Below are 115,343 nucleotides of genomic sequence, written 5' to 3' on the forward strand. Positions count from 1 at the left end.
CTCTCCAACAAAAATGCAGAAACAAACGTTTCAACACAAAGCCAGAAAAAGAACCTGACCAATCCAAAAAACTGACATGGTAAAAATCATCCAAAAACACTCACCAACCACCACACGGCAGCCGGCAAGCACAATCTGTCCAAAATCCCCACGCCACAAAACAAAAATGTGGCACAAGAAATCCAAAACACACTATCGAGTTCTCAAAAAACACACACCCACCAGCACCAACCCCCACAACAGGAGCCAACCACCAGCAAGCACCACCCCGTCCCCGAGGCGACCTTCCCAGCCTAACACCACAAACTCACACCCAGCAAATTGCGCTCTCCGTGAAGAGAGTCACTCTCTGCGGTCGTGATTCCGCTGAATGCAGACCCAGCAGAACACGTCACGATTTCTCGTGATTGTTCTCTGCAGGGGGATGTCTTCGCGGCCGTGCCGCTCTGACTCGCAATAAGTTACGCACACCCGACGCGGAGGTCAAATCGGCTGGTCAGGGTCCCGACACTCGCTCGATCGTTCCCCCGAGAGCCGTCAGGTGCTCCTCGAAGTGCGGGTATCCGCGGTCGATGTGCTCCACATCGTGCACCTCGGTCATACCGTCCGCGACCAGTCCCGCCAACACCAGGCCGACCCCGGCGCGGATGTCCGACGACCAGACCGGAGCACTGGACAGGCGCTGCACCCCGCGGATCACGGCGTGGTGGCCGTCGGTACGTGCATCGGCGCCGAGCCGGACGAGCTCTTCGACGAAGCGAAACCGCGCCTCGAAGACGTTCTCGGTGATCATCGACATCCCCTCCGAGACGGTCGCCAAACCGATGGCCATCGGCTGCAGGTCGGTCGGATACCCGGGATACGGAAGGGTCGCCGTGTTCACCGCGACCGGTCGGTCGTCCTGGACCACCCGGAAGCCGTCGTCGAGACGAGACACCTGTGCACCCGCATCCTCCAGTTTCTTGAGGACCAGACGGAGATGATCGGGGTCCACGCCCCGCACGCGGATGTCGCCGCGGGTCATGGCGGCGGCCACGCCCCACGTGCCGGCGACGATGCGGTCCCCGACCACGTGGTGCGTCGTCGGCTCCAATTCGGCCACGCCGGTGACCGTCAGTGTCGGAGATCCCACCCCGTCGATCCGAGCGCCCATCTCGATGAGCATGCGGCACAGGTCGACGATCTCCGGTTCGCGGGCCACATTGTCGATCGTCGTGACGCCGTCGGCGAGGACGGCCGCCATCAGGATGTTCTCGGTGGCTCCCACCGACGGGAACTCGAGCGCCACCGCGGCACCGGTGAGCGCGTCCGCCTCGGCGACCACGCAGCCGTGCTCGATGGTGCTGCGCGCACCCAGCGCCCGCAGCCCCGCCTGGTGCATGTCGAGCGGGCGCGAGCCGATCGCATCTCCACCGGGAAGCGCCACCACCGCCCGGTGCCGACGGGCCATCAGCGGCCCCAACACGCACACCGACGCCCGGAACTGCTTCACCGCGTCGAAATCGGCGTGGTACTCCGGTTCGGCCGGGACGTCGATGGTCACGACGTCGCCGTCGATGTCGACCCGGGCGCCCAGCCCCCGCAGGACGTCGGCCATGAGGGGGACGTCCGCGATCTCCGGTGCGTTCGTCAGCACGGTCCGCCCCTCGGCCAGCAGCGCCGCCGCCATGAGCTTCAAAACGCTGTTCTTGGCTCCTCCGACGGTCACCTCTCCCGACAGTCGGGCCCCACCGGTCACCACGTAGCGATCACTCACGCACCCACTGTAACGGGGGCGAGTAGATTAGTCGGATATGGCAGTCCATCTCACACGCATCTACACCCGGACGGGTGACGACGGCACCACCGGGCTCTCGGACTTCTCCCGAGTGCCCAAGACCGACGCCCGCGTTCGCGCCTACGCCGACTGCGAGGAGGCGAACGCGGCGATCGGCGTCGCCCTGACTCTCGGCGGCGAGATCCCCGACGACATCGTCGCGGTGTTGACGACCGTCCAGAACGATCTGTTCGACGCGGGCGCCGACCTGTCGACGCCCGTCGTCGAGGATCCCGAGTATCCGCCGCTGCGCGTCCTCCCGGCGTATGTCGACGCGCTGGAGCAGTGGTGCGATGCGTTCGTCGAGGAGGTCGAACCGCTGAACTCCTTCATCCTCCCCGGCGGCACCCCGTTCGCCGCGCTGCTGCACCAGGCGCGCACGACGGTGCGCCGGGCGGAACGCTCCGCGTGGGCGGCCGTCGACGCCAATCCCGACGACACCGAGGTCCTCCCGGCGAAGTATCTGAATCGGCTCTCGGACCTGCTGTTCATCCTCGGTCGGGTCGCGAACGTGCGGGCCGGCCAGGACGACGTCAAGTGGGTGCCGGGCGGCGACCGAAAACGGTGACCCCGTGTCGCCGCCCCGGCGGCGGACCTCAGGCCGCCGGGCGTCGACGCACGCGCCGCAGCGAGCGGGCCTCGATCCACGACAGGAATGCCGTCGACACTTCGGGGCTCATCCCGAGTTCGTAGTGCGCCGACCGCTCCGATCGGCCGACCGCCACCTCGATCACGGTGAAGTCGCCGTCCATGATCTCCAGTTCGGTGTCGACCGGTGTCCGACGTCCGACGATCTCGATGCGCCGCCGCGACAGGGTCACCGACGGTCCCGGACGCAGCGACCGCAGTCGGTAGTAGTTGAGGGCGTCGTCGCCGTAGTGCACCGAACCGTGCCGCCACCCCTCGTCGGTGTCTGCGGGCACGGCCCGAAGCAGCATCGGCGTCCCGGCCCGGCGGATCTCCGAGAGTCGATAGACGACGCCCGCCGTGATGACGAGTGCCGCGACGACGATCGCGACGATGAATACGGCCCACATCGGCACTTTCCGCTACCTCCTCATGTGCAGGTATACCACTGTGCGACGGCCGCGTGCGGAGGGCACCGCCACCGAGCGGGGACAGACCGACGAAAAACCGACAGCCGCCCTGCATCGGCAGGGCGGCTGTCGGTTCGTCATGACGATCGCAGCGCGGTCTCAGCTCACCGCTTCGACGGCGCGCACGCGAGATTTCGCACGAAGGTACTCGTCGCTGCCTTCGGCTGCCGACGAGAGCACCTCTCGTTCGGCGGCGACGTCGATGTCCGAGACGAACTGAGCGTGCTCGGCGAGAACTGTGATCGACTCTGCGCTCACGGACAGGAAACCGCCCTGAACCGCGAACGCCGTTCGATCACCGCCGGCCTCGGTCAGCACGACGCACCCGCCGGGGGCGAGCTCGGCGAGCATCGGCGCGTGATTCGCGAGGATGCCCAGCTCCCCCACCGTCGTCTGCGCGACGAGGAACGACGCGTCACCGGTGTACAGCTCCGTGTCGGGTGAGACGACCTGGAGTCGGAAAGTCTTGTCAGCCATGGCGGGCGACTACTTTCCGGCGATCTTCTTGGCGGCCGCCTCGACATCGTCGAGTCCACCGCAGCTGTTGAACGCCTGCTCCGGCAGGTGGTCGAACTCGCCCTTGCAGACGCGGTCGAACGCCTCGATGGTGTCGGCGAGGGGCACGACGGAACCCTTCTGGCCGGTGAACTTCTCGGCGACGATGAAGTTCTGACCGAGGAACTTCTGCAGGCGACGGGCACGGGCGACCGTGACCTTGTCCTCCTCCGAGAGCTCGTCCATACCGAGGATGGCGATGATGTCCTGCAGCTCCTTGTACTTCTGCAGGATGCGCTTGACCTCGTTGGCGACGCGGAAGTGCTCGTCGCCGACGATCGAGGCCTCGAGGATTCGCGACGTGGAGGTCAGCGGATCCACGGCCGGGTAGATGCCCAGCTGCGAGATCGGCCGCGAGAGCTCGGTCGTCGCGTCGAGGTGCGCGAAGGTCGTCGCGGGAGCCGGGTCGGTGTAGTCGTCGGCGGGGACGTAGATCGCCTGCAGCGAGGTGATCGAGCGACCCTTGGTCGACGTGATCCGCTCCTGCAGCTCACCCATCTCGTCGGCCAGCGTCGGCTGGTAACCGACGGCCGACGGCATACGACCCAGCAGGGTCGAGACCTCGGAGCCGGCCTGGGTGAACCGGAAGATGTTGTCGATGAACAGCAGCACGTCCTGGTGCTGGACGTCGCGGAAGTACTCGGCCATCGTCAGGGCCGACAGGGCGACGCGCATACGAGTGCCCGGCGGCTCGTCCATCTGACCGAACACCAGGGCGGTGTCCTGAAGAACGCCCATCTCCTCCATCTCGAGGTGGAGGTCCGTGCCCTCACGGGTGCGCTCGCCGACGCCGGCGAACACCGAGGTACCGGAGAACTCGCGGGCGATACGGGTGATCATCTCCTGGATCAGGACGGTCTTGCCGACACCGGCACCACCGAACAGACCGATCTTGCCGCCCTTGACGTACGGGGTCAGCAGGTCGATGACCTTGATGCCGGTCTCGAGGATCTCGGTCTTGCCCTCGAGCTGGTCGAAGGCCGGCGGCTTGCGGTGGATGCCCCACTGCTCGCCGTCACGGCCGGTGCCCGGAGCGTCCAGGCAGTCGCCGAGAGCATTGAACACGTGGCCCTTGACGACGTCGCCGACCGGCACCGAGATCGGCTTGCCGGTGTCGACGACGTCCGCGCCGCGGACCAGGCCGTCGGTCGGCTGCATCGACACGGTGCGCACGACGTTGTCACCGAGGTGCTGAGCGACCTCGAGGGTGAGCGTCTTGGCGACCGCCGGCAGGGTGATCTCGGCGTGCAGTGCATTGAACAGGGCGGGGACGGCGCCGCGCGGGAACTCGACGTCGACGACGGGGCCGATCACCCGGGCGACGCGACCGGCGGTCGCCGAGGAGGCACCCGCCGTCGTGTCGGTGACTGCTGCAGTCATGATTACTTCACTTTCCTTACAGGTGTTGTCGTGTCGCGATCAGTTCGCCAGCGCCTCGACGCCGCCGACGATCTCGCTGATTTCCTGGGTGATCTGCGCCTGACGGGCCGCGTTGGCCTGACGGGACAGGGTCCGTTCGAGCTCGGTCGCGTTGTCGGTGGCCGCCTTCATGGCGGTCCGCCGCGCCGCGTTCTCCGATGCGGCCGCCTCGAGAAGCGCCGCGAAGATGCGTGATGCCACGTACTTCGGCAGCAGCGAGTCGAGCAGTTCCTTCGCCTCGGGTTCGAACTCGACCTCCGCGGAGACCTCGACGTGCTCGGCGTCCTGGAGGATGTCCTCCCCCATCTCCAGCTGCTCGACCTCGAACTCGACGTCGATCGGCGCCATGCGGCGCACGACCGGCTTCTGCGTCAGCATCGACACGAACCGCGTGTAGACGATGTGCAGTTCGTCGACGCCCTCGACCTCGCCGTGGTGCGGCGCCGGCAGCGGCACCGTCTCGCCCGACCCGGCCAGGAAGGAGTCCACGAGGTGGTGGACCGCGGCCGAGCTGTCGGCGAAGACGGGCTGCTGGGAGAAGCCCGACCAGCTGGCGGCGATCGGCCGATCGCGGAAGGTGTAGTACCCGATGCCCTTGCGGCCCATGACGTACACCACGGGGTCCTTACCCTCGCTGCGGAGCAGCGACAGCAGTTCCTCGGTCTCCTTGAGCACGTTCGAGTTGTAGCCGCCGCACTGGCCGCTGTCACTGGTCACGACCAGCACCGCGGCGCGGCGCGGGCTCTCGCGTTCAGTGAGCAGTGGACTGTCCAGCGACGTCGACGCGTTCGCGAGCGTCGTGACGACCCGCGTGATCTCCTGGGCGTAGGGGCGAGCGGCAGCCACTCGCGCCTGCGCCTTGGTGATCCGCGATGTCGCGATCAGCTCCTGCGCCTTCGTGATCTTCTTGGTCGATTGAATCGACCTGATCCGTCCGCGCAGCTCCCGGATGGTTGCCATGCTACTTCTGCTTCTTCGTCACTCGGATCGTCTCGGGCTCGACGTCCTCAGCCGACATCGGGTCGGCCTCGACCTCGACGACACGGCTGCCGTCGGCGGCGATGAAACCGGCCTTGAAGTTGTCGGTGGCCGTGCCCAGAGCGGACTTGTCTTCGTCGGTGAGCTTCTTGCCGCCGGCGATGTTGCCGTACACGCCGGAGGCGGTGTGCCGCAGGTCGCCGATCAGCTCGGCCTCGAAGCGCCGGATGTCGGCGACCGGGACCGAGTCGAAGTATCCCGCACCGCACAGGTAGAGCGAGACGATCTGGTCCTCGACGGCCACCGGGCTGTACTGGTCCTGCTTGAGCAGCTCCACCCAGCGGGCACCGCGCTCGAGCTGAGCCTTCGACGCGGCGTCCAGGTCGGAGGCGAAGGCCGAGAAGGCCTCGAGCTCGCGGAACTGCGCCAGCTCCAGGCGCAGCGATCCGGACACGTCCTTGAGGCCCTTGGTCTGAGCGGCGCCACCGACGCGCGAGACCGAGATGCCGACGTTGATGGCGGGGCGGACACCCTTGTTGAAGAGGTCCGACTCGAGGAACACCTGACCGTCGGTGATCGAGATGACGTTGGTCGGAATGAACGCCGAGACGTCGTTGGCCTTGGTCTCGATGATCGGCAGACCCGTCATCGAACCGCCGCCGAGCTCGTCGGACAGCTTCGCGCAACGCTCCAGCAGACGCGAGTGCAGGTAGAACACGTCGCCGGGGTAGGCCTCGCGGCCCGGCGGGCGGCGCAGCAGCAGGGAGATGGCGCGGTACGCCTCGGCCTGCTTGGACAGGTCGTCGAACACGATCAGGACGTGCTTGCCCTGGTACATCCAGTGCTGGCCGAGAGCCGAGCCGGTGTAGGGGGCGAGCCACTTGAAGCCGGCCGAGTCGGAGGCGGGGGCCGCGACGATGGTGGTGTACTCCATCGCGCCGGCCTCCTCGAGCGCGCTCTTGACGCCGGCGATGGTCGAGCCCTTCTGGCCGACGGCGACGTAGATGCAGCGGACCTGCTGCTCCGGGTCTCCGGTCTCCCAGTTGGCCTTCTGGTTGAGGATCGCGTCGATGCAGAGGGCCGTCTTGCCGGTCTTGCGGTCGCCGATCACCAGCTGGCGCTGGCCGCGGCCGATCGCGGTCATCGCGTCGACGGCCTTGATGCCGGTCGCGAGGGACTCCTCGACGGGCTGACGCTCGAGCACCGAGGCCGCCTGCAGTTCGAGGACACGATCGGCGTCCGCCTCGATGGCGCCGAGGCCGTCGATCGGAGAGCCCAGCGGGTCGATGACGCGGCCGAGGAACTTGTCGCCGACCGGCACCGACAGCACGTTGCCGGTGCGCTTGACCTCCTGGCCCTCCTCGATGTTCTCCGAGTCGCCGAGGATGACGGCGCCGACCTCGTCGAGGTCGAGGTTGAGTGCGACGCCGCGGATGCCGCCGGGGAATTCCAGCAGCTCGTTGGCCATCGCGCCGGGGAGGCCCGACACGTGGGCGATGCCGTCACCCGTGTCGGAGACGGTGCCGACCTCTTCACGAGAGGCCTGGCTGCCCACGTCTTCGGTGTAACTTGCGATCGCGCTCCGAATTTCATCGGAGGAGATGGTCAACTCCGCCATGTTCCTGCTCTTCCTGGCTTTCTGTTCTTGGTCTGGGAATCGTGTGTTGTCGGGTGTCGGCTACCGCAGGCCGCGACGCAGTGTCGCGATCTTGCCGGCGATGCTGCCGTCGATGCGCTCGTCGCCGACGCGAACGACCACACCGCCGAGAAGCGTGGGGTCGATCTCGACGTGCAGTGTGACGGGCGACGAGTAGATCTCGGTCAGCTTCGCGACCAGATCGGTGCGCTGTGCACTGGACAGCTCACCGGCGCTGGTCACGTATGCGACCTTGCGACCGTTGGTCGCGGCGGCCAGCTGGGAGAGCGCGTCGATGGCGTCACCCGGCAGTTCGTCGCTTCCGGCGATCGCATCGGATGCGAGCCGTTCCGTGGTCTTCTCCACCTTGCCGTCGATCAGCGTGCGCAGGAGGGCGGTCCGGTCCGCGGCGCTGCGGCTGCGATCGGACAGCGCCTGCTCGAGGGCGTTGTCGCCCTTGATCACGCGCGACAGGCGGAAGAGTTCATCCTCCACCGTGTCGGCCGTGCCGGCGTCCTTCGCTGCGAGCAGGAGTGCCTCCTGCCCGAGCTGGCGCAGACCTGCGGCGAGGTCGGCATCGGACGACCAGGTCCGTGCCACCGTGGACGCGACGAGCGCGCGGGTGGCGTCGGAGACCTTGCCGGACAGAACCTTCTCGGCGACCGCAGCACGATCGTCGGGGGCGGCCGCAGAGTCGGCCAACGCGATGCGCAGCGAGCGGTTGTCGCTCACCGTGTCGGCCACGGCCAGGAGTTCCTCGCCCACGCCCACCGCGTCGGTGCCCGATGCGGCCCCGCGAAGGGTGGTTTCCAGCTCGACGCGGGCCCCGTCGAGGGCTTCACGGCTTGACGCTGCGTACATCTAACCTAATTTCCTGTCTCGAGGAGCACGGCGCTCCTGTGCGGTTGCCCCGTTATCGACTGTTCTGCCTCGGATGCGGCGGAGCGAGGGACGGGATGCGTTCCCGTCCGCTCGCCGACCCGCTTCACCCGAACCTTACTTGGCTGACTGCTCGGCGCCGTCGAGCTCGGTCAGGAACCGGTCGATGGTTCCCGCCTGCTTGACGTCGTCCGAGAGCGACGCCCCGACCAGCTTCTCGGCCAGGTCGACCGAGATCTTGCCGAGATCACCGCGCAGCTCGGAGACGACCTGCTGACGCTGCGCGTCGAGCTGGGAGTTTCCGTTGGCGATGATCCGATCGCTTTCCGCAGTGGCCTGGGCCTTCATGTCGGTGACGATCTGTGCGCCCTGCGACCGTGCCTCGTCGCGGATCGCGGCGGCCTCTTCGCGGGCCCCCGCGAGCTGCTCGCGGTAACTCGCCAGCGCTGCGGCGGCCTCGGCCTGCGCGGCCTCGGCCCGCTCGATGCCGCCTTCGATCGTGTCGCGACGCTCCGCGAGCACCTGCTGGTACTTGGGAATCACGAACTTCCAGAAGACGATCAGGACGACGGCGAACGCGACCAGCGACCAGGTGATGTCGAACCACATCGGGAGCAGCGGATTAGGCGCCTCACTGCTTTCCTCTGCGAGGAGAATGGTGTCGTTGATCATGTGTCAGCCCGAATCAGAGGATGAAGCCGGCGACGATGCCGATCAGCGCCAGGGCCTCGGAGAGTGCGATACCGAGGAACATGGTGGTGCGGATCTGGCCGGCCAGCTCGGGCTGACGGGCGATGCCCTCGATGGCCTTGCCGGCGACGATGCCGACGCCGATGCCGGGGCCGATGGCTGCGAGGCCGTAACCGATGGCACCGAAGCCGGAGCCGTCGATGGTGTTATCGGCAGCGAGGGTCTGGGCGATGAAGCTCATCTTGCGATTCCCTTTCTTGGTGGCTCCCCACCCGGTCGAGTGAGCGAGTCAGTGTGTGCGAGTTCCGGCGGTCTGCACCGGCGCTCGGGACGGTCGGTCGGGTCAGTGCGAGTCCGCGTGGATCGACTGATCGATGTACACGGCGGTCAGCAGGGCGAAGATGTACGCCTGCAGACCGATCACCAGCAGCTCGAAGAACGTGAAGCCGACGGCAGCGAGGATGCCGCCGATGCCGGCGAAGGTCCACAGGCCGCTCTGGTCGATGATGAAGTACTGGGTGGCTGCGAAGAACAGCGCGAGCATGATGTGGCCCGACAGCATGTTGGCCATGAGTCGGACGGTCAGCGTGAACGGCCGAAGGATGAAGGTCGAGACGAACTCGATCGGCACCAGCAGGAAGTGGATCGGCAGCGGGACGCCCGGCAGGACGATCGACGACTTGATGAAACCGAAGAACCCGTACTTCGCGATGCCGACCCAGCAGTAGGTCACGTACGCCACACCCGCCATGACCATCGGCATGCCGATGCGGGCGTTCGAGGAGATGTTGAGGAACGGGATGATCGAGGTGAGGTTCAGGAAGATCGTCACGAAGAAGATCGTCGCGATGATCGTGAGGAACTTGCGGCCGTTCTCCTTGCCGAGGATCTCTTCGGCGATGTTGATCCGCACCCAGTCGAGGGCGTTCTCGGCGACGTTCTGCGCACCGCCCGGCACGATCTTCGGACGGCGCATCGCGAAGTAGAACGCCGCGGCGACGAGCACCGCGACCACCACGCGGATCAGCATGAGCCGGTCCATCGCCCACCAGGCGGGGTCGTCGGTGGTCCCACCGAAGAGCAACTCCGGGAAGAAGTCCTTCAACGTCGGCGTGTGGAACTCGGCGGCGATCAGGGTGGCGCTCAGCGGTCTCTCCCGTTCTCGGGCCCGTATGTCCGTGACGTACGGGGTCCATCGGTCAGTGTGCGAGGTGTCCGGCACGTCGCAGCGGCGCGTGCCAGTCAATCAACCCGCGTGCAGCAGACTAGCAAGTGTGCAGGCCGACCACCGAATCCGGGGGCGTTTCGGACGGTTCGGACGGCCGCCCCGGAGACCTACTATTCCGTGTAGTAGCAGGTCACGGCTCGATATGTGACGATCATCACTTCGGTGATGTCTCGGTGACGTCCGGATCCACGTAGAGGGTCCGCGTGCTCAACACGCCCCAGATCTCGCTGCCGAGGACCGCGACGATCGTGCCCACCAGCATGCTGACCAACGCACCCTTGTCGTAGAAGTCCATGTCGCGGATCACGGCGACCACGGCGAGGACGATCACCACCTTGACCACGTACGACCCCATCAACGCGCCCATGACGACGCTCGGCGACGCCTTGGACGTGGCCAGGATCGTCGCCACCGTGATGAGGATGAAGCCGCCCCCGATGCCCGCACCCACCAGGACTCCCCAGAGCCCCGGCGTCCCCTTGTACGGCCACCACACGAGGAGTCCGAGGACCAACAGAGCGCCCAATCCGATGAGCCCGTAGCGGAGGCCGGTCCGCAGCGGGGCCGTCGATGTCGGAGCCAGCGGAGCGCCCTCCCCTCCGGCCGCAGACTCTGGACTCGGGGTCGAGGTGTCTGCCTCGGGGTCGTCGGGGCGCTGGTTCTCGTCATTGGTCGACACGGATCATCAGGCTACAGGCCCGAGCCGCGGCTGCCGATCCGTGCCCGGCGGGGAGCGGCACGCGAGATCAGAGTGCGCGGCGGCGGAGCATCCGCCCCACCCGGGGTGCGAATGTCGCGAACAGCGCCACGAGCAGTCCCGCCACGAAGATCGGGAGGACGACCTCCCAACTGAACAGGGTGCCCGCCGCGACCGAGAACGCCAACACCCCCACCCACAGGTAGATGAGCAGGGCCACTCGGCGCTGAGTGTGGCCGAGCTGCAGCAGCCGGTGATGCAGATGCATCTTGTCGGGTGTGTAGAAGCCGACGCCCGCGCGCGTCCGCCGGATCACCGCCATCACCATGTCGAGCATCGGGATGAACATGATCGCCGCCACCAGGATCAACGGCGAGAGCAGCGTGAACATGTCGGCGGGACCGTACGCGCTCCGCGCCACACGACCCGACGCGCTCGTGGCCGCCGCGGCCAGCATGAGCCCGATCAGCATGGCGCCGGAGTCGCCCATGAAGATCCGCGCCGGCGAGAAGTTGTGCGGCAGGAAGCCCAGGCACGCGCCGGCGAGCGCCGTGGTGATGAGCGCCGGCGGGTAGTAGCTGACGTCGCCGCCCTGATCGTGCAGCAGCCCCAGCGAGAACAGACAGATCGCGACCGCGGCGATCAGCCCGAGGCCGGCCGCCAGACCGTCGAGTCCGTCGACGAAGTTGATCGCGTTGATCGTCGTGACGGTGATCGCGACCGTCAGCAGTCCGGCCTGCAGCGGGTCGAGGACCACGGTCCCGATGTCCGCGAACGGCACGTAGAGCAGATACCAGCTGACGCCCATGATCACCAGGACGCCCGCAGCCGTGAGCTGTCCGACGAACTTCGTCAACGCGTCCAGACCCCAGCGGTCGTCGACGATGCCGACGAGCACGATCACCCCGCCGGCGGTCACCACGGCCAACGTGTCGTTGGTGTACGAGAACCCGCGGTTGAGCGCCGGGAGCTGCGCGGCCAGACCGATTGCGCACAGCACGCCGAAGTACATTCCGACGCCGCCCAACCGCGGTGTCGGAATGACGTGCACGTCACGCTGACGCGGAACCGCGACCGCGCCGACCCGGACCGCGAGAATCCGGACGAGCGAGGTCAGGAAGTACGTGACGGCGGCCGCGGCCAGGCCGACGATCGCCAGCTCACGCAGTGGGACGCCCGCACCGCTGGACGACTCCAGCGCGTAGGTCGACACCGGGGTCGAGGCGGACGCCAGGACGAGGACGGGACCGGTCACGGTGAACAGGTTACTTCGCTCCCGTCTCGTCGAGTCCCACCACGGAGCCGTGCAGCTCGGCGACGGCCGCCGAGATCCGCGACCGCGCGGCGTCGTCGGCCGGGTCGGTCCGCATCGCCTCGAGCATGAGGTCGGCGATGTCGGGTGCGTGATCGGCGGTGATGCCGTCGGCCGCGAGGACCGCGCTGCCGAAGCGGATCGCCGACCCGTCGTGCACCGGCGCGCCGTCGTACGGTGTCACCGCCTTGTCGACGACCAGCCCGCACGCCGCGAGCCTGCGCGCCGCCTCGCGCCCGGTGATTCCCAGGTCCGCGACCTCCGCGACCGCCAGATGCGTGTCGGTGCCGCCGGACACGATCCGCAGACCGCGCTCGGCGAGCCCGTCGGCGATCCCCGCCGCGACGTCCGCGACCCGGCGAGCGTAGGCCGGGTACGCCGGCGACCCGCACTCGGCGAACGCCACGGCCTTCGCCGCGATCGCGTGCATCGCCGGCGCGCCCTGAATGAACGGGTACACCGCCCGGGACAGCACGTCCGCGTGCCGCGCTCGAGCCAGGAGCAGTCCGCCCCGAGGTCCGCGCATCACCTTGTTGGTCGCAACGGTCACGACGTCCGCGTAGGGCACCGGCGATTCGAGCACTCCCCCGACGGCGAGACCGGCGAGGTGCGCCGCGTCGACCCACAGAACGCATCCGGCCTCGTCGGCGATGGTCCGCATCGCCGCATAATCCCAGCCCCGCGAATACGAGGTGCCGCCGGCGATCAGGATCCGCGGCCGGTGCAGCAGGGCCAGCTCGCGCACCTGGTCGTAGTCGACCCGCTCATCGGTGCGCCGGACACCGTAGTTCACCACCGAGAACCAGCGTCCCGACAGGTTGGCCCGCGACCCGTGCGATTGGTGTCCGCCGTGCTTGAGACTCAGGGACAGCACCTGATCGCCCGGCTGGGCGAAGGCCGCGTACACCGCGAAGTTCGCCAGCGCCCACGACAGGGGCTGCACATTGACGTACTCCGCGCCGAACAGCGCGTGGGCCCGGCTGATCGCGAGCTCCTCCACCTCGTCGACCACCTCGGCCCCGCCGTGGTACCGGTGGCCCGGGTATCCCTCCGCGTACTTGTCGGCCAGGATCGACCCCATCGCATCGCGGACCGCCGGGCTGGCGATCGACTCGGCCGCCACCATCTGCAGCCCGGAGCGGCGGCGGGCCGCCTCCCGCTCGATGAGCCCCGAGACCTCGGTGTCGGGCGCCGACGGCCACCCGCTCACACGGCACCCCGCAGCTCGTCCGCCTCGATGTCGAGGACCTCGGCGAGATCGTCGGCCGAGATGGCGCCCTCCCGCAGGATCCGCGGGGTCGCCCCGGTCAGGTCGACGATCGTCGAGGCCACCGCGTGGTCGGCCGGCCCGCCGTCCAGGTACACCGAGACCGCGTCGCCCAGCTGGTCGAGCGCGGCCTGCGCCGTCGCCGCCGGCGGGTGACCCGATCTGTTCGCACTTGACACCGCCATCGGGCCGACCTCGCGCAGGAGCTCGATCGCCACCGGGTGCAGCGGCATGCGGATCATGACGCTGCCGGACGTGTCGCCGAGATCCCACGCGAGCGACGGGGCCTGCTCGACCACGAGACTCAGACCGCCGGGCCAGAAGGCCTGGACGAGCTCCCTGGCCTCCGGGGAGACCGACCGCACGAGCCCGTCGACCGTGTGCCACGAACCGACGAGGACGGGCACCGGCATGTCCCGGCCGCGTCCCTTCGCCGCCAGCAGCGAGGCGACCGCCTCGCTGTCGAACGCATCGCACCCGATCCCGTACAGGGTGTCGGTCGGCATCACGACCAGCCGTCCGGCGCGCGCCGCGCCGACGGCGGCATCGATGCCCGCCGTTCGTTCGTCGGGATCACTGCACTCGAACACCGCACTCACGGCTCCATCCTTCCACGCCGGGTGGCGGTCACATATCGCGGACGCCCCGCGAGGTCCTCGTGTCCGGTGACGTCGCTGAACGCACCCGTCGCCGCGAACGCCTCGCGCACGGCCGGCCCGGTCGTGTCGTCGTGTTCGATCGCGACGAGGGCGCCGTCGTCCAGCGCTGCGGCCAGGGTCGGCACCAACGCCGCGATCAGTGTCATTCCGTCCGATCCGGAGAAGACCGCCTCGGCCGGGTCGTGAGCGACCTCCGGGGAGATGTGCGAGGCGGTCGGCACGTACGGCGGGTTGCAGACGACCACCGATCGTCCCCGCAGGTGCGGCAGTACCGCGTCGACGTCGGTGACGTCGGCGTCGACGACCTCCACGCGATTGTCGACTCCGGTGGTCGCGACGTTGTCGAGCAGATAGCCTCGGGCCGCTGCGGACTTCTCGACGGCGGTCACCGTCGCGCGGCTCACCCGAGTCGCGATGGCGATCGCCAGGGCTCCGCTGCCCGAACACAGGTCCGTGACCCGCACCGGATCGGCGTCGTTTCCGGTCGCGCCGAGCCGATCGACGGCCCATTGCGCGAGGAGTTCGGTCTCGGGGCGCGGCACGAAGACCCCGGGCCCCACCGCGAGGTCGAGGCCGGCGAAGTGTGCCCGCCCCGTCAGATGCTGCAGCGGAATCCGGTCGGCGCGGCGACCGACCATCGTCTCGACCTGCTCCCGATCGGCCGACGACACCTCGTCGATCAGGATGAGGCGTCCCGGATCGGTCCCCAGGACGAAGGCGACGAGTTCGGCGGCGTCGACGGCCGCCGACTCCACCCCCGCCGCGGCGAGACGCGCTGAGGCCCGACGACGCAGGGCGTCGGCCGTCGACGGCTCCGTCCGGTTCACCGCGTCACGCTCACTGCTGGAGCCGCGCCTGCTTGTCGGCCTCCACGAGCGCGTCGAGCAGTGCGTCCATGTCTCCGGACAGCACGGTGTCGAGGTTGTTGGCCTTGTAACCGATCCGGTGGTCGGTGATCCGGTTCTCGGGGAAGTTGTAGGTGCGGATGCGCTCCGAACGGTCGACCGTGCGGATCTGCGCGTGCCGTCCGGCCGCTGCCTGCGCCTCCGCCTCCTCGTCGGCGGCGGCCTTGAGCCGTGCCGCGAGGACCTGCATGGCGCGCGCCTTGTTCTGCAACTGGGACCGCTCGTTCTGGCACGTCACGACGACACCCGTGGGCAGATGCGTGATCCGGACCGCCGAATCGGTGGTGTTGACGCCCTGACCGCCCTTGCCGGAGCTGCGGAACACGTCGACGCGCAGGTCGGACTCGTCGATGTGGATCTCCTCCACCTCGTCGGGTTCGGGATAGATCAGCACGCCCGCGGCCGATGTGTGAATGCGTCCCTGCGATTCGGTGACCGGCACCCGCTGGACGCGATGCACGCCGCCCTCGAACTTCAACCGCGACCACACGCCGTCACGCACCGACTCGCGCGCCTTGATCGACAGGGTCGCCTCCTTGTACCCGCCGAGGTCCGAATCGGTGACGCCGAGCACCGTGGCCTTCCAGCCGTGGCGTTCGCAGTATTTGAGGTACATGCGCACCAGGTCGGCGGCGAACAGCGCCGACTCCTCACCACCGGCCCCCGACTTCACCTCGAGCACCACGTCGTCGCCGTCGTTCGGGTCGCGCGGCGCCAGCAGGTCGGTGAGCGTCGCATCGAGGTCGGCGACGGACGCCTCCAGCGTCGCGATCTCATCGGCGAACTCCGGATCGGCCTCGGCCAGTTCACGGGCCGCCTCCAGATCGTCCCGCGCGGCCGTGAGCCTGGTGTACGTGGTCATGATCGGCGCCAGCTCGGCGAACCGCTTCCCGACTCGACGCGCATTCGCCGGATCGTCGTGCAGCGCGGGATCGGACAGCTGCTGCTGCAGGCCCGCGTGCTCGGCGAGGATGTCGTCGATGGCGGACGGTTCGGGCGTAGTCACCTTGGGGTGCCTCTCTGGTAACGGGCTGCTCGGCTGCTCTCGGGGCGCGATCGATCGGGCGGTGCAACGACAGACGCCCGACTCGAGATCGTCGGGCGATCTCCAGCCGGGCGTCGTCTGCGAGCTACTTGACGCGCTTGCCGTAACGCTTCTCGAAGCGTGCCACGCGGCCGCCGGTGTCGAGGATCTTCTGCTTGCCGGTGTAGAACGGGTGGCACTGCGAGCAGACTTCCACGGTGATGTGGCCGCCCTTGGCGGTGCTGCGGGTGGTGAACTCGTTGCCGCAACCGCAGTTGACGGTGGTCACCTCGTAATCGGGATGGATTCCCTGCTTCATTTCTGTCCCTTCTCGTTGGTCGCCGGGTCACCGCCGAGAACTCTGACTCGGGGTGTGAACCGGAACCGGACTGACCGGCCGATTATTCCACAGTTTCGGGTCCTGTGCCCAATCGCCCCCACGCCTCCGGAGCGATCCTCGCGGTGCGGCACCGGCCGGTGAAGTGAAGTGAGTCTCGATCGATGTTAGGCATGCCTGCATTCGGCGTGGTCGGGCTTATCCTCGATGGCACAGTCACCGCATCGAGATCACAGGAATCGACACCCGGGAGCAGCAGACGATCATGACCGCAGCGAATCCGACCCGTGAACGCACCACCGCCCGTGCTGCGAAACGGCCTCGCTGGTCACGTCGGAACCCCTTCCCCGCCACCGTCCTGGAGAACACGCTGCTCACCGCCCCCGACAGCGAGCGCGAGGTCCGGCACCTGGTGCTCGACATCGACGGCTCGGGTCTGGAGTACGAGCCGGGCGACGCGGTCAACGTCACCCCGGCCAACGAGCCGGCGCTCGTCGCGGCCATCGTCGACCGGCTCGGCGTTCCGGGCGACACCGTCATCGCCGACCGCAAGGGCGAACGGACGCTCACCAACGCCCTCATCCACGGTTTCGAGATCACGTCGGTCTCGCCGTACCTTCTCGACCATCTGGCGACGGCGCGCGGCGTCCGGGAGGTCGCCGAGCTGCTGGCCGGCGACAAGGCGGATCTCGAGCAGTGGTCGCGCGGACGCGATGTCCTCGACCTGCTGAACCTCGACGCGACCTGGCATCCGACGCCCGAGGCGTTCCTCTCCGAGCTCCGGCCGCTCACCGCGCGGACGTATTCGATCTCGTCGTCTCCGAGTGTCCACCGCGGCACACTGCACCTCACGCCGGCCACCGTGCGGCATCGTGCGCGGGACGACTGGGGCGACGGCCGCGACCGCGGCGGCGCCGCATCGACGTATCTGGCCGACCGGGTGGAGGCCGGTGACACCGTCGGCATCTATCTGACGCCCAACAAGTCGTTCCACCTCCCCGAACCCGACACCGACATCATCATGGTGGGTCCCGGAACGGGGATCGCGCCGTTCCGCGCGTTCGTTCACGAACGCGCTCAGGACGACGGCAACGGCCGGAACTGGCTCTTCCACGGCGCCCGGCGCCGCGATCTGGACTTCCTCTACAGCGATGAGATGACGGTTCTGCACGCCGACGGCGCGATCGATCGACTCGATGTCGCGTTCTCCCGCGAGCAGGAGGAGAAGGTGTACGTCTCGGACCTGTTGGGATCGCACGCCGAGGAGATCTACAGCTGGCTCCGCGACGGTGCCGTCCTGTACGTCTGCGGCAACGCCGATCGGATGGCCCGCGACGTCGACGAGGCGTTGACCACCATCATCAAGGACCAGGCCGGACTCGACGACGAGTCGGCGCGTGCCGAGATGGAGCGGCTGCGCGCCGCCGGACAGTACCGTCGCGACGTCTACTGACGCCGCGACGGCACAGCTCGGACCGTCAGCCCTCGTCGAGACCGCCGGGTGCCGACTTGGAGACCTGCATCAGGAACTCGACGTTGTTGCGTGTCTTCTTGAGCTGAGTGATGAGGAGATCGATCGCCTGCTGGGAGTCGAGACCGGACATCAGTCGACGCAGCTTGTGGACGATCGCGAACTCCTCCGGGGCCAGTAGCAGCTCGTCCTTGCGCGTGCTCGACGGATTCACGTCGACGGCCGGGAACACCCGACGCTCCGCGATCTTCCGGTCGAGCTTCAGCTCGGCGTTGCCGGTGCCCTTGAACTCCTCGAAGATCACGGTGTCGCCGGTCGACCCGGTCTCGACCATGGCCGTCGCGATGATCGTCAGCGAACCGCCGTCCTCGATGTTGCGCGCCGCGCCGAGGAACCGCTTGGGCGGGTACAGCGCGGTGGAGTCCACACCACCGGACAGGATCCGGCCCGAGGCGGGCGACGAGTTGTTGTAGGCGCGACCGAGGCGGGTGATCGAGTCGAGCAGGACCACGACGTCCTTGCCGTTCTCCACGAGCCGCTTGGCGCGTTCGATCCCCAATTCCGCGACCGCCGTGTGATCCGACGGCGGACGGTCGAAGGTCGAGGCGATGACCTCGCCCTTCACGGACCGCTGCATGTCCGTGACCTCTTCGGGGCGTTCGTCGACCAGCACCACCATGAGATGGCACTCGGGGTTGTTGGTCGTGATCGCGTTCGCGATGTGCTGCATGATGGTCGTCTTACCGGCCTTCGGCGGCGAGACGATCAGTGCGCGCTGCCCCTTGCCGATCGGCATGATCAGGTCGATCACGCGGGTCGACAGCCGTTCGGGCGTCGTCTCCAGGCGGAGACGCTCGTTCGGGTACAGCGGGGTCAGCTTGTTGAACTCGGGCCGCTTGCGCGCGGACTCCACGTCCCCGCCGTTGACGGTGTCCAGACGCACCAGCGGATTGAACTTCTGCCGCTGCTGCTGATTGTTGTTGTTCTCGGCCTCGCGCGGCACCTTCACCGCGCCGGTGATCGCGTCGCCGCGACGCAGTCCGTTGCGCCGGACCATGTTCATCGAGACGTAGACGTCGTTGGGTCCGGCGAGGTATCCCGAAGTCCGGACGAATGCGTAGTTGTCGAGGACGTCAAGGATCCCCGCCACCGGTGCGACGACGTCGCCCTCGTTGACCTGCGGCTCGCCGCCGCCCCCGTCACGGTCGCGGCCGCGGCGGCGCTCGCGGAACCGCCGTCCGCGCCGACGACCACCGCCCTCGCCGTCATCGTCCCGGTTCTGATTGTCCCGGTTCTGGCCGCCCTGATTCTGGCCGCCCTGGCCGCCACCCTGCTTCTGGCCGCCCTGGTTCTGGCCGCCCTGTTTGTGGTCGCCCTGCTTCTGGCCGCCCTGCTTCTGGTCACTCGCGTCACCGTCACCGGCATTGTCGCCGCGGTTCCGATTGCGGTTCCGGTTGCGGTTCCGCCCCGACCCGTCGCCATCGGACTGGCCCTGATCGTTCTTCTGACCCTGGTCGATCTTCGGACCCTGATCGTTCTTCGGACCCTGGTCGTTCTTCTGACCCTGGTCGTTCTTCGGGGCCTGGTCGTTCTGCTGGACCCGACCGTCTCCCGTGGGGCCCTGACCGGCGGTGCGCCCCTGGTCGGCCGTCTGGACAGCGTCGTTCTTCGGGCCGCCGTCGTTCTTCGGGCCGCCGTCGTTCTTCGACACAGTCGGCTGCTTGTGCGCCTCCCCCTGCTCCTTGGCGCCGCCGCCCTGCTCCTTGGCGCCGCCGCCCTGCTGCTTGGCGCCGCCCTGCTGTTTGGCGCCGCCGCCCTGCTGGTGGGACCTGATGACGTCGATCAGATCGCCCTTGCGCATCCCCGACGTGCCCTTGATGCCCAGCTCGCCGGCGAGGGCGCGGAGTTCTGGCAGCAGCATGGCGGAGAGACCCGTGCGGGCCCGCTTAGGTGCCTGTACATCCGTTTCGGTCACGGAATTCCTTTCATTCCCGGCGTCAGATGCCGGGGGCTCCGCTCGATGACGAGCGAAGGAACAAAAATTTATAGTTCATGCCGAGGTCCGGGTGGAGAATTCGTTCCGGGTGGAGAATTCGCAACACACCCTGTGTGAATACCGGCGGAACACGATCATGGTACCACCGGCACGAACAGGGATCAGACTGGGACGCCCACTCAGACGAGGACTTCCACGCCGTCGGCCACGGCGACGGGAATCATCTCGAAACCCAACCCCGAGGCCAATGCGGCATCGTCGCTTCCGAGCGGCTGAGTCCCGAGAACCAACGCCGACGGCCCGGCACCCGACACGCTAGCGGCATGCCCCCGCTCACGCAACGCCGACACCAACCGCGTCGTGTCCGCGAGAGCGTCCGCGCGGTACGGCTGGTGCAGCCGGTCGTCGCTCGCATCCATCAGGCAGTCCGGGTCGGTGGTCAGGGCCACCACCCCCAACGCCGCCCTGCTGACGTTGAAGACCGCGTCGGCGTGCGGCACCGCGTCGGGCAGCAGACCGCGCGTGGCCTCGGTGGACGACTCCACCTGGGGTACGAACACCGTCACCACGATCGACGAGTGCAGGTCGAGCCGGCGAGCGAAGAACTCGCCGCGGCCGCGTGACCATGTCACCACGGCCGACCCCAGCACCGAGGCCGCGGCATTGTCCGGGTGTCCTTCGAATTCACTTGAGAGCTGCACCAATTCAGCGTCCGTCAGGCCGGGTCGGCCGTCGGCGACGAGCAGGGCCGATGCCGCGGCCAGCCCGCCGACGACGGCGGCCGCCGAGGAGCCGAGACCCCGCGAATGCGGGATCACGTTGCGGCAGTCGAGGTGCAGACCGGCCGCCGACGCTCCCGCGAACTCCAGTCCGCGCGCCACCGCGCGCGCCACGAGATGCCTCCCGTCGCGCGGAACCTGGTCGGCAGCCTGTCCGGACACGTCCACGGAGACCCCCGCGTCGGCGACCGTCACCGCGACCTCGTCGTAGAGGGCCAGGGCCAGACCGAGGCAGTCGAACCCCGGGCCCAGGTTGGCGCTCGATGCGGGCACCCGGACGCGCGCCGACAGTCCCGCGGGCAGGACACCGGTCGCCGTACTTCTCGTCATCGCCGCTTCCACAGTCGTCAGCCGACGCCCAGTGCCGTCGCCACCGCGACCGGATCCACACCGATCGCGTCGACCTCCGGCATGCCGAGCAGCGCCGTGTCCGGATCCTTGAGACCGTTGCCGGTCACGGTGCAGACGACCGTCTCACCAGCCTGGACCCAACCCTCCTCGCGGGCTGCGAGCAGTCCCGCCACGCTGGCCGCCGATGCCGGTTCCACGAAGACGCCCTCGCGTCCGGCGACGAGCTTGTAGGCCTCGAGGATCTTCTCGTCGGTGGCCGCACGGAACATGCCGTTCGAGTCGTCCTTGGCCGCGACCGCCTGGTTCCAGCTGGCCGGCGAGCCGATCCGGATCGCCGTCGCAACCGTCTCGGGTTCCTTGACCGGGGCGCCGTTCACCAACGGTGCCGCGCCGGCGGCCTGAACGCCGAGCATCCGCGGCAGCGAGTCGATCACGCCGTCGGCGTGGTATTCGCGATACCCCTTCCAGTAGGCCGTGATGTTGCCCGCGTTGCCGACGGGCAGCGCGTGCACGTCCGGAGCACGCCCGAGGACGTCGACGATCTCGAACGAGGCCGTCTTCTGTCCTTCGATGCGCGCCGGGTTCACCGAGTTGACCAGCTCGATCTCCGGGTAGTCCGCGGTCACCTTGCGCGCCAGTTCGAGGCAGTCGTCGAAGTTCCCCCGGACCTGGATCACCGTGGCGCCGTGCATCACGGCCTGCGCCAGCTTGCCCATCGCGATCTTGCCTTCGGGGATCAGCACCGCACAGGTGATGCCGGCCCGGGTCGCGTAGGCGGCCGCCGAAGCCGACGTGTTGCCCGTCGACGCGCACAGGACGGCCTTCTTGCCGTGGTTGACGGCCGTGGTGACGGCCATCGTCATACCGCGATCCTTGAACGAGCCCGTCGGGTTGAGGCCCTCGACCTTGAGGTACACCTCGCAGCCGGTGAGCTCCGAGAGGACCGGGGCCGCGACGAGCGGCGTCCCGCCCTCGAGCAGCGTGACGACCTTCCAGTCGTCCTCGACCGGCATGCGGTCGCGGTAGGCCTCGATGAGTCCCGGCCACGCACGGTGGACGGGGCGGTAGCCGGTGTCAGTCATCAGTTCCCTCCAGACGGAGCACGCTGGACACCTTGATCACGGAGTCCATTTCTTCCAGTGCGGCAACGGTTTCCGACTGTGCGCGGTCGGAGGCGCGATGGGTGACGACGATCAGTCGGGCGCCCGCGCCCGCACCCTCCTGCCGGACCGCGGCGATGCTCACGTTCCGCTTGGAGAACTCACCGGCGACCTGCTGCAGCACACCGGCGCGATCGGCGACCTTCATCGACACGTAGTAGCGGGTCGGGACGTCGTCGATGGGCGCCACGGGAAGTGACGCATAGGTCGACTCGAGCGGTCCGCGACCGTGGAAGACACGGTTGCGGGCGGCCATCACCAGATCGCCGAGCACCGCCGACGCGGTCGGCGCACCACCGGCGCCCTGCCCGTAGAACATCAGCCGGCCGGCGTTCTCCGCCTCGACGACCACGGCGTTGAAGGCGCCGTTCACGGTCGCGAGCGGGTGCTCGAGCGGGATCAGCGCCGGGTACACCCGCGCCGAGATCCGCTCCCCGTCGTCGGTGCGGATGCGTTCGCAGATCGACAGGAGCTTGACGGTGCAGTCGAACTTCTTGGCGTCCTCGAGATCGTCGGAGGTGATCCGGCTGATGCCCTCGCGGTACACGTCCGACGCGGTGACGCGCGAATGGAATGCGATGGACGCCAGGATCGCCGCCTTCGACGCCGCATCGTATCCCTCGACGTCGGCGGTCGGGTCGGCCTCGGCGTATCCGAGTCGCCCGGCTTCGGCCAGCACGTCGTCGTAGTCGGCGCCGGTCTCGTCCATGGCCGACAGGATGTAGTTCGTGGTGCCGTTGACGATGCCCGCGACGCGCTGCACCGTGTCGCCGGCGAGCGACTGCGTGAGCGGTCGCACCACCGGGATCGCACCGGCGACCGCGGCCTCGTAGTACAGGTCGACGCCGTTCTCGGCCGCGGCCGTCGACAGTTCACCGGTGTAGACGGCGATCAGCGCCTTGTTGGCGGTCACGACCGACTTCCCGGACTTCAACGCCGTTCCGATGAGATCACGGGCCGGATAGATGCCGCCCATCAACTCGACGACGAGGTCGACGTCGTCGCGGGCGACGAGCTCCGCGGCGTCCTCGGTCAACAGGCCGGGATCGATCGGCCGCGGTCTGCTCGCATCGCGGACGGCCACGCCGCGCAGTTCCAGGGGCGCACCGACCCGCGACTGCAGGTCGGCGGAGTTCTCGAGGAGAATGCGGACGACCTCGGTGCCGACATTCCCCATCCCCAACACGGCGACGCCGATCGGACGGGATCGCATCATTCCGAGTCCACCTCCAAGCTCAAGAAGTCCTCGACCGTCTCCCGCCTCACCATGAGCCGGGACCGGCCGCCATTCACCGTCACCACCGCTGGTCGCGGCACCATGTTGTAGCGGCTCGACATCGAGTAGCAGTACGCACCCGTCGCGCCGACCACCAACAGATCACCCGGCGCCAGATCCTGCGGCAACCAGCAGTCGCGGATAACGATATCGCCGCTCTCGCAGTGCTTGCCCACCACCCGGCACACCACCGCCTGGGCGCTCGACGTGCCCGACGCGACGCGGACGTCGTATTCGGCGTCGTAGAGCACCGTGCGGATGTTGTCGCTCATGCCTCCGTCGACCGAGACGTACCGGCGAACCGTGTTCCCGTCGAGCGCCACGTCCTTGACGGTGCCCACACGGTACAGGGTCACACCCGCGGGACCGGCGATGGCGCGACCGGGTTCGACGGCGATCGCCGGCATCGGCAGGTCGAGGGCCTCGCACTCCCGTCGGACGATCGCGACCAGCGCCTCGGCCAGCACCTTCACCGGCGGCGGGTCGTCGCTCTCCAGGTACGAGATCCCGAGGCCGCCGCCGAGGTCGAGCACCTCGATCTGGCGGGTCTTGGCGACCCCGAACTCGTCGACGATGGCGGCGAGCAGACCGAGCACGCGGCGCGCGGCCAACTCGAAACCGTCGATCTCGAAGATCTGCGAGCCGATGTGGCTGTGCAGGCCGACCAGCCGCAGGTTGTCGCTGGCGAAGACCTCGCGGACCGCGGCCATCGCGACGCTGTCACGGTACGCGCCGGACGGTGATCCGAGGGCGAAGCCGAACTTCTGGTCCTCGTGCGCCGTCGAGATGAACTCGTGCGTGTGTGCCTCCACGCCGGGGGTGACGCGCACCAGGACGTCGGCGACGACGCCGTGTTCTCCCGCGATCCGGTTGAGGCGCTCGATCTCGATCATCGAGTCGAGGATCACGTGCCCGACGCCGGCGGTGACCGCGGCGGCGAGTTCCGCCTCGGACTTGTTGTTGCCGTGCAGGGCGATCCGCTCGGCGGGGAACCCGGCGTGCATGGCGACCGCGAGTTCTCCGCCCGAGCAGACGTCGAGGGAGAGCCCCTCGGACTGCACCCACTTCGCGACCTGCGTCGTCAGGAACGCCTTGGACGCGTAGTGGACCCGACCGTGCGGGCCGAACGCCGACTGCATGTCGGCGCACCGCGACCGGAAATCGGCCTCGTCGTACACGAACAGCGGGGAGCCGTACTCCTCGACGAGCGCGTCGACCCGGACACCGCCGACGGTCATGACCCCGTCCGCGTCGCGCCCAGTACCGCGCGGGTACACGTTCTCGGGCAGCCGAGACAGTTCGTCGGGACCGTTGGGCCGCTCGGCCAGATGCGGGGCGGCCAGGATCTCCGCGTGCCGCGGTCCTGCGGGGTGTGCCATCACATACGCTCCTGCATCACATCCGGGTCGGCGCCGAGACGCCGACCAGTTCCAGACCGTTGGCCAGCACCTGACGGGTCGCGTCGCACAGGGCCAACCGTGCACGGTGCACGTCGCCGGGCTCCTCGTCGCCCTGCGGCAGCACCCGGCACCGCGCGTAGAAGCGGTGGTAGGCGCCGGCGAGCGACTCCAGGTAGCGGCTCACCCGATGCGGCTCGCGCAGCTCGGCCGCCGTCGAGACGACCTCGCCGAAGTCGCCGATCGTACGGATCAGATCGCCTTCGGACTCATCGTCGAGCAGGTCGAGATGGTCGGTGCTCGCCGACAGTCCGAGGTCGGCGGCCGAACGCGCCAGTGCCGACAGCCGGGCGTGCGCGTACTGGACGTAGTACACGGGGTTGTCGGACGACTGCTTCCGCAGCAGGTCGAGGTCGATGTCGATGTTGACGTCGATCGACGAGCGGATGAGCGCGTAGCGTGCGGCGTCCACGCCGACCGCCTCCACCAGATCGTCGAGGGTGATCACGGTGCCGGCGCGCTTCGACATCCGGACGGGGCTGCCGTCCTTCACCAGATTGACCATCTGACCGATGAGGACCTCCACCGCGTCGGCGTCGTACCCCAGTGCGGCGGCGGCCGCCTTGAGCCGCACCACGTACCCGTGGTGGTCGGCGCCGAGCATGTAGATGAGGTGGTTCGCACCGCGCTGATGCTTGTCCCGGAGATAGGCGATGTCACCGGCGATGTAGGCGTGGTTCCCGTCGCTCTTGATCACCACGCGATCCTTGTCGTCGCCGTAGGCCGTCGAGCGCAGCCACCATGCGCCGTCGGCCTCGTACAGGTTGCCGGACTCGGTGAGTTCGGCGATCACCTCGTCGACGAGACCGCGGTCGAACATCGAGTTCTCGTGGGTGTAGACGTCGAAGTCGGTGCCGAACTCGTGCAACGTCTGTTTGATGTGGGCGAACATCAACTCCACGCCCTCGGCCCGGAACACCTCGCGGGCCTCCTCGCCGGGGAGGTCGAGGACGCCCGGCGCCGCGGCGACGACGTTCGCGGCGATCTCGTCGATGTACGCGCCCGCGTACCCGTTGTCGGGTGTCGGGTCGCCGGTCGCCGCCGCGATCAACGAGTCGGCGAACCGGTTGATCTGCTCACCGTGGTCGTTGAAGTAATACTCCCTGGTCACCGTGGCGCCGCGCGCCGACAGCACGCGGCCGAGAGCGTCGCCGACAGCGGCCCAGCGGGTTCCGCCCAGATGAATCGGTCCGGTGGGGTTCGCCGAGACGAACTCCAGGTTCACGTGCATCGCCGACAGTTCGTCGCCGGTCCCGTACGTCTCACGCTGATCGAGGACGGTCGCGACGGTCTGATTCTGGGCCGCAGCCGCCAGCCGCAGATTCACGAACCCCGGCCCCGCGACCTCCGCGGAGTCGATTCCCGCGTCGGCCGCGAACTCCCGGGCCAGCCACGTCGCCAGCTCACGCGGATTGACTCCCGCCCGTTTGCCGAGCTGGAGAGCGACGTTGGTCGCATAGTCGCCGTGCTCGGGGCTGCGCGGACGCTCCACGACGATGCTCTCGGGAATCACGGAGGCGTCCAGGTCGTGGGCCGCGAAGACCTTCTGCGTCGCAGCGCGGAGCAGGGCAGCGAGTTCGGTGGGAGTCACGGGTCCCCATCCTATTGGCCCGCCCGCCGATCGCGACAATCGGATCTGCGTGCCGGGCGGCGTCGGTCGGTCAGCAGTCGAGCAGCGTCGCCAACTCGTCGATGCCGCGAACGAAGAAGGCGTCGTCGGGGTCGGGTTCCTCCACCTTCGGTTCCGGGCCCCACTCGCGCGGCCGGGCGACATACGCGGTCTTCAGCCCGTGACTGCGTGCCGCCGCGAGATCGGCGGCATGCGTGGCGACCATCATCACCTCGTGCGGAGCGACGCCCGTGAGCCGGGCGATCCCGAGATAGACCTCCGCGGAAGGCTTGTAGTGCCCCCACAGGTCGGCGCCGCCGATGACGTCCCACGGGAGGTCGGCGGACTCGGCCATCGCCGTGAGGAGCGAGACGTGCCCGTTGCTCAGGGCTGCGATGGTGTACTTCGATTTGAGTCGATGAAGTCCCGCCGACGAGTCCGGCCACCCGGGAAGCACGTGCCAGGCGCGGACCGCCTCGTCGAGCTGGTTCGCGGTCGCCACGACCCCGTACTCCGAACGCAGGAGCCCATCGAGCGTGATGCGGTGGAGATCGTCGAGCACGGTGAACGGTCGCTCCCCCGACTCCACCTCGGCCAACGCCGGCCCGTAACACCGTCGCCAGTCTCGGGCGAGCCGCGACGCGTCCAGCGCCGGAAACACCTGCGCCAGCGTCGAGCTCACACCGGTATGCCAGTCGGCGACCGTGCCGAACGTGTCGAAGGCGAGCACCTTCACATCCGCGACCCCGATCTCCGCATTTCCGGCCGCCGTCACGATCGGGCCGCCGTATCGCTCGACCGCGAGTACTCCGATGCCGCTCGAATCTGCTCCGGCGTCGGAGTCACCCCCGTGTACAGGGCGAACTGCGCGGCCGCCTGACCCGCGATCACGGCGTCGCCGCTGATCACCTCGCACCCTCGCGCACGCAGTACCCGCACCATCGGAGTGTCCGGCGGCATCGCGACCACGTCGAGACAACCCGAGGCCGCGGCGACGACCTCGGGAGCGAACGGCATCTCGCTCTCGTCCTCGCCGCCGGTCATGCCGACGGGTGTCGCATTGAGCAGGGTGACCGGGCGCGCGTCGCCGAGGTCGGCGAGATGCCGGAATCCGTACCGCTCGGCCAACGCCGACCCCGTCTCACCGTTGCGGGCGACGATCGTCACGTCCGTGAAGCCGGTGTCGCGCAGCGCTGCCACGACTGCTTTGGCCATGCCGCCGCTGCCCGCGATCGCGGCCGGTGCGGCCCGGTCGAACGACGACGCCGCGAGCAGGTCGGCCACCGCCTGATAGTCGGTGTTGTAGGCGTGCAGCACCCCCTGGTCGTTGACGACGGTGTTCACCGAGTCGATCGCCGACGCCGACGGCTCCATGACGTCGACCAGGTCGATCACCGCCTCCTTGTACGGCATCGACACCGCGGCCCCGCGGATCGGGAGTCCCCGGATCCCCGCGACCGCATCGGCGAGATCGGTGGGCGCGAACGCCTTGTAGACGTAGTTCAGGCCGAGCTGGTTGTACAGGTGATTGTGGAAGCGCGTGCCGATGTTCGACGGCCGTGCGGCCAGCGAGACGCACAGCACGGTGTCTCGATCGATCGTGCGTGAATGCGGCGCGGAGACGGGCTCGGAAGTCATGCAGCCAAGGGTAGTCGGCCGCCCGCGCCCGCGCGGTTCTCGACGCCGACCGGCCGGAACAGGTCAGTATACACCGGTGAAATATCGACCATTCCGGCATTTGACACTCGCGCGGAGATACTCGATCGTTGGTGCGGATCAGCGGCACGCACGGGCTCGACTCGCAGCGTCACGCCGACCGAAATCCACACTGATTTCACCGCGACATCCCGCAGAGAGATCCGTGGGTTGGAAAGGTAGAAGATGTCGAACAAACTGAATAAGAGGGTCGCGATCATCGGCGCCGGGCCGAGCGGAATGGCCGCCTTGCGCGCATTCACGTCGGCCCAGCGCACAGGGACGGACATTCCCGAGATCGTCTGCTACGAGAAGCAGGACGATTGGGGTGGCCAGTGGAACTTCACCTGGCGCACCGGCACCGATCATTACGGTGAGCCCGTCCATTCGAGCATGTATCGAAATCTCTGGTCGAACGGCCCGAAGGAAGCTCTCGAATTCGCCGAGTACACATTCGATGAGCATTTCGGCCGGCCGATCTCGTCGTATCCCCCGCGTGAAGTCCTGTGGGATTACATCGATGGTCGTGCCGCCGGATCGGGCGTGAAAGATCTGGTGCGTTTCGCCCACGTGGTCCGTTGGGTCGAGTACGACGAGAGCACCGAGTCGTTCACCCTGACCGTCGACGACGTCAAGAACAAGCTGACGTCCACCGAGGTCTTCGACCAGGTGATCGTGGCGACGGGGCACTTCTCGTTCCCGAATGTCCCCGATCTGCCCGGTATCGAGACCTTCCCCGGCGAGGTCATCCACGCGCACGAGTTCCGGGGCGCCGAGCGTTTCGCGGGCCAGCGGCTGCTGCTCATCGGCGGCTCGTACTCCGCCGAAGACATCGGCATCCAGTCGCACAAGATGGGCGCCCGTCAGGTGACGATGAGCTACCGCTCCGGCCCCCAGGGCTTCGGCTGGCCGAACGGGGTCGACGAGAAGCCTCAGGTCGACCACATCGACGGCGATGTCGCGACATTCGTCGATGGGACGTCTCGCGAGTTCGACGCCGTCATCTTGTGCACCGGCTACCTGCACCACTATCCGTTCCTCCCCCAGGAGATGCGGATCGTCTCACCGAACAACCTGTACCCGACGGGCCTGTACCGCGGTGTGACGTGGCAGGGCAATCCGCGCCTGCACTACCTGGGTGCCCAGGACCAGTGGTTCACGTTCAACATGTTCGACGCGCAGGCGTGGTTCGTCCGGGACGTGATCCTCGGTCGCGTGGATCTGCCGTCGGAAGCCGAGCGTGCGGCGAGCATCACCGAATGGCTCGACCGTTACAGCGCGGTCGAGGACGACGATGCCGCCGTCCGATTCCAGGCCGATTACATCCGCGATCTGATCGAGCAGACGGACTATCCGATGTTCGACCTCGACGAGGTGGTCGAGGTGTTCCTGGCGTGGAAGCGTGACAAGAAGGACGACATCCTCACGTACCGCGACAAGGCGTACCGCTCGGTGATGACCGGCACGGTCTCGACCGTGCATCACACGCCGTGGCTCGACGAGCTCGACGATTCGCGGGAACGGTATCTCGCGCCGCTGCCGGCGGCCTCGGGCGCCGCCCCGTCGACGCACGAGGGCCAGCCGGTCCGCTGACGCCGGACCTGCACCGCACGGGAGCTCATGGGGCGATAATCGCCCCATGAGCTCCCGTCCTTCTTCCGGCGTTCCCCGTCCCCCGGTCGTCGACGATCGTTTCGAGTTCTTCGACGACCGCACCAGACTCGACATGCCGACGATCATCGCGTTCCTGTCCGAGCACGCGTACTGGGGTCGGTGGCGCAGCGTCACCGACATCCGCGACGCGATCGCCGGCTCCTGGCGGGTCGTGGGGGCGGTCGACACCGCGACCGGCGAGTTCGTCGCCTTCGCCCGGGCGATCTCCGACGGCGTCACCGTCGCCTACCTGTCGGACGTCTTCGTGGTCCCTTCGGCACGCGGCCACGGCATCGGCAAGAGGCTGGTCGACGAGATGATCGAGCGTGGCCCGGGCGCCCACTTCCGCTGGCTGCTGCACACCGACGACGCCCACGGTCTGTATCGCCGCTTCGGCTTCACGACCCCCGACGAGACCGTTCTCGAACGCCGCCGGATCCGGCCGATCCCACCGCGACCCTGATGACGCAGGCGAACGTGACGGAGACGAACATGACGTAGGCGAACACAGAGAAACCCCCTGACCTGAGCTGAACGCTCGATCAGGGGGAATGCTGTGCCCCCCGCAGGATTCGAACCTGCGACCTTCTGCTCCGGAGGCAGACGCTCTATCCCCTGAGCTAGGGGGGCTCGTTGGGCGAGAGCAACATTAGCGCACACGCCCCCGCGCGCCCAACACCGGGGGTCACGGCGCCGTCACACGGCGATCAGTCTCGCGCCCTCGACATCCCGGTAGCGGTCGGGCGTGCACGTCAAGATGATGATCTGCGCCTGTGCCCCGGAATCTCCGAGCACACGCGCCATCGATGCGAGACGCTGCGGATCGGTGTACCCCAGCGCATCGTCGAGAATCACCGGAGCACCGTCCGCGGCGTCGACGAGGGTCGCGCAGGCCAGCCGGGCCAGCAGTCCCAGTTGCTCACGAGCACCACCCGACAGCGCCTCGACATCGACGGTGACGCCGTCGAGGGTCCGGGTCGCGATGGTGAAGTCATCGGCCACCCGAAACCGGACACCGGTGCCGAACACCGGTGCCGCCAGCTCTTCGAGACGCCGGGCGAACGGACCGACATGCTGCGCACGGCTCTCATTGCGCTTCCGCTGCAGCGTCTCGTGGAGCAGCCGCGCGCCGGCAGCCCGCTCCGAGACACGCCGCAGCTGAGCCTGGGCCGCGTCGTCGGCCGCGACGGCGTCCGAGAGCTCGTCGAGTCGGCCGTCGGTGCGGCAGATCTCCAACCGCGTCGCCAATTCAGTGCGCTCGGTCTTCGCTGCCGCCAACTGGTCGCGCACCCGCTGCTGCGCGGCCTCGCACTGATCCACATCGGCCCGGAGCCGAGCGGGATCGATCCCCTGCAGCCGCGCCCGCACAGTCGTCAACGTCTCCTGCGCGGCCGCCAGCGCCGCATCGCACCGATCGACCCGTGCCACCAATGCCTCGTCGGTCGTCACCGCCGTCTCCTCGACCAGATCGGCTTCGAGGTTCGCGGCCTCCTCGGCCGTCCGGTGTCCGGCCGCCTCCAGCGTGCCGGCCCGGGCCGTCTGCTCCCGTGCGGCAGCCAACTGCGCCTCCCGGTCGCGTTCGACACGCGTCACGGCGTCGGCCGCCTCCCGCTCCGCCGCCCGCATCGCAGCCAGGTCGACGGCCGGCGCCGCGGCTTGATCCTTCGCGGCACCGCCCTCGGGCAGTCGTGCCGCGATCTCGTCACGACGTGCCGCCACGTCCGCACGCGTGGCCCCGGCCAGCTCGCGAGCGATCGCCCGATCGAGATCCGCAGCCCGCGTCGCCGCCTCCGCGCGTCGTTGCGCCACCGCGGCGATCTCGTCGATGCTCTCGACCCCGCAGCGGTCCGCCAACGCCTCGGCCCGTCCGCGCAGTGCGGCGAGCCGGTCCGCCAGATCGGCGGAGTCACCGCCCGGTGCGACCTCGACCCGGACGGCGCCCGGCACCTCGACGACCGTCCGCTGCGACGCGGCCACCTCGGCCGAGTCGACGACCGATTCGCCGTCGACCACGACCTCGCCGTCACCGAGCCGCGTCACCGACACGATGGCGGCCGCCGCCTCCACTCGCGCGGACGCCGTGGTGATCGACTTGGACAGGTCGGCGGCCGCTCGAACGTCCTGATCGTCGACGCGACTCCGCTCGACGACCTCCCGCGCCGTCGCCCTCTCGGCACCGAGACGGTCGACCTCGGTGAGGACTCCCTCGAGGCGTGCGCACTGCTCGCGATCGGCGGCGACCGCCGCCTCGGCCTCGGCCGCCGCCACCTCCGCGCGCATCGCGTCCCACCGGGTCCGCGCCTCCGCGAGACGGGAGTCCAGTTCGGCGGCGGCTGCGGTCGCACGTTCGGCCGCGGACGTCGCCTCCCGGATCTGGTCGGCGTTCTCGGCGACCTCGGCGCGGAGCCGGTCCAGACGCTCACGGCGACGACCGCGCGCCGCGACGGCCTCCCGGGCCGCCGATGCGGCCAACTGTTTGGATTCCACGACGGCGGCCGCGGCGGTCGCCTGTTCGCCGATGCTCTCGGCCTCGGCGAGGGCCGCGCCGGCCGTGGCGAGCTCGACCTGCCCGGTGCGTTCGGTGTCGATGAGCTGCCGCACGGTCTCGACGACGCGGGGCAACCGGTCGGCGGCGTCGGCCACCGTGTCGAGGATCGCCTGCCGCTCGGCGACCGCCTCCCGCGTCTGGCGGGCGGCGGCGATGGCCTGTGCGAGTTCTCGAGCCGGCTTCCCGTGCGCCCGTGTGAAATACCTGTCGTACTCCGCGGCGACCGCCGCGACCAGATTCTGGGTCTCCGGGGTCTCCCCGCCGTCGGATTCGGTTTCGCCCGCCACCCGGTCGAGGGCACGCGAGAGTGCCGCACTGTCGGTCAGGTCTCCGAGCACGGGATCGCCGGACTGCAGCAGGCGCAGGGCGGTGAACAGCGTCCGGTCGAGCGACTGCGCCAGGATCGCCTCCACGCGCTCGTGCGCCGCGCGCCCGGTCAACTGCTCGGCGACCGGTTCGGTGATCGTGAGCGTGGTCTCCGGACTCCTGTTGAAGCATTTGCCGTATTCGAAACGCCAGGGACCGCAGGAGATCTCCGCCCACACCCGGGTCCCGACGTCGCGGCCCGCCGGCTGCACCGCGCGGACCTGCTTGGCCTTGCTGTCGGCCCGCACCGAGAGCAGCAGGTCGAAGGCCTCCACCATCGACGACTTACCCGCTTCGTTCTCTCCCTCGATGACCGTGACACCGCGGTCGGCGAACTCGACCTCGCGGTCGGTGATTCCGCGGAAGTCGCGGACCCCCAGTCGGTGCAGTCTCATCGGCCGGCCCCCGCCAGCCGGTGCAGCAGGGCCAGTGCCGACCGCGCCGCCGCCGCCTCCTCGGGATCGGCGGACGCGGCACGCTCGACGAGGTCGCCGGCGGTGTCGGCGGCATAGCCCTGCAGGTCCAAGACGTCGACGTCCGCAGGGTCGGCCACCACGGTCAGATCGTGGTGGCGTTCCCACACCGTGAGCGCGGCGAAGCGGTCGCCGAACTCGTCGATCACGTCACCGAGCGCCACGTGCTCGGCGACCGTCACGGTCCCCGTCAGGCCCAGCTGCACGACGGTGCGCGGCTTGTCGTCGATCCGCCCGAGCAGGGTCGCCAGGCGCTCGACGTCGGCGGCCGAGTCGACGTCCTCTCGGATCGTCCGGAACGCCCACTGCCCCACCCGGTGCCGGGTCACGTCGACGGAGGACTGCGCACCGCGGGTGAGCGTCACCTCCAGGACGTGTCCGGGATCGGTCTCGACGTGGTCGAACGCGGTGACCTCGGGGGCGCCGGAATACCAGACGCGGCCCGACCCGCCGACGGAGGTGACCGAGTGCCGATCGCCGAGGGCGACGTAGTCGACGAGTTGATCGGCGACCGCCGCGTCGATCGCGGCCGTCGACAGGATCGACGGGTCGTCGTCGGGCGTCAGCGAGTCCAGACCGCCGTGTCCGACGACGACGCGGATGTCGTCGCTCGGCGCCAACGCCCGGATCTGCTCGGTCACCAGATCGTGCAGGGGACGCTTGGTGGTCCACGGCGCCGCGATCAGCGTCACGCCGTCGCGGACCCGGACCGCACCCGCAGTGTCGAGGACCACCACATTGTCCGGGCAGGCGCGGGTGAACTCCGCGGAGGAGTACACGCTCGTCGCATCGAGCGGATCGTGGTTGCCGGGCAGCAGATACACGGGAACCGGATAGTCGCCGAGCGCGTCGAGCGTCCGGCGGATGGTCCGCGTCGACACCCGTGGATCGTCGAACACGTCACCGCACACGACGACGAACTCGGCGCCCGTCGACGCCGCGACCCGTCCGATGCGGGACACCGCGTCCTCGCGGGCGGCCGCGTAGGTGTGCTGAGCCTCGCCGCTCAGGAAGTGTCGCGTCATGCCGAGCTGCCAGTCGGCAGTGTGCAGGAAGGTGACCGTCCGGTCGGCGGCCGGGTCAGCGGGCGGTGTCGACTCGATCGGAAACAGCGACAAGGGCTCGGCGGCCGCGTCGTCGACGGCGACGTGGCCGACGTCGCCGACAGCGCCCTCGGTCTGCGCCTGCGCCTCGCCTGTCATCGGGACTCCTCGCCTCGACTCTCACTTCGTCGGCACCGTCCGCCGACTGTCGATCACGATCGTACGAGCCCCCTCCGACATCCCGGCGCAGGCGCCCGAACCGGTGGTTCGTCGGAGTCTGCGCCTACTGTGGACGCATCGCGTCGAGGTAGGAGGACACCAGATGAGTTCGCCGCACGAGTCGGACGTCGCACGCACCGGCGAGACCGCAGGCACATCGACCCCGGTCGTCCTCGGGGCACTGCTCGACCGCGCGCAGCGTCTGCAGCGCCCGGCCGTCGCCAGGTATATCGCCCGACTGCGCGCCAAGCATCCCGGCGAGGCCCCCGAACAGATCATCCGCAGGCTCGAACGCCAGTACCTGACGTCGGTGACCGCGTCGGGAGCCGCGGTGGGCGCCGCGGCCGCCGTCCCCGGCGTCGGCACGGTCACCGCCCTGGGCGCGTTGACCGCGGAGTCGGCGGTCTTCATCGAGGCGTCCGCGTTGCTCGCCCTCGCCGTCGCGGAGGTCCACGGCATCTCACCGCACGACACCGAACGACGGAAGGCCCTCGTCATGGCCGTCGCCCTCGGCGAGGAGGGCACCCTCATCATCGGCAAGGCCATCGGCTCGCGGTCCGGTGACGCGCTGGCGTCCCTCGGGGTGCCCGGACTCAACGTCGCCACGATCAACCGCACGCTCGGCAACCGGTTCGTGAAGAAGTTCGCACTCCGCAAGGCGCCGGTGGTGGCCGGCAAGTTGATTCCCGGCGGGATCGGCGCCGTCATCGGCGGCGGAGGCAACCGGGTGCTGGGCACGGCCGTCCTGCGGAACGCCCGGCGCGCGTTCGGTCCGCCGCCCCGTTTCTGGGACGTCGACGGCGAGGTGATCTCCGACGCCCGCGGCGTGACCGAATGAGCCGACCCGTCACCGACGGCTGGGTGCGGCGCCTGGTCGCCGAGTGTCTCCGACGACGACGCCTGGCGATCACGATGATCGTCGTCACGCTCGGAGCCGTGGCCGTCGACCTCGTCGCACCCCTGCTGACCAAGGCGGCCGTCGACACCGCGACCGGTCACGGAGTCGGGTGGCCCCTGGGCGCGGTGATCGCCGCCCTGCTGGTCGGCGCGGTGATCCGCTACGGGTGCCAATACGGAAGGCGGATGACGGCGGGCCGCATGTCGATCACGGTTCAGGACGGCCTGCGCAGGCAACTGCTCGACACCCTGCATCACGTCGACGGTCCCTCCCGCGACATCATCCGCACCGGGCAGGTCGTCTCGCGGTCGATCTCCGACCTCCAGGTGGTCCAGGGGCTGCTGGCCATGGCTCCGCTGTCGCTGGGCGGCGGCGTGCAGGTGGCGCTGTCACTGGTCCTCATGGCCTGGCTGTCGCCGATGCTGACGGTCGTCGCGATTCTGGTGGTCCCGGTGATCGTCGGCATCGTCTACCGGTCGCGCAGGCGGATGTTCGCAGCGACGTGGTCGGCTCAGCAGTCGGCGGCGGAGGTCGCCGGTCACGTCGAGGAGTCGGTCACCGGGGTCCGCGTGGTGAAGGGCTTCGGCCAGGAGCGCCGCGCCACCGATGAGCTCGTCGACCTGGGGGCCACCCTGTACCGTCACAAGCTGCGCGCAGCGCGGATCAACGCTCGGTTCATGCCGCTGATCTCGCAGGCGCCGCAGCTCGCGATGGTCGCCGTCATCGGCCTCGGCGGTTACCTGGTGTACCGCGGATCGATCACCCCGGGCACCTTCCTGGCCTTCTCGACCTACCTGGCGACGATGACGGGTCTGGCACGGATCCTCACGAACCTCATCGTGAACGCACAGCTCGCCGCGTCGGCGGTGACGCGCGTGTACGACGTCATCGATCACCCGCGCGATGCCGCCTTCGACGCCGTCGGCACGGTGCCGGACGGTCCGCTCGGACTCGCGTTCACGGGCGTCGGCGTCGCTCACGACGGTCGCGCCGTGCTCGACGGTCTCGATCTCAGCGTGGCCCCCGGGGAGTGCGTCGCCGTGGTGGGCGGCCCCGGATCGGGGAAGTCGACTCTCGCCGAACTCGTCGGCGGCGCCTATCGGCCCGACTCCGGAAGCGTCGCCCTCACCTCGGCCGATGGCGGCCGGACCGAGGTCACCGCCGTGCACCCGGACCGGCTGAGCGCCGCGGTGGCGATCGCCTTCGACGAACCCTTCCTCTACTCGGACACCATCGCGGCGAACATCGGCCTCGGTCCCCGACCGCCGTCGGGTGTGGTCGACGAGCACCTGCGCGACGCCGCCCGCGCCGCCGCCGCCGATTTCGCCGCCGATCTGCCCGACGGCTATCTCAGCGCGGTCGGCGAACGCGGGCTGACCCTGTCCGGCGGTCAGCGCCAGCGCGTCGCACTCGCCCGCGCGCTGCATCAGCGTCCCCGCGTCCTGGTCCTCGACGACGCCACCTCCGCGGTCGATGCGGCGACCGAACACCGCATCCTGGGCGGCCTGCGGTCGCTGGGGACCACCATGCTGGTGCTCGCGCACCGGAGTTCCACACTCGCCATCGCCGATCGCGTCGCGGTGCTCGACGGCGGACGCATCGTCGACGTCGGCACCGTCGACGAGCTGTCCGCCCGCAGTCCCCGTTTCCGGGAGCTGATGTCTCCCGCCGACACCGTCGAACAGCGGGATGCCGCCGCGGCCGGTGAACTCGCCCAGCAGGGCATCACCGTGGCCGCCCTGTGGCCGGGCGGCGTCGACGCCCCGGAGCCCCGGGCGCGGCGCACGACGAGCGCCCCGCCCCGTCCGGGACCGGGCGGGGGTCGGGCGGGCAGCGCGCTCGGCTCGATGCCCGCGACCGCCGAGATCCGGGCCGCGGTGGACGCGCTGCCGCCCGCCGACGAGGAGCCGCGCGTCGACGTCGCGGCCGCGCGCCGCGAGGAACGGGCGTTCAGCCTCGCCCGGACCCTCGCTCCGGTCCGCGGCCTGCTCGCCCTGGTGATCGCGACCATCGCCGTCGACACCCTGATCGGTCTCGCCTTCCCGACGCTGGCTCGGATGGTCCTCGACGCGGGGACGCGGCACGACCCCGGCGTGATCGGGACCGCGACGCTCACCGGCCTCGCCCTCGTGGTCCTGGCCGGTCTGGCCGGCGCACTCAACGTCGTCACCGCCGCGCGGGCGGGTGAACGGGTGCTGTACGCGTTGCGGATCCGCAGTTTCGCGCACCTGCAACGTCTCGGTCTCGACTATTACGAGCGCGAGTTGTCGGGCCGGATCATGACCCGCATGACCACGGACGTCGACGCCCTGTCCGGGTTCGTCCAGAACAGCCTCTCGGTGGCGGTCATCGCGGTGCTGACGCTCGGCGGGGTGTCGGTGGCCCTGCTGGTCACCGACTGGGAGCTCGGGCTGCTGATCGCCCCCGTCCTCCCGATCGTCGTCGCCGCGACCGTCGTGTTCCGCCGCATCAGTTCGCGCGCCTACACCCGCACGCGCGAACTCGTGTCGGCCGTCAACGCCGACTTTCAGGAGAACGTCACCGGCTTGGCGACCACCCGCGCCTACGGCCACATCGGGGTGGCCCGTGACGAATTCGGCGCCCGCAGCGACGCGTGGGTCTCCGCGCGAATGGACTCGCAGCGCGCGATCAGCGTGTACTTCCCGTTCATCACCTTCTGCTCGGAGGTCGCGACCGCGGTCGTCCTCGGCGTGGGCGCCGCCCGCGTCGCCGACGGCGCGCTCTCGCCGGGAACCCTGATCGCCTTCGTCCTCTACCTCGCCATGCTGTTCGGTCCGGTCCAGCAGTTGACGTCCGTCTTCGACGCCTACCAGCAGGCCGCCGTCGGCCTGCGGCGCATCCGCGATCTCCTCGCCACCCCGAGTTCTCTCGTCGAGAGCGCCTCGGGCGCGCTGCGGCCGACCGGATTCGACGGTCGGGTAACGCTCGACGGCGTCGACTTCCGCTATGCGGGCGCCGCGATCGACGCCCTCAGCGGCGTCGATCTCGAGATTCCGGCGGGCGGGTCGCTGGCCCTGGTCGGCACCACGGGCGCCGGGAAGTCGACGATCGTCAAGCTGCTGGCGCGCTTCTACGATCCGACGGCCGGAGCGGTCCGCATGGACGACACGGATCTGCGGGAGATCGATCTGCAGCATTACCGGCGGCGGCTCGGCGTGGTGCCGCAGGAGCCGCACCTGTTCGCCGGGACGGTCGCGTCGAACATCGCCTACGGGCGGCCGCGGGCCGGCCGCGACGAGATCGCCGCCGCGGCGCGACGGGTCGGCGCCGCCGGAGTCATCGCCGGGTTGCCCGGGGGGATGGAGTTCCCCGTCGCCGAACGCGGCCGCGGGCTGTCGTCCGGTCAACGCCAGCTCATCGCCCTCGCGCGCGCCGAACTCGTCGAACCGGACCTCATCCTTCTGGACGAGGCCACCGCGACCCTCGATCAAGCCACCGAGGCGCAGGTGCTGGCGGCCGGTGACGCGGTCGCGGTCCGCCGAACCAGCGTGATCGTCGCCCATCGACTCGCGACGGCCGCCCGCGCCGATGTGATCGCCGTCGTCGACGGCGGCCGGATCGTCGAGATCGGCACCCATGCGGAGCTTCTCGCCGCCGACGGCCACTACCGTCGCCTGTGGGACGCCGGGGTGTCGCCCGACGATCACGATCCCGCCGCCGCTGCGGCTCGCTGAAGCGGCGGCTCCGAGCCGGCCGTCCGCGTGATGTTGACCACTTATCCCGCCGCGTCAGGCGCCTTGTGTCGCGAATCGCACACAGCGTCGGCACGCCGCGTACCATCGACGGATGGCAGGTGGTCGGGTCCACAAGACCCCGGCCCGCCCGCCGACACGATCGAAGACAGACCTGGGTGAATTGAGGCGAGACAACGCTGTGAGCAGTTCGATTTCCGAATCCGATTTCGGACAGAACGAATGGCTGGTCGAGGAGATGTACCAGCGGTTCCAGACCAACCCCGAATCAGTCGATCCGAGCTGGCACGAGCTTCTCAAGAACTATCGCCCAGCCGACACCGGAGCCGCGGCGACGACCGGGACGCCGGGTGCCGGCGGCGGAGCGTCGAACGGGTCCGCGCCCACCGGAGCAACCCCGCCCGCAGCCACCCCGCCTGCAGCCACAGCTTCCGCGCCCGCCAAGCCCAAGCAGGCCGTCACCCTCGACACCGAGCCGACCCGCACGTCGACGGCGGCCACGCATCCGCCGGCGCCCGCACGCGAGGCCGCGGCGACCAAGGCGGCCTCCGGCACCAGCCTCACGGCGTCGACGGCGAAGTCCTCCGACACCCCGTCCGCCGATGAGAACACGGTGCTCCGCGGCGCGTCGGCGGCGATCGTCAAGAACATGGCCGCCTCCCTGGAGGTGCCGACCGCCACGAGCGTGCGCGCGATCCCGGCCAAGCTGATGATCGACAACCGCGTGGTCATCAACAATCACCTCGCCCGCACGCGCGGCGGCAAGGTGAGCTTCACCCACCTGCTCGGCTACGCCATCGTTCAGGCCGTCAAGGCGTTCCCGACCATGAACCGGCACTTCGCCGTCATCGACGGCAAGCCGAACGTCGTGACGCCCGCCCACACGAATCTCGGTCTCGCGATCGACCTGCAGGGCAAGAAGGGCGAGCGCACGCTCGTCGTCGCCGCCATCAAGGGCTGCGAGACGATGAACTTCGGCGAGTTCGTCGCCGCCTACGAGGACGTCGTCCGCCGCGCCCGGGACGGAAAGCTCGGCGCCGAGGACTTCTCGGGCGTCACCATCTCGCTGACCAACCCGGGAACCATCGGCACCGTGCACTCGGTGCCCCGCCTCATGAAGGGGCAGGGCGCGATCATCGGCGCCGGCGCGATGGAGTATCCGGCCGAGTTCCAGGGCGCCAGCGACGAGCAGATCGCCGAGATGGGCGTCGGCAAGCTGATGACGCTGACCTCCACCTACGATCACCGGATCATCCAGGGTGCCGAGTCGGGCGACTTCCTGCGCCGCATCCACAATCTGCTTCTCGAGGACGACTTCTGGGACGAGCTCTTCGTCTCGCTGCAGATCCCGTACGAGCCGGTCCGTTGGCGCCGTGACATCCCCGCCGGCGGCATCGACAAGACCACTCGCGTCCTGGAGCTGATCGCCGCGTACCGCAGCCGCGGCCACCTGATGGCCGACACCGATCCGCTGATGATGGACTCCGCGGCGCGTGTGGCCCACCCGGATCTCGACGTCCTCACCTACGGCCTGACGCTGTGGGATCTCGATCGGACGTTCAAGGTCGGCGGTTTCCACGGCAAGACCGAGATGAAGCTCCGCGACGTGCTCGCGGTGCTCCGCGACGCCTACTGCCGCCACGTCGGCGTGGAGTACACCCACATCCTCGATCCGGAACAGCAGCGTTGGCTCCAGGATCGCGTCGAGATCAAGCACGTCAAACCGTCGGTGGCCGAGCAGAAGTACATCCTGAGCAAGCTCAACGCCGCCGAGGCCTTCGAGACCTTCCTGGCGACCAAGTACGTCGGTCAGAAGCGTTTCTCCCTGGAGGGCGCCGAGGCCGTGATCCCGATGATGGACGCGGTCCTCGACCAGGGCGCCGAGCACGCCCTCGACGAGGTCGTCATCGGCATGCCGCACCGCGGCCGCCTCAACGTGCTGGCGAACATCGTCGGCAAGCCGTACTCGAAGATCTTCACCGAGTTCGAGGGCAACCTGGGCTCCGCGGAGTCGCACGGCTCCGGCGACGTCAAGTACCACCTCGGTGCCGAGGGCAAGTACTACCAGATGTTCGGCGACAACGAGATCACGGTCTCGCTGACCGCCAACCCGAGCCATCTCGAGGCCGTCGACCCCGTGCTCGAGGGCATCGTCCGCGCCAAGCAGGACAACTTCTCCGAGGACCAGCAGTTCGCCGTCCTCCCGCTCATGCTGCACGGCGACGCCGCGTTCGCCGGGCAGGGCGTGGTCGCCGAGACGCTCAACATGTCGATGCTGAACGGATACCGGACGGGCGGCACCGTGCACATCGTGGTGAACAACCAGGTCGGTTTCACCACGGCACCCGAGTACTCGCGCTCCACGCAGTACTGCACCGACATCGCCAAGATGATCGGCGCGCCGATCTTCCATGTGAACGGCGACGACCCCGAGGCGTGCGTCTGGGCCGCGAAGTTGGCCGTCGACTACCGCCAGGCGTTCAACCGCGACGTCGTCATCGACCTCGTCTGCTACCGGCGCCTGGGCCACAACGAGGGCGACGATCCGTCGATGACCCAACCGGCGATGTACGACGTCATCAACAACATCCGCAGCGTCCGCAAGAGCTACACCGAGGCCCTGATCGGGCGCGGCGACATCTCCACCAAGGAGGCCGAGGACGCGCTGCGCGACTACCAGGGCCAGCTGGAGCGGGTGTTCGTCGAGGTCAAGGAGCTCGACCGCTTCACGCCGGAGGCGTCGCCGTCGGTGGAGGGCGACCAGAAGCTCAAGACCAAGCTGGTCACCGCGGTGCCGCAGGAGAAGCTCATCGAGATCGGCGAGGCGTTCAACGCGCTCCCGGAGGGCTTCACCCCGCACCCGCGTGTGAAGCCGGTCCTCAAGCGTCGCCGCGAGATGCCGGTCGACGGCCATGTCGACTGGGCGTTCGCCGAGCTCATGGCGTTCGGCACGCTCGTGCAGGAGGGTCGCACGGTCCGGCTGTCGGGCCAGGACTCGCGTCGCGGCACGTTCACCCAGCGCCACTCGGTGCTCATCGACCGTGAGAACGGTTCGGAGTTCACCCCGCTGAATCACCTGCCGGACGCCACCGGCCGTTTCCTCGTCTACGACTCGCCGTTGAGCGAGTTCGGCGTCCTGGGCTTCGAGTACGGCTACGCCGTCGCGAATCCCGACGCGCTGGTGATGTGGGAGGCGCAGTTCGGCGACTTCGTCAACGGTGCGCAGTCGATCATCGACGAGTTCATCAGTTCCGGCGAGGCCAAGTGGGGGCAGCGGTCCGACGTCGTCCTGCTGCTGCCGCACGGCCACGAGGGTCAAGGCCCCGACCACACGTCGGGCCGCATCGAGCGTTTCCTCCAGCTGTGCGCGGAGGGTTCGATGACGGTGGCACTGCCGTCGACGCCCGCGAGCTACTTCCATCTGCTGCGTCGTCACGTCCACGACGGCATCAGCCGTCCGCTGGTCGTGTTCACACCCAAGTCGATGCTGCGCAACAAGGCCGCCGTCTCCCCGGTGGAGGAGTTCACCGACGGCAAGTTCCTGTCGGTGATCGACGATCCGTCGTTCACCCACGACAGCGGCGACCGCGGTGCGGTGAAGCGTGTGCTGCTCGTCAGCGGCAAGCTCTACTACGAGCTGGCGGCCCGCCGCGAGAAGGACGGGCGCGACGACATCGCCCTGGTCCGCGTGGAGCAGCTCTACCCGGTCCCCTACCGTCGGCTGGCCCGGACGCTCGAGCAGTACTCGAACGCCACCGACTTCGTGTGGGTCCAGGAGGAGCCGGCGAACCAGGGGCCGTGGCCGTTCCTCGGCCTGTGGCTGCCCGAGATGCTCCCCGATCTGCTCGGCGGGCTGCGGCGCATCTCGCGGCGCGCCATGTCGGCGCCGTCGTCGGGGTCGAGCAAGGTTCATGCCGTGGAGCAGGCCGAGATCATCGATCAGGCATTCGGCTGACGGCTGCGGCCCGACCGGCCGACCGCTATGCGTCGGCGTCGGGTCCCGTGATCGCATCTGCCATGCCGGCGAGGGCGGGAAGCGCCGTCACCAGCATCGACAAGAGTTCGTCGCGACTGATCACCGGCTCGTACAGCCAGCGGAGCATGGTCTCCTCCACGAACGCGATCCACCCCGCGACGGCCACCTCCACCGCGGGCGAGGCGGTGAGCCCCAGATCGGGGCCGTAGGCCATGATCCGGTCGATGAGGACCGCGCGGGTGCCGTCCGCCACTTCGCGGATCTCCGGGTCGTTGCTGCGCGAGCCGCGGAGCAGTCCGAGGTATCCGTCACGGTTGCCGGACACGTAGTCGATGTACGCGGCCATCGATTCGGTGAGCACGGCGATCGGGTCGTCGAGGTCCTCGCGGGGCGCGGTGCGTTCCACGAGGCGATCGGCGAGTTTCCGCACCACCGCGAGGTGGAAGTCCCCCTTGGACTCGAAGTAGTGGAAGATCAGACCGCGAGAGACGCCGGCGGCGTCGGCGACGGCCTCCATCGTGATCGTCTCCAGCGCCTGGCCTTGCGCCATCTGGAATCCCAGTTCGAGCAGCTGTTCTCGACGCGCCTCGCGACTCATCCTGATCCGCGGCGTCGGACGGGCGTTGACGGTGGACATGACCACACGCTAGCACTATTGAATCGGGCTCAATTGCCTATTGACTCAGGTTCAGTAACCGCACTACGGTGTCACTATGACAACGCACGATGTAGAGATCGCGATCATCGGAGCCGGGTTCTCCGGCCTCGGCGCAGCCATCAAGCTGATCCAGGAGGGTGTCGACGATTTCGTGGTCCTCGACCGCGGCCGGGACTTCGGCGGCACGTGGCGCGACAACGTGTACCCCGGCGCCGCATGCGACGTGCCCTCGCACCTGTACTCGTACTCGTTCGCGCTGAATCCGCAGTGGTCTCGCTCGTACTCGCACCAGCCCGAGATCCATCGCTACATCAACGCCGTGGCCGACGAGCACGGCGTCGCCGGCCACACCCTGTTCGGCACCGAGGTGACCCACGCGGAGTGGGACGAGGACACCCACCGGTGGAACCTGCGGTACACCCGCGACGGCGAGCAGCACACGATGACGGCCCGCAACCTCGTCGGCGCGGTCGGCCCCCTGTGCGAGCCGAACCTGCCCGACATCGACGGGATCGACGAGTTCGGCGGCACCATCGTCCACTCCGCCCGCTGGGACACCGACTACGACTTCGCCGGCAAACGGGTCGCCGTCATCGGCACGGGAGCCTCCGCCATCCAGATCGTCCCCCAACTCGGCCGGGTCGTCGGGCACATGGACGTCTACCAGCGCACCGCACCGTGGATCATTCCCCGCAACGAGCGCCCCTATCTCGGCGTCGAGAACTGGGCGTTCAAGCACGTCCCCGGACTCCAGGCTGCCATCCGCGGCGGCATCTACACCTTCAACGAGGCCGTCGCCGCGGGCATGACCTACGCACCGAAGGCCCTCAAACCCGTCGAGGCCCTGTGCCGCGCCAACATCTTCCGCGGGATCCGCGACCCCGAACTCCGGAAGGCCGTGACCCCCGCCTTCGCGGTCGGCTGCAAGCGCATCCTCAAGTCGAACGACTGGTACCCGACCCTCGACCGGGACAACGTCGACCTGGTGACGAGCGGTATCGATCGCATCACCCCGACCGGCATCGTCACGGCCGACGGCACCGTCCGCGACGTCGACGTGATCGTCGTCGCGACGGGTTTCCACGTCACCGACTCCCCCGTCTTCGACACCATCGTCGGCGCCGCGGGCGAGAGCCTGGCCCAGGTGTGGGACCGCGAGGGCATGGCGGCCTACAAGGGGGCGTTCGTGCACGGATTCCCCAACATGATGCTGCTCATCGGCCCGTCGACGGGCCTCGGCCACACCTCGATGGTCTACATGATCGAATCGCAGCTCAACTACCTCGTCGACTACATCCGGACCGTCCGCGATCGCGGGCTCGCGCGGGTCGACGTCTCGAAGTCGGCGCAGGACGCCTTCAACACCGACGTTCAGCACTCCCTGCGCCGTAGCGTGTGGGTGACCGGCGGCTGCGCCTCGTGGTACCAGGATCACAACGGGAACATCACCGTCCTGTGGCCCGGATTCACGTTCGTGTTCCGAAACCAGACCCGTCGTTTCGACATCGCCGCCTACGACGTCGCCGTCGCCGACGAGAGCGACACCACCGAATCCGTCACCGGGAAGCCGGTCGGCATCGACGCCTGAGGTTCAGGCAGACCAGGAGATACACATGAAGGACTTCAAGAACAAGGTCGTCGTCATCACCGGCGCCGGCTCCGGCATGGGCCGGGATCTCGCGGTGAAGCTCGGCCGTCGCGGCGCCAAGATCGCCGTCTCCGATGTCAACCCCGACGGCCTCGCCGAGACCGAGCGGCTGGTCGCCGCCACGGGCGCGCAGGTGCACGCGCAACTGCTCAACGTCGCCGAGCGCGAGGCCGTCCTCGCCTACGCAGACACCGTCGCCGCACATTTCGGCACCGTGAACGTCGTCTTCAACAACGCGGGCATCGCCCACCACGGCGAGGTCGAGACGATGGAGTTCAAGGACATCGAGCGCGTGATGGACATCGACTACTGGGGCGTCGTCAACGGCACCAAGGCGTTCCTGCCCTACATCATCGCGTCCGGTGACGGCCACATCGTGAACACGTCCTCACTGTTCGGCCTCCTGTCCGAGCCCGGCCAGGCCGCCTACAACTCGGCGAAGTTCGCGGTCCGCGGCTTCACCGAAGCCCTCAACCAGGAGATGATCATCGCCAAGCACCCGGTGAAGGTGACCTGTGTGCACCCCGGCGGCATCAAGACCGCCATCGCGCGCAACTCCACCACCTCCGGCGAGCACGATCAGAAGAAGACCGCCGAGTTCTTCGACAAGTACCTCGCGCGCACCAGCTCCGAGAAGGCCGCGGACATCATCATCAAGGCCGTGGAACGTGAACGCGCCCGCGTCCTGGTCGGCGCCGACGCCAAGATCCTCGACCTCGGGGTCCGCCTCGTCGCCTCGGGATACCAGGGCATCAGCGCCCGGGTGACCAAGTGGGGACTCTCCCGGGTCTGACCCGCCACCGAACGCGGAGTCCTCGACCCGCGGCGTCGACCCCGGTCAGACGCCGCGGGTCGATCTCCATTCGTCGGCGACCGCCCGCGGGTCGGCGCCGCGGTCGACCCGCGCGACGAGTTCCATGAGGTCGGCCGTGGTCAGCTCCCCGGCGACCCTGCTGAGCGCCTTGGTCTGCGACTTCCCGATGCGGGCCGACCGATACACCGGAACCAGGTCCTGGGCGATCGGTCCGTCGCCGTCCGCCCGCAGCACGACGACGTCGCTCCGTTCGGAGACATCGGCCGCCGCCTCGAAACCGGTGAGGACGCCGAGCGCCTCCCCGGTGGCCGCACGTCGTACGACCTCGGCGGCGGCGACGCGCTCGACGACGGCTCCGAATCGGCATCCGCCGAATGCGTGCCGCAGTTCGGGCGTCAGCACGCCGGTCGTCACCACGGGCAACCCGGCGGGCAATGACCCGCAATCGGCGAGCGCCGAGACGTCGTGGGCCTCGAGCAGCGACTGGGCCGCGATCATCCGCGGTCGATCGCTGACCGCGGCGGGATCACCGATCGTCACGTCCTGCGGGAGAGCGCGATTGACCGCGACCTCGACGTCGGCGGACGCCGTCTCGGTCGGTCGTGGGACCAGGGTGGAGAGCAGGGTGCCCGACAGCGCGGGGAACAGATCGACCTCACCGCGGGCCGTCGCATCGACCAGCTCTCGCATTCTCGCCGGATCGCCCCCCGGACGATCACCGCCTGCCGGGTCGTCGACGTCGACCGGCACGCCCGTGCGGGCCAGTGCCCCGGCGTACACGGCGGCGGCCACGCGCATCGGCGTACTCCCGTCGCTGCGGATCCGCAGCGGTTCCGCATCATCGGATCCGCACCCCGTCAGGGCGATGAGCGCGACCACCAGAGCCGCCATCAGTGCTGCCGCGCGGGTGGGCACCGGTCGGGGTCGGGTCGCGGGCGCCTGCGTCGACGCGGACCTCGGCATCGACTCAGGCGTCGACTCAGGCATCGGGTTCGGCTCAGTCATCGATGTCGACTGTAGTCGGGCATCGCGGCTGCGCATCAGGCCGTCGCCGCGAAACCGATCACCGACGTGGCGATCAGCTGGACGGCGATGGCCGCCAGCAGCAGACCCGCGATCTTGGCGAGCAGCGTGATCCCACCGACCTTGAGCACCCGGATCAGGGTCGTCGAATAGTAGAGGGCGACGGCGACCACGATGTGCGCGGTGAGGATCGCCGCGGCGATCGCCAGGTAGGCGCCGACGTCGCCGTGGCCCTCGCTGACGGCCACGATGACCGCCGCGATGGCGCCCGGGCCGGCGAGCAGCGGTGTTCCCAACGGGACGAGGGCCACGTTCACGTCGTCGGAGGCGTGGTCGACGGGACTGTCCCCCATTCCCGTCAAGAGTTGCAGGGCCACCAGGAGCAGCAGCAGACCGCCCGCACCCTGCAGGGCCGGGATCCCGATGTGCAGATATCCCAGAATCGCCCGACCGCCGACCGCGAAGATGCTGATGACCAGCAGGGAAACGAGCGGCGCCTGCCAGGCGGCCTTCGTGCGGTACTCCGGGGACCGACGGCCGACGAGCGACAGGAACACCGGAACCTGGCCGGGCGGATCCATGATGACGATCAACGTGATCGCCGTCGCCGTATACACCGAGAGGTCGAATGCCACCGGACGAGTGTATGCGACACATTAGAGTCGGGGCGTGCCGTCAATTCCGAGAAGGCCGTCAGGACCCCGCCCGGATCGACGCGGGACCTCCGACCGGCCCGCCGCCGCACCGCAGCCCGTCGACCACGCCGTCATCGACTACGCGATCTACGTGGACGGCCGCCGGGAGCCGGCGCCGCCCGACTTCCACGACGCCCTCGCCCGTGTCCGCACGACCGGCGAGGGCTTCGTCTGGCTCGGCCTGCATGAACCCGACGAACGGCAGATGAACGAGGTCGCCGCCGCGTTCGACCTGCATCCGCTGATGGTCGAGGACGCCGTCCACGCCCATCAGCGTCCCAAGTTGGAGCTCTACGACGACACCGTCTTCCTCGTGTTGCGGACCGTGAAGTATCTCGCCCACGAGTCGTTCGACCGCGCCAACGACATCGTCGAGACCGGCGAGATCATGGTGATCGCCGGGCGGGACTTCGTGCTCACCGTGCGGCACGGGGAGCACACGCACCTCGCGGGAGTCCGATCCCGCCTGGAGCGGTCCCCCGAGCATCTGGCGCTCGGACCGGCGACGGTGGTGCACGCCGTCGCCGACCGGGTGGTCGACTCGTACGTCGACGTGGTCAACGAGATGGAGGACGACGTCGACGAACTCGAGGAGCGGACCTTCGCCGCATCGTCGCGTGACATCGACATCGACGTGGTCTACCTGTTCAAACGCGAGGTGCTGCAGTTGCGTCGCGCCGTCGCGCCCCTGGCGTCCCCGCTGTCGCTGCTGGCCGGGAACAAGACGGCGCCGGTGGCCCGTGCGATGACTCCGAACGGCAAGGAGATCCGCAAGCACTTCCGCGACGTCGCCGACCATCTGACCGCGGTCGACGACATGGTCGCCGAGTACGACGATCGCCTCACCACACTCCTGAACGCGGCGGCGACCAAGGTCAACATCCAGATGAACAACGACATGCGGAAGATCTCGGCGTGGGCCGCGATCGCCGCCATTCCGACCGCGGTCGCGGGCATCTACGGCATGAACTTCGACGTCATGCCCGAGTTGCACCTGGAGTACTCGTACCCGATCCTGCTGGTCGTCCTGCTGGCGGCGTGCTTCACCCTGTGGCGGGTCTTCCACCGGTACCACTGGCTGTGAGGCCGGTCAGAGACTCACGGGCCCTCAGAGACTCACGGGGCCCTCAGAGACTCACGGGGGCCCGCAGCGGATCGGTGACATCGGTACCGGCCTCGGCCCACGCCTCGCGGAGGGCCTCGGCGCCCTTCAGACGCACCCAGGCGGCCTCGTTCGCGGTGATCGGCAGTGCGCGCAGGAAGGTCACCGGATCGGCGGGCGCGTCGAGCGGCAACGGCTCGACATCGGTGTCGGGTTCCAGCAGGAACGCCGAACAGGTCGCACCCGCCCACAGGGGTTCCTGCAGGTCGACCAGCGAATCGGGGCCGAGCACCAGCCCCTCCACCGCGGGAGCCGCCGCGAGCATCGCCAGTGACCGGTGCAGTCCCTGCAGCGGCACCGAGGCGCGCAGACGCATCGTCACCTCGGCGCGCGGTCCCCGCACCGGATCGGGCGCGAGGTCGGACGGGTCGTGCATCGGATGCCGTGCGCAGCCGACCGACGCGAACACCGCATCGTCACCGTCGACGAATCGCAGGACGTCGAGCGCCTGCACCCCGACGAAGGTCACCGATGCCCGTTGCGGGTCGGAGCCGATCGTCGCGGACACGTGCGCGACCACCCGGTCGGAGACCGAACTCGTAGACGAACTCACCCCTCCAGTTAAACACCGTCGCCGACGGTCACCGCAATGCGGCGCCCGACGCGGTGTCGAAGACGTGGAGGTTCGCCGGATCCAGGCCGAGCCGAACCTGTCCGCCGCGCGCCGCGTTCGACGCCGGGGACAGTCGGGCGACCTTCTGGCCGCCCTGGGTGGTGGAACCGAGGTCTTCGGCGAGTTCATCGAGGACGCCCGCCGCCCGGTCGGGGGCCTCGAGCCGGAAGTACACGTACTTGTCCGATCCCATCGACTCGACGACGTCGACCGAGACGTCGAACACCGTGGACGCCGACGGATGTCCCGCGGGCAGGAGTGCGACGTCCTCCAGGTGTTCCGGCCGGATGCCGAGCAGCACCTCACCGGTCCCGCCGGCCTGCCGCGACCGGGCGAGCACTCGGTCGTGATCGGGCAGCGAGATCGGCCCCACCACGGAGTCGACGCCGCGGTCGGTGAGGGTGCCGGGGATGAAATTCATCGACGGCGACCCGATGAATCCGGCGACGAAGAGGTTCGCCGGGCGGTCGTAGAGCTCCTGCGGCGCGCCCACCTGCTGGACGTGGCCCGACCGCATCACGACGACTCGGTCGCCGAGCGTCATCGCCTCGGTCTGGTCGTGCGTCACGTACACCGTCGTCGTCCCGAGCCGCTGCTGCAGTGACGCGATCTCGGTGCGCATCTGCACGCGCAGCTTGGCGTCGAGGTTCGACAGCGGCTCGTCCATGAGGAATGCGTTCGGGGTGCGGACGATCGCCCGGCCCATCGCCACACGTTGACGCTGACCGCCGGACAGATTGGCGGGCTTCCGGTCGAGGAAGTCGGTGAGGTCGAGCATCTCGGCGGCCGCCGTCACCCGGTCGGCGATCTCCGCCTTGCCCATCTTGGCCAGGCTGAGCGGGAACGCGATGTTCTCGCGGACCGTCATGTGCGGGTAGAGCGCGTAGCTCTGGAAGACCATCGCGATGTCGCGGCTCTTCGGCGCGACCTCGTTCATCCGCTGCCCGCCGACGCGCAGCTCGCCCTCGGTGATGTCTTCCAGACCCGCGATCATGTTGAGGGTCGTCGACTTCCCACACCCGGACGGACCGACGAGGATGACGAACTCACCGTCGGCGATCTCGAGGTTCACCCCGTGCACGGCCACCGAGCCGTCGGGGTACTGCTTGGAGACGTTCTCCAGAACGATGTCGGCCATGGGTTATCCCTTCACCGCGCCGGAGGTCAGTCCGGACACGATACGACGTTGGAAGACGATGACGAAGATGATGATCGGGATCGTGATGACCACCGCTGCGGCAGCGATCGGCCCCGTGGGTTCCTCGAACTGACTGCTACCGGTGAACTGGGAGATCGCCACCGGGGCGGTGATCGCGTTCTCCGTCGAAGTGAGCGACAGTGCGAGCAGCAGATCGTTCCAGGCGAAGATGAACACGAGGATCGACGCGGTCACCACGCCGGGCGCGGCCAACGGCACGATCACCCTGCGGAACGCCTGACTGGGCGTCGCTCCGTCCATCATCGCGGCCTTCTCCAGCTCCCACGGGATCTCCCGGAAGAACGCCGACAGCGTGTAGATCGCCAGCGGCAGCGCGAACGCGATGTAGGGCAGGATCAGGCCCAGCCACGTGTCGAACAGACCGATGTTCCGCTCGATGTTGAACAGCGGCGTCACGAGCGAGATCTGCGGGAACATCGCGATGAGCAGGGCGGCCCCGATCAACAGCTTCTTCCCCCGGAACTCCAGGCGCGCGATGGCGTACGCGGCCATGGTGCCCAGGATCACCGCGATCACGGTGGTGAGCAGGCCGATGCCGATGGAGTTGATCAACGCCGAGGTGAACTCGCCGGTGGAGAAGATGCCGCGGTAGTTCTCCAGCGTCCATTCGCGGGGGATGAAGTTGCCGTCGAGCACGCTGCCGGTCGGTTTGAACGACAGGCTGATGATCCACCAGAGCGGCACGACGGCGTACAGGATCACGAGCACGTTCGCGACCGTCCAACCGACCCTCTTACGGGTGTTCGTCGACACGGCGGCCTACCTTCCCTCGTCGTCGGAGCCCGGGGCGGCGGTCCCGAATCCCTTGATGAACACGAAGGCGATGAGTGCGACCGCCAGGAAGATCAGGATGCTGATCGCCGACCCCACACCCAGGTTGAACGCCTTGAACAGGTTGTCGTAGCCCAACATCGACACCGATGCCGTTCCGTTGGATCCCGCGGTCAACACGTAGATGTTGTCGAAGATCCGGAAAGCGTCGAGGGTGCGGAACAGCAGGGCGACGAGAATCGCCGGCTTCATCATCGGGATGATGATCCGACGCAGGCGGGTCCACGCGCCGGCACCGTCGAGCTGTGCCGCCTTGAGCAGGTCGTCGGGCACCAGTGCGAGGCCCGCGAGGAGCAGGAGTGCCATGAACGGCGTCGTCTTCCACACCTCGGCCAGGATGATGATGAACAACGACGGCCACTGCTGAGTGAGCGGCGCCGACCCGTCGGGAAGCAGGTTCGCCAGATAGCCGGTGTCGGTGGTCCAGGCGTACTTCCAGGAGATCGCGGCGGCCACGGTGACGATGCCGTACGGGATCAGAACCACCGTTCGGACCACGCCCTTGCCGAAGATCGTGCGGTGCATCAGCAGGGCGATCGCCAGACCCAACGCGAGTTCGATGATCACCGAGACGAGCGTGAGGAACGCGGTGATGCCGAACGCCGACCACCAGAATCCGGCGGAGAGCACCGTCGCGTAGTTGGAGAACCACACGAACTCCTGCTCGTCCGGCGCGGTGAGCGTCGACTTGTTCAGGGACAGCCAGAACGCGTAGACGATCGGGTATCCGGTGACGAGCGCCATCACCACCGCAGCCGGTGCGATCAGCCAGTACGCGAGGCGCCGTTCGGACGATCGACGTCCGGTGACCCGGCGCGCCGGCTTCTTCGGGGATGCGTCGGAGTCCGGTTGTCCGGTCCCCGACGCGACGACGTCGGTCATCACACCTCCATCGGTCGGGCTGGACGCAGCCGTCGCCGGGTGAACGGGATCCTTCGGGGGAACGGGATCCCTCGGGGGTACGGGCGCCGTCGAGGGAACGGGCACCGCCGGCGCGGCCGGGCGGACCGACTCGGGCGGCACCCACTGGTCGGAGTGGACCGCAGGCGTCGGATCGTCGCCGGGTGTCGCCGCCGGCTGCTCGTCGCCGGACATCGCGTGCCGTCCCGGCGAGCTGTCCGGCACCGGACCGCCCGGGGTCAGTCCGTAGTACGGCGACCGCTCATCGCGGTCCGGATCGTCGGTGCTCACGGGATGATCCCTTCACCGTCGACGGCCTTGCGGACTTCGCCGGCGAGTTCGTCGACCATCTCCTCGGGATCCCATTGGCCCACCGGGCTCAGTTTGGCGGTCACGAGCGTCGAGATGGCCTGGTATTGCGGAGACGCGGGCCGGATCGCGGCGGTGCCGTCCTGGAGCTGTGCGTGGATCATCTCGCCCATCGGGTAGGCCAGTTTGAAGTCGGCGTCGTCGTACAGCGACTCGATGGTCGGCGGTGTGCCGCCCTCGACCGCGTACACCTTCTGCGCCTTCTTGCTGGTGAGGCAGGTCCCGGCCTCGAAGGCGAGATCGGGCTGTCGGGAGGTGGACGCCACGGCCAGATTGAATCCGCCGAGCGTCGACTTGGCCGGCTCGTCGGCGTAGATCCCCGGATAGGTGGCGAAGTCGAACGCGGCCCGCATCTTGCGGTTCACCGGAGCCAACTGGGCGTCGGTCGGCTGATCGTCCTCATCGGTGAGCATCGCCTTGTACGGGGCGACGATGTCGTTGAGGAAGTCCACGTTGCCGGTCGCCGCATTGTCACGCGCCGACGCCCACACGAACGGCCAGTTGATCTCGAAGGCACCCTTGCCGTTCTCCATGCCGAGACGCGCGGTCCCCTCGTCGGACTGGGTGATCTCGGGATCGTGCCCGTCGGCCGTCGCGACGGACTTCATCACCTGCAGCGCCTTGAGCGTCGCCGCACGGTGCTCGGGGGTGTCGTCGAGCGTCACCGTCGACGGATCGTCCGGGTCGAGAACCGATCCGCCCGCGCTCTCGAGCAGCGAGTTGAACCACACCATCAGGCCCTCGTACTGCTTGGCCTGCACGAGGATCTGCGTGACGCCGTGTTCGCGACCGATCACCTCGGTGTCGGCGAGCATCTCGTCCCAGGTCCGCGGGGCCGGAGACGCCGACTCGGGTCGCTTCGCGTCGGGCGATCGCTTCCTCTTGCTCGAGCGACCGCGGTCGGCGGCGCGCTCCTGCGCGACGCGCTTCGCGCTCGGCGTCCCCTTCATCAGGTCGGGGCGATACCAGAGCAGCTGGGTATTGGTCCAGATCGGGATCGCGTACAACCGTTTGGCGGGGTCGTCGGGCCGCTTCCACATCGCGGTCTCGACCGGACCGCCGAGGTTCTCGTCCTCGACGCGCGCCGCGACATCGTCGGGCACCGGGACCATCCAGCCCGCATTCGCGAACTCGGCCGTCCACACGACGTCCATCAGCATGAGGTCGAGAGACCGGTCGTTGCCCGCGAGGCGGCGCGCCAGCTGCAGGCGCTGATCGTCGGCCTCCTTCGGGAGGACGTGCGCGTCGATCCGATACCTGCCGCCGGACTCCTTGCTGCACGTCGCCGCGAACTGTTTGACGTAGTCGAATCCGTCGGTGGGCGCGTAGACGTTGAGGACGCCCTCCTCGTACCCGCTCCCGCAGGCGGCGAGCATCGGCGCGCTCACCGCGACGGCGGCCAGGGCGGCGCCGATTCGCAGACGCAGACGGTGCGGCGTCCGGCGCACTGCGGAACGAGCGCCCCGTCCCGAGGCGAAAGTGCCCGTGCTCATCTCGCTGTGCCCTTGCTCATCTCGCTGCCAGCCTCCTGCCGATCGCCGTCACATGAGAATCAGCTGTGAAAGCCGATGCGGGAGTTAGGTTATCCCACATCCGGGTGACATAGCGCACATGCGTCACATCCGGCGGCCGCGGGGCCATCTGATCAGGCGGTTCGGGGCGACGTCGTGGCGGGCGGCTGCGCTCAGATCGCCAGGCGCGCCAACATGTCGCGAGCCTGCTCGGCACTGCGCGGATCGCAGAGGACGTCGTACCGGCCCGCGACGAGTTGCATCGTCGAGGTGAAGTCGCGCTGTCCCTTCGACACCGCATACGGGATCGCCGCGCTGATCAGCCCGAAGACCATGCCCGCCACCACACCGAATGCGATCGGGACCCACATGTCGCCCTGCACCACGAGGCTGAGCAGCAGACCGAAGAACAGTCCCAGCCAAGCGCCCGAACCGAGCCCGCCGGTGATCACCTTCCCCCAGGTCAACCGGCCCAACACCCGCTCGACCTGCATCAGGTCGACGCCGACGATCGTCAGGTTCTCGACGTGGAACTCGTTGTCGCTGAGATGGTCGACCGCCTTCTGCGCCTGCGCGTACGTCTCATACGACCCCACCGGCCATCCCTTCGGCGGCGTCGGCAGACCGCGCATCGGCTGCATCGGATTCGTCACTTCTCCTCCCGGGGTCGGATCACTTTAGGCTTGGGGCATGACGCCCACACTGAAGGTCTATGTGGCCAGACTAGTCGGATTGGCGGTTCTCGGCCCGGACGGCGAATCCATCGGCCGTGTGCGTGACGTCGTGATCTCGATGCACATGCCCGGCCGGCAGCCCCGCGCCCTCGGACTGGCTGTGGAGTTGACGACCCGCCGGCGGATCTTCGTGCCCATGCTCCGCGTCACCAGCATCGAACCCGACGCCGTCACCCTCACGACCGGGCACGTGAATCTGCGCCGACTCCGCGTGCGCCCGAACGAGGCGCTCGCGGTCGGTCAGATCCTCGACACCACGGCGCGCACGGACGATCCGGACTACCCCGAACTGCACGGCGTCGATCTCGCGGTGGTCGACATCGCAATCGAACAGACGCGCACCCGCGACTGGGTCGTCGGCCGCGTCGCCCTGCGCGCGGTCCGCAAGGGCTTGCGCCGACGCGGTCAGACCATCGTGGTGCAGTGGCGCCACGTCCGCGGCCTGAACCGCCTCGAACTCGCGCGCCCCGGACAGGGCGTTCAGATGGCATTGGCCCAGTTCGAGGAGATGCGCGCACCCGATGTGGCGAACGCGCTGCGCGAACTGCCGGTGAAGCGCCGCGACGAGATCGCGGCGGCCCTCGACAACGAGCGGCTCGCCGACGTGCTCCAGGAGATGCCGACCGACGACCAGACCGCGATCCTCAGCTCGCTGCCACCCGCGCGGGCCGCCGACGTCCTCGAGGCGATGGACCCCGACGACGTCGCCGACCTGATGGGCGAACTGCCCGACGCCGAGGCCGAGGCGCTGCTGGCCCGCATGGACCCCGAGGAGTCGGAGTCGGTGCGTCGCCTGTTGCAGCACTCCCCCGACACCGCGGGCGGCGTGATGACGCCCGAGCCGTTGATCGTGACCGCCAACGCGACGGTGTCCGAGGCGCTGGCCCGCGTCCGCGACCCCGACGTGAACTCGGCGTCGGCGAGCATGGTGTTCGTGGTCCGTCCGCCGACCAACACCCCCACCGGCACCTTCCTGGGGGCCGTGCACACCCAGCGGCTCCTCCGCGAACCGCCCGCGAACCTCGTCGGCGGAATTCTCGACGCCGAGATCCCGCGGCTGGCGGCCGACGCACCACTGGAGAAGATGACGCGCTTCTTCGCGACCTACAACCTCGTCTGTGCTCCCGTCATCGACGATGACGATCATCTGCTGGGCGCCGTCGTGGTCGACGATCTGCTCGACGCCATGCTGCCCCGCGACTGGCGCGAGACGGACCCGGACGCCGACGGACCCGCCGATCACCACCCCGCCGACCTGCAGAGTCACGGGGTGACGCGATGAGCCCGACCGGTCGTCACCTCGACACTCCCGACTCCGGCCGCAGCCGGCTGCGCCTGAATCTGGACACCGACGTCGTCGGTCAATACAGCGAGCGGGTCGCTCGATTCCTCGGCACCGGGCGCTACCTGGCGATCCAGACGATCGTGGTCGTGGTCTGGATCATCTTGAACGTCGGGGTGTTCGCGTTCGCGTGGGACCCCTACCCGTTCATCCTGCTCAATCTCGCCTTCTCCACGCAGGCGGCGTACGCCGCACCGCTGATCCTGCTCGCCCAGAATCGTCAGGAGAACAGGGACCGCGTCTCACTCGAGGAGGATCGGTCGCGTGCGGCGCAGACCAAAGACGACACCGAATTCCTCGCTCGCGAGCTGGCGGCGGTCCGGATCGCCGTGGGCGACACGGTGACTCGCGACTACCTGCGACGCGAACTCGACGATCTGGTGGATGAACTCGCCGAGCGGATCGCCGAGCGCGTGGACTCCGCGCACGACCGTCGGTGAACCGGTCGGCCCCGTCCGGCCCGGATCGCGGACCGGCATGACCGATCCCCGGGCCGACATGTATGCTGACTCACAGTCACCCGGGGGAAATGGTCTCAGACATCCCTCCGAACGGCATCGGCGACACGCGAGTGGAGTAGAGAAGAGTTTCATGGGCATGACGCTCTGGCGCAACCGTCCCGGCAGAATGCACCTGCCGCGCCGCGGACTGTCCGTCGGCACCGGTGTCCTCGCACTCGGCGCCGTCGTGGTCGCCGGCTCGGTCTCCAGCACGTCTCTCGATCCGACCGGCATGGCCATGCCCGCCGGCGTGGTCTCGGCTGCGCCGCACTCCGGATCGGACACCGACCCCATGATCGACGCCGTCGCACAGACCGTGCCCGCCGCGTCTGCCACGCTCGTCGGCTTCGCTCCACCCGCCGATCCGGGCGCCGAGGGACGGGCACAGTTCCGCCTCGCCGCCGACCTCCCGTCCGGTCCCCTCGGCATCCCCGGCATCGTCCTGCAGGCCTACAAGCTCGCCGCCAAGCGGGTGGGCGCCGAATCGCCGCAGTGCAAACTCCCCTGGTTCCTGCTCGCAGGCATCGGCCGCATCGAGTCGGGTCACGCCGGCGACGGGAACGTCGACGAGTACGGCAACAGCCTGCGCCCCATTCGCGGCCCGGTCCTCGACGGCTCCCTGGCGGGCAACGAGGTCATCACCGACACCGACGGCGGAAAACTCGACGGCGACCCGAAGCACGATCGGGCGATGGGGCCGATGCAGTTCATTCCGAGCACGTGGGCGTCCTGGGGTGCCGACGCCAACGGCGACGGAAAGGCCGACCCCGACAACATCTTCGATGCCACCTACTCCGCGGGACGCTATCTGTGCGCGGGGGTCACCGACATCATGGCCGAGGGCACCAAGGTGAACGCCGTACTGCGCTACAACCGCTCGGTGGCGTACGCGAACAACGTCCTCGCGTGGGCCGCGGCGTATGCGACCGGCGTCCTGCCGACGTCCGGGATCCCCGAGATGAAGACGCCCCCGAAGGACGACGACAAGAAGAAGGACGACAAGAAGAAGGACGACAAGAAGGACGACAAGCGGGACAAGAAGCCCGAGGAGTCCCGGAAGCCGTCGTCCCCCAAGTCGTCGCGGCCGTCCACACCGCCGAGTACGAGCAAACCGCCGCAGGCCTGCCTCGGAGCGATCTGCCTGCCGCCCGGGATCGGCCCCGCGCCGGCGCCCGGCCCCAAGCCGAAGGCGAAGGCGCCCACGGCCAAGCCGACCGCACGCACGCCCGGCGACCGATAGGCGCCGCCGAACCGGACCCCGGTTCGATGTACTTGCCGACGGGGCTATGGTGGATTTGTGACGACCTCCGCTACCCCGACCGAATCCGCAGTCCGCTCCGCGCTGACCAAGGTCATGGACCCGGAGATCGGTAAACCGATCACCGAGCTGGGCATGGTCAAATCCGTCGGTCTGAGCGACGACGGATCCGTGGACGTGGGCATCTACCTGACCACGGCCGGCTGTCCGCTGAAGACCAAGATCAGCCAGAGCGTCGAGACCGCCGTCGCCGATGTGCCCGGAGTGGGCGCGGTGCGCGTGGAACTCGACGTGATGAACGACGAGCAGCGCACCGAACTTCGCAAGAAGCTCCGCGGCGACCGGCCCGAACCGGAGATCCCCTTCTCCAAACCCGGCAATCTGACGCGCGTGTACGCGGTCGCCTCCGGCAAGGGCGGCGTCGGCAAGTCGAGCGTCACGGTGAACCTGGCGACGGCGCTCGCCGACCGCGGCCTGACCGTCGGCGTCCTCGACGCCGACATCTACGGGCACAGCGTTCCCCGCATGCTCGGCAGCGAGGCGAAACCCACCCAGGTCGAGTCGATGATCATGCCGCCGCAGAGCCACGGCGTCCGCTTCATCTCCATCGGCCAGTTCACCGACAACAACGCCCCGGTCACCTGGCGTGGACCGATGCTGCACCGCGCGTTGCAGCAGTTCCTCGCCGACGTCTACTGGGGTGACCTGGACATCCTGCTCCTGGACCTCCCGCCCGGGACCGGCGATGTGGCGATCTCCATCGCCCAGCTGATCCCCGGCGCCGAGATCCTCGTCGTCACCACCCCGCAGCAGGCGGCCGCCGAGGTCGCCGAACGCGCGGGCGCCATCGCGCTGCAGACCCGACAGAAGATCCTCGGCGTGGTCGAGAACATGTCGTGGATGGAGCTCCCCGACGGGTCTCGCACCGAACCCTTCGGCTCCGGGGGCGGCCAACGGGTGGCCGATCGACTCACCCAGGCGGTCGGCGCGACCGTGGAACTGCTCGGACAGGTGCCCCTGGAGACCGCGCTCCGCGAGGGCGGCGACGCCGGCGAGCCGGTCGTGCTGTCGGCACCCGACTCCCCGTCGGGTTCGGCTCTGCGGGACATCGCCGAGAAGCTCGCCGTCCGCCGTCGTGGTCTCGCGGGGATGAACCTCAGCATCGACACCACTCGGCACTGATCAGACCGGCACCGACCGAGCCGAGACCGGTCAGGTCGCGTCCCACTGACTGACGTCGGGCGCCGACGGCGAAGCCGAAGGTCGCCCGACGGTGTCGGCGGGCGTGATCTCGGGTTGCGGTTCGCGGGCCGCACTGCGCGCGGCGGGCTGCTCCATCGGCGAATCGGGCCGGGCCCCCAGTGAGGTGAAGGTGTCGCGGACCGATCGGGTCTGCCGACCCAGATCGTCGACGGCCGTCTGGTCGCCGTCGAACAGGTGCTGGGTGACCAGACTCTTGGGGTTCATCCGCCGCAGCTCGTTCAACTGAGTGAGCGGCTCTCGGATCTGCTCGAAGTCGTCGCCCAGCTCATCGCGCAGCTGCGAGCTCGCGCCCGTCGCATAGTCGCGGACCTTCTTCAGCGACTGCATCGTCCAGCTCACCGCGCCGGGCAGCCGTTCGGGGCCGAGAATCACCAGGGCCGCCACCAGCAGGATGAGAAGCTCTCCCCAACCGACACTGCTGAACATCTCTCGCCGTCCTGTGAGTCGTGATGTGCGGTGCGCCGACCGGATCAGTCGCCGTCCGGCGTGATCTTCCCGTGGAAGTATCGGCCGTCGCGCCAGTAGGTGAAGGGCACCTCATCACCGATCTTCGACCTTTGCACGGCGATGGTCAACTCGTCGGCGCCCTCGATCTGCCTGCCGTCGAACTCGGTGACCACATCGCCCTCGCGGACCCCCGCACGCGCGGCCGGGCCACCGCCGACCACATCGTTCAGCCGGGCGCCCAGCACACGATCGTTGCGGACCGTCGACGCGGCCACGCCGATCTGCGGATGCTTCGCCTTGCCGTCCTTGATGAGCGTGTTGACCACGGGGATCGCCTCGTTGATCGGGATCGCGAAGCCGAGCCCGATGGACCCGCCGCCCATCGACATCCGGCCGGCCGTGTTGACGCCGACCACTCGCCCCTCATCGTCGACGAGGGGGCCGCCGGAGTTGCCGGGGTTGATCGACGCATCGGTCTGGATCGCGTTGAGCACCGCGTCGGTGTCGGACTCCGCGTCGGGGCGCAGGGGCACCGGACGGTCGACGGCGCTGACGATGCCGCTGGTCACGGTCTGCGCCAGACCGAGCGGGGAGCCGAAGGCGATGACCTCCTGGCCGATCTGCAGATCGTCGGAGTCGCCCATCTTGGCGACGAGCAGGTTGCGGACGTCGTCGACCTTGATCACGGCGAGGTCCGTCTTGGTGTCGCGTCCGACGAGTCGCGCCGGAACGCGGTGCTTGTCGGCGAACACGACTTCGAGCTTGGCCTTGGGGTCGTTCGCGGCCAGCGAGACGACGTGGTTGTTGGTCATGATGTAGCCGGACTTGTCGATCACGAACCCCGAGCCGGTTCCGCCCCCGCCCGCGGTGCGGATGTCGATCATGACGACGGCCCTGTTCATGGCCTTCGCGACGGCCGCGACATCGCTGCGCGGATCGCTCGACCCGCTGTCGCCGGGCTCCAGCGCGACCGAGTCGGTGTGCAGCGGCGCCACGACCTCTGCCGTCCACCGTCCGATGAGGCCGCCGCCGAGACCGACCATCAACGCCGCCATGGCGAGGGTCGCCAACGCCCACCAGTGGACGCGCCCGCCGAACAGCACCTCCCGGATCCCCAGCTTGGGTCCGGGATCGACCGGGTCGGTGGCGGCCTCGGGGGCCAGGGCGGGTGCGGCGAGCGCCGCCGCCGCTGCGGGATCACGCCACGGGTCGGGCGGCGGCTCGTCACCCGGCTCATCGACGGCGTACGGATCGCGCTGCAGGGAGTCGGTCTCGTCATCGGGTTTGGCGAAGGCCTCGGCGAGAACGGGGTCGGGGTCGGCGGGCGCGGGTTGCGGACGGCCGGTCGGGGTGACGTCACCGGCGAACGATCCCGCGACGCCGTCGGGTCGACCGAATACGGCGGCCACCTCGGGCGGCGGTGCCGGCGACCGCACGGCGGGACGAGCCGGCTCGGGCCGGTTCGCCTCGGTGGACGCATCGGCGGAGCGGCCCTCGGACCACACTGAAGCACCCGTCACTGAACCATCCGTGACTGGAACATCAGTCTTTGGGACATCAGCCTTTGGGGCGTCGGTCTTTGGGACATCGGCCTCGGAACGATCGGTCACGAGTCAGCGGCCCCAGCGGTTGGTGCGGCGAAGTCCCGGGCGCCGCACGACGGGGCGCATGTCGAACTCCTGGGTCGGGATCGCGCTGAGCTGGCTGCGCAGCGACTCGGGCATCGCCACCTCGTCGTGGCACGTCTTGAGCATCGAGCGCGCCCGCGACTGCGTCACGACCTCGCGCGCGCACTCCGGGCACAGCGTCAGGTGGGCGTCGGCCCGAGCCGCAGCCTGCAGGGTCAGCTCGTTGTCGACGTACGCCACCACGGCTTCGGGGTGCAGGTGCTCGGTGGAGGCGAATCCGTCGCGCTGATGATCGGGGTTCGGTGTGATCGACGCGGAGGCGGGCGCAAGCCACCGGCTTCCGCGTGAGAATCCCGCAGGTCTACCCAGGCCCACAGACGTCACCCCTCTCCTCGGCTCGCGCGCACGTGCACCGTCGCTGGAAACGTTATCCGAGGCTCCAGGGTAGCCGAAGGGTTCTCGGGCCGTCGGCCACCTCACTCCGCGGCCGCGACCGACCGACTGTCGGTGTACCCGCGGGCGGCGAGGAAGTCCCTGATGCCCTGGCGGCCGCGGTGGATGCGGCTGCGGACGGTGCCCATCTTGACTCCCAGCGTGGCACCGACCTCCTCGTAGGACAGTCCCTCGATGTCGCAGAGGACCACGGCGGCGCGGAACTCGGGCGCGAGCGAGTCCAGTGCGGCCTGCAGATCGGGGTCGAGGTTCGCATCGGCGAAAGCCTGCTGGGGGTCGGGCGTGTCGGCGGGCGTCCGGTCGTAGTCCTTCTCGAGCGCCTCCATGCGGATCTTGCTGCGACGTCGCACCATGTCGAGGAAGAGGTTGGTCGTGATGCGGTGCAGCCACCCCTCGAAGGTGCCCGGCTTGTAGTTCGTCAGCGACCGGAAGACCCGGATGAAGGTCTCCTGGGTGAGGTCCTCGGCGTCGTGCTGATTGCCGGACAACCGGTACGCGAGGCGGTACACCCGGTCGGCGTGCTCGGAGACGAGTTCGTCCCACGAGGGCATCAGCGCGCGGTCGCCGGTCGCATCGAAGCCCGCGGTGCCCGCGAAGGGGCTCTGCGCGTCGCTGTCGACGCGGCCCGGATTCGATTCGGTGGTGGCGTTCATCGCGGTGATGCCGACTCCCTTTCTCGAGGCTGCCGAGTTCACACTTCCGCCGGATGCTGCACTGCTGGGTGCTGCGCTGCCGGGTACTGCACTGTCGGGTTCAACGTTCGGGCCCCACCCGCTATTCCTGACCATTGCGCTCCACCCTCCCCCATTCGAATGTGGGCGCGCTGTTGGTCGGCTGAGTGTTTGCTGAGGATGATGTCCCCGCTCATCGGCGTGCCCGCCGTCGCAGGTCAACGCAGTGTGGCACCCTCGTTCACATGACTGACACACCGCCGGCCCTCCCGTCCCTGAGCGAGTACGCCGAAACGGCGATCATCGAAGACGACGCCCTGGCCGAGGCCCGCAACCGCGCCGCCGAGCTCGGTGCGAACGCCGTGTCCCCGGCCACCGGAGCGCTGCTGTCTCTGCTCGCCCGCGTCGCGGGCTCGCGGCACGTCGTCGAGATCGGCACGGGTGTGGGCGTCAGCGGACTCTGGCTGCTCGCCGGGATGCCGGAGTCGGGAGTCCTGACGACCATCGACCCGGAGTCCGAGCATCACCGGGCCGCCCGTCAGACGTTCGCCGACGCCGACATCGCCCCCGGACGCACACGACTGATCAACGGCGCCCCCGCCGACGTGCTGACCCGGCTGGCCGACGAGACCTACGATCTGGTGTTCATCGACGGCGCCCCGCTGAGCCATCCCCAGTTCGTCACCGAGGCCATCCGCATCCTGCGTCCCGGCGGTCTCCTGGTGGTGAACAACGCCTCCGCCGACGGCACCATCGCCGACCGGGACGCCACCGACGCCCGAACGCTCGCCGCGCGCGAGGCCGCGTCGATCATCGCCGAGGACGACCGGCTGCTGCCCGCCGTCATCCCCGTCGGGACGGGCCTCCTGGCCGCGGCGAAGGGCTGAATCCGCCCACGCGACCCGAGGGCCGTCAGACGTCGGTCGAGAATCGGATCCCGCTCTCCGGGATCTGCACCCCCGGCCACACCCGCGCGCCGCGGAGGAGTTCGCACCGGGCGCCCACGACGGCGCCGTCGCCGATCACGGTGTCGCGGACCAGCGCACCGGCGCCGACGGTCGCGCCGAACCCGACGATGCTCCGCTCCACGACGGCCCCGGCCTCCACGGAGGCGCCGTCGAAGACCACCGCGCCGTCGAGTCGTGCCCCCGCACCGATGCGACCGCCGCGGCCCACCACGGCACCGCCGATCAGCACGGCATCGCGTGCGACGTCCGCACCGTCGAGTACGAGAGCCTCCCCGCACGGCTTCGCGACGGCGGGCGACGGCGCGATGCCCCGGACCAGATCGGCCGACCCGCGCACGAAGTCCTCGGGGGTGCCCATGTCGCGCCAGTACGCGTCGTCCACGTGCCCGTGGATGTGCCGTCCGGTCGCCAGCAGGTGCGGGAAGACCTCACGCTCCACCGAGACGGCGCGACCGGCCGGGATCTCGCCGATCACCGACCGCTGGAACACGTAGGTCCCCGCGTTGATCTGGTTGGTCGGCGGGTCCTGCGTCTTCTCCAGGAACGCGGTGACCCGCCCCGAGGCGTCGGTCGGCACACACCCGAAGGCCCGCGGGTCCCCCACGCGGACCAGGTGCAGCGTCACCTCGGCGCCCGACGACTCGTGGGTGGCCAGCACATCGCGGATGTCGGTGCCGCCGAGCACGTCGCCGTTGAACACGAGCACGGTGTCGGCGGTGAGGTGGTCGTACACGTTCCGGATGCCGCCGCCGGTCCCCAGCGGCTCGTCCTCGGTGACGTAGGTGAGGCGCAGCCCGAGATCGGCGCCGTCACCGTAGTGGTCGGCGAACACGTGCGCCTGATACGAGGTCCCCAGGACGACGTCGGTGATCCCGGCCTCGCGGATCCTCGACAGCAGGTGGGTGAGGAACGGGACGCCGGCGGTCGGCAGCATCGGCTTGGGCGCCGACAGGGTCAGCGGCCGCAGACGAGTGCCCTTCCCGCCGACCAGGACGAGGGCCTGAACTGAAGAACTCACCGGACTTCCTTCCGTCATCTACTCACTGCCCCCATCACTCCGGACCTCGTGCTCTCGGGCCTCGTTCCCCTGGGCACGGAGCGCGGCGGCGACCGCGATCCGCGACCGCACCGCGAGACCCGCCCGCAGCGCCGCCCGCAGCGGTGCGCGCAACATCCCCGGATTGCGGTCCGCGGTGAAACGGTAGGCGCTCGCGTGGTGCGCCGGGATCATCTTCTCCGGATGCCTGCTGACCGAATGACTCTTCGCGTGCATCACCGACGCGGACGGCACGAAGACGTTGAGCCAGCCGGCACGGCCGAGGCGGTCGCCGAGGTCCACATCCTCCATGAACATGAAGTAGCGGGAGTCGAAGCCGTCCACGGAGTCGAACGCCGTGCGGCGCAGCAGCAGGCAGGAGCCCGAGAGCCAGCCGACCGGACGTTCTCCCGGGGCGGCGTCCTCGTCGCGGTAGGCCGCCGTCCACGGGTTCGACTTCCAGACCGCGCCGAGCAGCGCGTGTCCGGTCCCCGAGACGAGGTCGGGCACCCGGCGCGCCGACGGATAGATCGACCCGTCCGGCTCGGTGATGAGCGGGCCCAGCGCACCGGCGCGCGGCCATCGTCGCGCCGCCGCCAGCAGTTCGTCGATCGACCCCGGACGCCATTCGACGTCGGGGTTCGCCACCAGGACGAACTCCACATCGGAGTCGATCTCCGCGACGGCCCGGTTCACCGCGCCGCCGTATCCGATGTTGCCGCCGGTGTGCACCAGCGTCACCGACGGGTTCTGTTTCACCGCGCGTTCCGGCGCACCGTCGGTGGAGCCGTTGTCGGCGATCACCACCCGGGGAGTCTCGGTGGATGCGTCCTGCAGCGTGCGCAGGAAGTTGTGCAGATAGTCGCCCGACGAGTAGGTCACGGTCGCGACTGCGAAGCTGACGGTCACCGGCTCAGGGTATCGGTAGGCCCGCCGGGAGCCGATCCCGTGGTGACGGCGCGGTGCACCGCGTCACGCCACGGGCGCAGCGGAGGCAGGCCGACAGCCGCCCAGGCGTCACCCGAGAGCACCGAGTACTCCGGGCGCGGCGCCGGCCGCGGGAACTCGTCGGAGCTGCACGGTCGGACCCGATCAGGGTCGGCGCCCAGTTCCTCGAACACGGCGCGGGCCAACCCGTTCCAGGTGGTGTGTCCCGCATTCGTCGCGTGCAGCACGGCGCCCGAACGCAGCGGACCGGAGTCGATCCGGTCGACGAGCCGCCACAGCCCGTCGGCGAGGTCGGGGGCGTAGGTGGGCGAACCGACCTGATCGACGACCACCCGGACGTGGTCCCGGTCGGACTCCAGGCGCCGCATCGTCGCCACGAAGTCCGAGGCGCCCTCGGTCCCGGTGAAGACCCAGGCGGTGCGGACGATCACCGAATCGGGGGCGGCGGCCGTCGCCGCACGCTCGCCGGCGAGTTTGGACGCCCCGTACACGGTCTCCGGCTCGCCGGTCTCGTCGTCGGGCTCGAGGGGGCGGCGCGCCCGCGCCGCGGCCGCCGAGAACACGTAGTCGGTCGAGACGTGGACCAGCCTCGCCCCCGCATCGGCGGCCGTGCGCGCCAGATTCTCCGGCCCGTCGGCGTTGACCGCGAAGGCCCGCGCGGCGTGGCTCTGCGCGGCGTCGACCGCGGTGTACGCGGCGGCGTTGATCACGACGTCACCCGTCCGCAGGTCGGCGAGGGCGCGGCGGACCGACGCGGCGTCGGCGACGTCGACGTCCTCCGATGTCAGCGACACGATCGGTCGATCACCGGCCGACGCGGTCAGGGCCGTGCCCAACTGCCCGGCCGCGCCGACGAGGTACACGGTGGTGGTTCCCATGACAGTCCATCCTGGCCCATCGCCGCGCCGCGGACTCAGCCGCTCGCCGATCTCGGGTGCCGCAGATCACCCGCCGCCTACGCGGTGTCGCCTCCCGGGTGATCGGGGGTCACGGCGCTACTCTGGCCAACGACAGGGGTGATCGCGTCTCTCGGGGGCGGTCGCCGCGTGACAGTTCGCCGCGACGGAAGGGATCGCTGGACAGGTGGATGCACCACGTGAAGGCTCCGACGAGCCCCGCGCGCGCCGTGGGGACGCCGCGCCGGGCCGCGCCCGTCCCGGCGACGGCGGCCGCCCGGCGCGCTCGGCCCGGCGGTCCGCACCGACCCGGACCGGTGATCAGCCGGCGCGCAGTCGGCGCACGTCCGAGGAGATCCACACGCGGCGGCGACGTCGCCCCGCCGAGGGCGACCGCTCGGCCGCTGCGTCGAAGGCCCATGCATCGAAGGACGCTGCGTCGAAGGACACCGCACCGAGGACCCCGCGCGACGGCTCGCTGTGGGCGGCGATCCGCCTGTGGGCGTCGCGACCGATCGGCGGAATCCTGCCGAAGAACGCCGGCCGCGCGGTCGTCGCACTCGTCACCGCCGCGGTCCTGGTCGTGACCGGAATCGGGTGGAGCAAGGTCAACGGCATCAACGGGGCGATCAACCTCGCCGGCGACCTCGGGCTCGGTGGCACCGACGACGGCGCCGTCGACATCCTGCTCGTCGGCACCGACTCCCGCGTGGACGCGAAGGGCGACCCCCTCAGCAAGGAGGAGCTCCGTTGGCTCCGCGTGGCCGGCGACATCTCGACCAGCACCGACACGATCATCCTCGTGCGGATTCCCAGCGACGGCTCCAAGGCCACCGCGATCTCGATCCCCCGCGACTCCTACGTCGACGTCCCCGGCCTCGGCATGAGCAAGATCAACGCCGCCTACGGCTCCACCAAGGAGACCGTCCGCGCGCGCGAGGTCGAGTCGGGCGCCAGTGAAGCTCAGGCCGAGAGGGACGGCACCAAGGCGGGACGCAAGGCGCTGGTCGACAGCGTCTCCGCGCTGACCGGAGTCACCGTCGACCACTACGCCGAGGTGGGGCTGCTGGGCTTCGCCCTGCTCACCGACGCCGTCGGCGGGGTCCCCGTCTGCCTCAAGAACGCAGTCCGCGAACCGTTCTCCGGTGCCCGGTTCAAGGCCGGGCGGCAGACACTCGACGGTCCGCAGGCCCTCAGTTTCGTCCGGCAGCGGCACGGTCTTCCCCGCGGCGACCTCGATCGGATCACGCGACAGCAGGTCTACATGGCGGCGCTCGCACAGAAGATCCTGTCGTCCCAGACGCTCACCGACACCGCGCGGCTCCAAGAACTGCAGGACGCCGTCTCGCGGTCGGTGGTGATCGACGACGGGTGGGACATCTTCGCGTTCGCCGAACAGCTCAAGGACCTGACCGGCGGCAACGTGAAGTTCACGACGATCCCGATCGCGAACGACCAGGCGTGGAGCGAGGACGGCACGCAGAGCGTGCTCGGCGTCGACACCGCGCAGGTGCACCGGTTCGTGGAGCGCCAGGTCGGCGGCGCCGCCGCGGAGAAGTCGGAGAACCCCCGCGACGAATACACCGTCGACGTCGTCAACGCCGGAACCGTGGAGGGGTTGGCGGGCAACCTGTCGCGCCTCCTCACCGACAAGGGCTTCAAGCGCGGTCGGACGTCGAACAAACCGATCGACGAGTTCGATTCGCTGATCTTCGCCGACTCCGAGGACAACGAGGGCGCCCGGATGCTGGTACGCGATCTCAACGCCGGACGCATCGAGATCCGTGAGGACTCCTCGCTGCCGAGCGACCGCCTGCGGCTGGTCCTGACGAACACCTACACGCACGGTCTCGGAGCGATCTCGAGCGTCGGCGGCACCGGGACCGACGATTCCGGCGGATCGGCCGGTCCGTCGTCGACGAAGAAGCCCGCACAGCCCGCGATCAAGGCCGACTCCGACGGGCCGGTCTGCGTCAACTGATGCCGGGGGGATCGGCCTGGGGGATCGACAGCAATGAGAGGACAGTCATGAGTGTGCCCACGACCGTCACGGACGCCGTCTTCGAGCGTCTCGGCGATCATGCGCGACCGATGCTCACCTACTACAACGAGAGCACCGGCGAGCGCACCGAGTTGTCGGGAGCCACGCTGGGCAACTGGGCCGCGAAGATCGGCAACTTCCTGCGGGACGAGGCCGGACTCGCGCCGGGTGACCGCGTGCGGGTGGACCTCCCCGAACACTGGCAGACCGCCGCCGTCCTGCTGGGGGCGTGGTGGGCCGGCGCCGCGGTGGATCTGTCCGACGACCGCGACGGCGACCACACGGTCGCCTTCGTGTCCCGCGAGACGCTCGACCGCCACGACGCCGACGAGGTCGTGGTCGTCCCGCTGGACGCCTTCGCCCTCAGCGCCGGCGAGCTCCCCGTCGGCGTCACCGATTTCGGTGACGCGATCCGCGCGCACGGCGACCGGTTCGTGCCCGGCGCGCCCGACGGGTTGCACGGCGGCGACGCCGTCGACTCGCGGAGTGTGGCGCAGGTGCTCGCCGCGGTGGATCCGGATCTGTCGAGCGCCGATCGGGTGCTGACGACGCTCCCCTGGGACACCGCCGACGGCGTGTGCGCACACTTCGTGGGTCCGCTGCTCGCCGGCGCGTCCCTGGTGTTCGTCGCGGGCGAGGTCGACGGCGATCGCCTCGCGGCGATCGCCGAGACCGAGAAGGTCACCGCCCAGCGGCGCTGAGCCCGCTCGTGCGGCGTCAGCCGCGGAGCAGTGCGCGGCTCATCACGACGCGCTGGATCTGGTTGGTGCCCTCGTAGATCTGGGTGATCTTGGCGTCACGCATCATGCGTTCCACCGGGAAGTCGGTGGTGTAGCCGGCACCGCCGAAGAGCTGGACGGCGTCGGTGGTGACCTCCATCGCGACGTCGGAGGCCATGCACTTGGACGCCGAGCTGATGAACCCGAGGTTGCTCTCGCCGCGTTCGGCGCGTGCCGCCGCGGTGTAGACCATCAGACGTGCGGCCTCCACCTTCATCGCCATGTCGGCGATCATGAACTCCACGCCCTGGAACGAGCTGATGGTCTTGCCGAACTGCTTGCGATCCTTGACGTACTCGATCGCGGCGTCGAGCGCGCCCTGGGCGACGCCGACGGCCTGGGCCCCGATCGTCGGGCGGGTGTGGTCGAGTGTCGCCAGTGCGGTCTTGAAGCCCGTTCCCTCATCGCCGATGATCCGGTCGGCGGGGATGGTGCAGTCCTCGAAGTACAGTTCGGCGGTCGGGCTGCCCTTGATGCCGAGCTTGTGCTCCAGCGGGCCGACGGTGAAGCCCGGATCGTCCTCGCGCACCATGAACGCCGAGATGCCGCTGGCGCCCTTGTCGGGGTCGGTCACGGCCATCACCGTGTACCAGGTGGACTTGCCGCCGTTGGTGATCCAGCACTTGGAGCCGTTGAGGACCCAGTTGTCGCCGTCCTTGCGAGCGCGGGTCTTCATCGCCGCGGCGTCCGAGCCGGCCTCACGTTCGGACAGCGCGTAGGACGCCATCGCATCACCGGCGGCGATCGACGGCAGGACCTGCGACTTCAGGTCGTCCGAGCCCGAGAGGATCAGGCCCATGGTGCCGAGTTTGTTGACTGCGGGGATCAGCGATGCCGAGACGTCGACGCGCGCGACCTCCTCGATCACGATGCAGGCGGCCACCGAGTCGGCGCCCTGCCCCTCGAACTGCTCGGGGACGTGCACGGCGTTGAAGCCGTTGGCGACGAGGGCGGCGCGAGCCTCCTCCGGGAAGCGGGCGTTCTCGTCGACGTCCTTCGCGTGCGGCGCGATCTCCTTCTCGGCCAGGGCGCGGATCGCTTCGCGCAGTGCCTGGTGCTCCTCGGGGAGCGCGAACAGATCGAAGTCGGGATTGCCGAAAGCCATTTTCTACTCCTCCTGGCACTGCGTGCCAATCATGTCGTGATCAGTGCATCACGAGTCGCCCCGGACGGTCAACCGCGCCGGCCGCCCCGTCGGGCTCCGTTCACCGGCACGCCCGGTCGACCGGCGAGCAGTTCCCACAGTCGGTGGAGCTCGGCGGTCAGCACCGCGGCGGTCGCCCCCTCGTCTCCCCGCGACATGCGCCTCAGCAGGTCGTTGTGCACGCCGGTCACCGCCGCCGCGTATGCGGCCACCCGGGAGCTCGGCGCCGCGGGCTCGGCCCGGCGCAGGTAGTCCTCGAACAGCCGCTGGTACCGCAGGACCATCACCATCTCGCGATCGCGCAGCGGAGCCACCGTCGAGACGACGGCGTATCGCCGCGCTGCGAGCTCGCGGTTCGCCGCGAAGTGCGCGAACACCAGTTCCGCCCCCTCGCACACCACCCACCACGGATCGGAGTGTTCGCCGCCGGCCGCCGTCTCGACGTGATGTGCCACCTGGTCGAGCAACGATTCGTGGTCGGCGAAGATCAGCCCCTCCTTCGAGCCGAACTGCCGAAACAGGGTGCGCCGGGATGTGCCGGCAGCCGCCGCGACATCGTCGACCGTCGTCGCGTCGTACCCCCGTTCCGCGAACAGTCGTATCGACTCGGCGACGACGTGCTCTCGGAAGGCCGCCGTTCCGTCGGTTCCGTGTTCGGTCGTCGTCATGGGTGCCAGTATGTCGCAAAGCGGTGTCGCCGAGGGATGTCGCCGGGTCGCAGCCGCGCCCGCTTTGCGGCAAGCTGGAGGCATGAAGGTCCCCCGCATCGTCGCGCGCGTCAACAAGTACGTCACCAACCCCGTCCAGGGACTGTGGGCATCGCGGCTGGCGCCGTGGGCCGTGGTCGGACACGTGGGGCGCCGGTCGGGAAGCGACTACCAGACACCGGTCCTCGCCTGGCTCGCCGAGGGCCGGGTGTCGATCCCGATCATGTACGGCCCCACCAGCGACTGGGTTCGCAACGTCCTCGCCGCGGGCGAGTTCACCCTGACGCGGAGCGGACGCACCCACCGGGTCGCCGGTGCACGCCTGCTGCCCGCCGACTCCCCCGACGTGGTTCGCGGTGCACGTCCCGCCGCCTTCGTGGCCGACCACGTCCTGTACGGCCGACTCGTCGACGAGGACTGATCGCCCGCGATGAACGAAGCCGCCACAACGGCCGGACACCCCGCTCGCCCGACCCCGCTCGACGATCCCTTCACCGCCGCCCTCGACACCCGGCAGGCGCGTTTCGCGCAGCGCCGCGGGCGGATCACCCGCTTCGACCCTCGGGTGTCCGTGTTCTACGGCCACCCGCTCGTGATGACCGACGCCGACTGGGCCGACACCGCGGCCCTCGCCGGCCCCGGAGCCACCGTCGGTCTCCGCGATCTGCACTCGCCGATCCCGCGCGGCTGGGATCTCGTCGAGACGTTCGATCTCGTCCAGTACTCCGGAGCGGGGGTCGTGGGTGCCCCCGACCCCGACGCCGTGCTCCTGGGCACCGACGATGTGCCGGAGATGGCGGCACTGGTGGACCTGACCCGACCGGGCCCCTTCCTGCCCCGCACGGTGGAACTCGGCGACTTCCTCGGCCACCGCGATGGAGGGGGTCGACTCGTGGCGATGGCCGGGATGCGGCTCCGCGTGCCCGGCTGGGTGGAGATCAGCGGGGTGTGCACGCACCCCGATGCGCGCGGCCAGGGACGGGCTCGGCGTCTCATCGCGGCCGTCGCCTACCGGATCGTCGCCGGCGGCGACACGCCCTTCCTGCACACCACCGCCGACAATCCGGCCACCCGCCTCTACGAGTCGATGGGATTCGTCCTGCGCAGCGAGGTCCCGCTGCAGATCGTCCGCGTCCCGAAGGGAGACCGACCGTGTTCGGATTCGATGGCATGAGCGTCCCGATCGTGGGAGCCCCGATGGCCGGCGGCACCTCGACGCCCGAACTCACCGCGGCGGTCTCCGCCGCCGGCGGGCTCGGCATGTACGGCGCCGCCTACCTCACCGGCGACCGATTGGCCGCGGTGATCGCCGAGATCCGCGCGCTCACCGACGCCCCCTTCGGGATCAATCTGTTCGTCCCCGAGAAGACCGAGTTCGACGCCGCGGCATTCGCCGACTACCGTGCACGACTCCTACCGCTGGCCGACCGGTTGGGAGTGGATCTGCCACAGACGGTGGAGTACAGCGACGACCACTTCGACGAGAAGATCGACGCGCTCATCGACGCTCGCGTCGACGTCGCATCGTTCACCTTCGGCTGCCCGAGCCCGACCATCGTGGAACGGCTCCACCGTGCCGGCATCGCCGTGTCGGGCACCGTCACCGACGTCGCCGAGGCGCGACTCGCCCGCGACGCCGGCGTCGACTCGGTCTGCGCGCAGGGATACTCCGCGGGCGGCCATCGGGCCACGTTCTCGATCGCCGGTGAGGACCCGCGCATCGACACCGCGGACCTGACGGCGCGGATTCGCGACGCGGTGGACCTGCCGGTGATCGCCGCGGGCGGCGTCCGGTCCCGCGACGACGTCCGCACCCTCCTGGCCGCGGGCGCGCAGGCCGTCCAGGTCGGCACCCTGCTGCTGCGCTGCCCCGAGGCAGGCACCCGTCGGGCGCACCGCGACGCCCTCGTCGACCCGCGGTTCGTCGAGACCATCACCACCCGCGCCTACTCGGGGCGTCTCGCCCGCGGACTGGTCAACACCTTCATCAGCGAACACTCCGATGCGGCTCCCGCGATTTATCCGCAGGTCAACACCCTCACGGGTGGGATCCGCCGCGCAGCCGCCGATGATCCCGAGGTCATCAATCTCTGGGCGGGCGCGGGGTTCCGTGCGGCGCAGGCGATTCCGGCCGCCGACGTCGTGGCGAGCCTCGCACCCTGACCCCCGATACCGCTGTTCGGGCGACGGCCGGACTCGGTCAGTCCTCCATCAGGGAGCGCCGCAGGTTCTCGTCCTTGACGGCCACCATCTTCTCCAGATCGGTCTGGAACGTGGCCATGGCGGCCTGCAGCGCAGGATCGGCCGCACCGAGGATCCGGACCGCGAGCAGTCCCGCGTTGCGGGCGCCGCCGATCGACACGGTCGCGACCGGCACACCGGCCGGCATCTGAACGATCGACAGGAGCGAGTCCATGCCGTCGAGGTGTTTGAGCGGCACCGGGACGCCGATCACCGGCAGCGGCGTCGCCGCGGCCACCATCCCCGGCAGGTGTGCCGCACCGCCGGCACCGGCGATGATCACCGAGATCCCCCGCCCGGCGGCCTGTGCCGCGTAGTCGAGCATCCGCTGCGGCGTGCGGTGCGCCGACACGACGCCGACCTCGAACGGGATCCCGAACTCCGCGAGGGCCTCCGCGGCCGCCTGCATGGTCGGCCAGTCCGAATCGCTGCCCATGATGAGGCCGACGCGCGGCGCGTTCGGCGGTGTCGTTGCGGTCATCGTGCCCTCCGTTTCTCGTCGCCCAGGTTCTCGTCGCCCAGACTCTCGCCGGTCTCGTGCCCGTCGGTCGGGTACCCGTCCGTCCACTGCGCGTTCGACATCCAGTGCGCCGCGCGTTCGGCGCGTTCGCGGACGTCGTCGACCGAAGCTCCGGGCACGCCGACGATGTTGACGTGGCCGATCTTTCGGTCGGGCCGTTCGCCCTTGCCGTACAGGTGCACCTTGGCTTCGGGCATCCGTGCGAACAGGTGATGCAGCCGTTCGTCCATCGACATCGCGGGCGCCTCCTCGGCGCCGAGGATGTTGGCCATCACCACCGCCTCCGAACGCGCGGCGGTGTCGCCGAGCGGATAGTCGAGGACCGCCCGCAGGTGCTGTTCGAACTGGGAGGTGACCGCGCCGTCCATCGTCCAGTGGCCGCTGTTGTGGGGGCGCATCGCCAGTTCGTTGACGAGCAGGTCGCCGTCGACCGTCTCGAACAGTTCCATCGCCATCACCCCGACGACGCCGAGACTGTCGGCGAGGGTCAGCGCCATCTGCTGGGCGCGTGCCGCCGACTCCTCCGACAGTCCGGGCGCCGGCGCGATCGCGACCGCGCACTGCCCCTTGCGCTGGACGGTCTCCACGACCGGCCACGCCGCACCCTGCCCGTACGGCGACCGCGCGATCATCGCCGACAGTTCACGCGCCATCGGCACCTTCTGCTCGGCCATGAGCACGATGTCGCCGCCGGCCTGGGCGTCGAACACCGCCAGGGCCTCGTCTCGTCGCTCGACGATCCAGACGCCACGCCCGTCGTAGCCGCCGCGCACCGCTTTGAGGACGACCTGCCAGTCGTGGTCCTCGCCGAACGCGATCAACGCCTCGCGGCCGGTCGCGACGTCGCCGGCCAGATCGACGAACGCCGGCACGGGCAGGCCCAGTTCCGAGAGCCGCCGCCGCATCGCCATCTTGTCCTGGGCGAACTGAAGGGCGGTCGACGGCGGCCGCACCTGGACGCCCTCGCCCTCCAACGCCCGCAGATGCTCGAGCGGGACGCCCTCGTGGTCGAACGTGAGGGCCACCGCCCCCTCGGCGGCCTCGCGGAGCGCGTCGATATCGGTGTGCGAGCCGACCACCACGTCGGCGCTGACCTGCGCCGCCGGATCGTCGGGGCTCGCCGCCAACACGCGCAGGCACTCCCCGAGCGCGACCGCGGACTGATGGGTCATGCGTGCGAGCTGACCACCGCCGATCATGGTGACGGTGGGCATCGAGCCGGGGCGCCGAGCCGCTCGGCCGGCTGCCGCATCTGAGCGAGAAGTCACCCCGCCATGGTGTCACGTCGCCGAAACGGAGTCCGCGGCAACGCCCGTCGATGACTGTTCACGGGCCCCCATTCCGTACACTCGACCCTTGTGCTGACCATCGACCGGGTTGTGAGACGCCTCCCCGAACCTGTGAGACGGATCGTTCTGCGGCACAGCGAACTCATCAAATTCGCGATCGTCGGCGGCACGACGTTCGTGGTCGACACCCTGGTCTACTTCATCCTCGCGTTCACGATCCTCGAGCCGAAGCCGTCCGTGGCTCGCGTGATCTCCGGTGTGGTCGCCGTGATCCTCAGTTACATCCTCAACCGCGAGTGGGCGTTCAAGAACCGCGGCGGCCGGGAACGTCACCACGAGGCCGCGCTGTTCTTCCTCATCAGCGGCATCGGGGTCCTCATCGCGACCGCGCCCCTGTTTCTCGGCAACAACGTGTTCAACATGCGCGAGAACATCCACGGACTGGAACTCGCGATCGTCGACTTCATCCTCGGCATGATCATCGGCAATCTGTTGGGAATGGGCTTCCGTTTCTGGGCGCTGCGCAAGTTCGCCTTCCCCGAGGATCAGCGTCCCGGCGTCGGCGGCGGCTCCACCGACGCCGAAACCGGTGACGACGAGTTCACCGATGAGGAACTGGGCCACGCCTGACGACCCCGGCGGGCGTCTCCGTCGACGGCAGCACCGGGGCCACGATCGCGAAGATCGCCGGACGGCGTGACACGAGGTCGAGGCGACCGCCGTCGGCCTCCACGAGAGCCCGCGCCAGCGACAGCCCGTAGCCGCTGCGACTGCCGCCGGAGAATCCGCGACGGAAGATGTCCGATGCGATGTCGTCGGCCACGCCGTCACCGGAGTCGGCGACGGTGATCCGCATCATCTCGGCGCTCGGGAGCCCCGCCAACGACACCGTGCACGCACCGTCGCCGTGCACCAGCGCGTTGTCGATCAACACGCTCAGCGCCTCCCGGAGCCGACCCGGCCTGCCGTAGGTGTCGCGGACGTCGTCGGAGACGATCATCACCAGGCGGCGTCCCCGCGCCTCGAAGGCCGGCCGCAGATCGTGCACCAGGGTCCCGGCCACGGAGCGCACATCGATTCCGCACCGGGCCCGGGAGTCGGCGCGCGACACCGCCACCATCTCGTCGAGTTCGTCGGCCAACCGCTCGACCTGCTCCATCCCCGCCTCCGCCTCGGTCACGACCGTCGGATCGTCGTGGAGGGTCAACTCGTCGAGTCGCAGATGGACCGCGGTGAGCCGACTGCGCAACTGATGCGAGACGTCGCCGACGATCTCCCCTTCGCGTTCCAGCCGCAGGGCGATCTCGGCGTTGGCCTCGGCGAGCGCCGTCGTGACGCGGTCGAGCTCGTCGATCCCGTATTCGGGCCAGTCCGCCGAGAAGTCTCCCCGCGCCATCGCCTCGGCCCGCTGCGCGACGTGCGTCAACGGTTCGGACAGGCGGCGTGCGGTCACGACGGCGACCATCGCCCCACCGCCCACCGCGGCCAACACCGCCAGCGCCAGCACGGCCACCGCGAGCAGCTGTTTGGGCCGCACGTCCTCGCGGGGGATCGACATCGTCAGATCGGCCCCGGTCGCGAGGTTCACCGACTCCGACACCGCCGGACCGGTGAAGTGATTGCCGATCTGCTTCCGCTGCAGCTCGACGCCACCGGGACGGGTGGCCGACGGCTGACTGTAGGTGAGGGTGAGCCGGCCGTTCGACGGCAGCAGCAGACGGAAGTCCTCCAGATCCAGGTGGGTCAATCGCACCGACCGGCCCTCGGACTCCTCGGCCAGCACGTGCTCGCTGACCCGTTTTAGACGTTGCGCCAGATCTTGATGTGCCTGGGTGGAGAACCAGTCCCACGCGATGATCGTGCTCGGCACCCCGAACATGACGCCCACCGCGACGACGGACGCGATCATCATCTTCAAGATGCGGCGGCGCACGGCACTCCCCTCACGGATCGAAGCGGAACCCGACGCCGCGGACCGTCACGATGTGCCTGCGTCGGTCGGAGTCGTCCCCGATCTTCCGACGGATCCAGGAGATGTGCATGTCGAGGGTCTTCGACGACCGCAGGTCCGTCGACCCCCAGACGGCCGAGAGGATGTCGTCGCGGGAGACGACCTCGCCGGACCGTTCCATCAGGAAGTGGAGCAGGTCGAACTCCCGGTTCGCGAGCGTCAGGTCCTCGCCGTCGACGACGACGCGGCGTGCCCGCGTGTCGAGGTGGATGTCGCCGAAGTCGAACACCGCGTCCCCGTCGTCGTCGACCGGGGCGCTGCGCCGCATGAGTGCCCGCACGCGCGCCAACAGCTCGGCGAGACGGAAGGGTTTCCCGACGTAGTCGTCGGCGCCGGCGTCGAGCCCGACGACGAAGTCGACCTCGTCGGTGCGCGCCGTCAGCATGAGCACGGGAAGCTGGGGCATCGCGGTACGGACCCGCCGACAGACTTCGAGGCCGTCCATGCCCGGAAGCCCCAGGTCGAGGATGAGGAGATCGAACTCGCCGGACAGTGCCCGGTCGAGGGCGGCGGGGCCGGTCGCGGCGATGACGCAGTCGTTGCCCTCGCGGCTCAGGGCGCGCGCCAACGGTTCGGCGATGGCCGCGTCGTCCTCGGCGAGCAGGACCGAGGTCGGCGCGTTCACCGGCCGACCTCGCGGCGGGGTTCACGGTGTAGGGGTTCACGGTGTAGGGAGCCGCTGCGGGAACCGAAACGGTCGAACTCGGCGTCCTCATCGTCGAGCAGTTCCTGATAGAGCTGCGCGTGGACCGCCTCGACCCGCGGGATGTCGTGAAACGCGAGAGGTTCGTCGGACGCCGACTCGATGACGAGGGTGCCCGTGCGAAGCATGCGGTCGACGAGGCCGTGACGGAACTCGACGGTGTTGATCCGACGGATCGGGATGTCGATGCCCGACCGGGTGATGACGCCGGTCCGGTAGATCACGCGGCGGTCGGTGACCACGAAGTGCGTGGTCTTCCACGTCAGCAGCGGTCGAACGAGGAACCACACCGTGAGCACGGCCCACACGACCGCGACGACTCCGGTCAGCGTGAGGCGCCCCGTGTCGTCGGCGAGGGCGCGGCGACCGAAACCGATGGCCACACCGCCGACCACCGTCACCGCCCAGAACACCAGGACCGGGATGATCAGCGACTTCCAGTGCGGGTGCCGGTGGATGACGACGACCTCGCCGGGTGCGAGGTTCTCGCGCGGGTAGCCCATGAGGTCCCACCTTAGTCGCGGTCCCGCGGAGATCGCCGGTTTCGGGGCTACACTGAACCCCCAGGCGTCACACCCAGGCGTCGCTCCAGACGTCTCCGGGCCCCGCACGCCACCGAGTTCCCGGACGGTACAGACCACGACGCGACCACAGGCGAGGACCATGACTTACAACGACCCGCGCGATCCCTACCAGCGCCGCGAGCAGCCGCCCCAGACACGCGCTTACAGCCAGTACGACGCGTATCCGGAGTACGAGCAGAACCCGCACACCTACGGCGATCAGAATTACCGCGATCAGGGCTATGCCGACCAGGGCTATGCCGACCAGAGTTACGGGGCGGGCAAACCGCGCACCCCGCGTCGCCCGGGCCCCGACGTGGACCCCGTGATGTTCTGCGGCGGCGTCCTGATGACCGGCGTCGTCACCGGCCTCGCCGCCTGGCTGGCGGCCTGGGTGATCCTCACCGTCGCCAAGAAGATCAACACCGCCGGCACGTTCAACGGCTACTTCGTCCCGCTCAGCGAGGGCGAGTGGTGGTTCGCGATCACCGGATTCGTGGTCGCCCTCATGGGCGGCGCCCTGTGGTACATCCTGCAGATCGTGACGCCGGTGCCGAACCAGTTCTACAGCTGGATCGTCGGTCTGCTGGTCGCCGCGGCCGTCCTGCTGCCGCTGCTGCTCATGGAGAACCAGTACGCCTCGGGGATCGGAACGGCGATCATGCACCTGCTGATCGGCCTGCCGGTCCTCACCCTGATCCCGACGATGGGCCGCAGCAGCACACGCAAGCACTGATCGCCGGTCTTCAATCAGCTACCGGTCTTCAGTCAGCCACTGCGGGCCGAAGGTGCGTGACGTCGCCCGCGGAGGCCACCACCGGACCGTCCGGAGCGTCGACGACGATGCGCCCCTCGGCGTCGACCGCCGACGCCTCCCCGACGACCTCGGTGCCGCCGGGAAGGATCAGTCGGACCCGCGTGCCGAGGGTGGTGCTGGCCGCCCGATAGTCCTCGAGCAGGTCGTCGATCGCGTCCGGCCATGACTCGAGACGCCGCGACAGCGCCGTCAGATAGGCCACCGCGACATCCGTCGCATCCACGACCGCGACATCTCCGCGGGCGGAGTCGCCGACCAGATCCCGAACCGATGATCCGCGCCCGGTGGCCGCGTCCGCGGGCAGATCGAGGTTGATGCCGGTGCCGATGACCGCGGTCCCGCCGCCGCCCGTCGCGGGGCGATACTCCGAGAGGATCCCCGACAGCTTGCCGCCGTCGGGTGCCAGCACGTCGTTGGGCCATTTGAGGTGGACGTGCGAGCCCGTGACGCCGACGAGCGCGTCGTGGACGGCCAGCCCCGTGAGCAACGACAACCAGCCGAGGACCGGGGTCGCGTGCGCGGGGACTCGGAGTGCCGCCGAGATCGCGAGCTGACCGTCCGGCGTCTCCCAGACGCGGGCGTGTCTCCCCCGCCCGGCGGTCTGCCGCCCCGCGATGAGGACCGCACCGTCGATGTCCTCGCCGCGGTCGACACGCGCGATGAGGTCGGCGTTGGTCGATCCCGTCTCATCGACCACGCCCACGTCGCGCCAGCGGGTGGACTCGGAGAGACTCGATCGCAGGCGGGCGATGTCGGGCAGTGCGCCGGATGCGCGACGGGGTTCCATGTCGCGGATTCTATGCGGCGCACGCACCGGGGAGAATGTGAGGATATTCTCACATTCTCGACCACTTGACCGAGCGCCCGCTCGGGAAGTTAGCATCGATGGCTATGACGACAGCTTCGCGCGACGAGGGCGCTGCACCCGACATCCACACCACGGCCGGAAAGCTCGCCGACCTGCGCAACAGGCTCGCCGACGCGGAATGCCCCGTCGGTGAGGCCGCAGCGGAGAAGGCCCACGCGAAGGGCAAGTTCACCGCACGCGAGCGCATCACCCACCTGCTGGACGAGGGCTCGTTCGTGGAGCTCGACGCCCTGGCTCGCCACCGGTCGACCAACTTCGGCCTGGCCGACCGCCGGCCGCTCGGCGACGGCGTCGTCACCGGGTACGGCACCATCGACGGCCGCGAGGTCTGCGTCTTCAGCCAGGACGCCGCGGTGTTCGGCGGCAGCCTCGGCGAGGTGTACGGCGAGAAGATCGTCAAGGTCATGGACCTCGCGCTCAAGACCGGTCGCCCGCTGATCGGCATCAACGAGGGCGCGGGCGCCCGCATCCAGGAGGGTGTGGTCTCCCTCGGCCTGTACGGCGAGATCTTCGAGCGCAACGTGCGCGCTTCCGGCGTCATCCCCCAGATCTCCCTGATCATGGGGCCCGCCGCCGGCGGCCACGTCTACTCCCCCGCACTGACCGACTTCGTGGTGATGGTCGATCAGACCAGCCAGATGTTCGTCACCGGCCCCGACGTCATCAAGACCGTGACCGGCGAAGACGTCAGCATGGAGGACCTCGGCGGTGCCAACACCCACATGACCAAGTCGGGTGTCGCCCACTACGTCGCGCAGGACGAGGAGGACGCCCTCGACTACGTGAAGGAGCTCCTCGGGTACCTGCCGTCGAACTGCCGCGCGGAGGCTCCCCGCTTCCCGGTCGCCGACCGGGTGGGCGCCATCGAGGACAACCTCACCGACGAGGACATCGCCCTCGACACGATCATCCCCGATTCGCCGAATCAGCCGTACGACATGCACGAGGTGATCCGGAACCTCCTCGATGACGACGAGTTCCTCGAGGTGCAGGCCGAGCGCGCGATGAACATCGTCGTCGGCTTCGGCCGCATCGACGGCCGCAGCGTCGGCATCGTCGCCAACCAGCCGACCCAGTTCGCCGGCTGCCTCGACATCGACGCGTCCGAGAAGGCCGCGCGCTTCGTGCGCACCTGCGACGCGTTCAACGTCCCGATCGTCACGCTCGTCGACGTCCCCGGCTTCCTGCCGGGAACCGAGCAGGAGTACAACGGCATCATCCGGCGCGGCGCCAAGCTGCTGTACGCCTACGGCGAGGCCACCGTCGGCAAGGTCACCGTCATCACCCGCAAGGCCTACGGCGGCGCCTACGACGTGATGGGTTCCAAGCACATGGGCGCCGATGTGAACCTCGCGTGGCCGACCGCGCAGATCGCCGTCATGGGTGCCTCGGGTGCGGTGGGCTTCGTCTACCGCGGCCGCCTCAAGGAGGCGGAGGCCAACGGCGACGACGTCGACGCACTGCGCCTCGAACTCCAGCAGGAGTACGAGGACACCCTGGTGAACCCGTATGTGGCCGCCGAACGCGGCTACGTGGACGCCGTGATCCCGCCGAGCCACACGCGCGGCCAGATCGCCAACGCCCTCAAACTGCTCGAGCGCAAGCTGGTCCAGGTCCCGCCGAAGAAGCACGGCAACATTCCGCTCTGATCGTCCCGACCCGTAGAGAAAGGCGGCACCGATGAGTGCAGACCTCGACTCGCCGGCCGGCGACGAGAAGCCGGCCCGGCCGTTCCTGACCGTCGTCGACGGCAACCCCACCGATGAGGACCTGGCCGTGCTGGTCGGCGTCTTCGCCGCTGCCGGCGGATCGTCCGACGACACCGGCGCCCCCCGCAACGACTGGGGTCGTCCCGTCGACAAGTTCCGCACCATGTGGGGACAGCCGGGCAGCTACACCAACCGCGGCGGCTGGTGACCGTCCGCACCCCTGCGACGACCGTCGTTCTCGGTTCGGCGTCGCCGGCACGCCTGCGTGTGCTGCGCGACGCCGGTCTGCGACCGGCGGTCGTCGTGTCGCAGGTCGACGAGGACGCGCTGCTCGGTTCGCTGGCGGGAGCACCGCACGACCGGATCGTCACCCGCCTCGCCGAGGCCAAGTCCGACGCCGTCGTGGAGTCGATCATCCGCGACGCCGGCCCGGCGGCCGCGGACGGCGTGATCCTGACCTGTGACTCGATGCTCTCCATCGACGGTGAGCTCGTCGGGAAACCGCACACCGCGGAGGTCGCCGCACGACGGTGGCGGTCGATGCGCGGCACCGAGGGGCTCCTCATCACCGGTCACTGCGTCCGCCGCCTGTCCGGCGGAGCGGTGATCGGGACGGCGGTCGGCAGCCGGTCGACGACCATCGCGTTCGCCGACGTCTCCAACGAGGTCATCGACCGTTACGCGGCCACCGGCGAACCGCTCGAGGTGGCCGGCGGGTTCACCCTCGACGGTCTGGGCGGCTGGTTGATCGACGGCGTCGACGGCGACCCGTCGTCGGTCATCGGCATCAGCCTGCCGCTGGTGCGCAGCCTCCTCGACGAGGTCGGCGTCGACGTCACCGACCTCTGGACCGTCGGCTAAACCGACTTCGGGGTGCGCGCGAGGCGGACGGTCCCGATGATCGCCAGGACGACGCCGGGCACCGAGACGATGAGGCCGCCTGCGGTCCGCCAGCCGAGGGTTCCGACTACCGTTCCGAGTTCGAACGTCGGGGCGGCGATCACGTCGACGGGGGTGTGGCAGGCCAGCGTGTAGGTTCCCGGTTCACCCGCGGTCACGCGGGCGAACGACTCGTAGCGGGTTCCGTTCACGAGGGTGTTCAGCGTGCCGGCCGGCTCGTAAGAGATGTCCGCGACAGCGCCGTCGGCGGTTGCTCCCGTGCACCCTCCGTGGGCGGCGTGTACGAGGTCGGCGACGGGCGCGAGCAGCAGCACGGAGTCATCGGCATCGATCTCGATGGTCGCCGTCGGCGCAAGGTGAGCGGCGTTCTCGCCGTAGCCGAGGGCGTGTGGCACGAGGGCGAAGCTGCCGATGAGGATGCCGATCACCGGGCCGGAGACAGTGAGCGCTGCGCCGATGACGAGAGCGACGATCGCGCCGGTCCGCGACCGCGCAGACTGCGGGAGAGCCTGCTGGTTCGGGACCGGCGGGATCACCGGGTGCTGCCGCCGAGGAGTCGGGCGCGCTCTGCCACGCCGACCAGTCCGTAACCGGTGCCACCGGCCTCTGACGACACGGATACCGATAGCGCGGTTGGTCACCGTCAGGTGCACGCCGGAAGCCGTGGTCTCGAGCCTCAGCATGACCGGCATCCCGGGAGCATGCCGGGCCGCATTGAGGAGGACTTCTTTGAGCACGCTCAACACCGTCGAGGCGCAGGCATCGTCGACCGGGTCAGCGGCACGGATCGTTGATGTCACCTCGATGCCGCGTTCGATCTGGAGGGTGCCGATCAGGCGCGCGGCCGCGTCGGAGAGCGGGAGTCGGTCGGGCTCGTCATGTGTGTCGTCTGCGCGGAGAGTGCGGACGACGGTGCGCATGTTCTCCAGTGCCCAGGCAGTCTTCTGCTCGATCTCCGGAAGGATGGGCGGTTCCGTTCGGTCGTGGTGGCTTCGGCGTGGATCGCGCGGGCGTGTGCTCCAACCAGACGTGCGTGCTCGGCGGCTTCTTCTGCGCGCCGGCGCTGGAAGCGGAAGCCGAGCCCCAGCACGCCGCAGGCGATGAAGAAGAACCCCACCTCGACCAAGAGGAGCAGCCCGGCCTCGGCAACGGTCAGCGCATAGCCGATGGCCAGCAGCTGGTACACCTTCGTACCGGCGACAAGCACCCACCCGGCGGCGATCGCGATGCCCGCACGAGCGAGGGGCGGTACGCGGTGAGTGCGAACACGCTGAACCATAGTGGAAGGGCCAAGCCCAGATCGGTGGAACCGGTCGCGAGTGCGCTGACCAGATAGATGCCCAGCGCCGCGGCGAAGACGGTGTATCCAAGCAGGGAGGCTGGGGCATCGGCACCGGACGTGAGCAGTGCGAAAACCACCCACACATAAAGGGCTCCGGCCAGGAGGCTGAGGCCGCCGACGGCGAACGTGGCGGTGCGCTCGCTGCGGTGTGCGGCCGGGGCGGGCGTTGTTTCCATGCCTCCATCATCTCGGGCACCAGTGGCCGCCCACCTCTGTCTCGCGACAGATTTTCTGCGTCTCGCCGGACGGGAAGCGTGATCGGTATGGTGCCCGGGGAGGCTGGACCGTCGGCTGAGAAGTCGTCAGGCCGAACGCAGGACGGCGGGCCAGTACGCCTGAAGACAGTCCCCCGGGGTGCCCTGGCGCTTCAGATTGTCCGAGAATCCCTTCCACAGGGCCTTCGCCCGGGCGAGCGACGTGCCATGCCCCTGACCGGGGGCGGGATCGCCGATCGAGATGATGAGCATCGCCGCCTGCGCCATCTCCTTGAACGACAGGTCCTTGCGTCCGAACACCGTCGCGGCCCAGTTCCCCGCGAAGCAGTCGGCCAGGAGTTCGGGGGCATCGCCCGTCGGCCCCTCCCTCTTGTCCATCGAGTACGCCTCGAGCAGCCGGTACATGACGTTGTGGCCGTACTCGTGCGCGATGATCGTCGCCGCAGTGAAGTCGCCGAGGAGGATGCCCGAAGAACCCATCAGCTTTCCGTCCCACATCTCGGCGAAGGTGGTGACCGGCAGGATCACCGACCCCTTCCGTGCGGTCCCGCCGCCGTCGGGCTCCGAGTCGAGCAGGCAGTAGAAGGCGTTCGGGTAATCGCTCGGTATGCCCGAACGGAGCTCGGTGTCCTTGAGGCATTCGCTGCGGTAGCTCGTCCCCGGCGTGATCAGCACGCGTCCCGCCGCCGCGTTCTCGATGTTGAGTTCGGCGAACCACTCCTGCCAGACCGATTCGAGATCGTCGAGGACCGCGGTCAGGTAGGCGGGAACGGTCGTCGACGCGTTGGCCGCGGTGACACCGGATTCGGCCAACCGCTTGGACGAGAACACCGGCAGCTCGGGGCATTCGGACGCCGAACAGCGGATCGGGTCCTTCATCGCCTCCCGGCGCGGTGTTCCGGACACCGCGCATCCGGCGAGCAGGACCGCGGTGACCACCGCGAGGACCAGGGCACACGCCTGCGGACGAGAACGCCCCAGCGGGGAGGACGACGACATGACCGGAACGCTAACACCCGCTCGGAGAGTTCGCCGCCGCGTGTCATTCGTCCGGTTGCACACCGGTACCGGCGTGTGCCCTCCAGTCGCGATCCGGTCGCGCCGTATGCTGGATTACAGCGTCCGGAATCGGTCGCGACCATCACCAGTAGACGCGGGAGACCCTCAGTGACTGTGGAATTCGATCCGAACCCGGCCTTCACCACATACACGCACCCGGAGCGGCTCGTCACGACCGAATGGTTGTCGGCGCACCTGGGGGCCCCGGGTCTGAAGATCATCGAATCCGACGAGGACGTCCTGCTCTACGACATCGGGCACATCCCGACGGCGCAGAAGGTCGACTGGCATCTGCACCTCAACGATCCCGTCACCCGCGACTACATCGACGGCGAGAAGTTCGCCGCGCTGATGAGCGAGAAGGGCATCGAACGCGACGACACCGTGGTGATCTACGGGGACAAGAGCAACTGGTGGGCCGCCTACGCCCTGTGGGTGTTCACCCTGTTCGGCCATGAGGACGTGCGCCTGCTCGACGGCGGCCGCGACGCCTGGATGGACGAGCAGCGCGAGACCTCGTTCGACGTCCCGGTGTACCCCCGCAGCGACTATCCCGTCGTCGAGCGCGACGACTCGGTGATCCGGGCATACGCCGACCAGGTCCTCGACGTGCTCGGCGAGCAGCCGCTCATCGATGTGCGGTCCCCGCAGGAGTACACCGGCGAGCGCACGCACATGCCCGACTACCCGCAGGAGGGTGCCCTGCGCGGTGGTCACATCCCCACCGCGATCTCGATCCCGTGGGCGAAGGCCGCGGCACCGGACGGCCGGTTCCGTTCGCGCGCCGAGCTCGAGGAGATCTACGCCGACTTCGATCCGTCGACGCCGACCATCGCGTACTGCCGGATCGGTGAGCGATCGAGCCACACGTGGTTCGTCCTCACCCACCTGTTGGGCTTCGAGAACGTCCGCAACTACGACGGCTCGTGGACCGAGTGGGGAAACCGGGTGCGGGTCCCGATCGTGGTCGGCGAGGAGCCCGGCGAGGCCCCGAAGGCTTGATCGAGCCCCGTCCCCGAACCCGAATCGGAGCGATCGCATGACACTGCCATCCTCGCTCGCCGAGATCGTCGACGATTTCGGCGCCATGTCCGACCCCGACAAGATTCAGCTGCTCCTGGAGTTCGCCGGAGACCTGCCGGATCTGCCCGAGGAGCTCAAGCCGGAGGCCATGGAGCCGGTGCCGGAGTGCCAGTCGCCGATCTTCCTGTCGGTGGACGCCGCCGACTCCGGCGCCGTCCGGCTGTACTTCAGCGCACCACCCGAGGCACCGACGACGCGCGGGTTCGCGGCGATCCTCCACGAAGGCCTCGACGGCTCCTCCGCCCGCGAGATCATCGACGTCCCCAACGACTTCTTCCACGATCTCGGGCTGGCGTCCGTGGTGTCTCCGCTGCGTCTGAACGGCATGGCCGGGATGCTCACCCGCATCAAACGCCAGGTTCGCGAACAGACCGGGATCTGACGGGCATCCGACGGGCATGGACTTCCTGCAGATCCTCGACGCGCCGATCGAACCCGGTGGCCTCGTCGAGTGGATCCCGACTGTGCCCGGAGGTCTCGGCAGTTGGCGCAGGGATCCGCGGGAGACGTCGCACAATCACGAGCAGCACCTCCGGTCCGCATTCGAATACCGGGTGGCGACGCGGCGTGAGGGCGGACGGGAGTCGTGGCTCGGCGTGGCGATCGACTTCGCCGAGCCGATGTCGGTTCCGGCGATCCGCGCCGCGCTCAGTGCGTACATCGATCGTCACGAGGTCCTGCGGACCCACGTCGTCCTGAAGGCCGATCGGGACGCCCACTACCGCACCGAGCGATACACGGCCGACCCCGACACCGTGCACGTCACGATGTCGCGGATCGGGTGGTACACCGAGACCGCGCTGTTGCTCGAACAGATCGCCGGATCCTTCGACCGCGCGACGGCTCCGCTGCACTGGCCCGCCTACCGGTTCGCGACCGTCGCCCGCCCCGACGGCTTCACCCTCCTGTTCGCCGCCGATCACTCGCTGGTCGACGGGTACTCCCTGGTCACGGCCCACTACGAGCTCACCGAGCTGTACCGGTCGGCCCGCGATCGTCGGCCGTCGGTGCTCGGCCCGCCGGGCAGCTATCTCGATTTCAGCGACGCCCAGCGGCGGGAGGCCGACGCAGGCGATGCGAGCCACCCGGCGATCGGCGTGTGGCGCGAGTTCCTGGACCGGTACCGGCATGCGCTGCTCGCGAGCCCGCTCCTCGACCACGATCCGACCGAACCCGCTCTGCACGACGAGGGGTCGGTGGCCGTCGACATCCCCGACATCACCGTCGAGATCCCCGATCTCACCGACGATGTGACCGCGCGGATCGGGTCGGACCCCCTCACGCCCGACGAGCTCAGTTGCCGGCTGCCGCAGCCCTCGCGAACCGCATTGATCCTGGACGACGCCGCCGCGCGCCGACTCGAGGACTTCTGCGCCGCGGCGGGCGCCTCCCTCGTCGGCGGGGTGATCGGAGCGCTCGCACTGTCGTTCCGATCCACCACGGGCGCGCGGGAGTTCGCGTGCATCATGCCCCGTCACACGAGGACCGATCGCACGTGGATCCACTCGCTGGGCTGGTTCGTCGGGCTCGCTCCACTCGCGGTCGACGTCTCCGACGACCCCGCACTGGCGGAGGCCGCCCGCCGCAGCACCGCCGCGCTCGGCGACTCCCGCGACGGTGCGACGCTGCCCTTTCTGCGGGTCGCCGAGATCCTCGACGTCCGCAGCTCGCCGAGTCTGGTGGTCTCGTACATGGACACGCGGAGCACTCCGCGGTCGGATGTCGGCGACGCGGGCGCGGCGCGGGTGCTGCGGAGTCACGCCTACGCGGACGACGAGGTGTACATCTGGGTCAACCGGACTCCGGGCGGATTGCGGATGCACACGCGCTATCCCGCGGGCGACGGACTCGCGATGGAGGCGTTCCTCGACGGATTCGTCGACCTACTCGCGAGTACAGCGAAAGACGGGTAGACAGATTTTCATCCTGCGCGGCAACCCTCGTACCGAGCATTTGCTCGGTACGTTAATGTGAGTCGCGGAGATCACGCCGCCGGCCCCGCCGAGCAGCGTGCCTTGAAGACGCCACACGCGGGACCTCCCGCGCGAGACGCAGCCCGTCGAACCCGGATGGTTGACCCCGTCCCCGACTACGGTCCGCCGCCCCGGCGGTCCTACAGGAGTGCCAGTGACCAGTTCCTCTGAGATCAGTCAGACGACCATCAAGAAGGTCCTCATCGCCAACCGCGGCGAGATCGCGGTCCGCGTGATCCGCGCAGCCCGCGACGCCGGGATCGCCAGCGTGGCCGTCTACGCCGAGCCCGACGCCGATGCGATGTTCGTGCGCCTCGCCGACGAGGCCTTCGCACTGGGCGGACAGACCTCCGCCGAGTCGTACCTCGTGTTCGACAAGATCCTCGACGCCGCCGCCAAGTCCGGCGCCGACGCGATCCACCCCGGCTACGGCTTCCTGTCCGAGAACGCCGACTTCGCCCAGGCCGTCCTCGACGCCGGCCTCACCTGGATCGGCCCGTCGCCGCAGTCGATCCGCGACCTCGGCGACAAGGTCACCGCGCGCCACATCGCCGAGCGCGCCGACGCGCCGATGGCTGCGGGAACCAAGGACCCGGTCGGCGGCGCCGACGAGGTCGTCGCCTTCGCCGAGCAGTACGGCGTCCCCGTCGCGATCAAGGCGGCCTTCGGCGGCGGCGGTCGCGGCATGAAGGTCGCGCACACCGTCGAGGAGATCCCCGAACTCTTCGAGTCCGCCACCCGCGAGGCCGTCGCGGCGTTCGGTCGCGGCGAGTGCTTCGTCGAGCAGTACCTCGACAAGGCGCGGCACGTCGAAGCCCAGGTGATCGCCGACATGCACGGAAACGTCATCGTCGCCGGCACCCGCGACTGCTCACTGCAGCGCCGTTTCCAGAAGCTCGTCGAAGAGGCCCCCGCGCCGTACCTGACCGACAAGCAGCGCGAGATGATCCACTCGTCGGCCAAGGCCATCTGCCGCGAGGCCGGATACTACGGTGCGGGCACCGTCGAGTACCTGGTGCAGGGCGAGACGGTCTCGTTCCTCGAGGTCAACACCCGCCTCCAGGTGGAGCACCCGGTCACCGAGGAGACTGCGGGCATCGACCTGGTCCGCCAGCAGTTCCGGATCGCCGAGGGTCGCGCCCTCGACATCACCGAGGACCCGACCCCGCGCGGCCACGCCTTCGAATTCCGCATCAACGGTGAGGACGCCGGTCGCGGCTTCCTTCCGGCTCCCGGTCCGATCACCGTCTACAAGGAGCCTTCGGGCCCCGGCGTCCGGATGGACTCGGGCGTGCGCGCCGGTGACGTCATCAGCGGTCAGTTCGACTCGATGCTCGCCAAGCTGATCGTGGTCGGCGAGACCCGCGAACAGGCACTCGAACGCGCCCGTCGCGCCCTGGACGAGTACCAGGTCGAGGGCCTGGCAACCGTGATCCCGTTCCACCGCCACATCGTCTCCAACCCCGCGTTCATCGGCCGAGTCGACGAGAACGGGGTCGAGAAGTTCGACGTCTACACCCGGTGGATCGAGCTGGAGTGGGAGAACACCATCGAACCGTTCACCGGCGGCGAACCCCTCGACGACGAGGACACGCCCCGCCAGAACGTCGTGGTCGAGGTGGGCGGACGCCGCGTCGAGGTCTCGCTTCCCGGCGACCTCAACCTCGGCGGCGGCAACGGCAACGGCGGCGCACTGCGTCGTAAGCCGAAGGCCCGCACCCGCGGCAAGGGCGGCGGCGCGGCGGCGTCCGGCGACGCCGTGACCGCCCCGATGCAGGGCACCGTGGTGAAGGTCGCGGTCGCCGAGGGCGACACCGTGTCCGCGGGCGACCTCGTGGTGGTCCTGGAGGCCATGAAGATGGAGAACCCGGTCACCGCCCACAAGGACGGCACCGTGACCGGCCTGACCGCCGAGCCCGGCGGCGCCGTCACCCAGGGCACCGTCCTGCTCGAGATCACGTAGCCGAGCGGATCGTCTGATTCGTCGTGGAGCCGGTCGAAGTCAACGCGGGCGCGTGGTATCTGCGCGCTCTTCGTGACGACGACCGGCTCTCCGACGTTCGGGCCCTGCGCCTCCTCGGGGTCCCCGATCCCGCCGCCTACGTCCGGTCGGCCGACCGCGCGTGGTCCGACGAGACCGCACTGCGGTGGGCCGTCTGCGTGCCGACGACCGGCGAGCTGGCCGCCGTCGTCGGCGTCGACGCGTCCGGCACCGTACGCGGGCTGGCACGTGACGGATTCGCCGACGCCCTCGCCGACGCGGTCGATCCGGCGTCTCGCTGCGCCGCAGCCCTGTTGTCTGTGGACCCGGGACCGCTGCGGACCGCACTGCCCTGAGCGTCGGACCGACCCGAACACGAGTCCGACCCGGGTCGTCGCTCAGCGTCGCGCGGAGCGCGGGACCAACGTGCGGTAGGCGATCACCAACAGCACCAGCCATCCGGCGCCGACGATGAACGACACCCTGGTGTCGGGATCCACGGCGACGACGATCGCGACGAAGACCAGGAACCCCATCGCCGCGATCTGCCCGTACGGCCACAGCGGGACGCCGAACTCCAGGGCCCGTTGCTCCTCGCGCGTCATCGCGCGGCGGGCCCGATACTGCGAGACCAGGATCATCATCCAGACGAACATCGTCGCGAACGTCGCCAGCGAGGCGATCACCAGGAACACCCGGTCGGGCATCACCCAGTTCAGCACCACGGCGAGCAGCAGCGCCACCACCATGATGACCACGGTCAGCCACGGCACACCGCCTGCCGAGACCGCCTTGAGCGACGCCGGCGCCTGACCGCGCTGCGCGAGGCCGTACATCATGCGTCCCGCACCGAAGACATCGCTGTTGATCGCCGAGAGCGCCGCGGTGATGACCACGACGTTGAGCACGGCGGCCGCCGGTGCCAGGCCCAACGATTCGAAGATCTGGACGAACGGACTGCCCTCCCCCGTGATCTCCCGCCATGGGATGATCGCCATGATCACCGACAGCGTGCACACGTAGAACAGCAGGATCCGCACCGGAACGGTGTTGACCGCCTGCGGAATGGTCTTGCGGGGGTTCTGTGCCTCACCGGCCGTGATGCCGATGATCTCGCTGCCGCCGAACGCGAACATCACCACCGCGAAACTCGACAGGAACCCGGCGATCCCGTTCGGCATCACCCCGTCGGACCACAGGTTGCTCACGGTGCTCACCGATTCCCGGCCGTCGTCGCCGCGCACCCCGAAACCGAAGACCAGCACGGCGACTCCGCCGGCGATCATCGCCACGATCGCCACCACCTTCACGAGCGTGAACCAGAACTCGAGTTCGCCGAACACCGTGACACTGCACAGGTTCACCGCCCCGATCAGGAAGACCACGGCCAGCACCCACGTCCAGCGGGGGACGTCGGGGAACCAGAACCCCATGTAGACGCCGAACGCGGTGACGTCGGCGAGGCAGACGACGATCATCTCGAAGATGAACGTCCATCCGGTCAGGAAGCCGGCCAGCGGCCCGAGGTGGGTGGTGGCGAACTCGCTGAAGGAGCCGGCGACCGGATTGCGGACCGACAGTTCACCGAGAGCGCGCAGGACCGCGTAGATCACGGCGCCGCCGACGAGGTAGGCGATGAGGACCGACGGACCCGCTGTGGCGATCGCCTCGGCGGACCCGTAGAACAGACCGGTCCCGATGGCCGAGCCGAGCGCGATGAACCGGATGTGCCGGGCGCTCAGACCACGCGCGAGCGATCCGGTACCGCCCGCGAGAGTCTCGTCTGCCGTATCGCTGATCGCGTGTATCTCCCGTCGTGCACAACGGGGATCGACCACCGTGACCTGTCCCCGACATCCGCAGGTCATCAAATCATCCGAGATCTCGGCGCCGACCGCCAGGTGCCTGGAACGGGGCGTCTACAGCCCGATGGGGGCGGCGTCACCCAGGTCGCTGCAGTCGACGCGGACCATGTCTCCGGCATGAGCGAGGAGATAGCGGAAGACGGGAGTCCCCGCGTCGATCTCGGCGATCGCCTCGCGGATCCGTTCGGCGCCGAGGTAGATCGGCTGCAGCGGTGTCCCGCCGTACTCGGCGCGGCAGATCGCCTCCGGGTCACCGTCGGCCGCCTCGATGACGCGGGCCACGGCACAGGCACCGCTGGTGATGGAGTCGGCGGTCAGGACGACGACGCCCGACATCACCGGGTGCCGGTCGACGAACATCAACGCGCTCTGCGAGGTCTTGTCGAGGCTGTGGTACCACTCGGGCAGATAGAGGGTCGTCGACGTGGTGGCGGGCGCGGGGATCACCCGCTCGCCGAGGGCGACGAAGATCTCCGCGCATCCGCCCGCCGCCAGGTTCGCCGTGCACGTCCAGATCTGTTGGGCCTGCGGGATGTCGACGTCCCCGGCCGGATTCCGCTCGTCTCCGCGAGCCACGAGGACCATTCCGGCGACGGCGTCCGCCGCAACCGCCGAATCACACCCTCCGTCAGACCTCATATGCTTGATTTTACGCGTTCGCCTACCATCGGGCGTGCGACCGATTCCGGCGGCCGAGATGACCATGGAGCCCCTGCCTCTCCCCCGGCCGGAACACGTGCGGACCGACGTCACGTCGCCGACGTCCGCCGTGACGACCCCGAAGCAGGAGAGTTCTCGACCATGTCGGACACCACGCCCGTCAGCCCGTCCCCCGCACCGTTCGCCGCGACCGTCCCCGGCATCGCTCGGATCGGCGCCGACCGGGAGCTCAAACGAGCGGTGGAGGCCTATTGGGCCGGCCGCATCGACGCCGCCGCACTCGCGGGCGTGGGGGCCGCGATCCGACGGGACGGTTGGCACCGACTGGTCCAGGCCGGCCACGACTCGGTGCCCGTCGGCACCTTCTCGTATTACGACCAGATGCTCGACACCGCCGAGATGCTCGGCGCCCTCCCGCCCCGCGTCGCGAGCATCGACGCCCCCCTCGACCGGTATTTCGCAGCGGCCCGCGGCACCGCGGAGGTGGCACCGCTCGACACGACCGGCTGGTTCGACACCAACTACGCGCACGTGGTGCCGGAGATCGGGCCGGAGACCGAGTTCGCCCTCGACCCGTCTCGCCTGCTCGCCGAGCTCGCCGAGGCCGTCGCCCTGGGGATGCCCGCTCGACCGGTGGTGATCGGCCCGATCACGTTCCTGGCGCTCGCCACGGCCGCCGACGGCGGCCCCGCCCCGATGACTCGGATCGACGAGGTCGTCGACCTCTACGTCCGTCTCCTGGCGGTCCTCCACGATGCCGGCGCACCGTGGGTGCAGATCGACGAACCGATTCTGGTGACCGATCTCGTCGACGACCTGTCCGGTCTCGCTCGACGCGTCTACGCCCGCCTCGCCGCCGACGGCCCGCGCCCGCCGATCCTCGTGCAGACCTACTTCGGCGACCTCGGCGACCGGCTCGACGTCCTCCTGGCCGCCGGCGTCGAGGGCATCGGCGTCGACCTCGTGAGCGGTGCCGTCCCCGCCGTCGACCACCTCGATCTGACGTCCACGCATCTCGTCGCGGGCGTCGTCGACGGCCGAAACGTGTGGCGCACCGACCTCGACCGTGCGGCCGACCTCCTCGAGCACCTCCGCCCGCACGTGGGCTCGCTCGCGGTGAGCACATCGTGCTCCACCCTCCACGTGCCCTACACGCTCCGCGGCGAGACCGACCTCGATCCTGCGCTGCACGGGTGGCTCGCCTTCGCCGACGAGAAGTTCGCCGAGGTAGCCGTGCTCGCTCGCGCCCACGCCCACGGTCGCGACGACCAGGCCGTGGCCTTCGAGGTGTCGCGGGCCGCACTCGCCTCGCGGGCGAGCGACGCCCGCCTCCACGTCACCGCGGTGGCCGACCGTCTCGCCGCACTGCGCCCCGCGGACTGGACCCGGTCATCGGTCGCCGACCGGCGCATCGCGCAGGACACCGCCCTGAACCTGCCGCCGCTGACCACGACCACGATCGGCTCGTACCCGCAGACGCGGTCGATCCGCGAGACCCGGCGCGCACTGCGTACGGGATCGATCGACTACGAGACGTACCGGGACCGCATCCAGCAGGAGATCGCCGAGGTCATAGCCCTGCAGGAGCGAGTCGGCCTCGACGTCCTCGTGCACGGCGAACCCGAACGCAACGACATGGTCCAGTACTTCGCCGAACAGCTCGACGGATTCTTCGCCACCCGCAACGGCTGGGTGCAGGCCACCGGATCACTGTGCGTCCGGCCGCCGATCCTGTTCGGCGACGTCTCCCGCCCCGGACCGATGACCGTCGGGTGGACCACCTACGCGCAGTCGTTGACGACCAAACCGCTCAAGGCGATGCTGACCGGTCCCGTGACGATCCTCGGGCGGTCGTTCGTCCGCGACGACCAGCCCCGGTCCGACACCGCCGACCAGATCGCCCTCGCGGTCCGCGACGAGGTCGCCGACCTCGAACGCGCCGGCGTCCCGATCATCCAGGTCGACGAGCCCGCACTCCGCGAGCTGCTGCCCCTGCACGCGGACCGCCGCGCCGACTATCTGGCTCGGGCCGTGCGTTCGTTCCGCATCGCGACGGGCGGCGTGGCCGACTCGACCCAGATCCACACCCACCTGTGTTATTCGGATTTCGCTCCGGTGATCGGCGCGATCACCGAGATGGACGCCGATGTCACCTCCATCGAGGCGGCGCGATCGCACATGGAGATCCTCTCCGAGCTCGTCGACGCCGGATTCGACGGGCAGGTGGGGCCGGGCGTCTACGACGTCCACTCACCGCAGATCCCGTCGATCGACCACATCGTCGACGCGCTCGCCGAGGCACTCGCCGTGGTGTCCGCCGATCGACTGTGGGTGAATCCCGACTGCGGGCTCAAGACGCGGACCGTCGACGAGGCGCGCGCGGCGTTGCGAGCGCTGGTCGTCGCCGCTCGGACCGCACGCAGCAGAGCGAGAGAACTCGCAGGTCAACCGAATTAGAATCATCGGTGAGCACAATTCGTGCCTTCTGTGGCCCGGGCTCCTAGTATCGGGGTCGCAACTGGTTCGCCCGGTCGAGATCACTATGGAGCCCCTGCTTCTCGACGGGCGTCGACGCGGGCGGCGTGTGCCGCACGTCTGAGCCGCGAAGAGGGAATCCGAGTGTGAATCCGGAGCTGACCCGCAGCGGTGAGTCGGAACGACAGTCGTCACCAGCACTGAGATCTCCGTAGCGGAACGATCTCGGGAAGCGACGATCAGTAGGGGCGCTCCGCGCACGCCGACGAGCCCGAAGACCTGCCGGTTGTACCGGGTGCGACCGCATCCGGTGACCGATCGCCTCGTGGACGAGGGCGTACGTTCGAACGGTGCTTGCGTACAGGGGCCGCTTCGCGTCGCCCTGCTGTGGCATCGGTCGTCACGACGAATGCAGGAGAGACGACACGTCATGTCTGACGACAGGGCAACAACGCACGCATCGCAGTTCACGGCCACCGTTCCGGGAATCGCGCGCATCGGCGCCGACCGGGAGCTCAAACGAGCGGTGGAATCCTACTGGGCGGGTCGCATCGACGCCGCCGAACTCGGCCGCGTCGGCGCCGAGATCCGCCGGGACGGCTGGAACAGGCTGCGCCGGGCGGGGCACGATTCCATTCCCGTGGGCACCTTCTCGTACTACGACCAGGTCCTCGACACCGCCGAGATGCTCGGCGCGCTCCCGCCGCGCGTCGCGGGCATCGACGACCGGCTCGACCGCTATTTCGCGGCGGCTCGCGGCACCGACGACGTCACTCCGCTCGAGATGACCAAGTGGTTCGACACCAACTATCACTATCTGGTCCCCGAGATCGGCCCCGACACCCGGTTCTCGCTCGACGCGTCCCGGCTCGTCGACGAGATCGCCGAGGCCCGCGCCCTGGGGGTCGCCGCGCGTCCCGTCGTGATCGGCCCGATCACGTTCCTGGCATTGGCCAAGGCGGTCGACGGTGCCGACGCCCCGCTCACGCGCGTCGACGATCTGATCGGCCTGTATTCGGAGCTGCTCCGGCTGATCGGCGACACCGGGGTCCCGTGGGTCCAGATCGACGAGCCGACGTTGGTCACCGATCAGGCCGACGGACTCGCGGAACTCGCCGAACGCGTCTACCGCGAGCTGTCGGCCGTCACCGGGCGACCCAGGATCCTCGTGCAGACGTATTTCGGTGACGCCGGCGACCGGCTCACCGCGCTGGCGCGCACCGACGTCGACGGCGTCGGCGTGGACCTGGTGAGCGGGACCGCCGAATCGGTCGCGGGGGCCGGACTCGGCGACAAGCTCGTCGTCGCCGGCGTGGTCGACGGCCGGAACGTGTGGCGCACCGACCTCGATCAGGCCCTGACCACCCTCGAGGCGGTCCGGCGCGATGTCGGCGCGCTGGCGGTGAGCACGTCGTGCTCCACCCTGCACGTCCCCTACTCGCTGTCGCCCGAGACGGACCTCGACGGCACCGACGCCGGTCGAACCCTGCGCGGCTGGCTGGCGTTCGCCGACGAGAAGTTCGCGGAGGTGGCGGCTCTCGCGGGTGCGCTGGCCGACGGCAGGCAGGCGCACGCGGCCGAGTTCGACGCCGCGAGGCGGGCTCTCGCGAGTCGCGCCACCGATCCGCGTCTGACGGTGGGCGCGGTGCGCGACCGTCTCGCGGCGTTGACCGCGGACGACTGGACCCGGACGCCGGCGGCCGGCCGCCGGAAGGCTCAGGACGACGCCCTGGGTCTTCCCGCCTTGACGACGACGACCATCGGGTCGTACCCGCAGACGGTGGAGATCCGCAAGGCGCGGATGGCCGCCCGCACGGGGGCCCTCGACGAGGCCGCCTACCGGGCTCGGATGCAGCAGGAGATCGCCGAGGTGATCGCCCTGCAGGAGCGCATCGGTCTCGACGTCCTCGTGCACGGCGAACCCGAACGCAACGACATGGTCCAGTACTTCGCCGAACAGCTCGACGGATTCTTCGCCACCCGGAACGGCTGGGTGCAGTCGTACGGGTCGCGGTGTGTGCGTCCGCCGATCCTGTTCGGCGACGTGGCCCGGCCCGAGCCGATGACGGTCGACTGGATCACGTATGCGCAGTCGCTCACCGACCGGCCGGTGAAGGGGATGCTGACCGGACCGGTGACGATCCTCGCGTGGTCGTTCGTCCGCGATGATCAGCCGCTGATCGACACCGCCCGGCAGGTCGCTCTCGCCATTCGCGATGAGACGGTCGACCTGGAACGGGCCGGTGTCTCGATCATCCAGGTCGATGAGCCGGCGCTGCGCGAACTCCTCCCCCTGCGGGCGGCCGATCGTGCCGAGTACCTCGACTGGGCGGTGACGGCGTTCCGCATCGCGACCGCGGGGGTCGCGGACGCCACGCAGATCCACACGCACCTGTGTTATTCGGAGTTCGGCGAGGTCATCGGGGCGATCGCGGATCTGGATGCCGATGTCACGTCGATCGAGGCGGCGCGTTCGCACATGGAGGTCCTCGCCGATCTCGACTCGGCGGGATTCGCGAACCAGGTCGGGCCCGGTGTCTACGACATCCATTCGCCTCGTGTTCCGAGCACCGAGGAGATCACCGAGTCGCTGCGGGAGGCGTTGGCCGCGGTGACTGCCGACCGGCTGTGGGTGAATCCGGATTGCGGACTCAAGACTCGGCGGACCGACGAGGTGGAGGCTGCTCTGCGGAACATGGTCGCCGCCGCGCACGCAGTGCGCACCTGACACCGCGCACGCAGTGCGCACCTGATACTGCGCTCACGGCCGCGGCTGTCGGTCAGCTCCAGGCGAAGGGCGGTTGCTCGAGGTGATCGACGCGGGTGCGGCGATCCCGCAGCACCACCTCTGCGAACTGATAGAGCACCGCGGCCGTGGGCGCGTGCACCAGGTCGTCGGCGATCGGGAGTTGGATCACCGGTCGATCGGATTCGGGGATCGACACGAACCGCGCCGGCGCCAGGAGGTCGCCGAACGGGATGAAGTGCGTCTCGGCGACTTCTGCGGGGTTGGGTGTGAGGACCGGGTCGGCGTCGAGCCAGCACACCACGGGTGTGATCCGGTACCCCGACCGGGTGCGGTAGTCGTCGAGCAGGCCGAGCACCGACTCCGGCCCGGCGGTGATCCCGGTCTCCTCATGCAGTTCGCGCACCGCTGCCGCGACGGCGTCCTCGCCGGGGTCGACGCGTCCGCCGGGGAGCGCGAACTGTCCCGGATGGTTGCGCATGGTGTCGGGTCGTTTCAGGAGCCACACCCCGTGGCCGCCGCGACGGCGGACCACGGTGATCGCGACCGCCGAGATCCGCAGTCCGGCGGGGTCGACGGCCGTCCGGCGCCACGAGGCGACGCGGCGCGCCGCGACGTCTCGCGTGATGTCTGGGACATCCGGGTCTGGGACATCCGGGTCTGGGACGGCTGACTGTGGGGTCATGGCTCAGAGTCCGCCTCGCTGCACCAGTTGCGAGGCGATGACATTGCGCTGGATCTCGTTGGTGCCCTCGCCGACGATCATGAGCGGCGCGTCCCGGAAGTAGCGTTCCACGTCGAATTCCGTGGAGTAGCCGTAGCCGCCGTGGATTCGGACGGCATCGAGTGCGATCTCCATCGCCACCTCCGAGGCGAAGAGCTTCGCCATTCCCGCCTCCATGTCGCAGCGTTCGCCGCGGTCGTACCGTTCCGCGGCGTGCCAGGTGAGCTGGCGGGCTGCGGAGAGCTTGGTCGCCATATCGGCCAGGTGGTTGCCGACGGCCTGGTGCTTCCAGATCGGACGGCCGAACGATTCTCGCTCCTGCGCGTAGGCCAGCGAGTCCTCCAACGCGGCCGTCGCGACGCCCAGGGCCCGTGACGCCACCTGGATGCGGCCGGTCTCCAGCCCCTTCATCATCTGTGCGAAGCCGTGGCCGGGGATCCCGCCGAGGACCGCGTCGGCGCCGACCCGATAGTCGTCGAAGACGAGCTCGCACGATTCGACGCCCTTGTACCCGAGTTTGGGCAGGTCCCGCGACACCGTGAGTCCCGGACCGTGCTCGCACAGAAGCACCGAGATGCCGCGGTGTCGGGGCTCGGCACGCGGATCGGTCTTGCACAGCAGGGCGATCAGCCCCGACCGGCGCGCATTGGAGATCCACGTCTTGGCTCCCGTGACGACCAGCGCGTCGCCGTCGGTGCGGGCGACGGTCGTGATGGCTTGCAGATCCGATCCCCCGCCCGGTTCGGTGAGCGCCATCGTCGCCCGCAGTTCGCCGGTCGCCATGACCGGCAGATATCTCTGCTTCTGCTCCTCGGTTCCGAACAGGTCGAGCAGCTTCGCCACGACGGTGTGTCCGCCCATCGCCCCGGCCAGGCTCATCCACCCGCGCGCCAACTCCTGGGTGACCTGCGCATAGCAGGGCATCGAGACGGGTGCGCCGCCGTACTCCTCGGGTACCGCGAGCCCGTACACGCCGAGGCGTTTCATCTGCTCGATCCATGCCTCGGGGTACTCGTCGGCGTGCTCCATCTCGCGGACCGATCCGCGGACGTCGCGGTCGATGAAGGCCCGGACCGTCTCGATCAGGAGTCGTTCCTCGTCGGCGAGTCGGGTCATGTGGGTCCTCCGGTCGGTATCGGTGATGTGCGCGTCCATTGCATCCCGGTCGGGAGCACGAGGTCAAACGTCATCGTCCGTCATCGTCGCCGACCGTCGACGGCGAGCATGATCGTCGTCAGCAGCCGATCGGCGGGATCGTCGAACCGCAGGTCCGACAGCTGCTGCGCACGGTTGAGTCGGTAGCGCAGCGTGTTCGCATGCACCCCCACCGCGCGCGCCGCATCCCGCACGCTGCCGTGCGCGTCGAGGTAGGCGCGGACGCTGGGAACCAAGCCGCCCTCGTGGCGCGCGTCGTACTCACGCAGTCCGGTCAGTCGCGGGTCGACGAGGTCGTCGCGCGCCGCGAGCGTCTCCAGGATCTCGCCGAGCAGCACCGCTGTCCGCGACTCGGCGAGGGTCGTCACGCGAGCTGAGCCGTCGGACGTCGCAGCGAGCACCCTGTCGACCTCGCTCCGGGCACCGGGAACGTTGGCGAGCCCGGCCAACGGCGACACGAGTGCGGCGTGGAGCGTCGCGTCACCCAACGCCGGATCTCCGTCGAACCGCGTGACCAGACCGCGGAGCCACCCGATGAGGGCGGACTCGCTCGTCGCGGGAAGCAGTAGGTACGCGCGGCCGTCCATCACCGCGGTGAGCGCCGCCGGCGCGTATGCGCTCGCGTGCAGTCGCAGTGCACCGCCCACCGCACCCATCGCATCGCTGCGACGGCTCTCGTCACCACCCGTCGTGGTCACCCCGACGACCGCGACCGGATCGTCCACCGGCCAACGCAGGTAGGCGCCCGCGGTGGCCGGGTCGACGCCGCCGTGCGCACCGAACACGCGCTGGACGAGACGTTCCTCGGTGGACGGCGCCCGCATCTCACGGGTCAGGATGCGCGCAGCGACTGCAGCCGCACCGGTCAAGACGTGAGCGGCATCGTCCGCGAGCGGTGCCGCGCCCTGTTGAACCCAGATCGACCCCAGATGTCTCCCCGAGGACGAGTGGACACCGACGACGAGGCGGCGGCGCATCAGGTGATCGGGATCCTCGGGCACATCGACCACCTCGCCACCGCGGCGAATGGTGTCGAACACGCCCCATGTCCGCAGGAGTTCGAGATATCGGGCCGGCCCTGCGCGACCGAGGATCGTCTGCACCCGCAGGTCGTCGGCCTCACCCTTGGACGGCGAATAGGCGAGCACCCGTGCGCTCGTCGCGTCTTCGATCGACACGAGTCCACCGGTCCCCTGCGCGATCAGTTCGACGAGACCGACCAGGTCGACGGCCCCACCGCCTGCCTCGGCCTCGGTCTCCTCGACGCGGTCGAGTTGCGCCTGGACCATGCCGAGCACCCGGTCCCATCTGGCGCGCTGGTCGATCACGACCACCGTGGTCCCGGCGTCCCCGGCGGCACGACGGACGGCGGCGTCGACCGACGAGCGCTTGACCATGAGGGCTGCGGGAGCCCCCGGAGCACGCACGGGCAGCCCCGCCAGCCAGTGTGCGACGGTCGGTGCGTCGACGCCGACGGCGATAACCGCATCGGTGGGGGCCGCACGGGTCTCGACCAGATCGTCGATGTCGAGCATCGACACCGAGCAGATGATCGATTCGGGGTCGGGCGGCACCGGAACGTCGGCGACCGCCGTGTCGAGCGCTGCGATCACGTCGAGGAGCACCGCCCCGTTTCCCGTCATCATGGTGGTCCGATTGTTCCACCCGATATGGAATTCCGCACAAGGTTCTTCGACACAGTTCGTGGGATCCGACGATGATCGTCCCGATCGACTCGACGTCTACTGACACCATGCCCACCGCCCCCGGCGTCGACGGCGCCACCGAATGGACCGGCCTCGCGATCGACTCGCAGCAGCTCGTCCGCGATTGGTTGAACACGGCCGAGCACTCACCGTCCGAGCAGCACCCTTCCGCACGGCGGCTGGCCGCCGTGCTCTCCGACCCGGCGGGGCTCGACTTCACCGTCGGCTTCATCGACCGGGTGATCGGCACCGAGGACGACTCCGCGGCCGCCGCCGCGCTCACCGAGATCGCCGCATCCGTGCCCCACGCCCTCGGACTCCTCGACCGAGCGCAGATCCGACTCGGCGGTGCACTCGCGCGGATGATGCCGAGGGTCGTGGTCCCCGTAGCCCGGACCCGCATGCGGACGATGGTCGGGCACATGATCGTCGACGCACGCGATCGGCCGTTGACCGCCGCCATCGCGCGACTCACCGCCGGCGGGCATCGACTCAACATCAATCCGCTCGGCGAGGCGGTCCTCGGAGACGACGAGGCCGACAACCGTCTGGCCGACGCCCGCCGCCTGCTGGCCCGCGATGACGTGGACTACGTGTCGATCAAGGTGTCGTCAGTGGTCTCACAGCTGTCGATGTGGGCGTTCGACGAGACGGTCCGTCATGTCGTCGACCGACTCGTCCCGCTGTACCTCGACGCCGCTCAGGCACCCCGCGGCGAGAAGTTCATCAACCTCGACATGGAGGAGTACCGCGATCTGGAGCTCACCATCGCGGTCTTCACCCGGCTGCTGAGCCGACCGGACCTCGCCGGCCTCGAGGCGGGAATCGTCCTGCAGGCCTACCTCCCCGACGCGCTCGGTGCCGCACAGCGGCTGTCCGCGTTCGCCGCCGCGCGGGCCGCCGCCGGCGGCCCCGACATCAAGATCCGGCTCGTCAAGGGCGCCAACCTCGCGATGGAGACCGTGCATGCAGAGATCGCGGGCTGGCCGAGAGCCACCTGTCCGACCAAAGCGGCGACGGACGCCAATTACAAGCGCGTGCTGACCTGGCTGCTGACCGCCGACCGAATGCACGGCCTCCGCGTCGGCGTCGCGGGGCACAATCTGTTCGACATCGCCTTCGCTCACCTGCTCGCGGGCCGACGCGGGGTTTCCGACCGCGTCGAGATCGAGATGCTGCAGGGAATGGCCACGCAGCATGCCGCGGCGATCTCCGGCGACGTCGGACGGCTCCTGCTCTACGTGCCCGCGGTCCGCCCGCGGGAGTTCGATGTCGCGATCTCCTACCTGGTCCGGCGCCTCGAGGAGAACGCCGCAGACGAGAACTTCATGTCGGGGATCTTCCAGCTGACCGGCGACAGCGAGGTGTTTCGGCGGGAGGCCGGCCGATTCGCGGCATCGGTCCGGATCCTCGAGGAGACGATCGGACGCGACGGCGACGACGCACCCGGCCCCGCCCGCAGCCAGGACCGCGCCGCCGGGGAGGAGACACCGGTGCCGCCGATCTCCACTCCCCTGCCCGCCTTCGCCAATGAGCCCGACACCGACCCCGCACTGCCTGCGAACCAGCGGTGGGCACGCGAGGCGATCGCGCGCGCCTCGACCCCGGGCTGGCTCGAATCCCAACCGGTACCGCCCGCCGTGTCCCGCGATGAAGTGGACATCGTCGTGTCCCGCGCCCGCGCCGCCGCGGTCGAGTGGCGGGCACGCTCCGCCGCCGAGCGTTCCACGCTGCTCTATCGCACCGCCGAGATCCTCGCCCGGCGACGGGGCCATCTGATCTCCTTGGCCGCCGCCGAGGCGGGAAAGTCGGTGTCCCAATCGGACCCGGAGATCTCCGAGGCGATCGACTTCGCCCGCTACTATGCGCATCGGGCACTCGCCCTCGACGGCGTCGAGGGCGCCCGATTCATCCCCGACGAGGTGATCGTCGTGACGCCGCCGTGGAATTTTCCGATCGCGATCCCAGCGGGCGGCACCTTCGCCGCACTCGCGGCCGGAGCGGCGGTGATTCACAAGCCGTCGGTCCCCACACCGCGCTGCTCGATGGCGATTCTGGAAGCCCTGTGGGATGCGGGAGTCCCGCGCGACGCGTGCCAGGGCGTCTTCCCCGATGAAGGTCCGGCCGGCCGTGCCCTCATCGAGCATCCGAACGTCGATCGTGTTCTGCTCACCGGTTCATCCCAGACGGCGGCGCTGTTCGCGTCATGGCGGCCGTCGCTGAAGATCAACGCCGAGACCTCGGGGAAGAACGCGCTCGTCATCACCCCCTCCGCGGACCGCGACCTGGCGATCGCCGATCTGGTCGACAGCGCCTTCGGGCACGCCGGACAGAAGTGCTCGGCGGCGTCGCTGGGGATCCTCGTCGGTCGTGCATACGAGTCGCAGCGCTTCCGTCGACAACTGGTGGACGCGGCCTCATCGCTGGTCGTCGGACCTCCGACCGACCTCGCCGCGACGGTCGGCCCCCTCACCGAGCTGCCCTCGACGAAACTGATGCGCGCCCTGACCACGGTGGAGCCCGGCGAACGCTGGCTGCTCGAGCCGCGACGACTCGACGACGCGGGACGCCTGTGGTCACCGGGAATCAAGGACGGCGTGGCGCCGGGATCGTTCTTCCACCACACGGAATGTTTCGGCCCGGTTCTCGGACTCATGCGGGCCGACGATCTCGATGATGCGCTGCGCCTGCAGAACGACGTGGGCTTCGGCCTCACCGCGGGTCTGCACTCCCTGGATCCCCGCGAGGTGCGGGCCTGGCTGGACCGCGCCGAGGCCGGCAACCTCTACGTCAACCGAGGGATCACCGGCGCCATCGTCCGGCGGCAGCCGTTCGGCGGCTGGAAGCGGTCCTCGGTGGGCCTCGGCTCGAAGGCGGGCGGGCCGAACTACCTCATGCAAATGGGTTCGTGGGTCGACGATCCGGTGCATCGGCCGACGACCGGTCCACCGACGCCACCGCGCGTGCCCGCTGTCGCCGCATTCGTCGACACCGTCGCCGCGGGTCTTCCCGCCGCACGTGCCGAGTGGCTGCGTGCGGCGGCCGCCGATGACGACCACGCGTGGGCCTCCGAGTTCGGCGTCCCCCGCGATGAGACGGGCCTGGTGGCCGAGGCCAACATCTTTCGTTACCGCCCGACCGGCGTCACACTGCGGGTGACGGCCGACTCGGAGCCCGCCGACATCGCCCGGCTGGTCGCGGCGGGCCTCCGCAGTGGAGCCACGATGCTGATCGTCCCCGAACCCGTCTTGCGGCCAGACGTCGACCTCGTTCTCGATGCGGCGTCGCACGCCGGTGTGACCGTCGCGGCATCATGCGACGACGCGGAGTTCGTCACCGTGATGCGGAGCAGCGGAATGCCACGCATCCGCTCGGCGACGACGCTCTCCGACCGCCTCCGGGGTCTACTCGCACGCCATCGGGAAGTGACGCTGCTCGACGACGCGGTCACCGCTTCGGGCCGTGTGGAACTGCGCAATTGGCTCGTCGAGCAGTCGGTGTCGATGACCGTGCATCGATTCGGCAACGAGGTCCGCGCATTCCGCGAACTGGCAGTGGATCTCGAACAAGAATCAGCACTGGCCGCAGTGGTAACCGGGAGGCATGCCGATGGACGTCGACACCGCTGACAGAGTCGCTCAATTGACCGCCGTCGGCCTCTACTTCGCCGCGATGCTCGGCATCGGGTTCTACGCCTTCCGTCGCACCCGCGACAGCCTCGACGACTACATGCTCGCCGGCCGCGGACTCAAGCCCTGGGTCGCCGCACTCAGCGCAGGCGCATCGGACATGTCCGGCTGGTTGCTGATGGGTCTGCCGGGCGCCGTCTATCTCTCCGGACTGTCACAGTCGTGGATCATGATCGGCCTGCTGGTGGGGGCCTGGGCGAACTGGAAGCTGGTCGCACCACGGCTGCGGGCGTACACGGAGGTCGCCGGCAACGCGATCACGATTCCCAGCTTCCTGGAGTTCCGGTTGCGCGACCGGTCACGACTGCTCCGCATCACCTGCGGCGTGGTGATTCTGGTGTTCTTCACCTTCTACGTCTCGAGCGGGATGGTCGCCTCGGGCAAGTTCTTCGAGAGCTCCTTCGGCGTGAACTACACGGTGGGCATGCTCATCGTCGCCGCCATCACGATGATCTACACCCTGTTCGGCGGCTTCCTCGGCGCGTCGCTCACCGATGTAGCCCAGGGCCTACTCGTCGTCGTCGCACTGTTGGCCGTCCCGATCATCGGGATCATCGATCTCGGCGGGATCGGAGCCGCAGTCGACGGCGTCCGCGCCGGGAACCGCGACGCCCTGAGTTTCATCAGCGGCAGCACCGTCATGGGCATCGTCTCGGCCGTTGCCTGGGGCCTCGGGTACTTCGGTCAACCCCACATCCTCGTGCGCTTCATGGCGCTGCGAACCCCCGGTGAGGCCGGCATCGCTCGCCGGATCGGCATCGGCTGGATGTTCCTGTGCGCCGTCGGAGCGGTCGGCACATCGCTCGTCGGGATCGCCTATTTCGCCGACGCCGCGAACGCCGGACACCAGCCGAGTGATCCCGAGACGATCTTCCTCGTTCTGTCGCGCCTGCTGTTCCACCCGTTCATCGCCGGGTTGGTCCTCGCCGCGGTATTGGCCGCGATCATGTCGACCATCTCCTCACAACTCGTCGTGTGCTCGTCAGCGCTGGTCGAGGACCTGTACAAACTGGTGGCCGAGAAGACCTCCCACGGCCGCAACCTCACCGAGGCGATGTTCGTCCGATTCGGCCGACTCGGTGTGCTCGCCATCGCCGTGATCGCCGCACTGCTCGCCCTCTCGCCGTCGAACAGCATCCTGGCGTTGGTGGCATTCGCCTGGGCCGGCTTCGGCTCAGCGTTCGGTCCCGCGGTGGTCCTGTGCCTGTACTGGCGTGCGATGACGGTGGCCGGCGCGCTGGCGGGCATCGTCACCGGGGCATCGGTGGCATATGTCTGGGGCCAGTTCCCGATTCACGAGACCGTGTACGAGATCATCCCCGGTGTCGTCGCGAGCACACTCGTCGCCGTGATCGTCAGCCTCCTGACGCGGCGTCACGACCCGGAGATCGACGCCGAGTTCACCCGCGCCGTCGCCGTGAGTCTCGGGGAGTCATCGCGTCCCGACCCCGAACCGGAGGCTGCGCGCGCCTGATTCATCGTCGCCACCGGACGATGTCCAATGCGGCGGCGACGGCGGCGGAGCTGGACGACAGCGGGGCCGGGAGCAGTTCCTGAGCGCGGGCGATCCGGCGAACGACGGTGTTGCGGTGGGTGTAGAGCCGGGCCGCAGCGGCGGCGGCGTTGCACTGTTCCGCCATCCAGATGCGCATCGTCTCGTGCAGCACCGGGTCGGCGGTCGCGAGGTCTCCGAGCGCCTCGTGGACGAACTCGTCGACGCGCTTCCGATCTTCGCTCATCGCCGACAGCAGCCGCAGATCGTCGTACACCGCGAATCGCGCACTCGATCCCATCTGCGACAGCAGACTCCGACATTCGAGAGCTTGGAAGTGACTGCGTCGGAAGCCTTCCCGTCCTACGCCGGGCGATCCCGCGACCACTCGGACCTCCGGGTGCGCGGCCAGTGCCGGGTCGACGACGAGTTGCGCGGTCGGCACCCACACCCACAGTTCGGCCGCGCCCGCGAGCACCGTCAGGCGCCGTTGGACCCCCGAGGCGATCATCACGGCCTCGCACGCCGTTTCGAGCTCGTCGGGCGGCATGTCGACGTCGCCGGAGAGGATCATCGCCGTGTGGGGGCCGTCGATGGAGTACCGGAGCTGGTCGCTCGCCCGCGCCGGCGAGATCGGCGCTCCCTCGAGGATGAGCGCCACGGCCGCGCGGCGTTGGGCGTGAGTGTCGCCGGCCAGTTCGGCGCGGGCCACGCCGAGCTGGCGGGCGAGTTCGGCGACGGTGTCGTCGATGAACGTCGCGATGGATGCCGACGTGACCTCGAGAAGTTCGCGCAAGAGGACCGCATCGGTGGTGAGACCGAAGCAGATCTGCATCCAGATCTGCCACGCGACGTTCTGTGCGGTGCGGAACGAGTCGAGGGCGCCGGCGTCGAATCCGCGGCGCACCAACTCCCTGATGAACGCGGTGGTCTGCTCGGTGACGTTGACACTCACCCGGTCTCCGGGCGCGTCGAGATTGCTCTGCGCCCAGTGCGCCAGATTCCCCGCATTGATCTGGAGGGCGATCTCGAGCAGTCGCTCATCGGCCACGATCGGCGCCATCCCCGACGGGCTCATGACCGCACGGTTGAGATCGGCGGCCCATTCCGGGGGCGCGGCCAGCACGATCTCGACGCCGGAGCGGATCAGGTCGGCGACGTCGGGACTGGGTTCACGAACTACAGGCGAAGTCACGATGTTCATTATGAACCATGAATGCATTCAATCAGGTTCACTTCACCCTTGCATCGATACGACAATGACAACGATCATTGATATCAACATCTTCAGTCCACACCGACGAACGGATCACCGCATGACCACCGACGCGATTCTCACCGACCAACCGCTCGACGTCGTCATCCTCGGCGCCGGCATCTCCGGCATCGGCGCCGCCCACTACCTCACCACCGAACACCCCGGGAAGGCGTTCGCCATCCTCGAGTCACGCGACTCCATCGGCGGCACCTGGGATCTGTTCCGCTACCCCGGAATCCGCTCCGACTCGGACCTCAACACCTTCGGCTACGAGTTCAAGCCCTGGCGCGATCCGCAGGCCATCGCCGACGCCCCCCGCATCCTCGACTACCTGCACGAGGCCGTCGCCGACGACCGGCTCGAATCGAAGATCGCCTTCCGCCGCCGCGCCGTGGCCGCCGACTGGTCGGAGGCCGACCAGCTGTGGACGCTGACGGTCCGGCACACCGACACCGGCGAGACGTCCACCGTGCGGACCCGCTGGGTGTTCGCCGGCACCGGCTACTACAACTACGACGAGGGCTTCACCCCCGAATTCGCCGGCCGCGAGTCGTTCACCGGTCAGGTCGTACACCCGCAGCACTGGCCCGAGGACCTCGATTACGCAGGCAAGAAGGTCGTGGTGATCGGGTCCGGCGCCACCGCCGTGACCCTGGTGCCGTCGATGGCCGGCGAGGCCGAGCACGTCACCATGTTGCAGCGCACCCCGACCTACGTCATCCCGCTCCCCCGGGAGGACATGATCGCCAACGTCCTCAAGAAGACGCTGGGCGCCGAACGCGGCTACAAGCTCAGCCGCCGCAAGAACATCCTGCAGCAGAAGTTCGTCTACCAGTTCTGCCAGCGATTCCCCGGCGCCGCCCGCAAGGTGATCCGCGGCACCAACGCCGCCCTCCTGCCCCGGGACTTCGACCTCGACACGCACTTCAATCCGCCGTACAACCCGTGGGATCAGCGCCTGTGCGTCGTCCCCGACGGCGACCTGTTCAAGGCGCTCCGGGCGGGATCGGCGTCCATCGAGACCGGTCGCATCAAGCGCTTCGTCGAGAACGGGATCGAACTCGAGTCCGGCGAGCTGATCGAGGCCGACATCATCGTCACCGCCACCGGACTCAACCTGCAGCTGTTCGGCGGGATGGAACTGCGTCGCGACGGCGAGCCGATCGATCTCACCGAGACCGTCGCCTACCGCGGCGTGATGCTCTCGACCGTCCCCAACTGGGTACTGGCGATCGGCTACACCAACTCGTCGTGGACCTTGAAGATCGGTCTGATCTGCGAGTACTTCTGCCGCATGCTCACGCACATGGACGAGAACTCCTACACCTCGGTCCGCGCGATCCCGCCGACCGGCATGCAGACGCGACCGCTGCTCGACTTCGGCGCCGGATACGTCAAACGCGCCCTGGACCGGCTGCCGGTCCAGGGCACCACTGCGCCCTGGACCATGACGATGGCGGTGTCCGCCGACGTCAAGCAGCTCCGCAAGGGTGAGGTCGTCGACGACTGTCTGCAGTACACGTCCGCCGAGACGACCGTGACCGAGTCCGTCGCCTGACCCCGTCCGGTCAGTCGGCCAACAGCCCCTTGGCGACGTGCGTCACCTGGATCTCGTTGGAGCCCGCGTAGATCATCAACGACTTGGCGTCACGCGCGAGCTGCTCGACGCGGTACTCGGCCATGTAGCCGTTCCCGCCGAAGAGCTGGACCGCCTCCATCGCGACCTCGGTGGCGGCCCGCGACGAGTACAGCTTCATCGCCGAGGCCTGCGCGAGAGTCGGCGGCTTGCCGGCCTTGGCGGCCTCCATCGCGACGAACAGCATGTTCTGCACGTTCAGCCGTGCGACCTCCATCTCGGCGAGCTTGAGCTGGATGAGCTGGAAGCGCCCGATCTCCTGCCCCCACAGGGTGCGGGATTTGGCGTAGTCGATCGACAGTCGCTGGCACTCGTTGATGATGCCCAAGGACAGCGCCGCGATGCCGATCCGTTCGGCGGTGAATCCGGCCTTGGCACTGTCGCCGCCGCGACGATCCGAACCGGTGTCCTCCGTCTCGCCGAGGAGCCGGTCCTTGGTGATGCGGACGTTGTCGAAGAACAGTTCGCCGGTCGGCGAGCTCATCATGCCCATCTTCTTGAACGGCTTGCCGAGGGTCAGCCCCTCCATCCCGGCGTCCAGGACGAAGGTCAGCACCTTGCGCTCGCGCATCGGGGTGCCGTCGCCCTCGTCGAGTTTCGCGAACACCACGATCGTGTCGGCGTAGGGACCGTTGGTGATGAAGGTCTTGTTGCCGGTGAGGATGTAGTCGTCACCGTCGCGTTTGACCGTGGTCTTCATGCCGCCGAGCGCATCGGAACCGCTGTCGGGCTCGGTGATGGCCCAGGCGCCGACCTTCTCCATGGTGACCAGTCCCGGCAGCCAGCGGCGCTTCTGCGCCAGCGTGCCGCGGCTGCGGATCGTCGAGACCGTCAGTCCCATGGAGACGCCCATCGAGGCGATGAGGCCCAGGCTGACGCCCGCCATCTCCATGTTGAGGATGAGGAACATCGAGTCGGCGAGAGCGTTCGAGCCGCCGCCCTTCTTCTGCTCGCCGGCCTCCTCGGCAGCGAGGTCTGCCTCCAGCCGCTCGGCGTTCATCGTGTCCATGCCGAACGCCGCCAGCATCGACCGCAGGATGTCGTACGGCGGAAGCTCACCGGACTCCAGGGCGTCGAGGTTCGGCCGCACCTCCTTGTCGATGAAGCCGCGAACGGCATCCCGGACCATCAAGTCTTCGTCAGACCACTCGAACATCGAGCCTCCAAAATTGGAACATGTTTCACTTCGGTTCTGACGGTAGCGTAACGGCACACGATCATCCGCGGAAGGTCCGCCGCACGACCTCGATCCGGTGCATCGACGCCGGCCGGACCTCGCAGGCGAAGAACCCCACCGCGTCGTCGCACAGCACGGCCTGTGCCACGGGTCCGGCGAGGACCAGCGTCGCGTCGACCGGCTCCGCATCCGCCAGCGCGTCGACGGCCACCTCGATCCGGCGGACGAACTCCCGAACGCTCTCGCCGCCGTGACCGCGCCAGTCGACGTCGCCGAACCACGCGGCCAGCTCCCGCGGATCGACCTCGGCGGGCGTCCGGCCCGCCCATCGCCCGACGTCGAGGCTCGCCAGCTGCTCGACCACCTCGTACGCCGCCCGCGACCCGGTCCGGTCGACGTGGTCGGCGGTCTCCCGCACCGACTTCTCCGGGCCGGCGATCAAGCGATCGGCGACCCCCTGCGGGCGGTCGGCGGACAGGTCGACGGCGAGAGCCGCCGCATCGCGGCGGCCTCGCTCGTCGAGTCCGCTCCGCTCGCCGCCGAACCGCACGTCCCGGTTGGGGGCCGTGCGGGCGGCGACGACGATGCGCACTCTCACGCGTCGACGCGGGCCGACGGCGCCTCCGTTCGCGTCGCGGCGCGTCGCATCAGCACCGTCAGCGCGGCGACGAACACGACGGTCAGCACCGTCCACAACACCACCTGACCACCGACCGCGTAGATGCGGAAGTCGGCGACCACCTGCCCCGGGAAACCGGGCGCGACGATCCGGTCACCGTCCATGACGGGTCCCGGCACTTCGCGGAAGTCGGGCAGAAGCAGCGCGGTCACGGTCACGCCCACCAGGTAGACGACGGCCGCACCGAGTGTCGCCCACAGCGGCGGGATGCGACGCGCCGACCGGGATGCCGCGATCGCGACCGCGACCGCGAGCACCACCGAGACCACGGTGAGCGTGAGATACGCCCCGGACCGTGCGCCGATGGTGTCCTCCTCGCCCACGGCCGGCGGATTCGGCGGGTACACGAAGTACGGGACGCCGATCACGGCGATGAATCCCACGGCCCCCACCGCGACGGCCACGATCCGGGGATCGAGGTCGTCGCGGCGGCGTCCGACGTACGCCCACGCGAGGGTGAACGCCACGGCGAAGAACGCGCCGATCGCGAGTGCGAAGACCACGGTCCCCACACCGGCGCCGATGTTCTCCTGAACCGATCGGGTGAACACCTCGTGTTCGTGCTCGGCCTGCCCGGTGAGCGCGGCTTCCGCGTCCGAGCGGACGTCTTCGTAGTCGATGGCCCGAGCGACTTGCGGTTCGATGAAGATCCGGGCGTACACGAACGTCACGATTCCGGCCACCAGACCTGCGAGCAGGCCTGCGGCGGTGAACTTTCGCTCCATGTTCTGTTGTCCTCCGAAGTCTCAGTGGCAGGGGAAGCCGAGGAAGTGGCGGGCGTCGTGCACGAACTCGTGGACGTGCGTGTCGCTGCCGAACACGGAGACGGCCCCCTGGTCATAGCCGAGGAAGTAGTAGGCCAGGGCGGCCAGGAGGACGGTGGCGGTGAGCCAGAGCGCGGTGCCGGCCGCCGACAGCGTCGGCACGGCCAGAGAGGAGGTGCGCAGGGAGCGCGCGGTGGATGCAGTCATCGATGATGATCCTTACAGCTCGGCCGGATCGTGCGTCCGGCATCGTCGAGGGACTCGTCGACCCGGCTGTCTGAACTCCGCGTGCTCGCTCGAACACGCGTCACAGTGGCGCGACCGTTCCGGATTCTCACCGGGTTAGCCGAATCGACGGTTCGACTCTACCGCGCAGACCCGCGGTGTCGGTGCCGTGCGTTTGAATGGACTGATGACGTCTGGCTCGATCCTGCGGAGCATGCACCCGGCGACCGCCCGCTGGTTCGACGACGCCTTCGGTGCGGCCACACCGGCCCAGGAGCAGGCCTGGACGTCGATCGCCCGCGGCGATCACACCCTGGTCGTCGCGCCGACGGGGTCGGGGAAGACGCTCGCCGCGTTCCTGTGGGCCCTCGACTCGCTGCACCGCGAGCGGCTCTCCGGCGACACCGCGCCGACGCCCGGCGTCCGCATCCTGTACATCTCGCCGCTCAAGGCGTTGGCCGTCGACGTCGAACGGAATCTGTCGGCGCCCCTCGCGGGCATCCGCGAGGCCGCCGAGACCCTCGGTGTCTCGGCGCCGGAGGTCACCGTCGGCGTCCGCACCGGCGACACCCCGCCGGCCGACCGCCGGCGACTGCGGACGCGTCCGCCGGACATTCTCATCACCACCCCCGAATCGGTGTACCTGATGCTGACCTCGGCGGTCCGCGACACGTTGAGCACGGTCACCACCGTCATCGTCGACGAGGTCCACGCCGTCGCCGGCACCAAACGCGGAACCCACCTGGCCCTGTCCCTCGAACGCCTCGACGAGTTGGTGGACCGGCCCGCGCAGCGCATCGGACTGTCGGCCACCGTCCGTCCCACCGACCTGGTCGGCGACTTTCTCACCGGATCGGCGCCGTGCACCCTCGTGACGCCCGCCGTCGATTCGACTCTCGACCTGCGGGTCGACGTCCCGGTCGACGACATGACCGACATTCCACCGCCCGCGCCCGACGCCGGCGAACCCGACGACGCCCTCTCACCGACCGCGGGCTCGTTGTGGCCGCATGTCGAGGCGGCGATCGTCGATCTCGTCGAGCAGAACCGCTCGACGATCGTGTTCGCGAACTCGCGTCGGCTCGCCGAACGGCTCACCTCGAGGCTCAACGAGATCGCCGCCCGGCGCGCCGGCGTCCCGTTCGACGGCGATGCGCCGAATCCCGCGGTCCCCGGCGGGATGCCCGCCTTCGTCTCGGGCAGCGGCGATGTCGGCGGCGCGCCCGCCGTCCTCGCCCGGGCCCATCACGGTTCGGTGAGCCATCGTCGGCGCGCCGAGATCGAGGACGATCTGAAGTCGGGGCGCCTGCGGTGCGTCGTGGCGACCAGTTCCCTGGAACTCGGCATCGACATGGGGTCGGTCGATCTGGTGATCCAGGTGGAGTCGCCACCCTCGGTGGCGTCGGGTCTCCAACGGATCGGGCGTGCGGGCCACCGTGTCGGCGAGGTCAGTCGCGGCGTCGTGTTCCCCAAGACCCGGACCGATCTGCTCGACGCCGCGGTGACCGCCGCACGGATGCGACGCGGTGAGATCGAGGCGATCTCCGTGCCGGTCGGTCCGCTCGACGTTCTCGCCCAGCAGACGATCGCCGCGACCGCCGTCGACGACGTGGCGGTGGACCACTGGTTCGACGTGGTGCGACGCGCCCTGCCGTACCGCACCCTCACGCGCGACGTCTACGACGCGGTCCTCGACCTGATCTCCGGCCGGTACCCGTCCGACGAGTTCGGCGAACTGCGCGCCCGCGTCGACTACGACCGCACCGCGGGCGTCCTGCGTGCCCGGCGCGGCACACTGCGCCTGGCCGTCACCTCCGGCGGCACGATCCCCGACCGCGGTCTGTTCGGGGTCTTTCTGGCCGCCACCGACGACTCGGGGCAGCCGCGTCGCGTGGGCGAGCTCGACGAGGAGATGGTCTACGAGTCACGGGTCGGCGACGTCTTCGCGCTCGGGGCGTCGAGCTGGCGGATCGAGCAGATCACGCACGACCGCGTCCTGGTCTCACCGGCGTCCGGTATGCCCGGTCGGCTCCCGTTCTGGATCGGCGACTCCCAGGGCAGGCCGGCCGAACTCGGTGCGGCGATCGGCCGGTTCCTCGGCGCGGCCGACGACCCCGAACCGTTGGCCGCGATGGCCGCGGACGTCGGGCTCTCCGACGGTGCGCTCGCCAACCTGTCCTCACTCATCGCCGACCAGCGTGCCGCCACCGGGACCGTCCCCACCGACCGGCGGCTCGTCGTCGAGCGGTTCCGCGACGAGCTCGGCGACTGGCGGATCATCATGCACTCGCCGTACGGTCTGCGGGTCCACGCGCCGTGGGCGAGCGCCGTGGCCGCCCGGCTCGCCGACCGGTTGGGGCTCGACGGTGCCACGACGG

At 69.1% G+C, this 115,343-nt stretch carries 100 protein-coding genes, 1 tRNA gene, 2 pseudogenes and 1 riboswitch (1 of these 104 running past the window's edge); of the genes and pseudogenes, 37 read left to right on the top strand and 66 right to left on the bottom strand.

Features of this window, described 5'->3' with window-relative positions:
* Positions 1-496: 496 nt before the first annotated feature.
* Positions 497-1,756 carry a UDP-N-acetylglucosamine 1-carboxyvinyltransferase gene (gene murA / locus G528_RS0111740; protein ID WP_026919136.1) on the bottom strand — a complete coding sequence of 420 codons (1,260 nt, stop codon included), beginning with the start codon at positions 1,754-1,756 and terminating at the stop codon, positions 497-499.
* Between the two features lie 37 nt (positions 1,757-1,793).
* On the opposite strand from murA, the gene G528_RS0111745 reads away from it, so the two are divergent.
* Complete coding sequence (locus tag G528_RS0111745) at positions 1,794-2,384, top strand: cob(I)yrinic acid a,c-diamide adenosyltransferase (protein ID WP_026919137.1); 591 nt, start codon at positions 1,794-1,796, stop codon at positions 2,382-2,384.
* A 28-nt stretch (positions 2,385-2,412) separates the two neighbouring features.
* Here G528_RS0111745 and G528_RS0111750 read toward each other — a convergent pair whose 3' ends face one another.
* The 16 genes from G528_RS0111750 to rpmE form a co-directional block, all read right to left on the bottom strand.
* Positions 2,413-2,853, bottom strand: a complete 441-nt coding sequence (locus tag G528_RS0111750) for a DUF2550 domain-containing protein (protein ID WP_156890434.1) — start codon at positions 2,851-2,853, stop codon at positions 2,413-2,415.
* 159 nt (positions 2,854-3,012) lie between these two features.
* A complete protein-coding gene (locus G528_RS0111755) occupies positions 3,013-3,390 on the bottom strand; it encodes a F0F1 ATP synthase subunit epsilon (protein ID WP_026919139.1) in 378 nt (125 codons plus the stop codon).
* Positions 3,391-3,399: 9 nt separating this feature from the next.
* Positions 3,400-4,848: a F0F1 ATP synthase subunit beta gene (atpD, locus tag G528_RS0111760; protein ID WP_026919140.1), complete on the bottom strand. Its 1,449-nt coding sequence runs from the start codon at positions 4,846-4,848 to the stop codon at positions 3,400-3,402.
* Between the two features lie 39 nt (positions 4,849-4,887).
* Positions 4,888-5,847 carry a F0F1 ATP synthase subunit gamma gene (locus G528_RS0111765; RefSeq protein ID WP_026919141.1) on the bottom strand — a complete coding sequence of 320 codons (960 nt, stop codon included), beginning with the start codon at positions 5,845-5,847 and terminating at the stop codon, positions 4,888-4,890.
* Position 5,848: 1 nt separating this feature from the next.
* Positions 5,849-7,483 carry a F0F1 ATP synthase subunit alpha gene (atpA, locus tag G528_RS0111770; protein WP_026919142.1) on the bottom strand — a complete coding sequence of 545 codons (1,635 nt, stop codon included), beginning with the start codon at positions 7,481-7,483 and terminating at the stop codon, positions 5,849-5,851.
* Between the two features lie 60 nt (positions 7,484-7,543).
* Entirely contained in the window at positions 7,544-8,362 is an 819-nt protein-coding gene (locus G528_RS0111775) for a F0F1 ATP synthase subunit delta (RefSeq protein WP_026919143.1), read from the bottom strand.
* A gap of 135 nt (positions 8,363-8,497) precedes the next feature.
* Positions 8,498-9,052: a F0F1 ATP synthase subunit B gene (locus G528_RS0111780; protein WP_026919144.1), complete on the bottom strand. Its 555-nt coding sequence runs from the start codon at positions 9,050-9,052 to the stop codon at positions 8,498-8,500.
* A 13-nt stretch (positions 9,053-9,065) separates the two neighbouring features.
* Positions 9,066-9,311: an ATP synthase F0 subunit C gene (locus tag G528_RS0111785; protein ID WP_026919145.1), complete on the bottom strand. Its 246-nt coding sequence runs from the start codon at positions 9,309-9,311 to the stop codon at positions 9,066-9,068.
* Positions 9,312-9,413: 102 nt separating this feature from the next.
* Entirely contained in the window at positions 9,414-10,154 is a 741-nt protein-coding gene (gene atpB, locus G528_RS0111790; RefSeq protein WP_425402235.1) for a F0F1 ATP synthase subunit A, read from the bottom strand.
* 298 nt (positions 10,155-10,452) lie between these two features.
* Entirely contained in the window at positions 10,453-10,977 is a 525-nt protein-coding gene (locus G528_RS0111795) for a Cg1360 family ATP-synthase-associated protein (RefSeq protein WP_026919147.1), read from the bottom strand.
* Positions 10,978-11,044: 67 nt separating this feature from the next.
* A complete protein-coding gene (locus tag G528_RS0111800; protein WP_084638186.1) occupies positions 11,045-12,208 on the bottom strand; it encodes a glycosyltransferase family 4 protein in 1,164 nt (387 codons plus the stop codon).
* Positions 12,209-12,260: 52 nt separating this feature from the next.
* On the bottom strand, positions 12,261-13,517 hold the full coding sequence (locus G528_RS0111805) for a serine hydroxymethyltransferase (RefSeq protein WP_026919149.1): 1,257 nt from the start codon (positions 13,515-13,517) through the stop codon (positions 12,261-12,263).
* Positions 13,514-14,173, bottom strand: a complete 660-nt coding sequence (locus tag G528_RS0111810) for an L-threonylcarbamoyladenylate synthase (RefSeq protein WP_026919150.1) — start codon at positions 14,171-14,173, stop codon at positions 13,514-13,516. Before G528_RS0111810 ends, G528_RS0111805 begins: the two co-directional genes overlap by 4 nt.
* Complete coding sequence (gene prmC, locus G528_RS0111815; protein ID WP_035719892.1) at positions 14,170-15,060, bottom strand: peptide chain release factor N(5)-glutamine methyltransferase; 891 nt, start codon at positions 15,058-15,060, stop codon at positions 14,170-14,172. The genes G528_RS0111810 and prmC overlap by 4 nt, the downstream gene beginning before the upstream one ends.
* A 10-nt stretch (positions 15,061-15,070) precedes the next feature.
* Positions 15,071-16,144, bottom strand: coding sequence for a peptide chain release factor 1 (gene prfA / locus G528_RS0111820; RefSeq protein WP_026919152.1), 1,074 nt, complete (start codon positions 16,142-16,144; stop codon positions 15,071-15,073).
* A gap of 124 nt (positions 16,145-16,268) precedes the next feature.
* Positions 16,269-16,481, bottom strand: coding sequence for a 50S ribosomal protein L31 (gene rpmE, locus G528_RS0111825; protein WP_026919153.1), 213 nt, complete (start codon positions 16,479-16,481; stop codon positions 16,269-16,271).
* A gap of 283 nt (positions 16,482-16,764) precedes the next feature.
* On the opposite strand from rpmE, the gene G528_RS0111830 reads away from it, so the two are divergent.
* Positions 16,765-17,952 (top strand): diflavin oxidoreductase, encoded by a 1,188-nt coding sequence (locus tag G528_RS0111830; RefSeq protein ID WP_026919154.1) that lies wholly within the window; start codon positions 16,765-16,767, stop codon positions 17,950-17,952.
* Between the two features lie 25 nt (positions 17,953-17,977).
* On the opposite strand, the gene rho is transcribed toward G528_RS0111830, so the two are convergent.
* From rho to G528_RS18655, 9 genes are all read right to left on the bottom strand, one after another.
* Positions 17,978-19,891 carry a transcription termination factor Rho gene (gene rho, locus G528_RS0111835; protein WP_245569757.1) on the bottom strand — a complete coding sequence of 638 codons (1,914 nt, stop codon included), beginning with the start codon at positions 19,889-19,891 and terminating at the stop codon, positions 17,978-17,980.
* Positions 19,892-20,145: 254 nt separating this feature from the next.
* The gene (gene thrB, locus G528_RS0111840) at positions 20,146-21,075 is read right to left on the bottom strand and encodes a homoserine kinase (RefSeq protein WP_026919156.1); all 930 of its coding nucleotides are present in this window, start codon (positions 21,073-21,075) and stop codon (positions 20,146-20,148) included.
* Between the two features lie 17 nt (positions 21,076-21,092).
* Positions 21,093-22,178, bottom strand: coding sequence for a threonine synthase (gene thrC, locus G528_RS0111845; RefSeq protein WP_026919157.1), 1,086 nt, complete (start codon positions 22,176-22,178; stop codon positions 21,093-21,095).
* Positions 22,171-23,472 carry a homoserine dehydrogenase gene (locus G528_RS0111850; protein ID WP_026919158.1) on the bottom strand — a complete coding sequence of 434 codons (1,302 nt, stop codon included), beginning with the start codon at positions 23,470-23,472 and terminating at the stop codon, positions 22,171-22,173. Before G528_RS0111850 ends, thrC begins: the two co-directional genes overlap by 8 nt.
* A complete protein-coding gene (gene lysA / locus G528_RS0111855) occupies positions 23,469-24,911 on the bottom strand; it encodes a diaminopimelate decarboxylase (RefSeq protein WP_035719894.1) in 1,443 nt (480 codons plus the stop codon). Before lysA ends, G528_RS0111850 begins: the two co-directional genes overlap by 4 nt.
* Positions 24,912-24,927: 16 nt before the next feature.
* On the bottom strand, positions 24,928-26,580 hold the full coding sequence (gene argS, locus G528_RS0111860) for an arginine--tRNA ligase (protein WP_026919160.1): 1,653 nt from the start codon (positions 26,578-26,580) through the stop codon (positions 24,928-24,930).
* 70 nt (positions 26,581-26,650) lie between these two features.
* Positions 26,651-27,373: a haloacid dehalogenase type II gene (locus G528_RS0111865; protein ID WP_245569754.1), complete on the bottom strand. Its 723-nt coding sequence runs from the start codon at positions 27,371-27,373 to the stop codon at positions 26,651-26,653.
* Entirely contained in the window at positions 27,370-28,236 is an 867-nt protein-coding gene (locus G528_RS0111870; protein WP_051198744.1) for a shikimate 5-dehydrogenase, read from the bottom strand. The genes G528_RS0111865 and G528_RS0111870 overlap by 4 nt, the downstream gene beginning before the upstream one ends.
* Entirely contained in the window at positions 28,233-28,583 is a 351-nt protein-coding gene (locus tag G528_RS18655) for a hypothetical protein (RefSeq protein WP_169515267.1), read from the bottom strand. The genes G528_RS0111870 and G528_RS18655 overlap by 4 nt, the downstream gene beginning before the upstream one ends.
* Here G528_RS18655 and G528_RS0111875 point away from each other — a divergent pair.
* Both G528_RS0111875 and G528_RS17360 read left to right on the top strand, forming a co-directional pair.
* Entirely contained in the window at positions 28,480-29,886 is a 1,407-nt protein-coding gene (locus tag G528_RS0111875) for an NAD(P)-binding domain-containing protein (protein ID WP_026919163.1), read from the top strand. The genes G528_RS18655 and G528_RS0111875 overlap by 104 nt on opposite strands.
* 46 nt (positions 29,887-29,932) lie before the next feature.
* Positions 29,933-30,409: a GNAT family N-acetyltransferase gene (locus G528_RS17360; RefSeq protein WP_084638176.1), complete on the top strand. Its 477-nt coding sequence runs from the start codon at positions 29,933-29,935 to the stop codon at positions 30,407-30,409.
* Positions 30,410-30,503: 94 nt separating this feature from the next.
* Here G528_RS17360 and G528_RS0111885 read toward each other — a convergent pair.
* The 3 genes from G528_RS0111885 to G528_RS0111895 form a co-directional block, all read right to left on the bottom strand.
* A tRNA-Arg gene (locus G528_RS0111885) sits at positions 30,504-30,576 on the bottom strand.
* Between the two features lie 66 nt (positions 30,577-30,642).
* Positions 30,643-33,255: an AAA family ATPase gene (locus G528_RS0111890; RefSeq protein WP_035719897.1), complete on the bottom strand. Its 2,613-nt coding sequence runs from the start codon at positions 33,253-33,255 to the stop codon at positions 30,643-30,645.
* On the bottom strand, positions 33,252-34,535 hold the full coding sequence (locus tag G528_RS0111895) for a metallophosphoesterase family protein (protein WP_084638177.1): 1,284 nt from the start codon (positions 34,533-34,535) through the stop codon (positions 33,252-33,254). Before G528_RS0111895 ends, G528_RS0111890 begins: the two co-directional genes overlap by 4 nt.
* Positions 34,536-34,698: 163 nt before the next feature.
* Between G528_RS0111895 and G528_RS17365 the strand changes: the two genes are divergently transcribed.
* From G528_RS17365 to G528_RS0111910, 4 genes and pseudogenes are all read left to right on the top strand, one after another.
* Positions 34,699-35,433 (top strand): hypothetical protein, encoded by a 735-nt coding sequence (locus G528_RS17365; RefSeq protein WP_245569755.1) that lies wholly within the window; start codon positions 34,699-34,701, stop codon positions 35,431-35,433.
* A 74-nt stretch (positions 35,434-35,507) separates the two neighbouring features.
* A pseudogene (locus G528_RS0111905) lies at positions 35,508-38,921 on the top strand (ABC transporter ATP-binding protein); the annotation flags it as partial.
* A gap of 81 nt (positions 38,922-39,002) precedes the next feature.
* Positions 39,003-39,188: pseudogene (locus G528_RS18955) on the top strand (hypothetical protein); the annotation flags it as partial.
* 199 nt (positions 39,189-39,387) lie between these two features.
* Positions 39,388-43,161 (top strand): multifunctional oxoglutarate decarboxylase/oxoglutarate dehydrogenase thiamine pyrophosphate-binding subunit/dihydrolipoyllysine-residue succinyltransferase subunit, encoded by a 3,774-nt coding sequence (locus G528_RS0111910; RefSeq protein ID WP_026919167.1) that lies wholly within the window; start codon positions 39,388-39,390, stop codon positions 43,159-43,161.
* Between the two features lie 25 nt (positions 43,162-43,186).
* On the opposite strand, the gene G528_RS0111915 is transcribed toward G528_RS0111910, so the two are convergent.
* Positions 43,187-43,819 (bottom strand): TetR/AcrR family transcriptional regulator, encoded by a 633-nt coding sequence (locus tag G528_RS0111915; protein WP_026919168.1) that lies wholly within the window; start codon positions 43,817-43,819, stop codon positions 43,187-43,189.
* A gap of 76 nt (positions 43,820-43,895) precedes the next feature.
* On the opposite strand from G528_RS0111915, the gene G528_RS17370 reads away from it, so the two are divergent.
* Complete coding sequence (locus G528_RS17370; RefSeq protein ID WP_035719899.1) at positions 43,896-45,428, top strand: flavin-containing monooxygenase; 1,533 nt, start codon at positions 43,896-43,898, stop codon at positions 45,426-45,428.
* A gap of 25 nt (positions 45,429-45,453) precedes the next feature.
* Positions 45,454-46,281 carry an SDR family NAD(P)-dependent oxidoreductase gene (locus G528_RS0111925; protein WP_026919169.1) on the top strand — a complete coding sequence of 276 codons (828 nt, stop codon included), beginning with the start codon at positions 45,454-45,456 and terminating at the stop codon, positions 46,279-46,281.
* A gap of 45 nt (positions 46,282-46,326) precedes the next feature.
* Here the strand turns inward: G528_RS0111925 and G528_RS0111930 are convergent, their stop codons facing one another.
* Both G528_RS0111930 and G528_RS0111935 read right to left on the bottom strand, forming a co-directional pair.
* The gene (locus G528_RS0111930; protein ID WP_245569756.1) at positions 46,327-47,307 is read right to left on the bottom strand and encodes a glycine betaine ABC transporter substrate-binding protein; all 981 of its coding nucleotides are present in this window, start codon (positions 47,305-47,307) and stop codon (positions 46,327-46,329) included.
* Positions 47,308-47,342: 35 nt separating this feature from the next.
* Entirely contained in the window at positions 47,343-47,960 is a 618-nt protein-coding gene (locus G528_RS0111935) for a MarC family protein (protein WP_026919171.1), read from the bottom strand.
* 34 nt (positions 47,961-47,994) lie between these two features.
* Between G528_RS0111935 and G528_RS0111940 the strand changes: the two genes are divergently transcribed.
* Positions 47,995-49,104 (top strand): magnesium and cobalt transport protein CorA, encoded by a 1,110-nt coding sequence (locus G528_RS0111940; RefSeq protein ID WP_026919172.1) that lies wholly within the window; start codon positions 47,995-47,997, stop codon positions 49,102-49,104.
* A 43-nt stretch (positions 49,105-49,147) separates the two neighbouring features.
* On the opposite strand, the gene G528_RS0111945 is transcribed toward G528_RS0111940, so the two are convergent.
* The 6 genes from G528_RS0111945 to G528_RS0111970 form a co-directional block, all read right to left on the bottom strand.
* The gene (locus tag G528_RS0111945; RefSeq protein ID WP_026919173.1) at positions 49,148-49,735 is read right to left on the bottom strand and encodes a suppressor of fused domain protein; all 588 of its coding nucleotides are present in this window, start codon (positions 49,733-49,735) and stop codon (positions 49,148-49,150) included.
* Between the two features lie 28 nt (positions 49,736-49,763).
* A complete protein-coding gene (locus tag G528_RS0111950) occupies positions 49,764-50,933 on the bottom strand; it encodes an ABC transporter ATP-binding protein (protein ID WP_026919174.1) in 1,170 nt (389 codons plus the stop codon).
* A gap of 3 nt (positions 50,934-50,936) precedes the next feature.
* Positions 50,937-51,767 carry a carbohydrate ABC transporter permease gene (locus G528_RS0111955; protein ID WP_026919175.1) on the bottom strand — a complete coding sequence of 277 codons (831 nt, stop codon included), beginning with the start codon at positions 51,765-51,767 and terminating at the stop codon, positions 50,937-50,939.
* 6 nt (positions 51,768-51,773) lie between these two features.
* Entirely contained in the window at positions 51,774-52,940 is a 1,167-nt protein-coding gene (locus G528_RS0111960; protein WP_084638190.1) for an ABC transporter permease subunit, read from the bottom strand.
* 92 nt (positions 52,941-53,032) lie between these two features.
* The gene (locus G528_RS0111965; RefSeq protein ID WP_084638179.1) at positions 53,033-54,607 is read right to left on the bottom strand and encodes an extracellular solute-binding protein; all 1,575 of its coding nucleotides are present in this window, start codon (positions 54,605-54,607) and stop codon (positions 53,033-53,035) included.
* A gap of 191 nt (positions 54,608-54,798) precedes the next feature.
* Entirely contained in the window at positions 54,799-55,266 is a 468-nt protein-coding gene (locus tag G528_RS0111970) for a YflT domain-containing protein (RefSeq protein ID WP_425402236.1), read from the bottom strand.
* 49 nt (positions 55,267-55,315) lie between these two features.
* On the opposite strand from G528_RS0111970, the gene G528_RS0111975 reads away from it, so the two are divergent.
* The 4 genes from G528_RS0111975 to G528_RS0111990 all read left to right on the top strand — a co-directional run bounded on the left by G528_RS0111975 (position 55,316) and on the right by G528_RS0111990 (position 59,641).
* The gene (locus tag G528_RS0111975) at positions 55,316-56,641 is read left to right on the top strand and encodes a magnesium transporter MgtE N-terminal domain-containing protein (protein WP_026919179.1); all 1,326 of its coding nucleotides are present in this window, start codon (positions 55,316-55,318) and stop codon (positions 56,639-56,641) included.
* Positions 56,638-57,141: a DUF1003 domain-containing protein gene (locus tag G528_RS0111980; RefSeq protein WP_026919180.1), complete on the top strand. Its 504-nt coding sequence runs from the start codon at positions 56,638-56,640 to the stop codon at positions 57,139-57,141. Before G528_RS0111975 ends, G528_RS0111980 begins: the two co-directional genes overlap by 4 nt.
* A gap of 157 nt (positions 57,142-57,298) precedes the next feature.
* Positions 57,299-58,441 (top strand): lytic transglycosylase domain-containing protein, encoded by a 1,143-nt coding sequence (locus tag G528_RS0111985; protein WP_084638191.1) that lies wholly within the window; start codon positions 57,299-57,301, stop codon positions 58,439-58,441.
* 57 nt (positions 58,442-58,498) lie between these two features.
* On the top strand, positions 58,499-59,641 hold the full coding sequence (locus tag G528_RS0111990; RefSeq protein ID WP_026919182.1) for an Mrp/NBP35 family ATP-binding protein: 1,143 nt from the start codon (positions 58,499-58,501) through the stop codon (positions 59,639-59,641).
* A 30-nt stretch (positions 59,642-59,671) separates the two neighbouring features.
* On the opposite strand, the gene tatB is transcribed toward G528_RS0111990, so the two are convergent.
* The 4 genes from tatB to sigE form a co-directional block, all read right to left on the bottom strand.
* Positions 59,672-60,148 carry a Sec-independent protein translocase protein TatB gene (gene tatB / locus G528_RS0111995; protein WP_026919183.1) on the bottom strand — a complete coding sequence of 159 codons (477 nt, stop codon included), beginning with the start codon at positions 60,146-60,148 and terminating at the stop codon, positions 59,672-59,674.
* A 44-nt stretch (positions 60,149-60,192) separates the two neighbouring features.
* Positions 60,193-61,689 carry a S1C family serine protease gene (locus G528_RS0112000; protein WP_425402234.1) on the bottom strand — a complete coding sequence of 499 codons (1,497 nt, stop codon included), beginning with the start codon at positions 61,687-61,689 and terminating at the stop codon, positions 60,193-60,195.
* A gap of 93 nt (positions 61,690-61,782) precedes the next feature.
* A complete protein-coding gene (locus G528_RS17375) occupies positions 61,783-62,181 on the bottom strand; it encodes a zf-HC2 domain-containing protein (RefSeq protein WP_051198746.1) in 399 nt (132 codons plus the stop codon).
* A gap of 92 nt (positions 62,182-62,273) precedes the next feature.
* Positions 62,274-62,903 carry an RNA polymerase sigma factor SigE gene (gene sigE, locus G528_RS0112010; protein WP_026919185.1) on the bottom strand — a complete coding sequence of 210 codons (630 nt, stop codon included), beginning with the start codon at positions 62,901-62,903 and terminating at the stop codon, positions 62,274-62,276.
* Between the two features lie 263 nt (positions 62,904-63,166).
* Between sigE and G528_RS0112015 the strand changes: the two genes are divergently transcribed.
* Positions 63,167-63,808 (top strand): O-methyltransferase, encoded by a 642-nt coding sequence (locus tag G528_RS0112015; protein ID WP_026919186.1) that lies wholly within the window; start codon positions 63,167-63,169, stop codon positions 63,806-63,808.
* 25 nt (positions 63,809-63,833) lie between these two features.
* On the opposite strand, the gene manB is transcribed toward G528_RS0112015, so the two are convergent.
* From manB to rfbD, 3 genes are read right to left on the bottom strand one after another with little or no spacing between them, the layout of a single operon-like run.
* Positions 63,834-64,907, bottom strand: coding sequence for a mannose-1-phosphate guanylyltransferase (gene manB, locus G528_RS0112020; protein WP_026919187.1), 1,074 nt, complete (start codon positions 64,905-64,907; stop codon positions 63,834-63,836).
* A gap of 18 nt (positions 64,908-64,925) precedes the next feature.
* On the bottom strand, positions 64,926-65,834 hold the full coding sequence (locus G528_RS0112025) for a glycosyltransferase family 2 protein (protein WP_026919188.1): 909 nt from the start codon (positions 65,832-65,834) through the stop codon (positions 64,926-64,928).
* Entirely contained in the window at positions 65,831-66,751 is a 921-nt protein-coding gene (gene rfbD, locus G528_RS17380; RefSeq protein ID WP_051198751.1) for a dTDP-4-dehydrorhamnose reductase, read from the bottom strand. Before rfbD ends, G528_RS0112025 begins: the two co-directional genes overlap by 4 nt.
* A 205-nt stretch (positions 66,752-66,956) precedes the next feature.
* Between rfbD and G528_RS0112035 the strand changes: the two genes are divergently transcribed.
* The gene (locus G528_RS0112035; RefSeq protein WP_026919189.1) at positions 66,957-68,750 is read left to right on the top strand and encodes an LCP family protein; all 1,794 of its coding nucleotides are present in this window, start codon (positions 66,957-66,959) and stop codon (positions 68,748-68,750) included.
* Positions 68,751-68,797: 47 nt separating this feature from the next.
* Entirely contained in the window at positions 68,798-69,511 is a 714-nt protein-coding gene (locus G528_RS0112040; RefSeq protein ID WP_026919190.1) for a TIGR03089 family protein, read from the top strand.
* 16 nt (positions 69,512-69,527) lie between these two features.
* Here G528_RS0112040 and G528_RS0112045 read toward each other — a convergent pair whose 3' ends face one another.
* Together G528_RS0112045 and G528_RS17385 are read right to left on the bottom strand one after the other, a co-directional pair.
* Entirely contained in the window at positions 69,528-70,694 is a 1,167-nt protein-coding gene (locus G528_RS0112045) for an acyl-CoA dehydrogenase (RefSeq protein ID WP_026919191.1), read from the bottom strand.
* A gap of 68 nt (positions 70,695-70,762) precedes the next feature.
* Entirely contained in the window at positions 70,763-71,401 is a 639-nt protein-coding gene (locus G528_RS17385; RefSeq protein ID WP_051198753.1) for a TetR/AcrR family transcriptional regulator, read from the bottom strand.
* 82 nt (positions 71,402-71,483) lie between these two features.
* Here G528_RS17385 and G528_RS0112055 point away from each other — a divergent pair, with 82 nt between their 5' ends.
* Genes G528_RS0112055 through G528_RS0112065 form a run of 3 tightly spaced genes read left to right on the top strand, consistent with a single transcriptional unit; the run spans position 71,484 to position 73,603 of the window.
* Positions 71,484-71,861, top strand: a complete 378-nt coding sequence (locus G528_RS0112055; protein ID WP_026919192.1) for a PNPOx family protein — start codon at positions 71,484-71,486, stop codon at positions 71,859-71,861.
* Between the two features lie 9 nt (positions 71,862-71,870).
* Positions 71,871-72,614, top strand: a complete 744-nt coding sequence (locus G528_RS17390; RefSeq protein ID WP_051198755.1) for a GNAT family N-acetyltransferase — start codon at positions 71,871-71,873, stop codon at positions 72,612-72,614.
* The gene (locus G528_RS0112065; RefSeq protein ID WP_156890435.1) at positions 72,611-73,603 is read left to right on the top strand and encodes a nitronate monooxygenase; all 993 of its coding nucleotides are present in this window, start codon (positions 72,611-72,613) and stop codon (positions 73,601-73,603) included. Before G528_RS17390 ends, G528_RS0112065 begins: the two co-directional genes overlap by 4 nt.
* A 37-nt stretch (positions 73,604-73,640) precedes the next feature.
* On the opposite strand, the gene purE is transcribed toward G528_RS0112065, so the two are convergent.
* Both purE and G528_RS0112075 read right to left on the bottom strand, forming a co-directional pair.
* Positions 73,641-74,162 (bottom strand): 5-(carboxyamino)imidazole ribonucleotide mutase, encoded by a 522-nt coding sequence (gene purE, locus G528_RS0112070; RefSeq protein ID WP_026919194.1) that lies wholly within the window; start codon positions 74,160-74,162, stop codon positions 73,641-73,643.
* Complete coding sequence (locus G528_RS0112075; RefSeq protein WP_281170356.1) at positions 74,159-75,469, bottom strand: 5-(carboxyamino)imidazole ribonucleotide synthase; 1,311 nt, start codon at positions 75,467-75,469, stop codon at positions 74,159-74,161. Before G528_RS0112075 ends, purE begins: the two co-directional genes overlap by 4 nt.
* 90 nt (positions 75,470-75,559) lie before the next feature.
* Between G528_RS0112075 and G528_RS0112080 the strand changes: the two genes are divergently transcribed.
* Entirely contained in the window at positions 75,560-76,120 is a 561-nt protein-coding gene (locus tag G528_RS0112080; protein ID WP_035719910.1) for a GtrA family protein, read from the top strand.
* On the opposite strand, the gene G528_RS0112085 is transcribed toward G528_RS0112080, so the two are convergent.
* Genes G528_RS0112085 through G528_RS17395 form a run of 3 tightly spaced genes read right to left on the bottom strand, consistent with a single transcriptional unit; the run spans position 76,092 to position 78,707 of the window.
* On the bottom strand, positions 76,092-77,423 hold the full coding sequence (locus G528_RS0112085) for a HAMP domain-containing sensor histidine kinase (protein WP_026919197.1): 1,332 nt from the start codon (positions 77,421-77,423) through the stop codon (positions 76,092-76,094). The genes G528_RS0112080 and G528_RS0112085 overlap by 29 nt on opposite strands.
* Before the next feature lie 10 nt (positions 77,424-77,433).
* Positions 77,434-78,126: a response regulator transcription factor gene (locus tag G528_RS0112090; RefSeq protein ID WP_026919198.1), complete on the bottom strand. Its 693-nt coding sequence runs from the start codon at positions 78,124-78,126 to the stop codon at positions 77,434-77,436.
* A complete protein-coding gene (locus tag G528_RS17395; protein WP_084638182.1) occupies positions 78,123-78,707 on the bottom strand; it encodes a PH domain-containing protein in 585 nt (194 codons plus the stop codon). The genes G528_RS0112090 and G528_RS17395 overlap by 4 nt, the downstream gene beginning before the upstream one ends.
* Positions 78,708-78,867: 160 nt before the next feature.
* Between G528_RS17395 and G528_RS0112100 the strand changes: the two genes are divergently transcribed.
* Positions 78,868-79,503, top strand: coding sequence for a DUF6069 family protein (locus G528_RS0112100; protein WP_026919199.1), 636 nt, complete (start codon positions 78,868-78,870; stop codon positions 79,501-79,503).
* A 28-nt stretch (positions 79,504-79,531) separates the two neighbouring features.
* Here the strand turns inward: G528_RS0112100 and G528_RS0112105 are convergent, their stop codons facing one another.
* Complete coding sequence (locus tag G528_RS0112105) at positions 79,532-80,371, bottom strand: biotin--[acetyl-CoA-carboxylase] ligase (RefSeq protein WP_051198758.1); 840 nt, start codon at positions 80,369-80,371, stop codon at positions 79,532-79,534.
* Between the two features lie 104 nt (positions 80,372-80,475).
* Here G528_RS0112105 and G528_RS0112110 point away from each other — a divergent pair, with 104 nt between their 5' ends.
* The 3 genes from G528_RS0112110 to G528_RS0112120 are packed head-to-tail and all read left to right on the top strand — an operon-like array spanning position 80,476 to position 83,022.
* Positions 80,476-82,101: an acyl-CoA carboxylase subunit beta gene (locus tag G528_RS0112110; protein ID WP_026919201.1), complete on the top strand. Its 1,626-nt coding sequence runs from the start codon at positions 80,476-80,478 to the stop codon at positions 82,099-82,101.
* 31 nt (positions 82,102-82,132) lie between these two features.
* Complete coding sequence (locus G528_RS0112115) at positions 82,133-82,369, top strand: acyl-CoA carboxylase subunit epsilon (protein ID WP_026919202.1); 237 nt, start codon at positions 82,133-82,135, stop codon at positions 82,367-82,369.
* On the top strand, positions 82,366-83,022 hold the full coding sequence (locus G528_RS0112120; protein ID WP_026919203.1) for a Maf family protein: 657 nt from the start codon (positions 82,366-82,368) through the stop codon (positions 83,020-83,022). The genes G528_RS0112115 and G528_RS0112120 overlap by 4 nt, the downstream gene beginning before the upstream one ends.
* On the opposite strand, the gene G528_RS18460 is transcribed toward G528_RS0112120, so the two are convergent.
* The 3 genes from G528_RS18460 to G528_RS0112135 form a co-directional block, all read right to left on the bottom strand.
* Positions 83,019-83,597: a hypothetical protein gene (locus G528_RS18460; protein WP_156890436.1), complete on the bottom strand. Its 579-nt coding sequence runs from the start codon at positions 83,595-83,597 to the stop codon at positions 83,019-83,021. The genes G528_RS0112120 and G528_RS18460 overlap by 4 nt on opposite strands.
* Positions 83,598-83,893: 296 nt before the next feature.
* On the bottom strand, positions 83,894-84,247 hold the full coding sequence (locus tag G528_RS18465) for a hypothetical protein (RefSeq protein ID WP_156890437.1): 354 nt from the start codon (positions 84,245-84,247) through the stop codon (positions 83,894-83,896).
* Between the two features lie 458 nt (positions 84,248-84,705).
* Complete coding sequence (locus G528_RS0112135; protein ID WP_051198760.1) at positions 84,706-85,617, bottom strand: neutral zinc metallopeptidase; 912 nt, start codon at positions 85,615-85,617, stop codon at positions 84,706-84,708.
* A gap of 168 nt (positions 85,618-85,785) precedes the next feature.
* Between G528_RS0112135 and G528_RS0112140 the strand changes: the two genes are divergently transcribed.
* From G528_RS0112140 to G528_RS0112160, 5 genes are all read left to right on the top strand, one after another.
* Positions 85,786-86,679, top strand: a complete 894-nt coding sequence (locus G528_RS0112140; protein ID WP_026919207.1) for a sulfurtransferase — start codon at positions 85,786-85,788, stop codon at positions 86,677-86,679.
* 37 nt (positions 86,680-86,716) lie between these two features.
* A complete protein-coding gene (locus G528_RS0112145) occupies positions 86,717-87,142 on the top strand; it encodes a SufE family protein (RefSeq protein ID WP_026919208.1) in 426 nt (141 codons plus the stop codon).
* A 16-nt stretch (positions 87,143-87,158) separates the two neighbouring features.
* Positions 87,159-88,673, top strand: coding sequence for a condensation domain-containing protein (locus tag G528_RS0112150; protein ID WP_026919209.1), 1,515 nt, complete (start codon positions 87,159-87,161; stop codon positions 88,671-88,673).
* A gap of 214 nt (positions 88,674-88,887) precedes the next feature.
* Positions 88,888-90,696 (top strand): acetyl/propionyl/methylcrotonyl-CoA carboxylase subunit alpha, encoded by a 1,809-nt coding sequence (locus G528_RS0112155; protein ID WP_026919210.1) that lies wholly within the window; start codon positions 88,888-88,890, stop codon positions 90,694-90,696.
* A 23-nt stretch (positions 90,697-90,719) separates the two neighbouring features.
* A complete protein-coding gene (locus tag G528_RS0112160; protein ID WP_026919211.1) occupies positions 90,720-91,070 on the top strand; it encodes a hypothetical protein in 351 nt (116 codons plus the stop codon).
* Between the two features lie 42 nt (positions 91,071-91,112).
* On the opposite strand, the gene G528_RS0112165 is transcribed toward G528_RS0112160, so the two are convergent.
* Together G528_RS0112165 and G528_RS0112170 are read right to left on the bottom strand one after the other, a co-directional pair.
* Positions 91,113-92,513, bottom strand: a complete 1,401-nt coding sequence (locus tag G528_RS0112165) for an amino acid permease (protein WP_051198779.1) — start codon at positions 92,511-92,513, stop codon at positions 91,113-91,115.
* A gap of 120 nt (positions 92,514-92,633) precedes the next feature.
* Positions 92,634-93,218, bottom strand: coding sequence for a glycosyltransferase family protein (locus tag G528_RS0112170; RefSeq protein ID WP_026919213.1), 585 nt, complete (start codon positions 93,216-93,218; stop codon positions 92,634-92,636).
* A gap of 162 nt (positions 93,219-93,380) precedes the next feature.
* On the opposite strand from G528_RS0112170, the gene metE (G528_RS0112175) reads away from it, so the two are divergent.
* Together metE (G528_RS0112175) and metE (G528_RS0112180) are read left to right on the top strand one after the other, a co-directional pair.
* Positions 93,381-95,696: a 5-methyltetrahydropteroyltriglutamate--homocysteine S-methyltransferase gene (metE, locus tag G528_RS0112175; protein ID WP_026919214.1), complete on the top strand. Its 2,316-nt coding sequence runs from the start codon at positions 93,381-93,383 to the stop codon at positions 95,694-95,696.
* Positions 95,697-95,800: 104 nt separating this feature from the next.
* A riboswitch (cobalamin riboswitch) is annotated at positions 95,801-96,015 on the top strand.
* A gap of 129 nt (positions 96,016-96,144) precedes the next feature.
* Complete coding sequence (gene metE, locus G528_RS0112180; RefSeq protein WP_026919215.1) at positions 96,145-98,442, top strand: 5-methyltetrahydropteroyltriglutamate--homocysteine S-methyltransferase; 2,298 nt, start codon at positions 96,145-96,147, stop codon at positions 98,440-98,442.
* Between the two features lie 52 nt (positions 98,443-98,494).
* On the opposite strand, the gene G528_RS0112185 is transcribed toward metE (G528_RS0112180), so the two are convergent.
* The 3 genes from G528_RS0112185 to G528_RS0112195 all read right to left on the bottom strand — a co-directional run bounded on the left by G528_RS0112185 (position 98,495) and on the right by G528_RS0112195 (position 101,985).
* Positions 98,495-99,145, bottom strand: coding sequence for an NUDIX hydrolase (locus G528_RS0112185; RefSeq protein ID WP_051198761.1), 651 nt, complete (start codon positions 99,143-99,145; stop codon positions 98,495-98,497).
* Between the two features lie 3 nt (positions 99,146-99,148).
* Positions 99,149-100,300, bottom strand: coding sequence for an acyl-CoA dehydrogenase family protein (locus G528_RS0112190; protein WP_026919217.1), 1,152 nt, complete (start codon positions 100,298-100,300; stop codon positions 99,149-99,151).
* An 80-nt stretch (positions 100,301-100,380) separates the two neighbouring features.
* Positions 100,381-101,985: a PucR family transcriptional regulator gene (locus G528_RS0112195; RefSeq protein ID WP_084638184.1), complete on the bottom strand. Its 1,605-nt coding sequence runs from the start codon at positions 101,983-101,985 to the stop codon at positions 100,381-100,383.
* Between the two features lie 107 nt (positions 101,986-102,092).
* Between G528_RS0112195 and G528_RS17400 the strand changes: the two genes are divergently transcribed.
* A complete protein-coding gene (locus G528_RS17400) occupies positions 102,093-105,674 on the top strand; it encodes a proline dehydrogenase family protein (protein WP_084638192.1) in 3,582 nt (1,193 codons plus the stop codon).
* A complete protein-coding gene (gene putP / locus G528_RS0112205; protein ID WP_026919219.1) occupies positions 105,655-107,208 on the top strand; it encodes a sodium/proline symporter PutP in 1,554 nt (517 codons plus the stop codon). The genes G528_RS17400 and putP overlap by 20 nt, the downstream gene beginning before the upstream one ends.
* A 1-nt stretch (position 107,209) precedes the next feature.
* Here the strand turns inward: putP and G528_RS0112210 are convergent, their stop codons facing one another.
* The gene (locus G528_RS0112210) at positions 107,210-108,421 is read right to left on the bottom strand and encodes a PucR family transcriptional regulator (RefSeq protein ID WP_026919220.1); all 1,212 of its coding nucleotides are present in this window, start codon (positions 108,419-108,421) and stop codon (positions 107,210-107,212) included.
* A 121-nt stretch (positions 108,422-108,542) separates the two neighbouring features.
* On the opposite strand from G528_RS0112210, the gene G528_RS0112215 reads away from it, so the two are divergent.
* Complete coding sequence (locus G528_RS0112215) at positions 108,543-110,042, top strand: flavin-containing monooxygenase (protein ID WP_026919221.1); 1,500 nt, start codon at positions 108,543-108,545, stop codon at positions 110,040-110,042.
* Between the two features lie 10 nt (positions 110,043-110,052).
* Here the strand turns inward: G528_RS0112215 and G528_RS0112220 are convergent, their stop codons facing one another.
* The 4 genes from G528_RS0112220 to G528_RS0112235 all read right to left on the bottom strand — a co-directional run bounded on the left by G528_RS0112220 (position 110,053) and on the right by G528_RS0112235 (position 112,947).
* Positions 110,053-111,276 carry an acyl-CoA dehydrogenase family protein gene (locus G528_RS0112220; RefSeq protein WP_026919222.1) on the bottom strand — a complete coding sequence of 408 codons (1,224 nt, stop codon included), beginning with the start codon at positions 111,274-111,276 and terminating at the stop codon, positions 110,053-110,055.
* A gap of 61 nt (positions 111,277-111,337) precedes the next feature.
* Positions 111,338-111,895 (bottom strand): histidine phosphatase family protein, encoded by a 558-nt coding sequence (locus G528_RS0112225; protein WP_342663119.1) that lies wholly within the window; start codon positions 111,893-111,895, stop codon positions 111,338-111,340.
* Positions 111,892-112,701: a CbtA family protein gene (locus G528_RS0112230; protein WP_026919224.1), complete on the bottom strand. Its 810-nt coding sequence runs from the start codon at positions 112,699-112,701 to the stop codon at positions 111,892-111,894. Before G528_RS0112230 ends, G528_RS0112225 begins: the two co-directional genes overlap by 4 nt.
* Positions 112,702-112,722: 21 nt before the next feature.
* Positions 112,723-112,947 (bottom strand): CbtB domain-containing protein, encoded by a 225-nt coding sequence (locus tag G528_RS0112235; RefSeq protein WP_026919225.1) that lies wholly within the window; start codon positions 112,945-112,947, stop codon positions 112,723-112,725.
* A gap of 205 nt (positions 112,948-113,152) precedes the next feature.
* On the opposite strand from G528_RS0112235, the gene G528_RS0112240 reads away from it, so the two are divergent.
* Positions 113,153-115,343, top strand: partial view of an ATP-dependent helicase gene (locus G528_RS0112240; protein WP_026919226.1) — the beginning only. The gene runs 2,423 nt beyond the window's last position; 2,191 of the gene's 4,614 nt are visible here — the first part of the coding sequence; its start codon is at positions 113,153-113,155; its stop codon lies beyond the right edge, outside the window.

This window comes from Gordonia shandongensis DSM 45094, assembly GCF_000423025.1.
GTDB lineage: Bacteria > Actinomycetota > Actinomycetes > Mycobacteriales > Mycobacteriaceae > Gordonia > Gordonia shandongensis.

What these genes read in the sequence shown, in the direction of transcription:
- G528_RS0111745 (WP_026919137.1), top strand. Translation starts at nt 1,794, where the DNA reads ATGGCAGTCCATCTCACACGCATCTACACCCGGACGGGTGACGACGGC.
- G528_RS0111750 (WP_156890434.1), bottom strand. Translation starts at nt 2,853, where the DNA reads ATGTGGGCCGTATTCATCGTCGCGATCGTCGTCGCGGCACTCGTCATC.
- G528_RS0111755 (WP_026919139.1), bottom strand. Translation starts at nt 3,390, where the DNA reads ATGGCTGACAAGACTTTCCGACTCCAGGTCGTCTCACCCGACACGGAG.
- atpD (WP_026919140.1), bottom strand. Translation starts at nt 4,848, where the DNA reads ATGACTGCAGCAGTCACCGACACGACGGCGGGTGCCTCCTCGGCGACC.
- G528_RS0111765 (WP_026919141.1), bottom strand. Translation starts at nt 5,847, where the DNA reads ATGGCAACCATCCGGGAGCTGCGCGGACGGATCAGGTCGATTCAATCG.
- atpA (WP_026919142.1), bottom strand. Translation starts at nt 7,483, where the DNA reads ATGGCGGAGTTGACCATCTCCTCCGATGAAATTCGGAGCGCGATCGCA.
- G528_RS0111775 (WP_026919143.1), bottom strand. Translation starts at nt 8,362, where the DNA reads ATGTACGCAGCGTCAAGCCGTGAAGCCCTCGACGGGGCCCGCGTCGAG.
- G528_RS0111780 (WP_026919144.1), bottom strand. Translation starts at nt 9,052, where the DNA reads ATGATCAACGACACCATTCTCCTCGCAGAGGAAAGCAGTGAGGCGCCT.
- G528_RS0111785 (WP_026919145.1), bottom strand. Translation starts at nt 9,311, where the DNA reads ATGAGCTTCATCGCCCAGACCCTCGCTGCCGATAACACCATCGACGGC.
- rpmE (WP_026919153.1), bottom strand. Translation starts at nt 16,481, where the DNA reads ATGAAGCAGGGAATCCATCCCGATTACGAGGTGACCACCGTCAACTGC.
- G528_RS0111830 (WP_026919154.1), top strand. Translation starts at nt 16,765, where the DNA reads ATGACCGCAGCGAATCCGACCCGTGAACGCACCACCGCCCGTGCTGCG.
- rho (WP_245569757.1), bottom strand. Translation starts at nt 19,891, where the DNA reads ATGCTGCTGCCAGAACTCCGCGCCCTCGCCGGCGAGCTGGGCATCAAG.
- thrB (WP_026919156.1), bottom strand. Translation starts at nt 21,075, where the DNA reads ATGACGAGAAGTACGGCGACCGGTGTCCTGCCCGCGGGACTGTCGGCG.
- thrC (WP_026919157.1), bottom strand. Translation starts at nt 22,178, where the DNA reads ATGACTGACACCGGCTACCGCCCCGTCCACCGTGCGTGGCCGGGACTC.
- G528_RS0111850 (WP_026919158.1), bottom strand. Translation starts at nt 23,472, where the DNA reads ATGATGCGATCCCGTCCGATCGGCGTCGCCGTGTTGGGGATGGGGAAT.
- lysA (WP_035719894.1), bottom strand. Translation starts at nt 24,911, where the DNA reads ATGGCACACCCCGCAGGACCGCGGCACGCGGAGATCCTGGCCGCCCCG.
- G528_RS0111870 (WP_051198744.1), bottom strand. Translation starts at nt 28,236, where the DNA reads ATGACTTCCGAGCCCGTCTCCGCGCCGCATTCACGCACGATCGATCGA.
- G528_RS0111875 (WP_026919163.1), top strand. Translation starts at nt 28,480, where the DNA reads ATGTCGAACAAACTGAATAAGAGGGTCGCGATCATCGGCGCCGGGCCG.
- G528_RS18655 (WP_169515267.1), bottom strand. Translation starts at nt 28,583, where the DNA reads ATGTCCGTCCCTGTGCGCTGGGCCGACGTGAATGCGCGCAAGGCGGCC.
- G528_RS17360 (WP_084638176.1), top strand. Translation starts at nt 29,933, where the DNA reads ATGAGCTCCCGTCCTTCTTCCGGCGTTCCCCGTCCCCCGGTCGTCGAC.
- G528_RS0111890 (WP_035719897.1), bottom strand. Translation starts at nt 33,255, where the DNA reads ATGAGACTGCACCGACTGGGGGTCCGCGACTTCCGCGGAATCACCGAC.
- G528_RS0111895 (WP_084638177.1), bottom strand. Translation starts at nt 34,535, where the DNA reads ATGACAGGCGAGGCGCAGGCGCAGACCGAGGGCGCTGTCGGCGACGTC.
- G528_RS17365 (WP_245569755.1), top strand. Translation starts at nt 34,699, where the DNA reads ATGAGTTCGCCGCACGAGTCGGACGTCGCACGCACCGGCGAGACCGCA.
- G528_RS0111915 (WP_026919168.1), bottom strand. Translation starts at nt 43,819, where the DNA reads ATGTCCACCGTCAACGCCCGTCCGACGCCGCGGATCAGGATGAGTCGC.
- G528_RS17370 (WP_035719899.1), top strand. Translation starts at nt 43,896, where the DNA reads ATGACAACGCACGATGTAGAGATCGCGATCATCGGAGCCGGGTTCTCC.
- G528_RS0111925 (WP_026919169.1), top strand. Translation starts at nt 45,454, where the DNA reads ATGAAGGACTTCAAGAACAAGGTCGTCGTCATCACCGGCGCCGGCTCC.
- G528_RS0111930 (WP_245569756.1), bottom strand. Translation starts at nt 47,307, where the DNA reads ATGACTGAGCCGAACCCGATGCCTGAGTCGACGCCTGAGTCGATGCCG.
- G528_RS0111950 (WP_026919174.1), bottom strand. Translation starts at nt 50,933, where the DNA reads ATGGCCGACATCGTTCTGGAGAACGTCTCCAAGCAGTACCCCGACGGC.
- G528_RS0111960 (WP_084638190.1), bottom strand. Translation starts at nt 52,940, where the DNA reads ATGTCCGGCGACGAGCAGCCGGCGGCGACACCCGGCGACGATCCGACG.
- G528_RS0111965 (WP_084638179.1), bottom strand. Translation starts at nt 54,607, where the DNA reads ATGAGCACGGGCACTTTCGCCTCGGGACGGGGCGCTCGTTCCGCAGTG.
- G528_RS0111970 (WP_425402236.1), bottom strand. Translation starts at nt 55,266, where the DNA reads ATGCAGCCGATGCGCGGTCTGCCGACGCCGCCGAAGGGATGGCCGGTG.
- G528_RS0111975 (WP_026919179.1), top strand. Translation starts at nt 55,316, where the DNA reads ATGACGCCCACACTGAAGGTCTATGTGGCCAGACTAGTCGGATTGGCG.
- G528_RS0111980 (WP_026919180.1), top strand. Translation starts at nt 56,638, where the DNA reads ATGAGCCCGACCGGTCGTCACCTCGACACTCCCGACTCCGGCCGCAGC.
- G528_RS0111985 (WP_084638191.1), top strand. Translation starts at nt 57,299, where the DNA reads ATGACGCTCTGGCGCAACCGTCCCGGCAGAATGCACCTGCCGCGCCGC.
- tatB (WP_026919183.1), bottom strand. Translation starts at nt 60,148, where the DNA reads ATGTTCAGCAGTGTCGGTTGGGGAGAGCTTCTCATCCTGCTGGTGGCG.
- sigE (WP_026919185.1), bottom strand. Translation starts at nt 62,903, where the DNA reads ATGAACGCCACCACCGAATCGAATCCGGGCCGCGTCGACAGCGACGCG.
- G528_RS0112015 (WP_026919186.1), top strand. Translation starts at nt 63,167, where the DNA reads ATGACTGACACACCGCCGGCCCTCCCGTCCCTGAGCGAGTACGCCGAA.
- rfbD (WP_051198751.1), bottom strand. Translation starts at nt 66,751, where the DNA reads ATGGGAACCACCACCGTGTACCTCGTCGGCGCGGCCGGGCAGTTGGGC.
- G528_RS0112040 (WP_026919190.1), top strand. Translation starts at nt 68,798, where the DNA reads ATGAGTGTGCCCACGACCGTCACGGACGCCGTCTTCGAGCGTCTCGGC.
- G528_RS0112045 (WP_026919191.1), bottom strand. Translation starts at nt 70,694, where the DNA reads ATGGCTTTCGGCAATCCCGACTTCGATCTGTTCGCGCTCCCCGAGGAG.
- G528_RS17385 (WP_051198753.1), bottom strand. Translation starts at nt 71,401, where the DNA reads ATGACGACGACCGAACACGGAACCGACGGAACGGCGGCCTTCCGAGAG.
- G528_RS0112055 (WP_026919192.1), top strand. Translation starts at nt 71,484, where the DNA reads ATGAAGGTCCCCCGCATCGTCGCGCGCGTCAACAAGTACGTCACCAAC.
- G528_RS17390 (WP_051198755.1), top strand. Translation starts at nt 71,871, where the DNA reads ATGAACGAAGCCGCCACAACGGCCGGACACCCCGCTCGCCCGACCCCG.
- G528_RS0112065 (WP_156890435.1), top strand. Translation starts at nt 72,611, where the DNA reads ATGAGCGTCCCGATCGTGGGAGCCCCGATGGCCGGCGGCACCTCGACG.
- purE (WP_026919194.1), bottom strand. Translation starts at nt 74,162, where the DNA reads ATGACCGCAACGACACCGCCGAACGCGCCGCGCGTCGGCCTCATCATG.
- G528_RS17395 (WP_084638182.1), bottom strand. Translation starts at nt 78,707, where the DNA reads ATGGGCTACCCGCGCGAGAACCTCGCACCCGGCGAGGTCGTCGTCATC.
- G528_RS0112100 (WP_026919199.1), top strand. Translation starts at nt 78,868, where the DNA reads ATGACTTACAACGACCCGCGCGATCCCTACCAGCGCCGCGAGCAGCCG.
- G528_RS0112105 (WP_051198758.1), bottom strand. Translation starts at nt 80,371, where the DNA reads ATGGAACCCCGTCGCGCATCCGGCGCACTGCCCGACATCGCCCGCCTG.
- G528_RS0112110 (WP_026919201.1), top strand. Translation starts at nt 80,476, where the DNA reads ATGACGACAGCTTCGCGCGACGAGGGCGCTGCACCCGACATCCACACC.
- G528_RS0112115 (WP_026919202.1), top strand. Translation starts at nt 82,133, where the DNA reads ATGAGTGCAGACCTCGACTCGCCGGCCGGCGACGAGAAGCCGGCCCGG.
- G528_RS0112135 (WP_051198760.1), bottom strand. Translation starts at nt 85,617, where the DNA reads ATGTCGTCGTCCTCCCCGCTGGGGCGTTCTCGTCCGCAGGCGTGTGCC.
- G528_RS0112145 (WP_026919208.1), top strand. Translation starts at nt 86,717, where the DNA reads ATGACACTGCCATCCTCGCTCGCCGAGATCGTCGACGATTTCGGCGCC.
- G528_RS0112150 (WP_026919209.1), top strand. Translation starts at nt 87,159, where the DNA reads ATGGACTTCCTGCAGATCCTCGACGCGCCGATCGAACCCGGTGGCCTC.
- G528_RS0112170 (WP_026919213.1), bottom strand. Translation starts at nt 93,218, where the DNA reads ATGAGGTCTGACGGAGGGTGTGATTCGGCGGTTGCGGCGGACGCCGTC.
- metE (WP_026919214.1), top strand. Translation starts at nt 93,381, where the DNA reads ATGTCGGACACCACGCCCGTCAGCCCGTCCCCCGCACCGTTCGCCGCG.
- metE (WP_026919215.1), top strand. Translation starts at nt 96,145, where the DNA reads ATGTCTGACGACAGGGCAACAACGCACGCATCGCAGTTCACGGCCACC.
- G528_RS0112185 (WP_051198761.1), bottom strand. Translation starts at nt 99,145, where the DNA reads ATGACCCCACAGTCAGCCGTCCCAGACCCGGATGTCCCAGACCCGGAT.
- G528_RS0112190 (WP_026919217.1), bottom strand. Translation starts at nt 100,300, where the DNA reads ATGACCCGACTCGCCGACGAGGAACGACTCCTGATCGAGACGGTCCGG.
- G528_RS0112195 (WP_084638184.1), bottom strand. Translation starts at nt 101,985, where the DNA reads ATGATGACGGGAAACGGGGCGGTGCTCCTCGACGTGATCGCAGCGCTC.
- G528_RS17400 (WP_084638192.1), top strand. Translation starts at nt 102,093, where the DNA reads ATGCCCACCGCCCCCGGCGTCGACGGCGCCACCGAATGGACCGGCCTC.
- putP (WP_026919219.1), top strand. Translation starts at nt 105,655, where the DNA reads ATGGACGTCGACACCGCTGACAGAGTCGCTCAATTGACCGCCGTCGGC.
- G528_RS0112215 (WP_026919221.1), top strand. Translation starts at nt 108,543, where the DNA reads ATGACCACCGACGCGATTCTCACCGACCAACCGCTCGACGTCGTCATC.
- G528_RS0112220 (WP_026919222.1), bottom strand. Translation starts at nt 111,276, where the DNA reads ATGTTCGAGTGGTCTGACGAAGACTTGATGGTCCGGGATGCCGTTCGC.
- G528_RS0112230 (WP_026919224.1), bottom strand. Translation starts at nt 112,701, where the DNA reads ATGGAGCGAAAGTTCACCGCCGCAGGCCTGCTCGCAGGTCTGGTGGCC.
- G528_RS0112235 (WP_026919225.1), bottom strand. Translation starts at nt 112,947, where the DNA reads ATGACTGCATCCACCGCGCGCTCCCTGCGCACCTCCTCTCTGGCCGTG.